Origin of the sequence: Kitasatospora setae KM-6054 (assembly GCF_000269985.1) — a bacterium.
GTDB classification, from domain to species: domain Bacteria; phylum Actinomycetota; class Actinomycetes; order Streptomycetales; family Streptomycetaceae; genus Kitasatospora; species Kitasatospora setae.
The window spans coordinates 4,624,133-4,735,375 of record NC_016109.1 but is presented as its reverse complement, the minus strand read 5'-3'; the positions used below and the strand labels follow the sequence as shown (position 1 = coordinate 4,735,375).

110 protein-coding genes and 4 tRNA genes (2 of these 114 only partly in view) are annotated in these 111,243 nt (G+C 73.6%); 43 read left to right on the top strand and 71 right to left on the bottom strand.

Annotated features, from left to right (window positions below):
- The 5 genes from KSE_RS21050 to KSE_RS21030 all read left to right on the top strand — a co-directional run.
- Positions 1-264, top strand: partial view of a carboxymuconolactone decarboxylase family protein gene (locus KSE_RS21050; protein WP_014137357.1) — the 3' portion only. It extends 210 nt beyond the left edge of the window; only the last 264 of its 474 coding nucleotides appear in the window; its start codon lies off the left edge, out of view; the stop codon is at positions 262-264.
- Between the two features lie 53 nt (positions 265-317).
- Positions 318-935 carry an SDR family oxidoreductase gene (locus KSE_RS21045; protein WP_014137356.1) on the top strand — a complete coding sequence of 206 codons (618 nt, stop codon included), beginning with the start codon at positions 318-320 and terminating at the stop codon, positions 933-935.
- A gap of 54 nt (positions 936-989) precedes the next feature.
- Positions 990-1,457: an SRPBCC family protein gene (locus tag KSE_RS21040; RefSeq protein WP_014137355.1), complete on the top strand. Its 468-nt coding sequence runs from the start codon at positions 990-992 to the stop codon at positions 1,455-1,457.
- Between the two features lie 63 nt (positions 1,458-1,520).
- Positions 1,521-2,267, top strand: a complete 747-nt coding sequence (locus KSE_RS21035; protein ID WP_014137354.1) for an HAD family hydrolase — start codon at positions 1,521-1,523, stop codon at positions 2,265-2,267.
- The gene (locus KSE_RS21030) at positions 2,264-4,666 is read left to right on the top strand and encodes a glycoside hydrolase family 65 protein (protein ID WP_014137353.1); all 2,403 of its coding nucleotides are present in this window, start codon (positions 2,264-2,266) and stop codon (positions 4,664-4,666) included. Before KSE_RS21035 ends, KSE_RS21030 begins: the two co-directional genes overlap by 4 nt.
- Before the next feature lie 67 nt (positions 4,667-4,733).
- Here the strand turns inward: KSE_RS21030 and KSE_RS42930 are convergent, their stop codons facing one another.
- Positions 4,734-5,231 carry a hypothetical protein gene (locus tag KSE_RS42930; protein ID WP_014137352.1) on the bottom strand — a complete coding sequence of 166 codons (498 nt, stop codon included), beginning with the start codon at positions 5,229-5,231 and terminating at the stop codon, positions 4,734-4,736.
- A gap of 251 nt (positions 5,232-5,482) precedes the next feature.
- On the opposite strand from KSE_RS42930, the gene KSE_RS21020 reads away from it, so the two are divergent.
- Positions 5,483-6,664 carry a S53 family peptidase gene (locus KSE_RS21020; protein WP_014137351.1) on the top strand — a complete coding sequence of 394 codons (1,182 nt, stop codon included), beginning with the start codon at positions 5,483-5,485 and terminating at the stop codon, positions 6,662-6,664.
- Between the two features lie 100 nt (positions 6,665-6,764).
- Here KSE_RS21020 and KSE_RS21015 read toward each other — a convergent pair whose 3' ends face one another.
- Both KSE_RS21015 and KSE_RS21010 read right to left on the bottom strand, forming a co-directional pair.
- Positions 6,765-7,310 carry a GNAT family N-acetyltransferase gene (locus KSE_RS21015; protein ID WP_014137350.1) on the bottom strand — a complete coding sequence of 182 codons (546 nt, stop codon included), beginning with the start codon at positions 7,308-7,310 and terminating at the stop codon, positions 6,765-6,767.
- An 80-nt stretch (positions 7,311-7,390) separates the two neighbouring features.
- The gene (locus KSE_RS21010; RefSeq protein WP_014137349.1) at positions 7,391-7,570 is read right to left on the bottom strand and encodes a hypothetical protein; all 180 of its coding nucleotides are present in this window, start codon (positions 7,568-7,570) and stop codon (positions 7,391-7,393) included.
- Between the two features lie 239 nt (positions 7,571-7,809).
- On the opposite strand from KSE_RS21010, the gene KSE_RS21005 reads away from it, so the two are divergent.
- A complete protein-coding gene (locus KSE_RS21005; protein ID WP_014137348.1) occupies positions 7,810-8,322 on the top strand; it encodes a SigE family RNA polymerase sigma factor in 513 nt (170 codons plus the stop codon).
- Positions 8,323-8,351: 29 nt separating this feature from the next.
- On the top strand, positions 8,352-9,716 hold the full coding sequence (locus tag KSE_RS38675) for an LCP family protein (RefSeq protein ID WP_014137347.1): 1,365 nt from the start codon (positions 8,352-8,354) through the stop codon (positions 9,714-9,716).
- Between the two features lie 18 nt (positions 9,717-9,734).
- Here the strand turns inward: KSE_RS38675 and KSE_RS20995 are convergent, their stop codons facing one another.
- Together KSE_RS20995 and KSE_RS20990 are read right to left on the bottom strand one after the other, a co-directional pair.
- Entirely contained in the window at positions 9,735-11,411 is a 1,677-nt protein-coding gene (locus KSE_RS20995) for a serine/threonine-protein kinase (protein WP_014137346.1), read from the bottom strand.
- Positions 11,412-11,548: 137 nt separating this feature from the next.
- Positions 11,549-12,427 (bottom strand): phosphotransferase enzyme family protein, encoded by an 879-nt coding sequence (locus KSE_RS20990; RefSeq protein WP_014137345.1) that lies wholly within the window; start codon positions 12,425-12,427, stop codon positions 11,549-11,551.
- 349 nt (positions 12,428-12,776) lie between these two features.
- Between KSE_RS20990 and KSE_RS46385 the strand changes: the two genes are divergently transcribed.
- On the top strand, positions 12,777-14,486 hold the full coding sequence (locus KSE_RS46385; protein ID WP_033258860.1) for a carbohydrate binding domain-containing protein: 1,710 nt from the start codon (positions 12,777-12,779) through the stop codon (positions 14,484-14,486).
- Positions 14,487-14,551: 65 nt separating this feature from the next.
- On the opposite strand, the gene KSE_RS20980 is transcribed toward KSE_RS46385, so the two are convergent.
- From KSE_RS20980 to KSE_RS20960, 5 genes are all read right to left on the bottom strand, one after another.
- On the bottom strand, positions 14,552-16,027 hold the full coding sequence (locus tag KSE_RS20980) for an ATP-binding protein (RefSeq protein WP_014137343.1): 1,476 nt from the start codon (positions 16,025-16,027) through the stop codon (positions 14,552-14,554).
- A gap of 119 nt (positions 16,028-16,146) precedes the next feature.
- Positions 16,147-17,490: a GH1 family beta-glucosidase gene (locus KSE_RS20975; RefSeq protein WP_014137342.1), complete on the bottom strand. Its 1,344-nt coding sequence runs from the start codon at positions 17,488-17,490 to the stop codon at positions 16,147-16,149.
- Between the two features lie 57 nt (positions 17,491-17,547).
- Complete coding sequence (locus KSE_RS20970) at positions 17,548-18,390, bottom strand: carbohydrate ABC transporter permease (RefSeq protein WP_014137341.1); 843 nt, start codon at positions 18,388-18,390, stop codon at positions 17,548-17,550.
- A complete protein-coding gene (locus KSE_RS20965) occupies positions 18,387-19,367 on the bottom strand; it encodes a carbohydrate ABC transporter permease (RefSeq protein ID WP_014137340.1) in 981 nt (326 codons plus the stop codon). The genes KSE_RS20970 and KSE_RS20965 overlap by 4 nt, the downstream gene beginning before the upstream one ends.
- Before the next feature lie 16 nt (positions 19,368-19,383).
- Positions 19,384-20,694, bottom strand: a complete 1,311-nt coding sequence (locus KSE_RS20960; protein WP_014137339.1) for an ABC transporter substrate-binding protein — start codon at positions 20,692-20,694, stop codon at positions 19,384-19,386.
- A 143-nt stretch (positions 20,695-20,837) separates the two neighbouring features.
- Between KSE_RS20960 and KSE_RS20955 the strand changes: the two genes are divergently transcribed.
- On the top strand, positions 20,838-22,070 hold the full coding sequence (locus KSE_RS20955) for an ROK family transcriptional regulator (protein ID WP_014137338.1): 1,233 nt from the start codon (positions 20,838-20,840) through the stop codon (positions 22,068-22,070).
- A 214-nt stretch (positions 22,071-22,284) separates the two neighbouring features.
- Here the strand turns inward: KSE_RS20955 and KSE_RS20950 are convergent, their stop codons facing one another.
- Positions 22,285-23,658 (bottom strand): acyltransferase family protein, encoded by a 1,374-nt coding sequence (locus tag KSE_RS20950; RefSeq protein WP_014137337.1) that lies wholly within the window; start codon positions 23,656-23,658, stop codon positions 22,285-22,287.
- A gap of 204 nt (positions 23,659-23,862) precedes the next feature.
- Here KSE_RS20950 and KSE_RS20945 point away from each other — a divergent pair, with 204 nt between their 5' ends.
- From KSE_RS20945 to KSE_RS20930, 4 genes are all read left to right on the top strand, one after another.
- Positions 23,863-24,099, top strand: a complete 237-nt coding sequence (locus KSE_RS20945) for a hypothetical protein (RefSeq protein ID WP_033258857.1) — start codon at positions 23,863-23,865, stop codon at positions 24,097-24,099.
- 165 nt (positions 24,100-24,264) lie between these two features.
- Entirely contained in the window at positions 24,265-24,489 is a 225-nt protein-coding gene (locus KSE_RS20940; protein WP_033258856.1) for a hypothetical protein, read from the top strand.
- A gap of 102 nt (positions 24,490-24,591) precedes the next feature.
- Positions 24,592-26,442 (top strand): AfsR/SARP family transcriptional regulator, encoded by a 1,851-nt coding sequence (locus tag KSE_RS20935; protein ID WP_014137334.1) that lies wholly within the window; start codon positions 24,592-24,594, stop codon positions 26,440-26,442.
- A 173-nt stretch (positions 26,443-26,615) separates the two neighbouring features.
- Positions 26,616-27,611 carry a helix-turn-helix domain-containing protein gene (locus tag KSE_RS20930; protein ID WP_014137333.1) on the top strand — a complete coding sequence of 332 codons (996 nt, stop codon included), beginning with the start codon at positions 26,616-26,618 and terminating at the stop codon, positions 27,609-27,611.
- A 25-nt stretch (positions 27,612-27,636) separates the two neighbouring features.
- Here KSE_RS20930 and KSE_RS20925 read toward each other — a convergent pair whose 3' ends face one another.
- From KSE_RS20925 to KSE_RS20810, 25 genes are all read right to left on the bottom strand, one after another.
- Positions 27,637-29,346, bottom strand: a complete 1,710-nt coding sequence (locus KSE_RS20925; protein WP_014137332.1) for a DHA2 family efflux MFS transporter permease subunit — start codon at positions 29,344-29,346, stop codon at positions 27,637-27,639.
- A gap of 52 nt (positions 29,347-29,398) precedes the next feature.
- Complete coding sequence (locus KSE_RS20920; protein ID WP_014137331.1) at positions 29,399-30,598, bottom strand: hypothetical protein; 1,200 nt, start codon at positions 30,596-30,598, stop codon at positions 29,399-29,401.
- Positions 30,595-30,744 (bottom strand): hypothetical protein, encoded by a 150-nt coding sequence (locus KSE_RS42925; RefSeq protein WP_157850066.1) that lies wholly within the window; start codon positions 30,742-30,744, stop codon positions 30,595-30,597. The genes KSE_RS20920 and KSE_RS42925 overlap by 4 nt, the downstream gene beginning before the upstream one ends.
- On the bottom strand, positions 30,741-31,970 hold the full coding sequence (locus tag KSE_RS43645; protein ID WP_193365926.1) for a 4'-phosphopantetheinyl transferase family protein: 1,230 nt from the start codon (positions 31,968-31,970) through the stop codon (positions 30,741-30,743). Before KSE_RS43645 ends, KSE_RS42925 begins: the two co-directional genes overlap by 4 nt.
- Positions 31,970-34,294, bottom strand: a complete 2,325-nt coding sequence (locus KSE_RS20910) for a beta-ketoacyl-[acyl-carrier-protein] synthase family protein (RefSeq protein ID WP_014137329.1) — start codon at positions 34,292-34,294, stop codon at positions 31,970-31,972. The genes KSE_RS43645 and KSE_RS20910 overlap by 1 nt, the downstream gene beginning before the upstream one ends.
- Positions 34,294-35,322 carry an aminomethyltransferase family protein gene (locus KSE_RS45890; RefSeq protein WP_014137328.1) on the bottom strand — a complete coding sequence of 343 codons (1,029 nt, stop codon included), beginning with the start codon at positions 35,320-35,322 and terminating at the stop codon, positions 34,294-34,296. Before KSE_RS45890 ends, KSE_RS20910 begins: the two co-directional genes overlap by 1 nt.
- A 36-nt stretch (positions 35,323-35,358) precedes the next feature.
- The gene (locus KSE_RS20900) at positions 35,359-37,377 is read right to left on the bottom strand and encodes a GNAT family N-acetyltransferase (RefSeq protein ID WP_014137327.1); all 2,019 of its coding nucleotides are present in this window, start codon (positions 37,375-37,377) and stop codon (positions 35,359-35,361) included.
- A gap of 52 nt (positions 37,378-37,429) precedes the next feature.
- Positions 37,430-37,969 (bottom strand): 3-hydroxyacyl-ACP dehydratase FabZ, encoded by a 540-nt coding sequence (fabZ, locus tag KSE_RS20895; protein WP_014137326.1) that lies wholly within the window; start codon positions 37,967-37,969, stop codon positions 37,430-37,432.
- A 2-nt stretch (positions 37,970-37,971) separates the two neighbouring features.
- Positions 37,972-38,262: an acyl carrier protein gene (locus KSE_RS20890; RefSeq protein ID WP_014137325.1), complete on the bottom strand. Its 291-nt coding sequence runs from the start codon at positions 38,260-38,262 to the stop codon at positions 37,972-37,974.
- Positions 38,263-38,314: 52 nt separating this feature from the next.
- A complete protein-coding gene (gene fabG, locus KSE_RS20885) occupies positions 38,315-39,067 on the bottom strand; it encodes a 3-oxoacyl-ACP reductase FabG (protein ID WP_014137324.1) in 753 nt (250 codons plus the stop codon).
- Positions 39,064-40,095 carry a 2,3-diaminopropionate biosynthesis protein SbnB gene (gene sbnB, locus KSE_RS20880; RefSeq protein WP_014137323.1) on the bottom strand — a complete coding sequence of 344 codons (1,032 nt, stop codon included), beginning with the start codon at positions 40,093-40,095 and terminating at the stop codon, positions 39,064-39,066. The genes fabG and sbnB overlap by 4 nt, the downstream gene beginning before the upstream one ends.
- On the bottom strand, positions 40,092-41,147 hold the full coding sequence (gene sbnA, locus KSE_RS20875; RefSeq protein ID WP_014137322.1) for a 2,3-diaminopropionate biosynthesis protein SbnA: 1,056 nt from the start codon (positions 41,145-41,147) through the stop codon (positions 40,092-40,094). Before sbnA ends, sbnB begins: the two co-directional genes overlap by 4 nt.
- Positions 41,144-43,507: a lantibiotic dehydratase gene (locus KSE_RS20870; protein ID WP_014137321.1), complete on the bottom strand. Its 2,364-nt coding sequence runs from the start codon at positions 43,505-43,507 to the stop codon at positions 41,144-41,146. The genes sbnA and KSE_RS20870 overlap by 4 nt, the downstream gene beginning before the upstream one ends.
- Complete coding sequence (locus KSE_RS20865) at positions 43,504-44,709, bottom strand: aminotransferase-like domain-containing protein (RefSeq protein ID WP_014137320.1); 1,206 nt, start codon at positions 44,707-44,709, stop codon at positions 43,504-43,506. Before KSE_RS20865 ends, KSE_RS20870 begins: the two co-directional genes overlap by 4 nt.
- A 13-nt stretch (positions 44,710-44,722) precedes the next feature.
- Positions 44,723-44,965 carry an acyl carrier protein gene (locus tag KSE_RS20860; RefSeq protein WP_014137319.1) on the bottom strand — a complete coding sequence of 81 codons (243 nt, stop codon included), beginning with the start codon at positions 44,963-44,965 and terminating at the stop codon, positions 44,723-44,725.
- Positions 44,946-46,466, bottom strand: coding sequence for a class I adenylate-forming enzyme family protein (locus KSE_RS20855; protein ID WP_014137318.1), 1,521 nt, complete (start codon positions 46,464-46,466; stop codon positions 44,946-44,948). The genes KSE_RS20860 and KSE_RS20855 overlap by 20 nt, the downstream gene beginning before the upstream one ends.
- On the bottom strand, positions 46,453-47,400 hold the full coding sequence (locus KSE_RS20850) for an ACP S-malonyltransferase (RefSeq protein ID WP_014137317.1): 948 nt from the start codon (positions 47,398-47,400) through the stop codon (positions 46,453-46,455). The genes KSE_RS20855 and KSE_RS20850 overlap by 14 nt, the downstream gene beginning before the upstream one ends.
- 125 nt (positions 47,401-47,525) lie before the next feature.
- Positions 47,526-48,320, bottom strand: a complete 795-nt coding sequence (locus KSE_RS20845; protein WP_014137316.1) for an ABC transporter permease — start codon at positions 48,318-48,320, stop codon at positions 47,526-47,528.
- The gene (locus KSE_RS20840; RefSeq protein ID WP_014137315.1) at positions 48,320-49,348 is read right to left on the bottom strand and encodes an ABC transporter ATP-binding protein; all 1,029 of its coding nucleotides are present in this window, start codon (positions 49,346-49,348) and stop codon (positions 48,320-48,322) included. Before KSE_RS20840 ends, KSE_RS20845 begins: the two co-directional genes overlap by 1 nt.
- Before the next feature lie 96 nt (positions 49,349-49,444).
- Entirely contained in the window at positions 49,445-49,708 is a 264-nt protein-coding gene (locus KSE_RS20835; RefSeq protein WP_014137314.1) for a type II toxin-antitoxin system Phd/YefM family antitoxin, read from the bottom strand.
- A gap of 63 nt (positions 49,709-49,771) precedes the next feature.
- A complete protein-coding gene (locus KSE_RS38670) occupies positions 49,772-50,725 on the bottom strand; it encodes a CU044_5270 family protein (protein WP_014137313.1) in 954 nt (317 codons plus the stop codon).
- A gap of 13 nt (positions 50,726-50,738) precedes the next feature.
- Positions 50,739-51,329: an RNA polymerase sigma factor gene (locus KSE_RS20825; RefSeq protein ID WP_014137312.1), complete on the bottom strand. Its 591-nt coding sequence runs from the start codon at positions 51,327-51,329 to the stop codon at positions 50,739-50,741.
- A 302-nt stretch (positions 51,330-51,631) separates the two neighbouring features.
- Complete coding sequence (locus tag KSE_RS20820) at positions 51,632-53,239, bottom strand: LCP family protein (RefSeq protein WP_014137311.1); 1,608 nt, start codon at positions 53,237-53,239, stop codon at positions 51,632-51,634.
- 386 nt (positions 53,240-53,625) lie between these two features.
- The gene (locus KSE_RS20815) at positions 53,626-54,864 is read right to left on the bottom strand and encodes an arginine deiminase (protein ID WP_014137310.1); all 1,239 of its coding nucleotides are present in this window, start codon (positions 54,862-54,864) and stop codon (positions 53,626-53,628) included.
- A 307-nt stretch (positions 54,865-55,171) separates the two neighbouring features.
- Entirely contained in the window at positions 55,172-56,530 is a 1,359-nt protein-coding gene (locus tag KSE_RS20810; RefSeq protein ID WP_231873395.1) for a basic amino acid/polyamine antiporter, read from the bottom strand.
- Between the two features lie 383 nt (positions 56,531-56,913).
- Here KSE_RS20810 and KSE_RS20805 point away from each other — a divergent pair, with 383 nt between their 5' ends.
- On the top strand, positions 56,914-58,092 hold the full coding sequence (locus KSE_RS20805; protein ID WP_014137308.1) for a UDP-N-acetylglucosamine--N-acetylmuramyl-(pentapeptide) pyrophosphoryl-undecaprenol N-acetylglucosamine transferase: 1,179 nt from the start codon (positions 56,914-56,916) through the stop codon (positions 58,090-58,092).
- A gap of 35 nt (positions 58,093-58,127) precedes the next feature.
- On the opposite strand, the gene KSE_RS20800 is transcribed toward KSE_RS20805, so the two are convergent.
- The 3 genes from KSE_RS20800 to KSE_RS20790 form a co-directional block, all read right to left on the bottom strand.
- The gene (locus KSE_RS20800; RefSeq protein ID WP_014137307.1) at positions 58,128-58,739 is read right to left on the bottom strand and encodes a TetR/AcrR family transcriptional regulator; all 612 of its coding nucleotides are present in this window, start codon (positions 58,737-58,739) and stop codon (positions 58,128-58,130) included.
- A 230-nt stretch (positions 58,740-58,969) separates the two neighbouring features.
- Positions 58,970-59,308, bottom strand: a complete 339-nt coding sequence (locus tag KSE_RS20795; protein WP_014137306.1) for a hypothetical protein — start codon at positions 59,306-59,308, stop codon at positions 58,970-58,972.
- Between the two features lie 20 nt (positions 59,309-59,328).
- The gene (locus KSE_RS20790; RefSeq protein WP_014137305.1) at positions 59,329-60,987 is read right to left on the bottom strand and encodes a HoxN/HupN/NixA family nickel/cobalt transporter; all 1,659 of its coding nucleotides are present in this window, start codon (positions 60,985-60,987) and stop codon (positions 59,329-59,331) included.
- 324 nt (positions 60,988-61,311) lie between these two features.
- Here KSE_RS20790 and KSE_RS20785 point away from each other — a divergent pair, with 324 nt between their 5' ends.
- Both KSE_RS20785 and KSE_RS20780 read left to right on the top strand, forming a co-directional pair.
- Positions 61,312-62,757: a DUF4331 domain-containing protein gene (locus KSE_RS20785; RefSeq protein WP_014137304.1), complete on the top strand. Its 1,446-nt coding sequence runs from the start codon at positions 61,312-61,314 to the stop codon at positions 62,755-62,757.
- 62 nt (positions 62,758-62,819) lie between these two features.
- Entirely contained in the window at positions 62,820-64,127 is a 1,308-nt protein-coding gene (locus KSE_RS20780) for a tetratricopeptide repeat protein (RefSeq protein WP_014137303.1), read from the top strand.
- A 60-nt stretch (positions 64,128-64,187) separates the two neighbouring features.
- Here the strand turns inward: KSE_RS20780 and KSE_RS20775 are convergent, their stop codons facing one another.
- From KSE_RS20775 to KSE_RS20720, 14 genes are all read right to left on the bottom strand, one after another.
- Positions 64,188-64,844 (bottom strand): fasciclin domain-containing protein, encoded by a 657-nt coding sequence (locus KSE_RS20775; protein WP_014137302.1) that lies wholly within the window; start codon positions 64,842-64,844, stop codon positions 64,188-64,190.
- A gap of 73 nt (positions 64,845-64,917) precedes the next feature.
- On the bottom strand, positions 64,918-66,513 hold the full coding sequence (locus KSE_RS20770; RefSeq protein WP_014137301.1) for a molybdopterin-dependent oxidoreductase: 1,596 nt from the start codon (positions 66,511-66,513) through the stop codon (positions 64,918-64,920).
- Entirely contained in the window at positions 66,510-66,740 is a 231-nt protein-coding gene (locus KSE_RS38665) for a hypothetical protein (protein WP_051055297.1), read from the bottom strand. Before KSE_RS38665 ends, KSE_RS20770 begins: the two co-directional genes overlap by 4 nt.
- Positions 66,737-66,877, bottom strand: coding sequence for a sigma factor (locus tag KSE_RS42920; protein WP_157850110.1), 141 nt, complete (start codon positions 66,875-66,877; stop codon positions 66,737-66,739). The genes KSE_RS38665 and KSE_RS42920 overlap by 4 nt, the downstream gene beginning before the upstream one ends.
- 327 nt (positions 66,878-67,204) lie before the next feature.
- Positions 67,205-67,690 carry a hypothetical protein gene (locus tag KSE_RS20760; RefSeq protein ID WP_014137298.1) on the bottom strand — a complete coding sequence of 162 codons (486 nt, stop codon included), beginning with the start codon at positions 67,688-67,690 and terminating at the stop codon, positions 67,205-67,207.
- Positions 67,687-68,013 carry a ribbon-helix-helix protein, CopG family gene (locus KSE_RS20755; RefSeq protein ID WP_033260310.1) on the bottom strand — a complete coding sequence of 109 codons (327 nt, stop codon included), beginning with the start codon at positions 68,011-68,013 and terminating at the stop codon, positions 67,687-67,689. The genes KSE_RS20760 and KSE_RS20755 overlap by 4 nt, the downstream gene beginning before the upstream one ends.
- 82 nt (positions 68,014-68,095) lie before the next feature.
- Entirely contained in the window at positions 68,096-69,397 is a 1,302-nt protein-coding gene (locus KSE_RS20750; RefSeq protein WP_033260311.1) for an Lsr2 family DNA-binding protein, read from the bottom strand.
- 69 nt (positions 69,398-69,466) lie between these two features.
- The gene (locus tag KSE_RS41365; protein WP_014136338.1) at positions 69,467-70,339 is read right to left on the bottom strand and encodes an IS3 family transposase; all 873 of its coding nucleotides are present in this window, start codon (positions 70,337-70,339) and stop codon (positions 69,467-69,469) included.
- A complete protein-coding gene (locus KSE_RS20740) occupies positions 70,336-70,635 on the bottom strand; it encodes an IS3 family transposase (RefSeq protein ID WP_014137296.1) in 300 nt (99 codons plus the stop codon). Before KSE_RS20740 ends, KSE_RS41365 begins: the two co-directional genes overlap by 4 nt.
- 44 nt (positions 70,636-70,679) lie before the next feature.
- Positions 70,680-71,435, bottom strand: a complete 756-nt coding sequence (locus tag KSE_RS20735; protein WP_148283134.1) for a hypothetical protein — start codon at positions 71,433-71,435, stop codon at positions 70,680-70,682.
- A gap of 389 nt (positions 71,436-71,824) precedes the next feature.
- The gene (locus KSE_RS20730; protein WP_014133607.1) at positions 71,825-73,015 is read right to left on the bottom strand and encodes an IS701 family transposase; all 1,191 of its coding nucleotides are present in this window, start codon (positions 73,013-73,015) and stop codon (positions 71,825-71,827) included.
- A 391-nt stretch (positions 73,016-73,406) separates the two neighbouring features.
- Positions 73,407-73,763 carry an integrase core domain-containing protein gene (locus KSE_RS43860; RefSeq protein ID WP_197540714.1) on the bottom strand — a complete coding sequence of 119 codons (357 nt, stop codon included), beginning with the start codon at positions 73,761-73,763 and terminating at the stop codon, positions 73,407-73,409.
- Complete coding sequence (locus KSE_RS43855; protein WP_014137294.1) at positions 73,760-74,353, bottom strand: IS3 family transposase; 594 nt, start codon at positions 74,351-74,353, stop codon at positions 73,760-73,762. The genes KSE_RS43860 and KSE_RS43855 overlap by 4 nt, the downstream gene beginning before the upstream one ends.
- Entirely contained in the window at positions 74,350-74,664 is a 315-nt protein-coding gene (locus KSE_RS20720) for a helix-turn-helix domain-containing protein (RefSeq protein WP_014137293.1), read from the bottom strand. Before KSE_RS20720 ends, KSE_RS43855 begins: the two co-directional genes overlap by 4 nt.
- A gap of 581 nt (positions 74,665-75,245) precedes the next feature.
- Between KSE_RS20720 and KSE_RS42255 the strand changes: the two genes are divergently transcribed.
- On the top strand, positions 75,246-76,316 hold the full coding sequence (locus KSE_RS42255) for a hypothetical protein (RefSeq protein ID WP_148283133.1): 1,071 nt from the start codon (positions 75,246-75,248) through the stop codon (positions 76,314-76,316).
- A gap of 103 nt (positions 76,317-76,419) precedes the next feature.
- Here KSE_RS42255 and KSE_RS20715 read toward each other — a convergent pair whose 3' ends face one another.
- Positions 76,420-76,836 (bottom strand): NUDIX hydrolase, encoded by a 417-nt coding sequence (locus KSE_RS20715; RefSeq protein WP_014137292.1) that lies wholly within the window; start codon positions 76,834-76,836, stop codon positions 76,420-76,422.
- Complete coding sequence (locus KSE_RS20710; protein WP_014137291.1) at positions 76,829-77,476, bottom strand: NUDIX hydrolase; 648 nt, start codon at positions 77,474-77,476, stop codon at positions 76,829-76,831. Before KSE_RS20710 ends, KSE_RS20715 begins: the two co-directional genes overlap by 8 nt.
- Positions 77,477-77,880: 404 nt before the next feature.
- On the opposite strand from KSE_RS20710, the gene KSE_RS20705 reads away from it, so the two are divergent.
- The 7 genes from KSE_RS20705 (at position 77,881) to KSE_RS20675 (ending at position 82,772) form a co-directional block, all read left to right on the top strand.
- Positions 77,881-78,390 carry a nucleoside-diphosphate kinase gene (locus tag KSE_RS20705; RefSeq protein ID WP_014137290.1) on the top strand — a complete coding sequence of 170 codons (510 nt, stop codon included), beginning with the start codon at positions 77,881-77,883 and terminating at the stop codon, positions 78,388-78,390.
- An 82-nt stretch (positions 78,391-78,472) separates the two neighbouring features.
- A complete protein-coding gene (locus KSE_RS20700) occupies positions 78,473-78,772 on the top strand; it encodes a hypothetical protein (RefSeq protein WP_014137289.1) in 300 nt (99 codons plus the stop codon).
- A 151-nt stretch (positions 78,773-78,923) separates the two neighbouring features.
- Positions 78,924-79,502: a hypothetical protein gene (locus KSE_RS20695; RefSeq protein ID WP_033260366.1), complete on the top strand. Its 579-nt coding sequence runs from the start codon at positions 78,924-78,926 to the stop codon at positions 79,500-79,502.
- Positions 79,503-79,543: 41 nt separating this feature from the next.
- Positions 79,544-80,305, top strand: a complete 762-nt coding sequence (locus KSE_RS20690; RefSeq protein WP_033260367.1) for a hypothetical protein — start codon at positions 79,544-79,546, stop codon at positions 80,303-80,305.
- A gap of 4 nt (positions 80,306-80,309) precedes the next feature.
- Positions 80,310-81,713, top strand: coding sequence for a hypothetical protein (locus tag KSE_RS20685; protein WP_014137286.1), 1,404 nt, complete (start codon positions 80,310-80,312; stop codon positions 81,711-81,713).
- A 43-nt stretch (positions 81,714-81,756) separates the two neighbouring features.
- Positions 81,757-82,497 (top strand): class I SAM-dependent methyltransferase, encoded by a 741-nt coding sequence (locus tag KSE_RS20680; RefSeq protein WP_014137285.1) that lies wholly within the window; start codon positions 81,757-81,759, stop codon positions 82,495-82,497.
- Positions 82,498-82,565: 68 nt separating this feature from the next.
- Positions 82,566-82,772, top strand: a complete 207-nt coding sequence (locus KSE_RS20675) for a hypothetical protein (RefSeq protein WP_014137284.1) — start codon at positions 82,566-82,568, stop codon at positions 82,770-82,772.
- A 286-nt stretch (positions 82,773-83,058) separates the two neighbouring features.
- Here KSE_RS20675 and KSE_RS42915 read toward each other — a convergent pair whose 3' ends face one another.
- The 4 genes from KSE_RS42915 to KSE_RS20655 all read right to left on the bottom strand — a co-directional run bounded on the left by KSE_RS42915 (position 83,059) and on the right by KSE_RS20655 (position 85,168).
- Positions 83,059-83,226, bottom strand: a complete 168-nt coding sequence (locus tag KSE_RS42915) for a hypothetical protein (RefSeq protein WP_157850112.1) — start codon at positions 83,224-83,226, stop codon at positions 83,059-83,061.
- 245 nt (positions 83,227-83,471) lie between these two features.
- A tRNA-Lys gene (locus KSE_RS20665) sits at positions 83,472-83,544 on the bottom strand.
- 122 nt (positions 83,545-83,666) lie between these two features.
- On the bottom strand, positions 83,667-84,350 hold the full coding sequence (locus tag KSE_RS20660) for a nucleotidyltransferase domain-containing protein (protein ID WP_014137282.1): 684 nt from the start codon (positions 84,348-84,350) through the stop codon (positions 83,667-83,669).
- A gap of 197 nt (positions 84,351-84,547) precedes the next feature.
- Complete coding sequence (locus tag KSE_RS20655; protein WP_014137281.1) at positions 84,548-85,168, bottom strand: transglutaminase-like domain-containing protein; 621 nt, start codon at positions 85,166-85,168, stop codon at positions 84,548-84,550.
- 108 nt (positions 85,169-85,276) lie between these two features.
- Here KSE_RS20655 and KSE_RS20650 point away from each other — a divergent pair, with 108 nt between their 5' ends.
- Positions 85,277-86,041, top strand: coding sequence for an SDR family oxidoreductase (locus KSE_RS20650; RefSeq protein ID WP_014137280.1), 765 nt, complete (start codon positions 85,277-85,279; stop codon positions 86,039-86,041).
- A gap of 173 nt (positions 86,042-86,214) precedes the next feature.
- The gene (locus KSE_RS20645) at positions 86,215-86,931 is read left to right on the top strand and encodes a tyrosine-protein phosphatase (RefSeq protein ID WP_033259424.1); all 717 of its coding nucleotides are present in this window, start codon (positions 86,215-86,217) and stop codon (positions 86,929-86,931) included.
- A 26-nt stretch (positions 86,932-86,957) separates the two neighbouring features.
- Here the strand turns inward: KSE_RS20645 and KSE_RS20640 are convergent, their stop codons facing one another.
- Positions 86,958-88,190 (bottom strand): low temperature requirement protein A, encoded by a 1,233-nt coding sequence (locus tag KSE_RS20640; protein WP_014137278.1) that lies wholly within the window; start codon positions 88,188-88,190, stop codon positions 86,958-86,960.
- A 136-nt stretch (positions 88,191-88,326) separates the two neighbouring features.
- Here KSE_RS20640 and KSE_RS20635 point away from each other — a divergent pair, with 136 nt between their 5' ends.
- Positions 88,327-88,626, top strand: a complete 300-nt coding sequence (locus KSE_RS20635) for a hypothetical protein (RefSeq protein ID WP_014137277.1) — start codon at positions 88,327-88,329, stop codon at positions 88,624-88,626.
- A gap of 29 nt (positions 88,627-88,655) precedes the next feature.
- Here KSE_RS20635 and KSE_RS20630 read toward each other — a convergent pair whose 3' ends face one another.
- The 5 genes from KSE_RS20630 to KSE_RS20610 all read right to left on the bottom strand — a co-directional run bounded on the left by KSE_RS20630 (position 88,656) and on the right by KSE_RS20610 (position 93,619).
- On the bottom strand, positions 88,656-89,471 hold the full coding sequence (locus KSE_RS20630; RefSeq protein WP_014137276.1) for a TIGR02452 family protein: 816 nt from the start codon (positions 89,469-89,471) through the stop codon (positions 88,656-88,658).
- 129 nt (positions 89,472-89,600) lie between these two features.
- Complete coding sequence (locus tag KSE_RS20625) at positions 89,601-91,898, bottom strand: DEAD/DEAH box helicase (protein WP_014137275.1); 2,298 nt, start codon at positions 91,896-91,898, stop codon at positions 89,601-89,603.
- A gap of 253 nt (positions 91,899-92,151) precedes the next feature.
- Positions 92,152-92,730 carry a hypothetical protein gene (locus KSE_RS20620; protein WP_148283132.1) on the bottom strand — a complete coding sequence of 193 codons (579 nt, stop codon included), beginning with the start codon at positions 92,728-92,730 and terminating at the stop codon, positions 92,152-92,154.
- Between the two features lie 92 nt (positions 92,731-92,822).
- Positions 92,823-93,182: a fluoride efflux transporter CrcB gene (gene crcB, locus KSE_RS20615; RefSeq protein WP_014137273.1), complete on the bottom strand. Its 360-nt coding sequence runs from the start codon at positions 93,180-93,182 to the stop codon at positions 92,823-92,825.
- Positions 93,179-93,619, bottom strand: a complete 441-nt coding sequence (locus tag KSE_RS20610; protein WP_081539520.1) for a fluoride efflux transporter FluC — start codon at positions 93,617-93,619, stop codon at positions 93,179-93,181. Before KSE_RS20610 ends, crcB begins: the two co-directional genes overlap by 4 nt.
- Positions 93,620-93,706: 87 nt before the next feature.
- On the opposite strand from KSE_RS20610, the gene KSE_RS20605 reads away from it, so the two are divergent.
- The 5 genes from KSE_RS20605 to KSE_RS20585 all read left to right on the top strand — a co-directional run bounded on the left by KSE_RS20605 (position 93,707) and on the right by KSE_RS20585 (position 95,148).
- Complete coding sequence (locus tag KSE_RS20605; RefSeq protein ID WP_033259421.1) at positions 93,707-94,048, top strand: metallopeptidase family protein; 342 nt, start codon at positions 93,707-93,709, stop codon at positions 94,046-94,048.
- A 145-nt stretch (positions 94,049-94,193) separates the two neighbouring features.
- Positions 94,194-94,266 (top strand) — tRNA-Glu (locus tag KSE_RS20600).
- Positions 94,267-94,308: 42 nt separating this feature from the next.
- Positions 94,309-94,382: transfer RNA gene (locus tag KSE_RS20595), tRNA-Asp, on the top strand.
- Between the two features lie 34 nt (positions 94,383-94,416).
- Positions 94,417-94,493, top strand: a tRNA-Phe gene (locus KSE_RS20590).
- A gap of 109 nt (positions 94,494-94,602) precedes the next feature.
- Positions 94,603-95,148 carry a Uma2 family endonuclease gene (locus KSE_RS20585; protein ID WP_033259395.1) on the top strand — a complete coding sequence of 182 codons (546 nt, stop codon included), beginning with the start codon at positions 94,603-94,605 and terminating at the stop codon, positions 95,146-95,148.
- A gap of 44 nt (positions 95,149-95,192) precedes the next feature.
- Here the strand turns inward: KSE_RS20585 and KSE_RS20580 are convergent, their stop codons facing one another.
- Positions 95,193-95,969 (bottom strand): TetR/AcrR family transcriptional regulator, encoded by a 777-nt coding sequence (locus tag KSE_RS20580; protein ID WP_014137269.1) that lies wholly within the window; start codon positions 95,967-95,969, stop codon positions 95,193-95,195.
- Positions 95,970-96,069: 100 nt separating this feature from the next.
- Here KSE_RS20580 and KSE_RS20575 point away from each other — a divergent pair, with 100 nt between their 5' ends.
- On the top strand, positions 96,070-96,459 hold the full coding sequence (locus KSE_RS20575) for a VOC family protein (protein WP_014137268.1): 390 nt from the start codon (positions 96,070-96,072) through the stop codon (positions 96,457-96,459).
- Between the two features lie 27 nt (positions 96,460-96,486).
- Here the strand turns inward: KSE_RS20575 and KSE_RS20570 are convergent, their stop codons facing one another.
- Positions 96,487-97,047, bottom strand: coding sequence for a TetR/AcrR family transcriptional regulator (locus KSE_RS20570; RefSeq protein WP_014137267.1), 561 nt, complete (start codon positions 97,045-97,047; stop codon positions 96,487-96,489).
- A 136-nt stretch (positions 97,048-97,183) separates the two neighbouring features.
- Between KSE_RS20570 and KSE_RS20565 the strand changes: the two genes are divergently transcribed.
- Both KSE_RS20565 and KSE_RS20560 read left to right on the top strand, forming a co-directional pair.
- On the top strand, positions 97,184-97,447 hold the full coding sequence (locus tag KSE_RS20565; protein WP_014137266.1) for a hypothetical protein: 264 nt from the start codon (positions 97,184-97,186) through the stop codon (positions 97,445-97,447).
- Positions 97,448-97,628: 181 nt separating this feature from the next.
- Positions 97,629-99,542, top strand: coding sequence for an N-acetylmuramoyl-L-alanine amidase (locus KSE_RS20560; RefSeq protein WP_148283131.1), 1,914 nt, complete (start codon positions 97,629-97,631; stop codon positions 99,540-99,542).
- Positions 99,543-99,588: 46 nt separating this feature from the next.
- Here KSE_RS20560 and KSE_RS20555 read toward each other — a convergent pair whose 3' ends face one another.
- Positions 99,589-100,620 carry a glycosyltransferase family 2 protein gene (locus KSE_RS20555; protein ID WP_014137264.1) on the bottom strand — a complete coding sequence of 344 codons (1,032 nt, stop codon included), beginning with the start codon at positions 100,618-100,620 and terminating at the stop codon, positions 99,589-99,591.
- Between the two features lie 477 nt (positions 100,621-101,097).
- Between KSE_RS20555 and KSE_RS20550 the strand changes: the two genes are divergently transcribed.
- From KSE_RS20550 to KSE_RS20535, 4 genes are all read left to right on the top strand, one after another.
- Entirely contained in the window at positions 101,098-101,535 is a 438-nt protein-coding gene (locus tag KSE_RS20550; RefSeq protein WP_063747475.1) for a helix-turn-helix domain-containing protein, read from the top strand.
- A 95-nt stretch (positions 101,536-101,630) separates the two neighbouring features.
- Positions 101,631-102,107, top strand: a complete 477-nt coding sequence (locus tag KSE_RS38655; protein WP_051738443.1) for a hypothetical protein — start codon at positions 101,631-101,633, stop codon at positions 102,105-102,107.
- Positions 102,100-103,332, top strand: coding sequence for an MAB_1171c family putative transporter (locus tag KSE_RS42250; RefSeq protein WP_014137261.1), 1,233 nt, complete (start codon positions 102,100-102,102; stop codon positions 103,330-103,332). Before KSE_RS38655 ends, KSE_RS42250 begins: the two co-directional genes overlap by 8 nt.
- Entirely contained in the window at positions 103,329-103,991 is a 663-nt protein-coding gene (locus KSE_RS20535) for a DUF2236 domain-containing protein (protein WP_014137260.1), read from the top strand. The genes KSE_RS42250 and KSE_RS20535 overlap by 4 nt, the downstream gene beginning before the upstream one ends.
- Before the next feature lie 209 nt (positions 103,992-104,200).
- Here KSE_RS20535 and KSE_RS20530 read toward each other — a convergent pair whose 3' ends face one another.
- Positions 104,201-104,638, bottom strand: a complete 438-nt coding sequence (locus KSE_RS20530) for a PGPGW domain-containing protein (protein WP_014137259.1) — start codon at positions 104,636-104,638, stop codon at positions 104,201-104,203.
- Between the two features lie 129 nt (positions 104,639-104,767).
- Here KSE_RS20530 and KSE_RS20525 point away from each other — a divergent pair, with 129 nt between their 5' ends.
- On the top strand, positions 104,768-105,409 hold the full coding sequence (locus KSE_RS20525; protein ID WP_014137258.1) for a TetR/AcrR family transcriptional regulator: 642 nt from the start codon (positions 104,768-104,770) through the stop codon (positions 105,407-105,409).
- 151 nt (positions 105,410-105,560) lie between these two features.
- Positions 105,561-106,349 carry an alpha/beta fold hydrolase gene (locus KSE_RS20520; RefSeq protein WP_014137257.1) on the top strand — a complete coding sequence of 263 codons (789 nt, stop codon included), beginning with the start codon at positions 105,561-105,563 and terminating at the stop codon, positions 106,347-106,349.
- A gap of 118 nt (positions 106,350-106,467) precedes the next feature.
- On the opposite strand, the gene KSE_RS38650 is transcribed toward KSE_RS20520, so the two are convergent.
- Both KSE_RS38650 and KSE_RS20510 read right to left on the bottom strand, forming a co-directional pair.
- A complete protein-coding gene (locus KSE_RS38650) occupies positions 106,468-107,577 on the bottom strand; it encodes an NlpC/P60 family protein (protein WP_014137256.1) in 1,110 nt (369 codons plus the stop codon).
- Positions 107,578-107,621: 44 nt separating this feature from the next.
- Positions 107,622-107,966, bottom strand: a complete 345-nt coding sequence (locus tag KSE_RS20510) for a WXG100 family type VII secretion target (protein ID WP_106437699.1) — start codon at positions 107,964-107,966, stop codon at positions 107,622-107,624.
- A gap of 270 nt (positions 107,967-108,236) precedes the next feature.
- Here KSE_RS20510 and hrpA point away from each other — a divergent pair, with 270 nt between their 5' ends.
- Positions 108,237-111,243, top strand: the 5' portion of a protein-coding gene (gene hrpA, locus KSE_RS20505) for an ATP-dependent RNA helicase HrpA (RefSeq protein WP_033259394.1). The gene runs 968 nt beyond the window's last position; only the first 3,007 of its 3,975 coding nucleotides appear in the window; it begins with the start codon at positions 108,237-108,239; its stop codon lies beyond the right edge, outside the window.

Here is a 111,243-nt window from a genome sequence, read left to right as displayed (position 1 = left end):
CACGGCGAGCGCGAGCACCGCCTGGACACCCTCGCCGCCTGGCGGGAGACCCCGTACTTCACGGCCCGCGAGCGGGCCGCGCTGGCCCTCACCGAGTCGGTCACCCTGGTCGCCGGGACCCGCGTCCCGGACGGGGTGTTCGCGGAGGCCGCGAAGCACTTCCCGGAGGCCGAACTGGCCCACCTGATCGGCCTGATCAGCATGATCAACGCGCTCAACCGGGTCGGCGTGGCCAGCCGGCTGACGCCCGCGCCGAAGGGGTAGCGGGCCGCTCCCCGGCATGCCGGGGGGCGGCGGCGCGGGTAGCGTCGCGTTCCATGGACGTGGTGATCGCAGGCGGGCACGGCAAGATCGCGTTGCGGCTCTCGAAGCTGCTCTCCGGCCGGGGCGACGGTGTCGCCGGGCTGATCCGGAACCCGGCGCAGGCGGGGGACCTGCACGCGGTGGGGGCCAGGCCGGTGGTGTGCGACCTGGAGTCGGTGTCGGTGGAGGAGCTGGCCGGGCACCTGGCGGGCGCGGACGCGGTGGTGTTCGCGGCGGGGGCCGGGCCGGACAGCGGGGCGGCCCGGAAGGAGACGGTGGACCGGGCCGGGGCGGTGCTGCTGGCGGACGCGGCCGAGCGGGCCGGGGCGCGGCGGTACCTGCTGGTCTCCTCGATGGGGCTGGACAAGATCGGCGACCCGGAGGTCACGCCGGAGTTCGACGCGTACCTGAAGGCCAAGTGGGCCGCCGAGGAGGCGCTCAAGGACCGGCCGCTGGACTGGACGATCCTGCGCCCGGCGGCGCTCACCGACGAGCCGACCGACCGGCACGCGCACCTGGCGCCGCCGCCGAACCGGTTCGGGCAGGTCTCCCGGGACGAGGTGGCGCACACCCTGGTGCGGCTGCTGGACGACGCGGCGACGATCCACCAGACGCTGGAGCTGACGACCTGACCGCGGTTGCCCGGCGGACGGCCGGGCGCGATGGTGGGGGTTGAGGTGAGTGCGATGGCCGAGATCGCCCTGCAGTTGGACGTCGCGGCGCCCCGGGAGCGCCTGCTCGCGGCGCTGGACACCCGGGAGGGCCTGGCGTCCTGGTGGACCACCGGGCTGGAACGGGACGGCGAGGACCTGCTGTTCACGGTGCCGGACGGGCCGGAGCCGCTGCGGCTGCGCCGGGAGCGCGCGGACGTCGAGCGGGTGGCCTGGCGCAGCGTCGGAGTGTTCCCGCCGGCCTGGCAGGGGACGACGGTGACCTGGGACTTCTTCGACCACCCGGACGGCGCGCGGCAGTCGCTGCTGCTGCTGCGCCACCTCGGCTGGGCGGTGGACGCGGGCCCGGCGGTGCCGGTGGCGGCGGGCCGCTGGGCGGAGCTGGTGGTCCGGTTGAAGGACTACGCGCAGAGCGGCCGGGCGCAGCCGCTGTTCGTCCCCACCGGCCACCCGCACCCCGGGGTGCACGCGCAGGAGGAGTGACGGCGCGACGCGCCGGGCGGCGATGACCGGCATGGAGCGGCGCGTACGGGTGAGACTGGCTGCATGTTGGGACTTCCGGACCGCATCGAGGCCTTCCTGTTCGACCTGGACGGCGTGCTGACCCAGACCGCGAAGGTGCACGCCGCGGCCTGGAAGGACATGTTCGACGCCTTCCTGCGCGCCGAGGCGGCGCGCACCGGCACGGAGTTCGTGCCGTTCGACCCGGGCGGCGACTACGACCGGTACGTGGACGGGCGCCCCCGGCTGGACGGCACCCGGCAGTTCCTCGCCTCGCGCGGGATCGAACTGCCCGAGGGCACCCCGGAGGACCCGCCGGGCAGCCGGACCGTGCAGGGGCTGTCGAGCGCGAAGAACGACACCGTGCTGCGGCTGATCCGCGAGCAGGGCGTGCAGCCGTACCCGGGCTCGGTGGCGTACCTGCACCGGCTGCGCGAGCTCGGGCTGCCGCGCGCGGTGGTGTCGTCCAGCGCGAACTGCCGGGACGTGCTGCGGGCCGCCGGGATCGACGACCTGTTCGAGGTGGTGGTGGACGGGCTGGCGCTGGCCCGCGACCACCTGGCGGGCAAGCCCGCGCCGGACACCTTCCTGGCGGCGGCCCGGCAGTTGGGGACGGCCCCGGAGCGGGCGGCGGTGTTCGAGGACGCGCTGGCGGGCGTCGCGGCCGGGCGGGCGGGCGGTTTCGGCGCGGTGGTCGGCGTGAACCGCACCGGGCAGGCCGGCGCGCTGCGCGAGCACGGCGCGACGATCGTGGTGGACGACCTCGCGGAGCTGCTGGAGGAGCGCGGATGAGCCCGTCGGAGGCGTTCACCGTCGACCCGTGGGGAATCACCGAGCACGGCCTCGACCTGCCCGGGCAGGCCCGCGCCGAGTCGGTGTTCGCGCTGTCCAACGGGCACATCGGGCTGCGCGGCAACCTGGACGAGGGCGAGCCGCACGGCCTGCCCGGCACCTACCTGAACGGCGTGTTCGAACTGCGGCCGCTGCCGTACGCGGAGAGCGGCTACGGCTTCCCGGAGTCCGGGCAGAGCGTCATCAACGTCACCAACGGCAAGCTGATCCGGCTGCTCGTCGACGACGAGCCGTTCGACCTGCGCTACGGCGAACTCCGCAGCCACCGGCGGATGTTGGACTTCCGGGACGGCATCCTGCGGCGGGAGGCGGAGTGGACCTCGCCGGCCGGGCGGACGGTGCGGATCACCTCGTCCCGGCTGGTCTCGCTGACCCAGCGGGCGGTCTGCGCGATCGACTACACGGTGGAGGCCGTGGACGGGCCGGTGCGGATCGTGCTGCAGTCCGAGCTGGTCGCCAACGAGCAGCTGCCGGGCGGCGCGGGCGACGGCGACCCGCGGGCGGCGGCCGTGCTGGAGGCCCCGCTGGCCGCCGAGCTGCGGCACGCCGATGGGCTGAAGGGCGTGCTGGTGCACCGGACCCGGTTCTCCGGGCTGCGGGTGGCGGCCGGCATCGACCACGTGATCGACGGGCCGGAGCGGACCGACACCGCCGCCGAGTCCTCCGACGACCAGGCCCGGATCACCGCGACCACGGTGCTGCACCCCGGGCAGAAGCTGCGGCTGGTCAAGTACCTCGCCTACGGCTGGTCGGCGACCCGCTCGCTGCCCGCCGTCCGGGACCAGGTGGAGGCCGCGCTGACCGCCGCCCGGTACACCGGCTGGGACGGGCTGGTCGCCGAGCAGAAGGAGTTCCTGGGCCGGTTCTGGGGCGACAACGACATCGAGATCGAGGGCGACGTCGAACTCCAGCAGGCCGTCCGGTTCGCGCTGTTCCACGTCCTCCAGGCGGGCGCGCGCAGCGAGGAGCGGGCCATCCCGGCGAAGGGGCTGACCGGGCCCGGCTACGACGGGCACTCGTTCTGGGACACCGAGACCTTCGTGCTGCCGGTGCTCACCTACTGCCTGCCGGACGCGGTCAAGCAGGCGCTGCGCTGGCGGCACACCACGCTGCCGATGGCCCGCGAGCGGGCGGCCCAACTCGGCCTGGCGGGCGCGGTGTTCCCGTGGCGGACGATCCGCGGCGAGGAGTGCTCCGGCTACTGGCCGGCCGGCACCGCCGCGTTCCACATCGGCGCGGACATCGCGGCCGCCGCCGTCCGCTACGTCCGGGCCACCGGGGACACCGAGTTCGAACGCACCCACGGCCTGGAACTGCTGGTCGAGACCGCCCGGATGTGGCGCTCGCTCGGCCACCACGACGCCAAGGGCAACTTCCGGATCGAGGGCGTCACCGGCCCGGACGAGTACTCGGCGGTCGCCGACAACAACGTGTTCACCAACCTGATGGCGCAGTCGAACCTGTGGAACGCGGCTGACACCGCGCTGAAGTACCAGCACGAGTCGGGACTGCTCGGGGTCGACACCGAGGAGGCCGCGGCCTGGCGCGACGCCGCCGACAAGATGTTCGTCCCGTACGACGAACAGCTCGGCGTGCACCCGCAGGCCGACGGGTTCACCGACCACCAGATGTGGGACTTCGAGGCCACCCCGCCGGAGAAGTACCCGCTGCTGCTGCACTACCCGTACTTCGACCTGTACCGGAAGCAGGTCGTCAAGCAGGCCGACCTGGTGCTCGCCATGCAGGTCCGCGGCGACGTGTTCACCGCCGAGCAGAAGGCCCGCAACTTCGCCTACTACGAGCGGCTGACCGTCCGCGACTCCTCGCTCTCCGCCTGCACCCAGGCGGTGATCGCCGCCGAGGTCGGACAGCTCGACCTCGCCTACGACTACACCGCCGAAGCCGCCCTGATGGACCTGCACGACCTCGGCGGCAACACCCGCGACGGCCTGCACATGGCCTCGCTGGCGGGCGCCTGCATCGCGCTGGTCGCCGGGTTCGGCGGACTGCGCGACCACACCGAGCAACTGTCCTTCCGGCCCCGGCTGCCCGCCGGACTGCAACGGCTCTGCTTCTCGATGAGCGTGCGCGAACACCTGCTGCGGGTCGACATCACCCACGCCACCACCACCTACACGCTGCGGCGCGGCAGCGTGCTGCCCGTCCTGCACGACGACGAACCGCTGCGGATCGAGGCCGGGAAGTCGGTCAGCCGCCCCACCGCGAAGGTCGCCGACGCCGGCGAACGGCCCACCCAGCCGCCCGGGCGGGCCCCCGCCCGGCGGCACGGCCAGGCCGGGGTCAAGATCGGGTCGGTGGACCACCTGGCCGCCGAGTAGCCGCCGCCGGCCGCCGTGGGGTTGCCCTCCGGCGGCCGGGGATGTCGGTCGTGAAGCGGCCGTGGGGTCAGTGCTTGACCGGCGGGCAGGTGCCGGTGGTCTCGCCGATCGAGTTGATCTCGGCGTTCGGACGGCTGTCACCCGCGTAGTTCACCTGGTCGGTGCACTTCACGCCGGGCTTCTTGGGGGTGCCGGCGGCGGCCGCGGGGCCGGTCTGCGGGGCCGGGCAGGTGCCGGTGGTCTCGCCGATCGAGTTGATCTCGGCGTTCGGGCGGCTGTCGCCCGCGTAGTTCACCTGGTCGGTGCACTTCACGCCGGCGGTCGCCTTCACCGTGCCCGCCGACTTCGCGGGGGTCTTGGCGGCGCTCGCCGTCGGAGCGGCGGAGGCGGTCGGGGCGGGGGCGGGGGCGGTCGGGGCGGGGGCGGAGGCGGGGGCGGCCGGGGCGCTCGCGGTGGTGGACGCGCTGCTGCCGGAGGAGGCGGAGCCGCCGCCGTCACAGGCGGTGAGCGACAGGCAGGCCGCCGCAGCGACGAGGGCGATCACCGAGAGCTTCCGAACGCGCATGGTGTTCTTCTTCCGAGTCGGGCGTCCGGCTCGCGGTGAGCGGGTCCGCCGGGGGCAAAGGCGCTGCTCCCGGGGATGAGGTTCTCTCAACTTCCGCCCGGATTCCGCCTCCAGGGCGTCCCGGTTCCGTCACAGAACCGGCCCTCCGCCGACCCGGCCGGGTGTCTTCCGAGCGGGTGACCGTGCGCATACCGATCTGACGGACAGTCAATATTCCTTTCATCCAAGCGAATACCGAACGGAGGCCACCGTTGCACCGTCCCCTCGCGCTCACCGCCGCCCTGCTCACCACCTCCGCCCTCACCACCGCGACCCTCACCAGCGCCCACCCGGCCCAGGCCGGCCCGCGCTGGGTGCACACCTGCACCGCGCCCGCCCGCGCCGACACCGCCTCCTGCGACGCGCTGCGCGTCGTCGGCGCGGCCGCCGCCGCCGACAGCGACGGCTACGGGCCCGCCGAGCTGCGCGCCGCGTACGGGCTGCCCGCCGACGGCGGGGCGGGCGCCGTCATCGCGGTCGTCGACGCGTACGACCACCCGCGCGCCGAAGCCGACCTCGACGTCTACCGCAAGCACTACGGGCTGCCCGCCTGCACCGCCGACAGCGGCTGCTTCCGCAAGACCGACCAGCGCGGCGGCACCCGGCTCCCCCGCGGCAACACCGCCTGGGCCGGGGAGATCGCCCTCGACCTCGCCATGGTCTCGGCGGTCGCGCCGCGCGCCCGGATCGTCCTGGTCGAGGCCGACAGCGCCGCCGTCGGCAACCTCGGCGCCGCCGTCAACACCGCCGTCGCGCTCGGCGCCCAGTACGTGTCGATCAGCTGGGGCACCGCCGAGAACGGCAACGCCGCGAACTACGACAGCCGCTACTTCGACCACCCCGGCACGCTGATCGCCGCCGCGTCCGGCGACGGCGGGTACGGCGTCAACTTCCCGGCCTCCTCGCCGCACGTGCTCGCCGTCGGCGGCACCACCCTGCGACCCGACGGCTCGGCCCGCGGCTGGGCCGAGACCGCCTGGGCGACCAGCCCGACCGAGGGCACCGCGAGCGGCTGCTCCGGCCAACTCCCCAAGCCCGCCTGGCAGACCGACCCCGGCTGCGACCACCGCACCGTCGCCGACGTGGCCGCCGTCGCCGACCCCGAGACCGGCGTCGCCGTCTACCAGAGCTACGGCGGCAACGGCTGGTACACCTACGGCGGCACCTCCGCGGCGGCCCCGCTGGTCGCCGCCGCGGCCGCCCTGGCCGGGCCGGTGCCGGCCGGCAGCCGGCCCGAGTCCTTCCCGTACCGGCACCCGGACGCCCTGCACGACGTCACCTCCGGCACGACCGCGACGGACTGCGCCCCCGCGTACCTGTGCGCGGCGGGGGCCGGGTACGACGGGCCGACCGGGCTGGGCAGCCCGGCCGGCGTGGCGGCGTTCCGGCCGTAGGGGCGGGGGCGGGGAAGGCCGGAGAAGGTCAGGGGCACGGGGAGGACCGCTGCGCGGGCAGCGGTCCTCCCCGCGCCCCTGAACAGCGCGGCCGGACCGGTCAGATGTCCTCCTGCCACTCGGTGGACAGGACGCCCATCTGGACCTGGTCGTGCCAGCCGCCGGCCCGGAAGACCGCCTCGCGGCGGCGGCCCTCCTCGGTGAAGCCGGCCCGGCGGTAGGCGGCGAGGGCCCGGGTGTTGTAGCCGTTGACGGTCAGTTCGATGCGGTGCAGGCCGAGCTCGGCGAAGGCGTAGCGGATGGTGGTGCGCAGCACGTCGGTGCCCAGGCCGCGGTCCTGGTGGGGCGGGCCGATGATGATCGCGAGGGTGGCGCAGCGGTCCTTGGGGGTGGCGCCGTAGAGGGTGACGTGGCCGGCCAGGTCGCCGGTGTCGAGGGTCTCGACGGAGAGGCCGAGGTCGGTGCCGGTGTTCTGGCTCCAGGCCCGGAACATGTCGGCGAGGCGGTCCTCGGGCTGGGGGTGGACCGGGCCGGTGAGCTGTTGGATGGCGAGGCCGGGTTCGCGCCACCAGCTGGTGAGTTGCGGGAGGTCGGCTTCGCGGAGCTCTCGGAGCCGGACGAGTCTGCCGCTGAGCGGGTCGGTCATGCGGGGCGGTTCCTGTTCGTGGGAGTGCGTGCGATTGGCGTGCGGTAGGCGTGCGGTAGGTAGGCGGTCGGCGTGGCCGGTCAGGCGGGTGGGGCGGCCTGCGGGCCGCCGTACGGGCCGCCGGGGCGCGGGAGTCCGGTGGGGAGGACGCCGACCGCGCCGAGGACCCGGGCGCGGTCGGGACGGGAGCGGAACGACAGCGTGCGGACGGGGTGCTCGCCGCGGTGGCGGTGGTCGGGCGATCCGTCGGGCAGGGCCATGGGATGACTCCAGTACGGGGTACGAACAGGCGGTGCCGTCCCATCCTTCCAGCGGGCGGGGGCCCGCGGACCGTCCGCAACCGGACAGTGATACTCCCCTCGCGGACGTCTCCGGCGGTCCTTCGGACCGAACCGGACGGCAATGCGGACCGGCTTGAAACATCCCGGGCTCCCGCACCGTCATAGGACGGATCAGGCGAGGGGAGAGGGACGTGGGCACTGCTCGACGGCAGGCCGCCATGGAGGAGGAGTTCGTCGCGTTCGCGACGGCCCGGTCCGGGCAGCTCTACCGCTCGGCGTACTTCCTCACCGGCGGGGACACCCACCTGTCGGAGGACCTGGTGCAGGAGACGCTGGGACAGATGTACGCGCACTGGCACCGGCTGCACCGGCCGAGCTGGGCCGGGCGGATCGACAACCCGGCCGGCTACGCGCAGACCGTGCTGGTCCGGGCCTACCTCTCGCACCAGCGGCGGCGCAGCAGCGGCGAACGGCCCAGCCAGGCCCTGCCGGAGGTCGCCGAGGACGGGCCGGACTCGGCGCTGCGGCTGGCCCTGGTCGAGGCGCTGTCCCAACTCCCGCCCCGGGACCGGGCGGTGGTGGTGCTGCGGTACTGGGAGGACCGCAGCGTGGAGGAGACCGCGGCGATCGTGAAGGACAGCTCGGCGGCCGTCCGGACCAGGTGCTCGCGGGCCCTGGCCAAGCTGCGCGGACTGCTCGGCGGGGACCTGGCGGAACTGGTGGCGCGATGAACCCGGGACGGGAAGGACGGAGTGGCGGCATGAACGGCGACGGCGGCGGGGTCGAGGTCGGCAGGGGCGACGGGGAGGAGGAGTTCGAGGTGCGGCTGGGGGCGGCCTTCGGGCTGACGGGACCGGGCCCGGGGCCGGAGGTGACGGCCCGGCTGGTCGACGGCGGGCTGGCCGCCGGACGGCGGCGCAAGCGGGCCAGGCGGCGCACCGTGCTGCTGGCGGGGGCGCTGACCGCGGTGGTCGCGGCCGGCGCCGGGCTGCTGACCGTGCCGCGCGAGCTGCCCGGGCAGCGCACCGACGTGGTGCGGGCCGCGCACGCCGGCCCGTCCGCCGACCCGGTGCCCGCGCCGCTCACCGACGGGGTGACGATCCTGCTGGTCGGCGTCGACACCGCCGCCGACCCGCAGGGGAGCCCGGCACCGGACGACCTGCTCCGCGGCGACCTGCACCTCGGCACGGACGGCCGGACGGACCTGCTGCTGGCCCGCACCGACACCATCATGCTGGTGCACGTCCCGGCGGGCGGCGGCGAGGTGCGGCAGCTCGCGGTGCCCCGGGACCTCCTCGTCCCGGACGACCGGGGCCGCGAAGTGATGATCAACCAGCTCTACGCGAACGCCGAGCAGGCCGAGGTACAGCGGCTGGGCGGCCCGGGCCTGGCCGACCCGGACGTGCGGAGGCGGGCCCAGAGCGCCGGGCGGCTGGCCCTGTTCAAGGGCGTCGAGGCGCTCACCGGCGTCCGGATCGACCACTACGCGGAGATCTCCACGCTCGGCTTCTACCGGGCCGCCCAGGCGCTCGGCGAGATCCCGGTCTGCCTGAACCGCGCCGTGTACGACACCTACAGCGGGGCCCACCTGCCCGCCGGCCGGCAGGACCTCGGCCCGGCCCAGGCGCTCGCCTTCGTCCGCCAGCGGCACGGTGTCGGCGACGGCTCCGACCTGAACCGCACCCGGCGCGCCCAGGCACTGCTGGCCGGTGTGCTGGCGAAGCTGCGCGGCGGCGGGGTGCTGGCCGACCCGACGAAGCTCACCGCGCTGTACGACGGGCTGCGCGACCAACTGGTGCTGGACGAGGGCTGGAACCCGGTCGACTTCACCCGCCAGGTCCCGGCGCTGGCCGCCGGGCAGGGCAGCTTCACCACCCTGCCGGTGTACTACTCCGGGGAGCGGCTGCGGGCGGCCGGGTCGCCGGACACCTTCCGGCGGCTGCTGGCCGGCGAGCGGGGGGCCGCCGTGCCGGCGACCGCGACGGGGGTTCCGGCGGCGGGCGCTTCGACGGCGGCGGGGGCTTCGACGACGGCGGGGCCTTCGGCGACCGGGGCGGAGCCCGCCGCGGCCTCCCCCGTGGTCATGCCGCCGCTGGAGCTGGGCGGGGTGCCCTGCGTGGACTGAGCGGCCCGGCCGCCGCCGTCACGGCGTGACCCGGTGCAGCACCACCCCGCTGCCCTCCGCACCGCCGGTCGCGCCGTAGCGCAGCGTGCCGTCCGGCTGGAGGTCGAGCTGGCGCTCGCCGGTGCCGCACTGCAGGCCGCGCGCACTGAGCAGCTCCGAGGTGAAGTTGAGCCGGGTCTCGGCGGACTTCACCAGGGTCCAGGTGGCCCGGCACTCGCCGGACTTGCTCTTCAGCCAGCCCGAGCCGCCGTCCCGCTCGCCGATCGCGCCCCGGTTCACCACCACCTCCAGCGTGGACGCCTTGTCGCTGCCCGCGCCGTCGCCGCGCCACATGCCGACGAACGCCTCGGGCACGACGTTCTCGGTGCTGGGGCCGTCGGACGGCTCCTCCGACGGGTCGTCGGACGGGTCGTCGGACGCGCTGCCGGAGGCGCTGCCGGACGGCTCGGGGGTCGACTGCTCGGGGGCGGGCCCGGGCGCGCCGGTGGCGGCGGCGCTGCCCGAGCCGCCCGAGCCGCCCGAGTTGTCGGCCAGTCGCGCCACGCCGTAGCCGCCGAGTCCGGCGAGGAGCAGCGCCGCCGCGGTGAGCAGCGCGATCCGGCGGCCCCGGCCGGGGCGCTTCGGCGGCGGGCCGAAGGCGGCGGGGTCGAAGGCGGCGGGGTCGGCCGGGCCGAAGCCGGCCTGGGTGGCCTGGGCGGCGAGCGGCTGCGCGGGCGGGAGCGGTGGCTGCACGGGCGGGTGGACCGGCGCGGACGGCGGCGCGGACGGCGCTGCGGACGGCGGGTGGCCGTCGGTCTCCAGGTCGAGCAGGCGGACGGCGGTGCGGCCCACCGCGGCGGCGAGGTCGGCGGGGAGCCAGTTGCTGCGGCCGAGCCGGCCGGCCGCGTCGTGGTCGGGGTCGAGGCGGTCGCGCAGCTGCCCGGGGGTGGGCCGGGCGGCGGGGTTCTTCGCCATGCAGGCGAGGATCACGGTGCGCAGCGGGTAGTCGAGCGCGGCCAGGTCGGGCTGCTCGTGCAGGACGCGGTAGAGCAGGACGGCGCCGCTGACGCCGTCGCCGAACGGCGGGCGGCCGGTGGCGGCCAGCGCGAGCACGGCGCCGAGCGAGAACACGTCCGAGGCCGGTCCGGCGGGCTGTCCCTGGGCCTGCTCGGGCGACATGTAGCCGGGCGAGCCGACCACGTGCCCGGTCTGGGTCAGGCCGGAACTCTCGTCCAGCGCGCGGGCGATGCCGAAGTCGATCAGCCGCGGCCCGTCCAGGGTCAGCAGCACGTTGGACGGTTTGACGTCCCGGTGCACCAGGCCGAGGCCGTGGACGTGGGCGAGCGCCTCGGCGAGGCCGACGCCGAGCAGCCGGACGGTCGGCTCGGGCAGCGGGCCGTGCTCGCGGACGGCGTCGGTGAGCGACGGGCCGGCCACGAACCCGGTCGCCACCCAGGGGAGTTCGCCCTCGGTGTCGGCGTCCAGCACCGGCGCCGTCCAGGAGCCGCCGACCCGGCGGGCGGCCGCGACCTCCTGCCGGAACCGCTCGCGGAACTGCGCGTCCCGGGCCAGCGCGGGCTGGACCGCCTTGACCGCGACGGTGCGCCCGCCCGGGGTGCGGCCGAGGTAGACCGCGCCCATGCCGCCCGCGCCGAGCCGGCCGAGCAGCCGGTAGTCCCCGAGCTGGCGCGGGTCGCCGGGCTCCAGCGGCTGCATGTTCTCCCCCTCGGTCGGTCGCGGCGCCGGTGGCGCGCGCGGCTCTCGGGACCGAAGGTATCGGCTGGGCCGGGACCCCGTGCGGAACTCCCGATCACGGTTCGGACATGCCGCCGGCCGTCGGTCCGACGGCCGGGTCAGCCCAGCGGCGCCCAGCCCCAGGGCCGGGGGCCGTGCGCGCCGAACAGGCAGGCCAGCCGGTGCCGGGCCTGGGCGCGGTGGCGCGGGTCGGCACCGGCCTGCTGCCAGGCGTAGCAGGTGAGCCGCAGTTCGCGGATGTCGCGGAGCACCGGGTAGCCGGGCCACTCGGTGACGTCGGCGCCGTAGGCCGCGCAGAACGCGGCGTACGTCTCGGGCGGGACGGCGCCGAAGGTGTGGCGGCCGACGGCGGTGGTGGTGAGGTCCCACTCGACCGGGCCGAGTGCGGTGCGCTCGAAGTCCAGCAGGTGGGCGGCGGTGGCGGTGACGGCGAGGTTGCCGCTCCAGGCGTCGCCGTGCACGACGGTGGACTGCCGGGCGGGGAGCGCGAGTTCGTGCCAGGCGGTGCGCAGGTCGGCGAGCCGGGCGTGCAGCCGGCGGCGGTCCGGGGCGTCCAGCGGGGCGGCGTCGATCCGCTCGGGGAGCCGGACGAACGGGTCGAGCGGCCCCAACCCGCCCTCCGGCGGCGGGAGTCGGTGCAGGCGGCGCAGCGCGGTGGCCAACTCGACGGCGGTGCCCGGGCGGTGCGGCGGCAGCTCGTGCCAGAAGGTGACCGGGCGGCCGCGGACGGCGTGCGGCGCGGGCTGGCCGGCGAGCGGCCGGACGGCCGGCACCCGGTGCCCGCGCAGCCAGTGGGCTATCGCCAACTCCTTCGCGGCGGTGGCGAGTTGTCCGGGTCGGCCGATCCGGGCGACCACGCCGCCGGGCAGCCGCCACAGGGTGTTCTCGCCGGCCCGGATCAGCTGCGCGCCCGCGCTGGGGCGGCCGGCGGCGGCGCAGGCTTCGGCGAGCAGGGCGGCGGGGGTGAGGCAGTCCACGTCTCGGCCCGTTCCGTTCGGCGTCCGGGAGGTCGCCGGGGGGCGCCCGGCGTTCCCGGCCATTGTGCGCCGCCGCCGCGGCGGGCACGGAGGGCGTACGGGGGCACGGGAGCGGGCGGGGGCGGGCGGAAGGGGTCTGACGTGCGGGCGGGCGGCCGGGCGACCCTTCCCGCCAGTGCCGCCGACCCTCGTTATTGGTCCAGACCTATTGACGCCCCATCCACCCGCCCCTACGATCCGGCTGGGCACAACCCCCCACATGTCCCCACCTCACCCACAGCCGGGCATCGCGCCCCCACAGCGTTGGTCATGCCCATGGCCAGGTGTTCGGCGGGAAAGGGATCACGAGATGTTCCGTCGAAGGACGTACACGCCCGTGGAGCGCGCCGCGCAGGCGCGCCGGGTCAGCCACGCCGCCGCCTCCGGCCCGAGCGCCGCCAAGCGCACCCTCGCGGGTGTCAGCGCCGCGGCCGTGATCGGTGCCGGCCTCGCGGTGGCCGGCTCGGTCACCGCCTCGGCCGACGTCGCCAACCTGATCGCCAACGCCGGCTTCGAGAGCGGCCTCTCCAACTGGACCTGCACCAGCGGCTCCGGCGCGGCGGTCGTCAGCAGCCCGGTGCACGGCGGCACCGCCGCGCTCAAGGCCACCCCCAGCGGCCAGGACAGCGCGCAGTGCTCGCAGACCGTCAGCGTGCAGCCGAACTCGCAGTACACCCTGAGCGGCTTCGTCCAGGGCAGCTACGTCTACCTCGGCGCCACCGGCACCGGCGTGAACGCCTCCACCTGGGCCCCGGGCAACGCCTCGTACGGCCAGCTCAGCACCACCTTCTCCACCGGCGCGTCCACCACCTCGGTGACCGTCTTCGTGCACGGCTGGTACGGCCAGCCCGCGTTCTACGCGGACGACCTGGTGCTCAGCGGCCCCGGCGGCAGCAGCCCGTCGCCGTCCACCAGCGCGCCGACCTCGCAGCCGCCCACCTCGCAGCCCCCGACGTCGCAGCCGCCCACCTCGCAGCCGCCGACCTCCCAGCCCCCCACCTCGCAGCCGCCCACGTCGCAGCCGCCCACGTCGCAGCCGCCGACCAGCAACCCGCCCGGTGACGCCACCTGCGCGACCAAGCCCCGGCCGACCGGCAAGGTCCTGCAGGGCTACTGGGAGAACTGGGACGGCGCCTCCAACGGCGTGCACCCGGGCCTCGGCTGGACCCCGATCACCGACAGCCGGATCGGCCAGCACGGCTACAACGTGGTCACCACCGCCTTCCCGGTGATCCTCTCCGACGGCACCGCGCTCTGGCAGGACGGCATGGACACCGGCGTCAAGGTGCCCACCCCCGCCGAGATGTGCCAGGCCAAGGCCAACGGCGCGACCATCCTGATGTCGATCGGCGGCGCCGCCGCGGGCATCGACCTCAGCTCCAGCGCGGTCGCCGACAAGTTCGTCGCGACCCTGGTGCCGATCCTGAAGAAGTACAACTACGACGGCATCGACATCGACATCGAGACCGGCCTGTCCGGCAGCGGCAGCATCGGCACGCTGTCCGCCTCGCAGTCCAACCTGATCCGGATCATCGACGGCGTCCTCGCCCAGATGCCGGCCGGCTTCGGCCTCACCATGGCCCCCGAGACCGCGTACGTCACCGGCGGCAGCGTCACCTACGGCTCCATCTGGGGCTCGTACCTGCCGATCATCAAGAAGTACGTGGACAACGGCCAGCTCTGGTGGCTGAACATGCAGTACTACAACGGCTCGATGTACGGCTGCTCCGGCGACTCCTACTCGGCCGGCACCGTCCAGGGCTTCACCGCCCAGACCACCTGCCTCAACAACGGCCTGACCATCCAGGGCACCACCATCAAGGTCCCCTACGACAAGCAGGTCCCCGGCCTCCCGGCCCAGCCCGGCGCCGGCGGCGGCTACATGGCCCCCAGCCTGGTCTCCCAGGCCTACGGCTCCTTCAACGGCCAGCTCAAGGGCCTGATGACCTGGTCGCTGAACTGGGACGGCTCGAAGGGCTGGACCTTCGGCGACAACGTCAAGGCCCTCCAGGGCCGCTGACCCCGCGCTGAACACCACGGCAGGGCCCCGGGAGCATCCCATGCTCCCGGGGCCCTGCCCCGTTCTCACCGCCAGGCGTCGACCAGCCGGTCCGGCCCCCACACCAGGTCGACCTCCCCCGCGCCGACGTCCGGGGCGGCCCCGGACAGCGAGGCCGCCACCAGACCGGTGCGGTCCGGGTCGAAGCCCGGGACCTGGGGAGCGGCCCGGACGAGGGCCGCCAGGTCGTGGCGGTCGAAGGGGGACAGCAACCACTTGGTGGAGCCCACGAAGTGGACCCGCCGGGCGACCGGGGCACGGTCGGCACCGACCAGGTCGAGCTCCGGGTCGAACTGCCGGTTCCACCAGCCGCCGACCGCCTCGACCCCTTCCCAGGGCAGGGCGCCGTCCGCGGCGGCCAGTTCGAGGGACTGCCGGACCAGCGGCTCGACGGCCCGGCCCCGCCAGGCCGTCCACCGGCGCTCCACCACCCGGAAGGCCGCCTCCGGCCGGCCTCGTCGGACCTGCTCCTGCGCGCTGCGCAGGACCGCCAGGTAGCAGCGGAGGTTGCTGTCCGCGACGCGGTACAGGACCGGCTTCCCCGGACGGGTGGAGACCGGCTCGTCCACGGCCAGGACGTGTTTCTCCTCGACCAGCCGCCGGAGCAGGGGCGACAGCGAGCCCGAGGCCAGCGCGCCCTCGCGACCGCCCGCCGTCCCGGCGATGTTGGCGTGCGTCCGGTCCCCGCCCCCGACCGCCTCCAGCACGCGGCGGGCCTGGTCCGGTGCCGGGAACTCGGCCAGCAGGGAGGACTCGGGCACGGAGAAGAGCGGGGAGGCCGGGTCCGCGCACTCCTGCCGAAGGAAGGACAGCGCGGGCGTGGCGTGCGGCCAGGCCCGCAGGACGCCCGGCAGCCCGCCCGAGAGCAGGTGCGCGTCGACCGCGTCGGCAGCGGCCAAGCCGAGGGCGTCGCCGGTCTCGGCGGGATTCAGCGGACCCAGGACCAGGTTGTCGGCGCGGCCGTAGAAGGGGCGGTCGTAGGCGGTGAGGCGCTCCATCATGTGCAGGTCGCTGCCGAGCAGGAGCAGCAGGACCGGCCGTTTCGCCAGCAGCCGGTCCCACGCCGTCTGCAGGGCCCCGTCGAAGAGGCCGTCCTGCTCGGCGAGCCAGGGCAGTTCGTCGATCACGACGACCGACGGCCGGTCGGGCAGGGCGGCCGCCAGCACCCGGAACGCGTCCGGCCAGCTTCCGGGGCGCACGGCGGACACCAGGTCCGGGTCCCGTGGGAGCGCGGAGTCCCGCAGGTCGGACAGGAACTCGGCCACGGCCTCCACCGGCGAGGCTCCCTTGGTGGCGGTGAAGAACAGGTAGGGGACCGCCGCCCGGTCGCAGAACTCCTGGACCAGACGCGACTTGCCGACCTGGCGGCGGCCCCGGATCGCCAGCGCCGTGCCGCTCCCCGAACCGGTCACCCGCTCCAGGCGCTTGTGCAGGAGGGCGAGCTCCGTCCCGCGTCCCACGAATGAGGAGACCACGCCGACCCCGTTCCAGGTAGATTCCATCTACGTAGATTCAATCTACCCGCCTCCGCCCCGGGCGGCCCGCTTCCGCGCCGGAACGGCGCGGACCCCGGGAGCGCGGGTGCTTCCGGGGCCCTGCGGTGGTGCGGCGCGGTGCGGGGTCAGGCGCGGGCGCGGTGGGCGGCGATGAGCTGGGCGTAGCGTTCGCCGCTGGACTTGAGGGTGCGGACCTGGGTGTCGTAGTCGACGTGGATCAGGCCGAAGCGCTTGTCGTAGCCGTAGGCCCACTCGAAGTTGTCGAGCAGGGACCAGGCGAAGTAGCCGGCCAGCGGGGCGCCCTTGGCGACGGCGCGGGCGCAGGCGGCGAGGTGGGATTCGAGGTAGGCGGTGCGTTCGGGGTCGTCGACGCGGCCGTCGGCGGTGACGGTGTCCCGGTAGGCGGAGCCGTTCTCGGTGACGTAGATCTCGCGGACGCCGTACTCCTCGGTGAGGCGGAGCAGCAGTTCCTCGATGCCGGGGGCGTGCACCTCCCAGTCCATGGCGGTGCGCTCGGGGTTGGGGCCGGGGACCTGGCGGAAGTGCGGGGCCGGGCCGGTGGGGTCGTCGGCGACGATCTGGCGGAAGTAGTAGTTGAGGCCGATCCAGTCGAGCGGGGCCGAGATGAGTTCCAGGTCGCCGTCGCGGACCGGGAGTTCGACGCCGTACAGGTCGAGCATGTCCTGCGGGTAGCCGCGGCCGAGGACCGGGTCGAGCCACCAGCGGTTGATGTGGCCGTCGGCGCGCAGGGCGGCGGCGAGGTCGGCGTCGGAGCGCGAGGCGGGCTCGATGGTGGAGAGGTTGTTGACGATGCCGATCCGGGCGCCGGGGACGGCGGCGCGCAGGGCCTGGACGGCGAGGCCGTGGCCGAGGTGCAGGTGGTAGGAGGTGCGGACGGCGGCGGTCAGGTCGGTGACGCCGGGGGCCATGGTGCCCTCCAGGTGGCCGATCCAGGAGGAGCAGAGCGGCTCGTTGAGGGTGCACCAGTCGCGGACCCGGTCGCCGAGGCGCTCGGCGACCACGGCCGCGTACTCGGCGAAGCGCTCGGCGGTGGCGCGCTCGGGCCAGCCGCCGCGGTCCTGCTGGGCCTGCGGGAGGTCCCAGTGGTAGAGGGTGGGGAAGGGGGTGAGGCCGCGCTCCAGCATGCCGTCGACCAGCCGGTCGTAGAAGTCGAGGCCGGCCGCGTTGACCTTGCCGTCGGCGAGCGGGACGACCCGGGGCCAGGCGATCGAGAAGCGGTAGGCGTCGAGGCCGAGCGAGGCGGCCAGGTCGAGGTCCTGCGGCCAGCGGTGGTAGTGGTCGCAGGCCACGTCGCCGGTGTCGCCGCCCGCGACCTTGCCGGGGGTGTGCGAGAAGGTGTCCCAGATCGACGGCGCGCGGCCGTCGGTGCTCGCGGCGCCCTCGATCTGGTAGGCGGCGGTGGCGGCGCCCCAGCGGAAGTTGGCCGGCAGCGCGTCGAGGTGGTTCACGGGGTGGTCCTTTCGAGGGTGAGGGGGCGGGCGGCCTGACGGCTCGTCAGCGGTGCGTCACTTGACGGCACCGGCGGTCAGGCCGGCCACCAGGTAGCGCTGCAGCAGCAGGAATCCGGCGACCACGGGGAGGCTGACGACCAGCGAGGCGGCCATCACCTGGTTCCAGTAGACGTCGGTCTGCGTGGCGTACCCCTGGAGCCCGACGGCCAGCGTGCGGGTCTGGTCGTTGGTCATGACGGAGGCGAACAGCACCTCGCCCCAGGCGGTCATGAAGGCGTACACGGCGACCGCGATGATGCCGGGCAGGGCGGCCGGGACGATGATCTGCACCAGGGTGCGGATCGGCCCGCAGCCGTCGACGGCGGCGGCCTCGTCGAGGTCGCGCGGGATGGAGTCGAGGTACCCGGCCAGCATCCAGATCGAGAACGGCAGCGAGAAGGTCAGGTAGGTCAGGATCAGGCCGCTGCGGCTGCCGTAGAGGGCGATGCCGGTGGAGTTGCCGATGTTGACGAAGATCAGGAACAGCGGCAGCAGGAACAGGATGCCGGGGAACATCTGGGTGGACAGCACCGTGATGGTGAAGACCTTCTTGCCGCGGAACCGGTAGCGGCTCACCGCGTAGCCGGCCAGCAGCGCGATCAGCACCGACAGCGCGGTGGCCGAGCCGGCCACGATCAGCGAGTTGGTGAAGTACTTCGCCAGCGGGACGGTCTTCCAGATGTCGACGTACGGCCGGAAGGTCAGCTCGCTGGGGATCCAGCGCCACGGGCCCTGGACGTCGCGCAGCGGCTTGAGCGAGGAGCTGAGCATCACGGCGACCGGGGTCAGCGTGAAGACGGCCAGCACCAGCAGCACGACGCGGCGCAGCCAGCGGAAGGAGGCGGGCGGGTTGATCATTCTGCTTCCCCCCGGCGGCGGTTGGTGGCGAACAGGTAGACCGCGGTCACCAGCAGCAGGAACAGCAGCAGCAGGACGGACATCGCCGAGCCCTGGCCGAAGTTCCAGGTGATGAAGGAGGACTGGTAGATGTGGATCGAGATCAGGTCGGCGGCCTGCGGGGCGGACTTGCCGAACAGCACGAACGGCGTGTTGAAGTCGTTGAAGGTCCACAGGAAGAGGACCAGCACCAGCACCAGGTTGACCGGGCGCAGCGACGGCAGGGTGATCCGGCGGATCTGCTGCCAGACGCCGGCGCCGTCCAGCGCGGCGGCCTCGTAGAGCTCGCGCGGGATGTTCTGCAGGCCCGCGGTGAGGGTCAGGAAGGCGAACGGCCAGGACTTCCAGACCGAGACGGTCAGCAGCGCCCAGAAGCTGTTGTCGCCGATCAGCCAGAACGGCTTGTCGCTGGTCAGGTGCAGCTGGTCGTGCAGCACGTGGTTGATCAGGCCGGTGTCCCGCTGGAACATGAACGACCAGGTGATCACGGCCGCGAACACCGGCAGCGCGTACGGCAGCATGAACGCCGCCCGCAGCAGCCCGCGGCCGCGGAACGCGTCCTGGGTGAAGATCGAGGCGGTGACGCCGATCAGCCAGGACAGGCCCACCGAGAGCACGGTGAACGCGCAGGTCACCCAGAACGAGTGCAGCAGCGCCTTGCCGACGGGGGCGTTGAACTCCAGCGCCACCTCGAAGTTGTCGAAGCCGGACCACGGGGCGGCGGACCAGTCGCGGATGAAGAACTGGGTGAGCTGCTTGAACGCCATCACGATGCCGGTGACCATCGGCACCAGGTGGATCAGCAGTTCGGCCAGCAGGGCCGGGAGCAGCAGCAGGTAGGGCAGCGCGCCGCGCCCGAACTTCTCGCGGAGGCGCCGGCGGGCGGGGGCCGCCCCCTGCGGGGCGGCCTCCTGACCGGCGGTCGGTCGGTCGATCACTTTCTCGGGCACGTCGTCAGCTCGCGGGCATCTGCTGCTGGGCCTTGGACAGTTCGTCCTTGACCGTGGCCTCGGTGACCGGCTTGCCGGCGGCGGCGGACGCCAGCAGGTTCTTCACGGCGGTGCCGATCAGCGTCTCGAACTGGCTCTCCGAGGCGACCTGCGGGAGCGGCGCGGCGCTCTTGGCCAGGACGCCGGCCAGGGTCTGCAGCTCGGGGGTGGAGAACGCGGCGTCGGACTGCGCGGCCTTCACCGGCGGGAGCGAGCCGTAGGTGCCGTTGAGGGTCTTCTGCTCCTCGTCGCTGGTCATGAACTTCACGAAGTTCAGCGCGCCGTCGAGGTTCTTGGTGTTCTTGAAGACCGCCATGTTGATGCCCGCGACCATCGAGGTGGTGGCCTTGGCGCCGGTGGCGCCGGCCGGGGCCGGGACCGGGACGACGGCGTAGTCGTCCGGGTTCATGCCGTGCGACTTGAGGTTGGCGCCGGCCGACTGCCACATCAGCATCGCGGCCTTGCCGGTGGCGAAGTCGGTCACCGACTGGTTGGCGGCGTACTCGGCGTTGCCCGGGGCGGCGATCTTGTCGTTGGCGAGGAAGTCGACGTACTGCTTGACCGCGGCGACCGCCTCCGGGCTGTCGAAGGCCGGCTTGCCCGAGGCGTCGTAGAAGCCGGTGCCGTGCTGCATGCCGAGCGCGAAGACGTTGTGGACGTTCTCCGAGACGTTGCCGCCCTCGATCGCCAGGCCGTACTTGTCGCCCGAGGTGAGCTTCTTGCCGTCGGCGACCAGCTCCTCCCAGGTGGCCGGCGGGTTGGCGATGCCGGCCTGCTGGAACAGCTTCTTGTTGTAGTAGAGGCCGTACGCCATCGAGTACAGCGGGACGGCCGCCGGGTCCTTGCCCTTGGCGCCGGCCGAGGCGATGGTCGACTCCAGGAAGCGGTCCTTGCCGCCGATCTTGTCGAAGGCGGCCTGGTCGAACGGGAGCAGCGCGCCGGTGGCCTGGAGGGAGGCGGACCAGGTGTTGCCGATGTTCAGCACGTCCGGGCCCTGGCCGGACGCGGTGGCGGCGAGGATTCTGTTCAGCAGGTCGCTCCAGGGGATGACCTCGAGCTTGACCTTGATGCCGGTCTGCGCCTCGAACTTCTTCAGCTCGGGCTCCAGCACCTGCTTGTCGTTCTCCAGGCTGCTGCCCTGGTTGGAGGCCCAGTACGTGAGGGTCTTCGGGCTGGAGTTGCCGCCACCGCCGCTGTCGCCGCCGCCGCAGGCGGAGGCGGTCAGGACGATGGCGGCGGTCAGGGCGAGGGCGGCGGAGATCCGGTGGGTGCGCATGGGAGGAGCCCCTCTCGGGCTGTCGTCTCGTGGGGGTGAAGAAGCAGGCACGGCCGCTTACTTCACGCCGAGATTTAACGTCTGAGAAAAGTAGACGTCAAGAGGCGCGACGGCGTAGATTCTGCAACGAAGAAGGGAAACCGATGACACCCCGAGGCAAGCAGACCGTCCGTGACCTGCGGCGGAGCAGCAGATCGACGCTGCTGCGACACCTGTACTTCCACGGTCCGCTGAGCCGCCAGGAACTGGGCACCGCGACCGGGCTGAGCGCCGGGTCGGTCAGCAATGTGACGGGCGAGTTGCTCACCGACGGCCTGATCGAGGAGTGCGGGTCGGTCGACTCGGACGGCGGCCGCCCGCGCATCCTGCTCCGGGTCGCGCCCGGCCAGGCCCACCTGGTCGGCGTCGACATCGGCGAGACCCAGGTCCGGGTCACCCTGTTCGACCTCGCGCTCACCGAACTCGCCTCGGCCGACCAGCCGCTGCTCGCCGCGCACGACCCCGAGCGGGTGGTCCGGATGATCGCCGGCGGCCTCGACCAGGTGCTCGCCACGGCCGGCGTGCCCGCCGAGAGCGTGCTCGGCATCGGGATAGGAGTCCCCGGCATCGTCGAGCAGGGCACCGGCCCCGACGCCGGCGCCGGCACCGTCGTGCACGGCCAGACCTTCGGCTGGGACGCCGTCCCGTTCGGCCGGATGCTCCGCGCGCACACCCCGCTGCCGCTGCACGTCGACAACGGCGCCAAGACCCTCGGCCAGGCCGAGATGTGGTTCGGCGCCGGACGCGGCAGCCGGCACGCCGTGGTCGCCCTGTTCGGCTCCGGCGTCGGCGCCTGCGTGATCGCCGACGGCACCCGCTTCCGCGGCGCGACCAGCTCGGCCGGCGAGTGGGGCCACACCAAGGTGCACGTCGGCGGCCGCCCCTGCCGGTGCGGCTCGCGCGGCTGCCTGGAGGCCTACGTCGGCGCCGAGGCACTGGTCGAGCGCTGGGACGGCACCGTGGCCGGCACCAGCGAGAAGGCCGGCCTGGCGGCACTGCTGCGGGCCGCCGAGGAGGGGCGGCCCAGCGCCGTCGCCCTGCTCGACGAGGCCGCCGAACTGCTCGGCGCGTCCATCGCCGACCTGGTCAACCTGTTCAACCCCGAACGGATCGTCATCGGCGGCTGGGCCGGCCTGCTGCTCGGCCCCCGGCTGCTGCCCGCGATCGACGAGGCCGCGACCCGCTACGCGCTCTCCTACCCGCGCTCGCGCACCACCATCACGCTCTCCGACCTCGGCCCCGACGCGGTCACCCTGGGCGCCGCGACCCTGCCGCTGACGCACTTCCTGGACAGCGGCGGCGAGGTCCCCGACCACCTGGCGGCCGCCGCCGTCTGACCCGCCGCCACCGGGCCCCCGGCCCGCCCCGACCCCGTCCCGCCCGCGCCCCGTCCCGCTCAAGACCGGTGCGGGCGGGACGGTCCGCTCTCCGGCCCGGCTCTCCGGCCCGGCTTCGCGCCCCGGCTTTCCGCCCGACGAGCAGCAGTGCCCGGCCGCACGGAACCCGGCCGGGCACTGCTGTTCGTCGTTCGGGGCCCGTACGGCCCGGCGGTCAGCCCGCGGGCACCCCGGCCGGCACCGGCTCGGCACCGGGCGCCACCGGCTCGCGCGCGGGCGGCACAGCGGTCTCCCGCGGCCCGTCGCTGGGCGGGAAGCGCCGGTTCAGCGCGTCGGAGAGCCGGCGGCCCAGGCGCTGGAAGGGCATCTCGATCAGGTGGTACGCCAGGAACGAGAGCAGCAGCAGCGTGCCGAAGAAGGCCGCGGTCAGCAGGCCCCGGTCGGTCCAGGAGGTGAACGGCTTGCGGCCCTCCAGGGCCCACTCCATCACCCGGACCAGCGGGACGTGCAGCAGGTACACCGAGTAGCTGACGGTGCCCAGCCAGGTCAGCGCCCTGGGGAAGCGCCGGTGGCGCAGCGCCATGCCCGCCAGGAACAGCAGCCAGGCCGCCAGGTAGGCGAAGGAGAACGACTTCCAGGTCATCGTCCAGCTGCGCCACAGCGCCTCACCGCGGTCGTGCTCGTACCCGGCGAGCACGCCGGCCGCGATCACGAACCCGCAGCAGATCGCCGTCTTCAGGCCGTCCAGCTGGCCGTGCTCCCAGCGGTAGAGCACCGTGCCGGCGAACATCGTGCCGAAGATGATCAGCGTCTCGAAGCCTGCGGACCGGCTGTTGAGCAGCACCAGCACCAGCCCGAGCGAGCCGAGCAGCACGCCGCCCCAGCGGGCCAGGTCGGCCCGGCCGCTGAAGATGGCGACGAAGGCCGCGCCCAGCACGACCAGGCCGGCCAGGGTCACGTTGCGGGCCCCGACGTGGGTGCCGTGGGAGAGCGCGCCCAGCGGCAGCCAGGAGCCGAGCAGCATGGCCGCGCCGGAGAAGCCCATCGCGATCGGCGCGCTGCGGCGGTGCTTGTTCAGGACGAACAGCGCGGTCGCGAAGTAGTAGAAGACCATCTCGTAGCCGAGGGTCCACATCACGCCGATCACACCGGGCACGCCGGACAGCTCGTGCAGCATGGTGCCGTTGCCCGCGAGCATCAGCAGCGGGTGCTCGTACGTCCAGGCCGCCACGACGCCGTGGCGGCGCGGCAGCACCACCATGCTGAGCACCACGACGGCGATGACCACCGGGTAGATCCGGAAGAACCGGCCGATCCAGAACGACCGCACGTCGCCGCGCCGCTCCAGCGAGGCCGGGATGATGTAGCCGCTGACCAGGAAGAACAGCATCACGCCGAAGATGCCCGGGTCGATGTAGTTCGGCAGCTTGGTGGCGTGGAACCAGTAGAACGGCAGCCCGAAGTGGTACACCGCGACGGACAGCGCGGCTATGCCGCGCAGCACGTCGAGCCATCCCAGGCGGGGCGCCGCAGCCTTGGCAGCGGGCTTGCGGGGGCGCGGCCCGGAGGGGCCTCTGAGGAGTCTCACATGCGGGAGGGTAATCGAACGCGCGTCGGTCGGCGGCGGTCGGGGGGCGGACCCCGGATGAGGACGGTTTGTGCCACGGCATAAAACGACCACGCCGAATTCGTTCGGGCACCTAGTGGAGAGGCCCACTATGGAACCATGTACCTGGTTCATGCGCGCATTCGGATACCGGTCGGCGGCGGGGTTCCTCCGGGCTTCGCGGAAATGGTCCGCTCCCATGCCCGGGAGACGGACGCGCTGGAGCACGTGAGCGTCCACCCGGAGATTCCCGGCGAGGTCACCGTGGGCGTGTTCAGCCTGGCGCCCGACCTGGCCGGGGCCGAGTCGCGGTCCGCCGCACTACTGGGGCGGGTGGTGGCGGCGGAGCCGGAACTGGCCGGCTTCACCGTGCTGTCGGTGGGCGTGGCACCGGTCCCCGGGCCCTGGTGGGGCTTCGAGTGAGGTCGGCGTGGACGGCTTAGGTCAGTGCATGTTCCGTCCAGCCGTCGGCTGTTCCCTCCGGGGCGCGGAGGGCGCACAGTAGAGGAGTCGGCGGGGGCGAGCGGCCCGGCCGGGAGAAACCGGAGAATACTCCGGGAACAGCCCACTACTTTCGAGGAGAATTCCGTGCTGGTCACCCGCGTCTCCAAGTTCGCGATTTCCCTGGTGATTGCCGCAGCCGCACTGACCGTTTCCGCGGGCGCCGTGGAATTCTCCGGAAATCTCGCGGACGGCGCCGGGAGCGTGCAGATCGACACCGTTCCGACCCCGACCCCGACCCCGGCCCCGACCGCCACCGCCACCCCGCACCCGGGCGTCTCCCCGCAGGGCGACGTCACCTGGGGCGGCTGAACCGCACGGGGCGCAGCAGTCGCACGACCGGCACGAGACGCACGAGACGCACGAAGAGCACGGAACCTAAGGACCTGATCGCGTTCACGGGGGTGAAGGACGATGGAATTCCTGGTACTGGGCGCCCTGGAGGCCCGCCAGAGCGGTGTCCCCGTGGACGTCCGGGGCATGCGGCAGCAGCGGCTGCTGGCACTGCTGCTGCTGAACGTCGGCCGGGTGGTGTCGATGGACTTCCTGGTGGACGAGCTGTGGGAGGACCCGCCCTCCTCGGCCCGGCCCCAGGTGCACAACGCGATCCGGGACCTGAGACGGGTGCTGGCCGCCGGCGAGCACCGGCTGGTCACGGCGGACGTCGGCTACCGGCTGGCCGCCCCGGAGGACGCGGTGGACGCCAACCGGTTCGCCCGGAAGGTCCGGGAGGCCCGGGCCGCGGAGCGGGACGGGCGGACGGCGGAGGCGATCCGGCTGCTGCAGTCGGCGGTCGACCTGTGGCGCGGCGAGGCGTTCGCGGGCATCCACTGCCCGGCGGTGACCAGTGCCGCCGTGAAGCTGAACGAGCAGCGGCTGACCGCCGTCGAGGACCTGATGGCGCTGCGCCTGAAGGTCGGCGAAACCTCCTCGCTGGTCGGCGAGTTGACCGCGCTGCTGGCCGAGTACCCGCTGCGCGACTCGCTGCGGCGGAGCCTGATGACGGCGCTGTGCCGCGGCGGCCGGCAGGCCGACGCGCTGGCGGTGTACGACGAGGGGCGGCGCTTCCTGGCCGCCGAGCTGGGCCTGGAGCCGAGCCCCGGCCTGCGCGCCCTGCAGGCGGAGATCCTGGCGGACGGCCCCGGCGTGCACGGCCCCGAGCCGGTCGCCGCCGCCCCCGAACTCCCGTACCAGGCAAGGGAGTCGGCCGGACGGCCGAACTGCCTGCCGCACGACCTGGCGGACTTCACCGGCCGGGGCGCCGAGTGCGCGCTGCTGCTGGAGGCGGTCGAGCACCGGGCGCCGGGCGCGCCGCTGATGCTGGCGGTCGACGGCATGGGCGGCGTCGGCAAGACCACCCTGGCGGTGCGGATCGCGCACGAGCTGACCGACCGGTTCCCGGACGGGCAGTTCTTCGTCGGACTGGACGGCTTCGACGAGTCCCGGCCGCCGGTGCCGCCGCTCCGGGCGCTGGCCGCGCTGCTGCGCGCGGACGGGCTCCGGCCGGAGGAGGTCCCGGCCACCCTGGAGGAGCGCAGCGCGCTGTGGCGCTCCCGGCTGGCCGGGCGGCGCTGCCTGCTGGTGCTGGACGACGCGGCGGACAGCGCGCAGGTCCGTCCGCTGCTGCCGGGCGCCGGGGAGACCCTGGTGCTGGTCACCAGCCGCCGCAAACTGGGCGCCCTGGACGGCTCGGTGGCCCTCCCGCTGGACGTGCTGCCGCCGGCCGACGCGGTGGAGCTGCTGGCCCGGGTGGCCGGCCGGGCCCGGGTGGCCCGGGAGCCGGGCGCGGCCGCCGAGGCCGCCGCGCTCTGCGGCCACCTGCCGCTGGCGGTGCGGATCGCCGCGACCAAGCTGCGCGACCGCCCGGCCTGGACGGTCGCCGAACTGGCCGCCCGGCTGGCCGACCCGGTCCGGCGGGCGCACTGCCTGCGCACCCCCGACCGGGACCTGATGGCGCTGCTGCGCGCCTCCTACCAGTACCTGGACCGCTCGCAGCGGAGCTTCTCCCGGCTGATGAGCCGCCAGGGGGAGGAAAGTTTCGACGCCCAGCGGGCCGCCGCGGTGACCGGCCTGAGCCCGGACGAGGCCGAAGGGCTGCTGGACGTGCTGTTCGAGCACAACCTGGTCCGGCAGGAGGCGTCGGCGCTGTTCTCCTTCCACTGCCTGCTCCGTGACTGCGCGTCAGCCCTGGCGGAACCCCCGCCGGTGGTCTTCCCCGAGGCGGTCGAGCTGGTCGGCCGGCTGCTGGTGCCCGCCGCCGTGTGAACCCCCGTCCGCCCGCCGCCCGGGTGCCGCCCGTCCGCCGTCCGTCCGCCGCCCGCCTGTCCGTTGTCCGGTCATCTTTCCGGAAGGTGACGGTAGGTACACGGTTGCCCTGGATCAGTAAGCTCTGACTCCGAGCAAACGTTACTGGCGCTGATCGAAACGGGGATCGATTCATGCTGGACGCACTGGGACTCGACACCGAGGCCGAATCCATCTACCGGCGGATGCTGGCCGAACCGCAGTCCGGGGTCCTCGCCCTGGCCCTCGGCCTGGGCATCAGCGAGGAGCGGGTACGCCGCGGCCTCGACCGGCTGAGCGAACTGGCGCTGGTCCAACCGTCCGCCCGGGAGGGCATAGGGTTCCGGGCGGTCGGCCCGGAGACCGCGATGGAGGTGCTGCTGGCCCGGCAGCAGGCCGAACTCGCCGCCCAGCAGCTGCGGGTGGAGGCGTCCCGGGCCGCGGCCGCCCAACTCATCGCGGAGTGCTCGGCGTTCCGGCCGACCGCGACCGACGCGTCCTCCGAGCAGCTGAGCGGGCCGGAGTCGATCCGCGAGCGGCTGGCCGAACTGGCCGGCTCGGTGCGGCAGGAGGTGGCGACCTTCGCCCCCGGCGGCGCGCACTCCGAGGAGGACCTGCGGGCCAGCCGGACGCCGAACGCCGCCCTGCTGGAACGCGGGGTGCAGATGCGCACCGTCTACCTGGACAGCGTCCGCAACCACCGGCCCACCCTGGACCACGTGACCTGGCTGAACCAGCAGGGCGGCCAGGTCCGGACGGTGCCGGAACTCCCCATCCGCATGATCATCTTCGACCGGCAGCAGGCCGTCCTCCCGATCGACACCGAGGACGCCCGGGCCGGCGCCGTGGTGCTGCGCGGCGCCGGCACCGTCGCCGCGCTGTGCGCCCTGTTCGAGAGCGTCTGGGACAACGCGATCCCGGTCGGCGACGTCCCCAAGTGCGAGGCCGACGGGATGCCCCCGCAGGAGCTCGCCGTCCTGAAGATGCTCTCCCAGGGCTACACCGACGAGGCCATCGCCAAGCGGATGGGCGTCTCCCCGCGCACCGCCCGCCGGTTCGCCGCCAACCTGATGGAACGCCTGGACGCCCGCAGCCGCTTCGAGGCCGGGGTGCACGCCGTCCAGGACGGCTGGCTCCCCGCCACGCGCTGACCGCGGGCGCCGCTGCGGCGGCCCGTCAGACCGCCGGCGCCGGCTGCCCGGCCCCCGCCGGCCGGGCCGCCCGGCGCTTCTCCCGGAGATCCGCCAGGAGCAGCGCCAGCGCGGGCAGCAGTGTCACCCCGTACACCCCCAGCAGCCAGCCGAAGGAGTGCGCGAACGCCGCCGGCACCATGCCGTGGTGCGCCTTCGCCGAGTCGGTCAGCACCACCGTGACCACCGCGATGGCCAGCGCGCCGCCGATCCGCTGGGTCAGGTTGAGCTGCGAGGAGGCGTCCGGGATGGACTGCTGCCGGATCGACTGGAACGCCCGGGTCATCGTCGGCACGATGGTCAGGCCGGTGCCCAGGCCGCGCACCACCAGGCTCCCGCAGATCAGCGGGTACGGGGTGGTGCCGGTCAGGCCGGTCATCGGGAGGGTCGCCAGCATCGTCAGGCCGATGCCGATCAGCACCGTCGCCCCGCCGCCGATCCGCCGCAGCAGCACCCGGGACAGCCAGGCCGCCGTCACCACGCCCAGGCCGCCGGTCGACATCAGCAGGCCGGTGGCCACCGCCGACTCGCCGCGGGCGTCCTCGAAGTACAGCGGGATCAGCATCATCGGCGAGTACAGCACGAAGCCCAGGCAGAAGATGTTCACCACCGCGGCCGCGTACACCGGGATCCGGAACAGCCGCAGGTCCAGCAGCGGCGCCTTCGCCCGCAGCTCGCGCAGCACGAACACCACCGCGCCCAGCACCGCCAGGCCCACCGGCACCAGCAGCGCCGCCCCGGCCCGCGCCCCGTGCTCCGCGTACTCGTGGATCGCCAGCACCGTCGAGACCGTCGCCGTCGCCGAGGACACCAGGCCCAGCACGTCCAGCGGCCGGGCCCCGCCCTCCGCCGGGGCGTCCTTGCGGACCCAGCGCAGCGCCGCCGCCAGCAGCACCGCGCAGAACGGCACGTTCACCACGTACACCGCCGACCAGCCGCCCCAGCCCACCAGCAGACCGCCGATGGTCGGGCCCAGCAGCGGACCGATCAGCATCACCGAACCGTTCAGCGCCTGCACCCGGCCCAGGTGCTCACGCGGCACCCCCCGGGTCAGCAGGATCGTCGACACCGGCGTCAACACGCCCGCCGCCGCCCCCGACAGGCCGCGCGCCGCGACCAGCTGGTCCAGCGACTGCGCGGCCGCACAGCCCACCGACCCCAGCGCGAACAGCGCCACCGCCGCGACGAACACCCGCTTCGTCCCGAACCGGGTCGCCAGCCAGCCGGTCGCCGGCATCACCGCCGCCAACGCCAGCAGGTACGCCGTCACCACCCACTGCACCTGGTTGATGCCGCCGAACCGGGCGGTGGTCTCCTGCATCGAGACGTTCACGATCGTGGTGTCCAGCAGCGCGATGAAGCCGCCGGCCATCGCGATCACCATCGTCAGCAGCGCGGCCTTCGACGGCGCCTCGCCGGGCGGGCCGGCGGGCGAGCCGGCGGGCGGGCCGGCCTGCGGCTGTGCGGGCTGCTGCGGCGCGGTCGCGGACGCCTCGGCGGCGGGCTTCCCGGCCTGCGGCTTGTTCGGCTGCGGCTTGTCAGGCTGGGGCTTGTTGGCCTGCGGCTTGTTGGCCTGCGGCTTGGACTTGGTCGCGGTGGCGGTGGGCTTCGGGGCGGGCTTGCGGGCCGGGCCCGGCTTGCGGCGGGCCTTGCCCTTGGCCGCGTTCACCGTGGTGCGGGCGGGTGTGGTGGGCATCTTCGCGGGTCCTTCATCAGCGGGGAGAGGAGGTTGGGGGCCCGGGCCGGGGTCAGTCGGCCGCGAGCAGGGCGCGCTCGACCTCGTCCAGCACGGCCTCGGCGGCCGGGCGGGCGTCGGGGCGGTTGCGGCAGGACAGGGTGAGCTCGGTGCGGTCGTCGATCTGACAGGTGCTCAGGAACATCTCGGCGTACGGGACGAGCATCGGCAGCGTGTGGTAGCCGGTCGGGCGGAAGTCCGCGGTGCGGTACAGCCCGGTGTCGATCCGGCCGTGGTCGGTGAGGATCGCGGTGCACGGGAAGCGGCTGCCGTCCAGCTCCTGGGCTTCGCGCAGCGAGTTCGCGAACGGGTTGTCGCGCAGGAAGTCCCTTGCCAGCGCCGCGACTTCGCGCTTGCGGAGCATCGCGGCCAGCAGTTGGCTGTGCAGTCGGTTCCAGCGGTCCTCGCGATGCAGGTCGAGCACCAGCTGGGAGGTCAGGTTGGCGGTGGAGCGCACCTCGCGGTCGTGCCGGCGCAGGTCCACCGGGATGATCAGCCGCCCGCTGTCGGTCGCCAGCCGCCGGGAGACCGCGGCGCCCACCCGGGCGGTCACCGCGGACGGCGTCGCCGCGACCGAGCGGCGCAGCCACAGCGCGCCGCCGTCCGCCGGGCCCTGCCCGAGGATCGCCGGGAACCCGGGCACCCGGGCCGGTACGGGCGCCGCCGGGACGGGGGCGGCGGCGGCCCGGAAGTGCGTGTCGTCGACGGTGGAGTCGGCGCCGAGCAGCGGCTCGCCGCGCAGCGCGCGGAACAGGTCCTCGATCCAGTACCGCAGCCCGCGGCCGTCCGTGACGATGTGGCTGGCCCGCACCACCAACCGGGTCACCGGCCCGTTCGCCAGGCCGAGTTCGCAGACCGGGCCGGTCACCACGTCCAGGTCGCGGTGGAAGAACGGATGCGCGTACCCGGCCTCGGCCGGCAGCTCGGTGATCGGCGGCGGGGTGTCCCCGGCCCGCCAGTTCGGGCCCTTGCGGCGGACCGCGAGGCCCGGGTTGACGGCGGTCGACCGCCGTACGGCGTCGGCGAGTTCGGCCGGGTCGATCCGGCCGGCGCCCTCGATCACCATCTGGATCAGCTGCGGGGTGCCGGTGGCGTTCGCGTTCAGGTAGCCGCGCTCGATCTGCGAGATCCGCCGGGTGTAGGCCCTGGCGGCGGGCGCGGTGGCGGGAGCGGGAGCGGTGGCAGGAGCGGTGGCGGTGGCGGTCGCGGTCATGCGGCGGACTCCAGGGACGGGGCGGCGGCGAACGACCGCTGCGCGCAGCCGGGTCGACGGCCGGAGCGGGCGCCCGCGGCAGCCGGGCGGGTACGGGTGGCGGCCGGGCGGGTACGGGTGGCGGGCAGGGCGCCGGCGGCGTTCACGCGGCGGACTCCAGGCTCGGGGCGGGCAGCGGGACGGCCGGGGCGGCCGGGTCCGACTGCCACCACCAGCGGACGTGGGCGGGGGCGTCGGTGGCCAGGGCCAGTTGGAGGCCGTCGCCGAGGTCGGCGGAGCGGACCAGGTAGCCGACGTTGGTGGGCCGCCAGCCCGGCCGCCAGTCCGGGAGGCGGACGCCGGCGAAGGTCTCCTTGCGGAGGTGCGAAGCCTTGATCAGCGCCTCGCACTCGGCGAAGTCCCGCATGGTGGCGGGCTCGCCGTCCGGGCGGCCGAGCAGCGCGCCCAGCCACTGCATCGCGAACGGCCGGTCCCGGTGGTCCTGCAGGTCCACCCCGACGGTCTGCCCGGCCACCAGTGCCACCGTCGAGTACCCGGCGCAGTGCGCGACCGAGGCGGTCAGGCCCGCCTCCGGCACGCTCCAGCGCCGGTGCTCGTCCCGAACCAGTGCGCGGGGCGGGACCCGCACCCCGTGCAGGGTGGCCACCGCCTCGGCGATCAGCCACCGCCCGGCGTCGTTCAGCCGGTTGCCCATCCGGTCCCGGGGCAGGTTCGGGTGCCGGGTGACCAGGCAGTCCACGACCGCCTGCGGCTCCGCCCCGGCCCCGGCCGCCGCCGGAGCAACCGCGGTACGGACCCCGGACCGGTCGGCCCCGCCGCCCACCAGCCGGACGGTCAGCCGGCGCGCCGCGAGGCACGCCGCGACCAGCCGGCCTGCGGACCCGCCGGCACCGGGCAACCGCGGCTCGGCGAAGCGGTGTTCGACCACCGGAGCGGCACCTGTCGCCAACGACCGCTCGAAAGACGCGAGTTGGCTTGTCAGGTGTCCGCCGTCGGCCGCAGCCTCCGGTCGACCGGAACCCGCCGTCGCGACGCTGTTCGCCAACGCCCCGTCGGCAACGGCGAGTCGACCCGCACCCGCCGTCGCGCCGGAGGCGTCGATGCCCGCCAACGACCCACTCAGCGCGGCCGGTTGGCCCGCCGGGCGCCCACCGTCGACCGCAGCCTCCGGCCGGCCGGAGCCCGCCGTCGCGGAACTGTCCGCCGTCGCTGCGGAGGCGTCGCCGCCCCCGGTCAACGACTCGCCCAGCGCGGCGAGTTGGCCCTCCGGTCGCCCGGCCCGGCCCGCCGCGTGCTGGAGCGGGCCGAGGCGGAGGGACCAGCCGGCGGCGAGGGCGCCGGGGTCGGGGGTGGTGCGCCGGGTGGTGTCCATCAGGCCCTCGCGTCGAACACCGCGGCGGCGTAGGAGCCGCCGTAGGCGAAGCTGGAGAGCAGCAGCCGGCCGGCCGGGGCGTCGCCGGCCAGGGCGGCGACCAGGCCGAGGGCGCCGGCCGAGCCGTAGGTCTCGCCGAGTTGGGCCTTGGGGGTGCGGGTGGGGCGTTCGGCGAGGCCGGCCAGCGCGAGGGCGCGGCGCTGGGCGTGGTCGACGAGGCGGTAGCCGGAGGCGGCGGAGACCACGGTGTCGATCTGCTCGGGGGTGGAGCCGGCTTCGGCGAGGGCGGCGCGCAGGGCGCGGGCCCAGGCTTCGCCGTCGCGGCCGATCCGGCCGATGCCGACGGACTCGCCGGAGGCCCCGAAGCCGCGGACGTCCGCCAGGACGTGCGCGCCGCGGGCGGCGGCGGACGCCTCGGATTCGAGCAGGATCGCGGCGGCGCCCTCGGCGAGGACGGTGCCGGTGCCGCCGTCGGGGACGATCCGGGCGGTCTTCGCGTACCCGGGCAGCCGGGCCTGGGTGGCGAGGGCCTGCTCGGGGAACTCGTCGGCGACCACGACCATGATGCGGTCGGCCATGCCGCGGGCGATGACCCGGGCGGCGAGTTGCAGGGCGAGGACGGAGGAGGTGCCGCCGTTGGCGATGGTCGCGGTGTAGCCGCGGTAGCGGTGCAGCATCGCGACGTGTCCGGCGGCGGCGTTGACGACGGTGTTGGCGAACATCGCCGGGTTGGCGCCGGTGATGCCCTGTTCCAGCACGCCCTGGTGGAAGTTGAGCACCGAGGTGACCGGGCCGTAGCCGGTGGCGAAGACGATGCCGGTGCCCTCGGCCTCGGCCCGGGAGGGCTTGCCGTGCCGGTCGTACAGGTCGCCGACGGCGCCGGCGGCGAGCACGCCGAGCGGGTCCATCCGGCGGGCCTTGCTGGGGTTGAGGCGCTTGGTGACGGCCTTGACGTCGATCCGGCCGATCGGGCGGTCGCCGATGCCGGTGACGTGCTCCAGGGTGTCGTAGCCGATCCGGCCCTCGGCGAGCGCGGCGGTGAGTTCGGCGGTGGAGCCGGCCGAGCCGGCCAGGCCGGCCACGCCGGTGACCACGACGTGCTGGACGGGCTGGGTGTGCCGGGCCGAACGGGCGGGCCGTCCGGGCTTGTTGAGGACGACGGTGGCGTTGTTGCCGCCGAACGCGAAGGAGTTGGAGGCGACCACCTCCAGCGGCGCGGGCCGCCCGTCGTCGGGGACGATGTCCAGGCCGAACGGGGAGGCGGTGCCCCGGGTGTTGACGGTCGGCGGGATGACGCCCCGGTCGATGGCGAGGGTGGAGACGATCGCCTCGACCGCGCCGGCCGCGCCCAGGGTGTGGCCGAGCATCGACTTGGTGGAGCTGGCGGGCGGCAGGTCGGTGCCGAACAGCAGCTTGACGGCCTTGGGTTCGGACACGTCGTTGGCGGGGGTGCCGGTGCCGTGCAGGTTGACGTAGTCGACGTCCTCGGGGGCCAGGCCGGCGGTCTTCAGGGCCTGGGCCATCGCGGCGGCGGCGCCCTTGCCGCTGGGGTCGGGCGCGGTCTGGTGGTAGCCGTCGCAGGAGAGGCCGTAGCCGCCGAGTTCGGCGAGCGCGGCGGCGCCGCGGGCGGCGGCCCGTTCGACGGACTCCAGGACCATGAAGCCCGCGCCCTCGCCGAGGGTCAGCCCGGTGGAGGCGGACATCGGCGCGCACGGCTCGGGGTCGAGCGCGCCGAGGGCGGAGAAGCCGTACGCGGAGAGTTCGGCCAGCGGGTCGACGCCGCCGCAGATGACGTGGTCGACCTCGCCCTTCCAGAGCAGTTCGGCCGCGTAGCCGAGGGCTACGGCGCTGGCCGCGCAGGCGTTGGAGAGCACGATCCGCGGGCCGCGCAGGTCGAACTCGGCGGCGATGTAGTCGCCGACGCAGGGGAGTTGGGAGGCGGCGGCGGCCGGGGCGTCCAGTTCGCCGTCCTTGACCAGGCCGCGGTGGACGTTCTCCAGGGTCGGCATCGCGCCGAGGCTGGAGCCGACCACCACGGCGACCCGGTCGCGGTCCACGGTGTCCAGGTCGAGGCCGGAGCTGCGCAGGGCCTCGCGGATCGCGGTGGCGGCCAGCGCGTAGCAGCGGTCCAGGTCGGCGGGCTGCTCGGCGGTGACCATGCCGGCCCAGTCGGTGAGCAGCTCGGTGGTGTCGAAGAGGGTGTTGGTCTTGATCCCGGAGATGCCCTGGGAGATCGCGGTCCAGCTCTTCTCGGCGTCGTCGCCGGCGCCGGTGATCAGGCCGATCCCGGTGAGGGCGATGCGCTCGGTCGTGGTGTCGGTCATCAGTGGATCCGGGTGGTGAGGGAGCGGGCGATGACGCGGGGCTGGGTGACGGTGCGCAGCGGGGTCTGGGCGGCGTCGCCGGCGGCGAGCTCCAGGCCGGGGACCCAGAACGGGGCGTCCAGCAGGGCGACGACGAGTTCCTCGTCGGCGTTGGCGGACGGGGCCTGCCAGACGACGGTGCCGACCCGCTGCCCGCCGGCGGTGACGGCGGTGCCGGGGGCGAGCTCGGCGCCGGCCGGGGCGGCCAGGGCGGTGGTCTTGGCGGTCTCGGCGGTGGGCTTGACCAGCTCGTCGGAGCCCTGGAACTCGCCGATCCGGTTCCAGTCGACCATCCAGGCGAGGTCGGCCTCGTGCACCGGCAGCCCGGTGAAGCCGGCCGCGTAGACGGCCATCCCGGCCTCGGCCTGGACCCGGGCCAGGCCCTGCGGGCCGACCTCGGCGCCGTCCTCGGCGGCGACCGCCTCGACGACCGCGGCGTGCGCGGCCTCGGGGGCGTTGGAGAGCAGCAGGTAGCCGTACTCGCCGGTGGTGCCGACCCGGGCGAGGTGGGCGAGCGCGGCCGGCTCGCCGGGGACGGCGGACTCGGTGACGCCGTGCAGGGTCAGGCCGGAGATGTCGAACTCGACGAACTTCGCCGCGGCGGACCACGCCTGCGGGCCCTCGAAGGCGCTGGCGCCCCAGCCCTCCGGCGCGACCTCGACGGTGGCGTCGGCCGGGGCGTCGACGGCGGCCAGGTAGGCGGTCAGCTCCTCGGCGGTGACCGGGGTGCGGGGCAGCAGCCAGGAGTCGTCGCCGATCTCGAAGTGCAGCAGGATCGCGAACGGGGTGCCGTCGGCGTTCAGCGCCAGGGCCTCGCGGACGCTGTCCGGCTCGACGTACTCGCTGGACTTGGCCAGGAACAGGTCGAGGAACTCGTAGCGGTCGCCGCCGGAGATCCGGACCAGCGGGGCGGTGATCCGGTAGGCGCCGATGGCGGTGCGGACGGTGGTGTAGTCGTCCTGGGCGGTGCGGGCGGGGGCGGTGGTCATGGTGGTCTCGGTGTCCTTTCGAGGAGTGGCGCGGGGTCAGATCGCGGGTGCGGGGTGGACGGACAGCTGCCAGGCGGCGTCGGCTCCGGCCGAGGCGCAGCCGATCAGCAGTCCGGAGGAGGTGGTGCGCAGGACGATCTCCTGGGTGCCGGCCGGGCCGGCGGGGGTGAGGTGCAGCCAGTGGCCGCCGGTCAGCCGGACCGCGGCGGCGGCGGCCCAGACCTGCCGGAAGGCGCCGCTGTCCAGGGCGTGCCGGGTGCCGGCCGAGTCGATCACCACGGCGGTGTCGGCCGGGGTGTCGGGGGTGAGCCAGAGGACGGTCTCCTCGTCCGCGCCGGGGGCGTGGACGTCGAGCCGGACCGGTTCGGCGGTCCGTTCGGGGGCGGTGACCTCCCAGCTGACGCCCTCCTGCGGGGCGGCCAGGCCGAGCGGGTGCTTCTGCTCCCACTCCGGGGTGGCGACGCCCCAGCCGAGGCCGGTGGCGAGGCTGTGCCGGTGGTGTTCGCGGGTGACCCAGGCCCCGGCCCGCCAGCGCGGGTTGCAGCCGAAGGCGCGGGTGCGGGGGGCGGGGCTGCGGAGCACCTTGGTGCCGTCCTCGGTCCAGCCGGTGATTCCGCCGGCCGCCGCCTTGACGGTCAACTTCCGTTGTCCGTCGAGCGGTTGTCCGACCGAGGCGGTGCGGGTGGCGGCCCGGTCCGGGCCGGTGGCGAACTCGGTGCGCAGCCGGGCGGTGCCGTCGGCGTCGGGGACGAGGTGCCGTTCGACCAGGGTGGCGGTGATCAGCCGGACCGGGTGGCCGGCCGGGAGCGCGACCCGGGTGGTGCCGTCGGTCCAGGCGAGCGCGCTGCCCGCCGGGGCGGTCCGGGCGGCGGCGACCACCTCGGAGGTGTCGCGGACGCCGATGCCGGTGCCGATCGGGTGCCGTTCGGCGCCGTCGGGGCCGGTCAGGGCGAACTCGCCCTGGCGCAGTCCGACGGTCTGGAAGATCCGGCCGGGCCGGGTGGTGTAGCTGAACTGCTGTTCCAGCACGCCCCGGTGGAGCGTGAGGGTGCCGGTGACCAGGTTGCCGCCGGTGCGCTCGGAGACCTCGACGCCGTGCTCGACGGCCCGGACCTCCAGCGTCCGGGCCTGGCCCTCGCGCCAGCCGGCCGAGCGGTCGGCCTCGGCGCTGGGCCAGGTGGAGACGAACACCGGCCCGTGGTGGCCCTCGGCGTGCACGGTGAGGGTGCCCTCGGCGGGGTCGAGTTCGGCGGTGAGGCCGTCGCCGCCGAAGCGGTGTGGCTGCCCGCCCGTCGACTCCTTGACCTCGTAGGGGGCTTCGGCGATCCGCAGCTGCCGGGTGGCGCCGTCCGGGTCGGTGAGCCGGGCGTCGAGCAGCAGGCCGCGGTCGACGTCGATGCCGGCGGTGAGCTTGAAGCCGCCGAGCGCGAGAGCGTAGCCGACCGTCCGGACGCCGTCCACCAGCCGTACGTCGGAGCGGAGTTCGCCGTCCCGGCCGTCGGTGACGCTGCCGAAGCTGCTGAGCTTGCCGAGTTCCGCCACGGCCTCGGGGCCGAGGTCGTGGAAGACGCCGCGCAGGATCAGCGGGATGTAGTTGTGCAGTTCGACGTTGCCGTCCTCGCCGGGGACGGTCTCGCCGACCGAGACGCAGCCGACCCGCCGGTAGAGCTTGAAGGCGACGGTGTTGGCCGGGTTGACGGTCAGCCGCAGGACGAGGCAGCCGCAGCGCATCATCCACTCGACGGCCTCGGTGAACAGCCGGCCGGTGATGACGCCGTTGCGGTAGGCCGGGGCGACGAAGAACATGTCGGCGATCAGCTCGCCGGCCCGGGCGGAGCGCCGTCCGGTGCTGTGGAACAGCCCGAACGTGCCCACCACCCGGCCGTCCTCGACGGCGACCAGGAACGTCGCGGTGTCGCGCTCGGCGAGTTCGCGTTCCAGTTCGGCGCCGGTGATCCCGCCCGCCACCGGGTTGGGGTTGTCGCGGTGCCGGTTGTAGAGCTCGGCGATGTCGTGCGCGTCGCCCTCCTGGTAGGGGCGGATCGTGATGGACATGGCACACCTCCTTGTCTGTGCTGGGGCGGGGCCTGCGGGGAGCGGGGCGGGGTCAGCCCTTGCGCTCGGTGGTGACGATCAGCGAGCCGGCGGCGGCGAGTTCGGTGCCGACCGAGGCCCGGACCGAGACCGAGCGCAGGCCGCCGAGCTTCTGGCCGAGCTTGGCCTCCAGGGTGAGCTGGTCGCCGGGGACGACCAGCCGGGAGAACTTCATCGAGCTGATCGAGCCGAGGTAGCCGACGCTGGCCGAGGGGTCGGCGGGCTCGCTTCCGGCGGCCGGGGCCGGGGCCTCCAGCAGCTCGGCGACGTAGACCACGGCGACCAGCTGGGCCATCGCCTCGACGATCATCACGCCGGGCATGATCGAGTGGTCGGGGTAGTGGCCGGCGAAGAACGGCTCGTTCACCGAGACGCTCTTGACGCCGCGTCCGGAGACGCCGGGGACCACGTCGTAGGCGCGGTCGATCATCAGCATCGGCCAGCGGTGCGGCAGCATCCGCTTGATGTCGTCGGAGGAGTAGGCGAAGGTCTTCGGCTTCTCCCGGCCCGGCGCGGCGGCCTTGGCGGGCGCGAGGGCGGTGGCGGGGGTCACGGTCAGACCTCGCGGGCTTCGATGAAGTCGACCAGGGCGTTGATGGAGCCGAACGCCTCGAAGTCGTCGTCGCTGATCAGCACGTCGTACTCGTTGTTGATCATGACAACGATCTCCAGGGTGTCCAGCGAGTCCATCTCCAGGCCGCGGCCGAACAGCGGCTGGTTGTCGGAGACGACCTCGGCCTCGGCGTCCAGGCCCAGGCGGTCGATGATCATCGACTTGATCCTCAGGTTCCGCTCCAGGCGCTGCTCGGCCTGGGCGCGGACGTCCTCGAAGGTGGCGGTGGACATGGCGGTTTCCTCTCGTCGGTGATGTGATGGAGCGTCAGTTCGGTGACGGGGGTCAGCTGTAGAGCATTCCGCCGTCGACGGTGAGCACCTTGGCGGTGATGTACGAGGCCGCCGGGCTGGCCAGGAAGACCGCCGCCTGGGCGACCTCCTCCGGGGTGCCCATCCGGCCCAGCGGGATCGCCGCCGCGGCCTCCTTGAGCTGGGCGCGCGGCACCTTCTTCACCATGTCGGTGTCGATGAAGCCGGGCGCGACCACGTTGACCCGGATGCCCTTCGGCGCGCCCTCGTAGGCGAGGGTCTTGGCCATCGCGATCACCCCGCCCTTGGAGGCGGCGTAGTTGGCCTGGCCGACCCGGCCGGCGATCCCGGAGGTGGAGGCGATGAAGACGATCGAGCCGCCGGAGGCGTACATCTGCTTGGTCGCCTCGCGGGCCGTCAGGAACGCGCCGGTCAGGTTGGTGGAGATCACCTCCTGCCACTTGGCGGCGCTCATCGCCGCGAAGTGCCCGTCGGCGGTGATCCCCGAGTTGAGGACCGCGACGTCGACCCCGCCCCAGGCGGTGCGGATCTCCTTGTACATCGCGGTGACCTGCGCCTCGTCCGAGACGTCGGCCTTCACCAGCAGGGCGCGCCGGCCCAGGCCCTCGATCTTCTCCGCCAGCTGCTCGGCCTTCCCGGCGCTGGAACGGTAGTTGAGCGCGACGTCGCAGCCGTGCTCGGCGAGCTGGAGGGCGATCGCGGCGCCGATGCCGCGCGAGGCGCCGGTGACGACGGCCCGGGTGCCCTCCTGGAACAGTCCGGTCATGCGGGGCTCCCGGTGAAGTGCGAGGTGACCTTGTGGGTGCCGGGGTCGAAGCCGTCGACCTCGGTGCCGAGCCCGGCCTTCTCGGCGACGTTCAGCACCGCCTCGGCGACGGCCAGGTCGAGCACCCCGAGGCCGAACGGGGAGAACACCACGGTGCGGGCGCCGTCCGGCAGTTCGGCGGTGCCGTCGAGCAGCGCGCCGATCTCGGCGGTGACGAAGCGGCGGTGGCCGGAGCGCAGTTCGGCCTTGTGCAGCGAGGTCTGCTCGCGGATCGCGTGGTCGGCGTCGTCGACCACGTTGACCGCGTCGAGCACCGACCCGACCGACAGGTCGCGCAGCGACAGGTGCAGCACGACCTGGCCGTGCGGGCGCTGCGGGTGGGCGGCGAGGTCGAGCCAGTACGTGGAGTCGGTGGTGGCGATCGAGACCGTGTCGGCGGTCAGCACCTGGCTCAGCGGGGCGGCCCGGAAGGCGATGTCCGGGTACTCGGCGGCGAGTTCGGCGGCGAACACCTCGGCCCGCTCCGGGTAGGCGTCCTGCAGCAGGACGGTCTCCAGCTCGCCGTGCACCTGGGTGAGGAAGTGCGTCACCCGGTGGTTGATGGTGCCGCAGCCGACCAGGCCGGCGGTGCGGACCTCGCGGCCGGTGTTCAGCAGGCCGGAGGCGAGCGCCGCGCCGGCCGCGGTGCGGACCGCGGAGATCTGGCTGCCCTCCATCAGGGCCAGCGGGTAGCCGGACTCCAGGTCGTTCAGGATGCACAGCGAACTGGCGCGCTGCATCCCGCGCTTGACGTTCTCCGGGAAGGACGAGATCCACTTCAGGCCCATCACCGGGGCCGGTCCGCCGAGGTAGGCGGGCAGCGCGATGATCCGCGAGTCGGAGCGGTGCAGCGGGCGCAGGAAGGTCGAGAAGGGGAGGTCGGACTTGCCCTGGCCGTGCAGCACGTAGGCGTCGCGGACCAGGCCGATGACGGCGGAGTCGAGGTCGGCCAGGGCGACCCTGACGTCCTCCCGCCCGAGGATCCTCATGGCGTGTCTCTCTCTTGCTCGGTGGGCGGCAGGTACTGCCGGAGGTAGGACTCGACCCACTGGTCGTCGTAGATGGTGTCGAGGTAGCGGTCGCCGCCGTCCGGGAGCACCGCGACGCAGACGGCGCCGGGCTCGATCCAGTCGGCGGACTGCCGGAGCGCGGCGATCACCGCGCCGGAGGAGCCGCCGGCCAGGATCGACTCCTCGGCCAGCAGGCTGCGGCAGCCCCGGATGCACTCGGAGTCGGTCACCTTGACCACCCGGTCGGCCAGTCCGGGCCGCAGCAGCGCGGGGACGACGGCGGCGCCGTGGCCGGGGATGGTGCGCTTGTGGGCGGCCTCCCAGGGCTCCGGCGGGCCGAAGATCACGCTGCCGACGGCGTCCACCGCGACCACCCGGGTGGACAGCCCCTGGGCCTGGACGTACTCGGCGCAGCCGCGCAGGGTGCCGGTGGTGCCGGCCGCCAGGAACAGGTAGTCGGGGGCGGCGGGCAGCGCCTCGACGATCTCCCGCATGGTGCCGTGGTGGGCGCGGGCGTTGTCCTCGTTGGCGTACTGGTTGGGCCACCAGGCGTCGGGGACGGTCTCCAGCAGGTGCCGGACCCGGGCGATCCGGGCCGGCAGGTACTCGCCGGTGGCCGGGTCGCGGTGCTCGACCACCTCCACCCTGGCGCCGTAGGCCCGCATGATGGCGAGGTTCTGCGGGGTGGTGCGCGGGTCGACCACGATGACCAGGCCGAGCCGGTGGAAGTTGCACAGCTGGGCGAGCGCGATGCCCAGGTTCCCGGAGGAGGACTCCACCACGGTGGAGACGCCGGGGACGATCCGGCCGCTGGCGATGGCCTGCTCGACCATCGACTTGGCGGCCCGGTCCTTGATGGAGCCGCCGGGGTTGAACCGCTCGCACTTGGCGTACACCTGGAAGCGGGCGGGCGGGAACAGGCGGTCGAGCGCGACCAGCGGGGTTCCGCCGATCGTGGCGACGATGTCGGGGTCCGACGGCCGGTGCGGGCGTACCCGTACCGCGGCGCCGTCGGGGACGAGCACGGTCATTGCGGCACCTCTCGGCTGATCTGGAGCCGAAGCTCGCTGACGTAGCGCTCGCCGTCGGCGTCGGGCAGCCAGGACTCCTCGGGGGCCGGCAGCGGTTCGCTGACGGTCACCACGGCGTCCGGGTCGGACTGCACCGCGCGGCGGACGAGGTTGGCGAAGGACAGCACCAGCACCGGGCTGGTGAAGTCGACCAGGGAGGGTTTGGTCTCCTCGGGGAACTTGACGAACGCCCGGTCCGGCAGGCCGTTGGCGTCCACCCAGCGGCGCACCGCCAGGTAGTCGCGGTGCCGGTCGGCCTTGGCGGGGAGCTCGACGCCGGTCGGCGGCAGCCGCCAGGTCTCCCGGAACAGCACCAGGCCGTCCAGGGTGACCCGGGGGGCGTGCGGCCGGTCCAGGCCGATCTTGAAGGCGTCGCAGGCGATGATCGAGATCAGCACCGCGAGCAGTTCGGAGAGCGAGCGGGCACGGCCGTCGGCGGTGGTCGCGGTGACCCGCCCGTCCTGTTCGGCGAGCGTGATGGAGACGGCGGGCTCGATCCGGTCGCGCTGGTCGAACGGGGCGCGGGTGAAGCCGATCAGCCGGTCGCCGGCGCCGATCGGGGCGGGCACCATCCGGCCGCTGTTGCGCTTCCAGCCGACCGGGAGCAGCGGCACCAGGCGTTCGGCGCCGATCACCCGGTTGACCCGGTCGCGGACGGTGCCGCCGGGGCCGGCCGTCCAGTCCAGGAACGGCAGGTCGAGGGTGGCCAGGCAGGCGTGCATCTCGCCGAGCACCACCGTGTAGTCGCCCGCGTTGACCGCCGCCGCGGAGCGGGCCACCACCTGGAGGTCGGGGCTGTGCACGGCGAGGTGCGGGGAGCGCACCTCGCCGGTGGCGAAGACCTCCCGGACCCGGGCGGCGATCCGGTCGGCGGGCAGCTCGACCCGGGTGGCGCCGTCGGGCAGCTCGCCGATCACCTCGCGCCACTTCAGGGCGAGTTCGCCGACCGCGCGCCGCACCGGGTGGTCGTGCTCGCCCCAGAACAGCGCCAGGGTCTGCGGCCAGACGTCGGCGAGGGTGACGGGCGTGCCGGCCGGCAGCTTGGCGGCGGCGGCCCGGACGAATCCGGCGACCTCGGCCTCGACGAGTTCGGCCAGCCGGTTGCCGAACCAGTCGGCGGCGTCGGCGACCAGGGCGAGCGGGCGGGCCAGCGCGTCCAGGAAGTCCCGGCCGAGCTCCATCCGGCAGTCCCGCAGCGCGTCCTGGTAGCTCAGGGTGCGCCCGGCGTACGCCTTGCCCTCCTCGCGGGAGGCGGCCTCGCCGGTGGTCTCGACGAAGTACGCGTCCAGCGCGTCCAGTGCCTCGACCAGCTGCTCGGCGGTCCCGGCCCGCTCGATCTCCCGCTTGTGGCGGGCGAGTTCGGTCAGCACCGCGTCGTAGCGGACGAACAGCGCGGGGTCGCCGATGGCGTCGACCCGGCGGCGCAGCACCCGCTCGGCGCGGACGTCGACCGGGATGTTGGCGTCCCAGCCGAGGACGCGCTGGCGCAGCAGCCGGCCGAGGGCCTTCTCCACCCTGTCGCGGGCGGTGGCGGCGTCCCAGCCGTGCTCGGCGATCAGCAGGTCGGTGATCCGCTCGGCGTGGCGGTCGCCGTCGGCGAGCCGCAGCAGCTGGGCCTCCTCGGGGCGCAGCCGGAGCACCTTGCGGGTGGGCAGCACCAGCCGGTCGCCGTCCAGCTGGACGTCGGGGCGCAGCACCGGCGGGAACCACCAGCGGGCGCCGGGCTGTTCGGCCATCCAGTCGGCGACGGCGGCGACCGTCCAGCGCTCCAGGGCGGTGTGGGTGGCGGCGACCAGGCCGGGGCCTGGCTCGACGTCGACGGCGCGGTCGGTGCGGCCGACGCCGATCCAGGCGGCGGGGCCGAAGAAGCCGATGGTGTCGGCCTTGGCGCAGTAGCGCAGCCAGTACATGGCGAGGGTGCGTTCGCGCTGGCGGCGCTTGGTCTCCTTGCCGCCGGGGGCGGCCAGCGAGTCGAGGATCCGGTAGACGGTGCGGTTCTGCCAGGCGATGGCGAGGCGGAGCCTGGGGTCGGTGGCGAGGCGGGCGAGGGCGGTGCCCTCGGCGTCGGCGTCGGCGGCGTAGGCGGCGTGGAACGCGTCGGCGGTGCCGTGGCCGGCGGTGAGCGCGGCGGCGGCGGCCGGGGCGCGGGTGCCGCCGACCAGGTCGAGGCCGGAGACCGGGAACCCGGCGTTGCGGAGCAGTCCGACGCCCCAGACCCGCCAGTCGGTGCCGGCCAGCCGGTGGCGCGGGCCGAGGTCGGCCCAGTCGACGGCGGCGGGCCCGGTGTCTTCCGCGAGGGTCTCGACGGCGGGCGCGGTCATCCCGCCACCTCCGCGAACTCGCGCTGCTCGGAAGGGGTTTCGGTGAGCGCGGCGGAGAGCCGGCCGACCGCCTCGGCGATCTTCCTGCGGGGCACGTTGCTGAAGCACAGCCGCAGGCCGTCGGCGTGCTCGCCGTCGATCGAGAAGTGCCCGCCGGGGACGACCGAGACGCCGCGGTCGGCGGCGGCCCGCGCGTACGGTCCGGCGTCGGCCCGGTCGCGGTGGCGCAGCCAGAGGTAGAAGCCGCCGCCGGGGCGCTGCCAGTGCCAGGGGGTGCCGGTGCCGAGTTCGGCGTCCAGCGCGTCGGCCATCAGGGCGCAGCGCTCGCGGTAGCTGTCCCGGTAGCGGTCGATCAGGGTGTCCCAGCCGGAGCGGGAGTGGTAGGCGGCCAGCGCGCCCTGGGCGAGCGCGGAGGGCGACAGCGAGATGATCTCGGCGACCCGGGCCAGGTCGTGCCGCAGGTGGGCGGGGGCGGCGATCCAGCCGGAGCGCAGGCCGGGCGCGAAGATCTTGGAGAACGTCCCGAGGTAGACCACCCGCTCCGGGTCGAGGGCCTGGAACAGCGTGGTGGTGGTGCCGTCGAAGCCGAGCAGGCCGTACGGGTTGTCCTCGACCAGCAGCAGGTCGAGCTCGCGGCAGGCGGCGAGGATCGCGGCGCGGCGCGGGACGGCGAGGGTGGCGCCGGTCGGGTTCTGGAAGGTCGGGTTGGTGTAGAGCAGCCGGACGGTGTGCCCGGCGGAGCGCAACTCCTGGACGGTTCTTCTGAGTTCGACCGGGTCGAGGCCCTCGGCGTCCTCCGCGGCGGCGTACGGCAGCAGGCCGGCGGTGCGGAAGGCGGCGGTGGCGCCGGGGTAGGCGGGGGTCTGGGTGAGGATGGTGTCGCCGGGGCTGCCGAGGGCGAGGGCGACGGCGGTCAGGCCCATCTGCGAGCCGCTGGTCGGGATCAGGTTGTCGGCGTCGGCCAGGCCGCCCTCGCGGGCCATCAGGTCGGCGACGGCGGGGACGAGGGCCTTGGCGACGTGCGGGGTGGTGTACTGCAGGGCGAGCCTGCCGCCGAGCCGCACGAGCCGGCCGAGCTGGGCGGATATCTCGTCCAGCGGGAGGACGTCCAGGTCGGGCAGGCCGCCGGCCAGCGAGATCACGTCCGCGCCGCGTTCGAACAGCTTCGGCATCTCGGCCGGGGGTCTGGTGTCGGTCCACATGGCTGCCGGCTCCTCAGATCCCGGCCGGGGCGGCGGTGCTGGCGCGCACGTAGCGCAGCAGGCCGGCCGGGGAGGCGAGCGCCGGGTCGGCGAGGGCGTCGGGGTCGACCTCGAAGCCGAACTCCTCCTCGATCGCCATCAGCAGGGCGATGGTGTGCAGGGAGTCGACGCCCAGGTCCACCAGCGGGGTCTCGGAGTCGGTGACCCGCACGGAGCAGGTCCGCTCGACGAGCTGGTCAAACTGCGACTGGTTCATGGCTGCTCCTCGGGGTGGTGGCGGTTTCGGGGGCCTCGGCGGCTTCGGCGGCCTCGACCAGGCGGCGGGCGGCGGCGCGGTCGGGCTTGCCGTTGGCGGTGAGCGGCACGGCGGCGATCGGGACGACCCGGTCGGGCATCCGGCTGTGGTCGAGTTCGGCGGCCAGCAGGGCGCGCACCCGGTCGGCCGGGACGCTGCCGTGCACGGCCAGCAGCAGCGGGGCGCCCTCGGGTTCGGGGCGGAGCGCGACGGCGGCGCTGACGCCGGGGATCCGCTCGGCGGCGTCCTCGACCTCGGTGAGGGCGATCCGGACGCCGCGGCGCTTGACCACGTCGTCGTCGCGGCCGACGAAGTGGAGCCGGCCCTCCTCGTCCAGCCAGCCGTTGTCGCCGGTGCGCAGTTCCAGGCCGCCGTCGGGGTGCGGGACGAACCGGTTCTGCTCGGCCATCGGGACGTTCCAGTAGCCGGCCATCACGGTGGCGCCGCGGACGGCGATCTCGCCGGTGAGCCGGGGGCCGAGCTCGGTGCCGTCGGGGGCCAGGATCCGGATCCGGTCGCCGGGGATCGGCGGGCCGACCGAGTCGGGGTGGGCCGCGTACTCGGCGGGGTCGAGGATGGAGATCCGCTTGCACTCGGTCATGCCGTACATCGAGGCGAACTCGGAGCCGGGGAACAGCTCCAGCAGCTCGGCGGTGACGGCCCGGCCGGGGCGGGCGCCGGTGTTGGTGAACAGCCGGACCTTCGTCGGCCGGTGCGCCTTGCCCTGCAGCAGGGTGAGGATCTGCGCCAGCGAGGGCACCAGCGGGACGACGGTGACGCCGGTCCGCTCGACCAGCTTCAGCAGTCCCATGTCGTCGCTGCGCCGGGCCAGCACCAGGGTGCCGCCGACCAGCGCGGTCATCAGGGCCTGGTAGAGGCCGTAGTCGAAGGAGAGCGGCAGCCGGCACAGCACCACGTCGTCGGCCCGGTAGCCGAGGCAGGCGTGCACCGCGTCGACGGCGGCGAGCATCTGCCGGTGCGGGCAGACCACGCCCTTGGGGCGGCCGGTGGTGCCGGAGGTGTAGATCAGCATCGCCACCGCGTCCTCGTCGGCCTCGGCCCGGTACGGGTCCTCGGCACTGGCGAGGACCTGCTCCCAGGCCCGCTCGACGTCCGTGCTGCGGGCGGCCCGGCGGCCGGCCGACGGGCGGCAGACGGCGAGCGCGGCGCCGCTGTCGGCGACGATGTGGTCGATCTGGTGGTCGGTCAGCTCGGGGTGGACCGGGACGAAGACGGCGCCGGCCCGCAGGGTGGCCCAGAACAGGGCGAGGAAGGCCCGGTCGTTGCCGCCGGCGTACACCACCCGGTCGCCGGGGGCGATGCCCTGGCCGCGCAGCCAGCCGACGGCGCGGTCCACGGCGGTGCCCAACTGGCGGTAGGTCAGGGCTCCTTGGGCGTCGATCAGGGCGGTGTGGGCGGCCCGCTCGGCGCGCGGGTACTCCAGCAGGTCAGACACCGGCATGGACGGACGCTCCTCGGCCGGCGGGGGCGGCCAGCCGCTCCCGGACCCGGGCGACGTCCCGGGCGGTGGTGACGGACAGCACGTCCAGCTCGGGGTGCTGGCGCTTGAGGATGCCCGCGAGGGTCTTGGCGGGCGGCAGCGAGACGGTCAGCTCCGGTGCCAGCGAGGCGAGTTGGGTCAGGCAGTGGTCCCAGCGGACCGGCCCGACCAGCTGCCCGACCAGCCGCCGGCGGATCTCCGCCGGGTCGGTGACGGACGCGCCGTCGGCGTTGGAGAGCAGCGGCAGCTCCGGCGCGGCGAACGGCACCAGGGCGGCGGCCTCCTCGAAGGTCTGCCGGGCCGACTCCATGTACGGGGTGTGGAAGGCGCCGGCGACGGCGAGCCGCTTGACGGTGGCGCCGGCCGGCGGGGCGGCCGCGAGCTGGTCGAGGGCGTCGGCCAGGCCGGCCGCGACGATCTGGCCGGGGCCGTTGAAGGTCGCCGGGAAGAGCCCCAACTCGCCTATTCGGTCCAGGACTTCACTCTTCTCGCCGCCGACCACGGCGGCCATCGAGGTGGGCGCCTCGGTGCAGGCCACCGCCATCGCCCGGCCGCGGACGGCGGCGAGGCGGACGGCGTCGGCGGGGCTCAGCACCCCGGCGTACGCGGCGGCGGTCAGCTCGCCGACCGAGTGGCCGGCGACGACCGCGCCGCCGGCCGGGACGGCGTCCTGCAGGGCGTGGTGGGCGAGCAGTCCGGCGGCCACCAGCAGCGGCTGGGTGTGCTCGGTGCGGGCGATCTCGGCGGCCGGGGCCCTGGTGCCGAGGTGGACCAGGTCGGTGTCGGCGGCCTCGGACCAGGCCTGCACCCGCTCGGCGGTGGCCGGGTCGCGCAGCCAGGCGGCCAGCAGGCCCGGGGTCTGGGACCCCTGCCCCGGCGCGATGAATGCGAACATGTGTTCTAACCCCCTTTCGGGTGGGGCCCGCGCCCGAGGAGGCGGGCGCCGGACGTCGGTGTGCTCTGCGGAGTGGTGCGCCGGCTACGGGCGGCCGGTGGACTTTCCGAGGTGTCGTGCGCCGGCTACGGGCGGCCGGTGGACTTGCGGAAGCGGCGGACCGCCAGGAACGAGAAGCCGGCGAACCAGGCCAGCAGGTTGAACACCGCGCCGGCCACGGCGGAGTGCTCCCCGTGGAAGGAGAAACCGTCGTTCAGCGGGTACCGGGCCAGCGTCGCCACCCCGTACATCGGGGTGTAGCGGGAGACCTCCAGCATCGTCCCGGTCAGCGGGATGAACAGGTTGCCCAGGAAGGCCAGCGCGGTCATCACCAGGCCGGGCATGTGCATCACCACGTCGGGCTTCATCGCCAGGCCCATCCCGATGCCGAGCGCGGCGAACACCGCCGAACCGACCCAGGCCACCAGCAGCGACACCAGCCAGACGTCCGCGTCGGCCTGCGCGCCGGTCAGCGCGCCCAGCCCGCCGACGATCAGCACCGGCACGCCCGCCATCAGCACCGAGCACAGCACCTTGACCAGCAGGTAGCCGGGCGGGGTGAGCGGACTCATCGCGATGGTCCGCATCCAGCCGACCGACTTCTCCACCGAGATGGTGGCGGCCGAACTGACCGCGGCGGTGGCCGCGCCGTACACGGCCTGGCCGATCATCATCCAGGCCGCGAAGTTGCCGTGCGGCAGGCTCGCCCCGCCGGACGGGGCGGTGCGGAACAGCGCCAGGTACAGCACCGCGGGCAGCAGCACCGTGAAGATCGTGGTCTGGCGGTTGAAGCGCCGGCGCAGCTCGTACCGGACGAAGGCCGGGTTCACCCCGTTGAAGACCGAGGTGCGGGCGGCGGCGGGCGCCGAGACGGCGGCCATCAGGCGTTCTCCTTCACGGGGGCGGGCGTCGCGGGGCGGGCCTCACGGACGGCGCGGGCCTCGCGGTCGGCGCGGGCCTCGCGGTCGGCGCGGGCGTTCTCGGTGATGGCCAGGAAGGCCTCCTCCAGGCTGCGCGGCGCGACCTCGACCTCGCGGGCCCGGGTCTCGCCGACCAGCACCCGCAGCAGCGCGTCCGAGTCGGCGCAGCTGAAGTAGGTGCGCTCGCCGCGCACCGAGGTGGCGCGCACCCCGGGCGTCCGGGCGGCCAGTTCGGCCTCGTACGGGCTGATCAGCGCCGAGACGGTCCGGCCGCTGATCGCCGCGCGGATCGAGGAGGCCGAACCGTCGGCCACCACGGCGCCCTTGTCGACCATCACCACCCGGTCGGCGAACTGGTCCGCCTCCTCCATGTAGTGGGTGGCGAACATGACGGTCGTGCCGCGCGCCGCGTCCTCCCGGACGGCCGCCCAGAAGTCCCGCCGCGCCACCACGTCCATGCCGGCCGTCGGCTCGTCCAGCACCAGGAAGTCCGGCTTCGGGAGCAGCGCCAGCGCGAACCGCAGCCGCTGCTGCTCACCGCCCGAGCAGGCCGCCACCCGGCGGTCGCGCAGCTCGGTCACCCCGGCCCGGTGCATGCAGCGCTCCGGGTCGGCGCCCGGGTGCAGCGAGGCCAGCATCCGCACCGTCGCCTCGACCGTGAGGTCCGGCAGCAGCCCGCCGGACTGCAGCACCGCCGCCACCCGGCCGGCCCGCACGGCCCGCTCCGGGTCCGTGCCGAACAGCCGCACCTCGCCCTCGTCCGGGCGGGTCAGCCCGAGCAGGATGTCGATCGAGGTGGTCTTGCCCGCGCCGTTCGGCCCGAGGAACGCCACCACCTCGCCCCGCCGGATCCGCAGATCCAGCCCGTCCACCGCGGTGAACACCTCGCCCTTGGCGTTCTCGAACCGCTTGACCACACCGGTCAGTTCGGCCGCCAGGGGTTCGGACGCCGTCCCCCTCGACGCCGTTCGGTCCTGATAATCCGTCATCTTCCGAGTCCTCACGCTCCGGCGGGGTCCCGCCTGCTGTGAGCACCACTCTCCCGACCGCCCCTATCCCGCCGAACCGCCCCGCCTATCCGCCCCCTATCCCCGATCGCCGCCGTCCCGCTCCCCGCCGCCGAAGAACCCGTCCGCCTCCGCGCGCCTCCGCGCCGCGTCGACCGCCGGAGCGGCCCGCCACTTGCGCCACAACTCGTCGACCGGCACGAACCGGCGGCGCGTTCCCAGCGGCCGCAGCTCGGCGATCTCGGTGCCGTTCCGGGTGACGTGGTAGGTCTCCCCCGCTTCGACGTCGTCCAGCACCGCCGTGGACCGGGCGGCGAGCTCCCGCTGCGTGATGGTCTTCATTCCTCCAACGCAATACGGCGTATCGCACTGCGCCCCGCCCCTGCACCCCTGCGCCCCGCGCGGTCAGGACGGCAGCCGGCCGGGGCCGTCGACGAAGGCGACGGTGCGGACCGCGCTGTTGAGCGCGACGATCGGCTTGCCGTCCGGGCCGTCGCCGAGGACGCGTTCGCCGAGGAAGGCGTGGGTCTTCCGGTCGAGGACGAGTTCGCTGCGGCCCACCCGGGGGTTGAACAGGGCGACCGCCTCGCCGGGGCGGCCGAGGGCGTCAGTGGCCTCCTCGACGTAGCCGATGCCCGGCAGCCGGGCCGCCGCCCGGAACAGCGCGGCCTGCTGGGCCGGCGGGCAGGGGCCCGTCAGCAGGGAGCGGATCAGGTCCCAGACGCCGACGTCGCGGGTCATCCCGGGGTAGCCGAGGTCGGCGTCGACGAACGGGTCCGCGCGCAGGATCTTCAGCAACTCCTCCGGATCGGTGGGCAGTTCGGCCATCCTGAGGTAGGAGGCGTTGAGCAGGCTCCCCGCGATGCCGTAGGGGTCGAGGGGGCCGCTCCGGTTCACGTACGCGCCGGACAGGCGGTAGGTGTTCGGCCGGGAGCCGTCGACGGAGATCCACCGCTCGCTGACCGTGGGGTCGTCCGGGAGGCTGGTGACGTCCAGGACGTCGATGTAGACGTACTGGTCCGGGCGCGGCATCGGCCCGTTCACCACCGCGTCGGCGGCGAGGTTCAGCACCGAGACCGCCTGCGCGCTGGACTCGCCCGCGCCCGGCCCCGCGAGCTGGCTCCCCGCCACCCCGGCGGTGAGCGCCAGCGTCATCGCCACCGCGACCAGCAGCCGTCGGCGCCCGCCCGGCAGCCCGCGGCGGGTGAGCGGGCGTCCCCGGGCCGGACGCCACCAGGACGGCCGGCGGGCGGCCGCGGCGGCGGCGACGGCCAGTTGCCGTCGGCCGCGGGAGCGTGCCGGGGCGGACAGCGGTGCGGTGTCGGCTCGGAACTCGGCGAGCCGGGCGATCTCGTCCATGGCGGGTCCTCCATCAGTGCGTCGGGTGGTCGAGCGCGGCGTGCAGCCGCCGGCGGGCCCGGTTGAGCCGGGAGCGGACGGTGCCGAGCGGGATCGCCAGCGCCTCGGCGATCTCCTGGTACGTCAGCTCGGCCCAGGCGAACAGCAGCAGGACGTCCCGCTCCTTCGCGGTCAGCCCGGCCAGCACCGCGGCGATCTCCTGCGCCCGGGCGCCGGCGCTCACCCGGGCGGCCACCGAGTCGGCGTGGTCCCCGGCGTCCAGCGGGTCGACGCCGCTGCGGGCCAGCGCCCGGTAGCCGGCCCGTTCGGTGCGCTGGTGGCGGTGCAGCAGGTTGGTCGCGATCCCGTACAGCCAGGGCCGGGCGTCGGACCGCTCCCGGTCGTAGCGGCCGCGGTGGCGGAACGCGGCCAGGAAGGTCTCCGAGGTGAGGTCGTCGGCGACCGCCGCCCCGACCCGGCGGGCCAGGTAGCGGTGCACCGCGTCGGCGTGCCGGTCGTACACCTCGCCGAACCGGTCCGGCGCGGCCAGCGACGCCCCGATCACCGCCGCGTCGTCCGCCCCGGGCTCCCCCGCCGTCGGCGCCACCGCCGCCCCCGGCGTCACCGCCGCCCCCGGCGCCACCGCCGCCACCGCCGCCCCCGGCGCCACCGCCGTTCCGGCCCTCACCGCCGCCACCGGTGGGCCCGGCGGGCCGTCGGCGGCACCTGGTCGGTCGTCCACATCGCGTCTCCTTCACGGCGGCCGGTTCACTGCTTCCACCCGCTATTGCCACCCCGACCGCCCCGGGTTCGGCGGATCCGGCCGGAAACTTCCTTTCTCCGCGCGGGAGTTCCGCCGTTCCGGGCCCGGAACGCACGGAGCCGCCCCGGCCGGGCGGCCGGGGCGGCTGTCCTGCGGGGGCGATGTCAGGGCGCCGAGACCGGGACGTCCTTGCTGCGGTCGAAGGCCTGGACCGGCGTCATCGAGCCCCGGTAGCCGGGGAGTTCGACGGTCTTGAAGTCGCCGACCTTCGTGCAGCCGCTGCTGTCGTCGGCGGTGAGCGCGTCGGCGCCCTTGAGCGCGGCCGACGGGTCGGCGGCGGGCTTCGCCGGCGCGCTCCCACCGCTGCTCGCGCCGCCGCCGCCCGTACCGGCCCCGGCTGCGGCGGCCGGGTAGGCGGTTCCGGACGGCCAGTCGGTGCCGATCAGCAGCTCGACCGAGGCGCCCTGGCCGGCCCGGACGGCGTCCGCGGGCAGGCCCAGCGCGTCGGCGACCTGGCGGGCGGCGGCCTCCTTGCCCGCCGGGTAGGTGACCGCGCTGCGGGCGGCGGTGACGGCCGGCCCGGCGGCGGTGCCCTTGCCGAAGCCCGCCTGCCGCAGCGCGTCGGCGACCGCCCCGGCCCGGCCGGTGACGCCGGTGCCGTTGCGCACCACGACGGTGACGCTGCCCCGGGCCGGGCCGGCCGCGGGCGGGGTGCTCGACGCGGTGGCGGGCGCGGTAGCGGCGGTGGCGGTGGCGGTGGCGGTGGCGGACGGGCCGGGCGCGGCGGCCGGGGCCTGCGGGTCGCCGGTGAGCGGGCGGTCGTCCCGGATCATCCGGAACAGCTGCGTCGCGTTCGGGCCGATCACCCGCCGGTCGGTGTCGGCCGGGTCCTCCACGACCTGCATGGTGGTGAAGGTGATCCGCTCGGACGGCACCTTCTGGACGTCCTCGCCGAGGCCGATCAGCTTGGTGACCCCGGCCAGCCCCGGGTCGACGGTGAGCGCCTTGGTCGCGGCGTCGGCGAGCGAGAGCAGCCTGCCCGGGTCGGTGAGCGTCCCGGCGCTCTTCAGCTGGCGGACCATCGAGGCGAGGAAGTCGTGCTGCGCCGAGGCGCGGCGGATGTCGCTGCCGTCGCCGAAGCCGTGCCTGGTCCGGACGAACTGCAGCGCCGCCATGCCCTGCAGGGTGTGCGTGCCCTTCGCCAGCTTGAGGTGCGAGTACGGGTCGTAGACGTTCTCGGTGACGCACACCGGGACGCCGCCCACCGCGTCCGACATCTTGATCACGCCGCTGAAGTCGACCTGCACGAAGTGGTCGATCGGCAGGTCGGTGAGCTTGCGGACGGCCGCCACGGTGCAGCCGGGGCCGCCCTGCAGAGTCGAGTTGATCATGTCGCGGCGGGCCTTGAACACGGACTTGCCCGCCTCGTTCCTGCAGCCCGGCAGGTCGGTCACCAGGTCGCGCGGGATGCTCATCACCGTCGCGTTGCTGCGGTCCGCGGCGACGTGCAGCAGCAGGTTGACGTCGGCGTTGGCGCCCTCCCCGCAGGCGCCGCCGATGGTGCAGTCCTCCGGGTTCGCGCGCGAGTCGGAGCCGATCACCAGCACGTTGATCGGCGTCCGGCCGAACGCGTCCGGCACCTCGTGGCCCGCGTCGCCCTCCTCGCCCGCGAACAGCGGCGCGTGCTGGATGTTGGCGTTCAGCCGGAAGTACAGGTACCCGCCCGCCCCGACGGTCAGCACCACCACCCCGACCACCCCGAACACCAGCACCCGCCGCCACCCCCGCAGCCACCGCCGGCCCCGGCCCCGCTGCCCCCGGCCGCGGCTCCGGCCCTGCTGCTCCCGCCGCCGGGCCGCCCGCCCACCGGGGCCCGTGCCAGCGCCGCCCGCGCCATCCGTGCCCGCGCCGCCCGAACGCTGCCTGGGCACCGCGCTCCCGGACCCGTCCTCCGCCACCCGGGCGGTACCGGCCTGTCCGCGTATCACATCGCACCCCCGTGGCCCGGCCGTTCCGGGCTGTCCACCCCTATAGACGCGCCTCCGTCCCCGGGTGTTTCACCGCCCGTCCGCACACACGTCCGCCCCCGGCCGGTACGCGGACGGTACGCGGACGGGGGCGGCGCGCCCGGGGACGGGCCTGCCGTGCGGACCGGGCGTCAGTAGTCCACCGGCTCACGGATCAGCGGACAGGTCATGCAGTGCCCGCCGCCCCGCCCCCGGCCGAGCTCCGCGCCGACGATGGTGACCACCTCGACGCCGGCCTTCCGCAGCAGCGCGTTGGTGGTGGTGTTGCGGTCGTACGTGATCACCACGCCGGGTTCGATCGCCACCGCGTTGTTGCCGCTGTCCCACTGCTGGCGCTCGGAGGCGTACACGTCGCCGCCGGTGCCGATCACCCGCAGCCCGGACAGCCCGAGCGCCTCGGCGACCACCTCGGTGAACGGCCGGGAGCCCTCGTCCACCACCTCCACGCCGGGGGCCCGGTCGGAGGGGTGGAGGGTGAAGGCGTGCACCCGGTCGACGATCGCCGGGTAGAGGGTGACCGTCTCGCGGTCGGCGAAGGTGAAGACGGTGTCCAGGTGCATCGCGGAACGCAGCTTCGGCATCCCGGCGACCACCACCCGTCGGGCCGCGCCCCGCTCGAACAGCGCGGCGGCGACCTGGGTGATGGCCTGCCGCGAGGTCCGCTCGCTCATGCCCATCAGCACCACGCCGTTGCCGACCGGCATGATGTCGCCGCCCTCGAAGGTGGACTGCCCCCAGTCCCGCTCGGGGTCGCCCCACCAGACGGTGGCGCCGGTGAAGTCCGGGTGGAAGGAGTAGACCGCCTTCATCAGCAGCGTCTCGTCGTGCCGGGCGGGCCAGTACAGCGGGTTGAGCGTCACCCCGCCGTACAGCCAGCAGGTGGTGTCCCGGGTGTAGAGGGTGTTGGGCAGCGGCGGCATCAGGTACTCGCGCACCCCGGTCGCCTCCCGCGCCAACGCCAGGTACCCGGACCGGAACTCCTCCGGCAGGTCACCGGTGGCCAGCCCGCCGATCAGCAGCTCCGCCAGCTCGGCCGGCACCAGCCCCTCCAGGTAGCCGCGGGTCCCGTCCACCAGCCCGAGCCCGACCTGGTCCGGAACGATCTTGCGGTCCAGCAGCCAGTCCCGGGCCCCCGGCACCGCCATCGTCTCCGCCAGCAGATCGTGCAGCTCGACCACCTCGACCCCGCGCCCGGTCAGCTTCGCCACGAAGTCGGCGTGGTCGCGCTGGGCGTTCTCCACCCACATCACGTCGTCGAACAGCAGGTCGTCGGCGTTGCCCGGGGTGAGCCGCCGGTGCGCGAGCCCCGGCCGGCAGACCAGCACCTTGCGCAGCCGGCCGACCTCGGAGTGGACGCCCAGAGCAGTCATCGAAACGGTCCCTTCGCAGCGGGGGTGTGAATGGGTGTCACGTCATAGGTGTCGCGTCATGGATGTCGCGGCACGTGTGTCCCGGCATGGATGTCACGACATCGATGACGTGGCACTTGGTGTCACGACACCGATGTCGCAACACGCGTGACGCGACACGGATGTCACGGCACACATGTCGCGACACACGTGACGCGTCATGGATGTCACGGCACGCATGACGCCACACCGATGCCGTGCCACCAGTTGTGACGACACCAACTGCCGCGTCACCGATGCCACGTCACCGATGTCGCGTCACGGAACCTCACGGGCTGATCCACCCCGCCGCCAGCGCCACCACGCCCAGCACCGCCCCGGCCACCGACACCGCCAGCACCACCGCCTCGCGCGGCGAGAACAGCCGGCGGCCCTGCTCCCGGCGGGCCATCACGAACAGCACCGTCGCGGGCGCGTAGATGATGAACGACACCAGCAGGTACGCCCAGCCCGCCGCGTACACCAGGAAGGCGGTGTACGCGGTGGCCAGCCCGGCCACCGCCAGCGCGGCCGGGCCCGCGCGGTCCTGGCGGGCCACCATGACCGCGTAGCCGGCCGCCAGCAGGTACGGGATCAGGCTGAGCGTGCTGGTCAGGTCGAGCGCGAGGTCGAAGGCGTCGTCCGAGAACGCCGTCACCACCAGCATCAGCTGCGAGAGCGCGGTGGTCAGCAGCAGGGCGGGGACGGGCACGTCCTGGTCGGTGGCGCGGGCCAGGAAGCGCGGCATGTCCTCGTCCTTGGCGGCGACGAACAGCACCTCGGCGGCCATCAGCGTCCAGGCCAGGTACGCGCCGAGCACCGAGACGACGAGGCCGACGCTGACCAGTACCGACCCCCAGGTGCCGACCGCCGCCTCCAGGACGCCCGCCATCGAGGGCTGTCGCAGTTCGGCGATCTCGCCCATCGGCAACAGGCCGTAGGACACGATCGTCACCGAGGCGAACACCGCGAAGACGCTCAGGAAGCCGAGCACGGTGGCCCGGCCGACGTCCGAACGCCGTTTCGCGTGCCGGGAGTAGACGCTCGCGCCCTCCACGCCGAGAAAGACGAAGACGGTGGCCAGCATCGTCCCGTGCACCTGGTCGTAGAGCGAGCCGGCGTAGGACGCGCCCTGGAAGTTGTCGGCGAACACGTCCGCGTCGAAGCAGAACAGCGCCAGCAGCACGAACACCAGGATCGGCACCAGCTTGGCGACCGTGACGACCCGGTTGATCATCGCGGCCTCCTTGACGCCGCGCCGCACCAGCAGGAAGAAGCCCCACAGCCCGACCGAGGAGAGCGCCACCGCGAGGGCCGTGTCCCCGTCCCCGAGCGCCGGGACGAGCGCCCCGACCGTCGACATGATCAGCACCCAGTACGTCACGTTGCCGACGCAGGCGCTCGCCCAGTAGCCGAACGCCGAGAAGAAGCCCAGGTACTCGCCGAACCCGGCCTTGGCGTACGCGTACACGCCCGCGTCCAGTCCGGGCCGGCGGACCGCCAGCGACTGGAAGACCAGGGCCAGCGTCAGCATGCCGGTGCCCGCGATCAGCCAGGCGACCAGCGCGCCCAGCACCCCGGTCTCCTGGGCGAACCGCCCCGGCAGCGAGAACACGCCCGCGCCGACCATCGAGCCGACCACCAGCATGGTCAGCGTCGGCAGCGCCAGCTTCGCCGCCCCGGCCTCCGCCTCGCGGACCGCCGCCCCCGCCGCCCCCGCCGCACCGGTCTCCCCGGTCTCCTCCGTCGCCACCCGCGCCGCTCCCTCTCGCCCGCGGACCCGACCGCCCGGCCGTCCCGCGCGCCGCCGCCGCGGGCGGAACGCTACCAACCGGGCGCACCTTTTCACCCGATACGCCCCGTTTCCGCGCGCCGCACCACCCGCACCCCCCCCCCCCCCCCCCCCCCAGGCCACCCCAGGCCGCCCCCGCACCGGCGCCCGCAGCACCGCCGCACCGCCGCCCGGAACCGCCGTAGGCTGACGACTCGTCAACCGGGTCGGACGGACCCGACGGCGGACAGGAGACGGGCATGGCGCGGACGAACCGGGGCGACGGACCACTGCGGCTGGTGGTCACCGGCGGCGGCACCGGCGGGCACACCTACCCGGCGCTGACCGCGGTGCGGGCGCTGCAGGAGCGGTTGGCCGCCGAGCGGCGGACGGTGGAGGTGCTGTGGGTGGGCACCGCGGCGGGCCTGGAGGCCCGGGTCGCGCCCGCCGAGGGGATCCGGTTCGAGCCGGTCGCCACCGGGAAGGTCCGGCGCTCCTCGAACCCGCTGAAGCTGCTCTCCCCGGCGAACGTCCGGGACATGTGCCGCGTCCCGCTGGGCGCCTGGCAGGCCCGCGCGCTGATCAGGCGCTTCGCGCCGGACGCGGTGCTGGCCACCGGCGGGTACGTGGCGGTGCCGGTCGGGCTGGCGGCGCGCTCCTGCGGGGTGCCGCTGGTGGTGCACGAGCAGACGGTGCGCCTCGGCCTGGCGAACCGGGTGCTGGCCCGGGCGGCGACCCGGGTCGCGGTCTCCTCGGAGTCGACCCTGCCGCTGCTGCCCGCCGCGGCCCGGCGCACCGCCGCGGTGACCGGCAACCCGGTCCGCCCGGCGGTGCTCACCGGACGGGCCGACAAGGCCGTCACCGCGCTCGGCCTGGACGGGTTCGACCGCGCGCTGCCGACCGTGTACGTCACGGGCGGGGCGCAGGGCTCGGCGCAGATCAACGGCCTGGTGTCGGCCGTCCTGCCGTGGCTGCTGGAGCACGCCAACGTGATCCACCAGTGCGGCCCGGCCAACGAGGCGGCGCTGCGCGGACCGGCCGCGGCGCTGCCGCCGCACCTGGCCGGGCGCTACCTGCTGACCGGCTACACCGGCGCCGAACTGCCGGACGTCCTGGCGCTGGCCGACGTCGTGGTCAGCCGCAGCGGCGCGGGCACCCTCGCCGAGCTGACCGCGCTCGGCAAGGCCGCCGTGTTCGTCCCGCTCGCCTCCGCCGCCGGCAACGAGCAGGCCCACAACGCCGCCCACCTGGAGAGCGCCGGCGCGGCCGTCGCCCTGCTCGGCACCGTCACCCCCGACCACCTGCGCACCGCGCTGGCCCCGCTGCTCGCCGACCCCGACCGGCGCGCCGCGATGGCCGACCGCGCCCGGGAGCGCGGCCGGCCGGACGCGGCCCAGCGCCTGGTCGACGTCCTGCTCGCGGCGATCGCCGCCCGCTGACCGCCGCTGACCGCCGCACCCCCGCACTGCCCCGCTCACCCGGTGGGCAGCTCGCAGCCGAGCTGCCCACTCGCGGTCTCGACCAGCAGCCGGACGGCGTCCCCGACCGCCATCGACGAGTTCCCGCTGACGATGTGCAGGCCCAGGCCGTCCTCCATCGCCAGCAGCGAGGCCGCGATGTCGTGCGGGTCCCGCTCGGTGCGGAACGCGCCGCCGGCCACCCCCGCCTGCACGATGCTCTCGTACAGCATCAGTTCGCGGTCCCACAGCGAGGCCATCAGCGCCGCGTGCGAGCGGCTGCGACCGGCCAGCGCGTGCAGCTCGTACAGCAGCCGACAGGTCGGGTCGCCCGGCCCGGCCGGCAGGCCCGACTCGAACGCCCGCACCAGCCGCCGGGCCGGGTCCGCCAGCTTCGCCACCGCCCGCATCCGGGCGGCCACGTAGCGGTCGACCAGTGTCCGGTGCAGCTCGTACACCAGGTCGTCGGCCTTCGCGTAGTGGTACAGCACCGCCCCCGGCGACACCCCCGCCTCGCTCGCCACCGCCCGCACCGTCAACGCGGACAGCCCGCTGCGCAGCAGCGCGCGCTCGGCCGCCTCGACGAGTTCTTCACGACGCTTCGCCGAGTGGCGACGGGGGGTGGTCACCCCGCCATCATCGCCCACCGCCGCTCGACAGCCGTCGGGCCCTGAACGGTCGGGGACGGTCGGGGACGGGACCCGTGGTGCCAGCCGGTGGGTCCCGTCCCCGCGTGTGCGCGTGACGGCCGACCCTGGCTGCGCGCACACCCTCCGTTCGCCGCGGCGGGGGCGCGGGCTTGGTGCGGACCCCGGGCATTCACCCGATCGGCGCAACGCGGGGTGCCGGCCGCCCCGGATCAGGGCTGGGCGAGATGGGTCGGGTCTCCGCCGAGGCGGGTGTAGAGCTGCTGCCAGGCCCGGTCGGCGGTGGTGGGCTGCTTCCCGTCGCAGTACGGGGTGCGGCCGTTGGCGGTGTAGTAGCGCAGCATCTCCAGCACCGCGCCGGTGTCGGCCTCCCGACCGGCGGTGTAGCGCTCGGCGGGCTCGCGGACCTGGTGGGCGCGGCAGGTGGGCGACGGGGTGGCGGGCTGGGTGTCGAGGCTGCCCCGTTCCGGGCCGCCGCAGCCGGCCAGCAGCAGGACGGGCAGGACGCCGGCGACGAAGCCGCGCAGGAGCGTGGTGGGGCGGGCGGACACGTGGTTCTCCTGAGGTGGCGTCAGACGGCGGAGGGCAGGCTGCGCAGCACCATGCCCGCGCCGACGGCGAGAACGAGCAGCGCGGTCAGCAGGGCGCTGTACGGAGCGAGGCCGCGCAGGCGGGCGAGGGCCGGATGGGCGGTGAGCCGCTCCGTGCGGCGGCCGAGGCCGACCAGGAGCAGGCCCGCGCCGGTCAGGGTGGCGGCCATGCCCAGCCCGTAGGCGAGCACCAGGGCGGTGCCGAACAGGGTGCGTCCGAGGGCGACGGCACCGAGCAGCACGACCAGCGCGGAGGGGCTCGGCACCAGGCCGCCGGCGATCCCCAGACCGATCAGCCGGCGCCGTTCGGCCCCCCGGTTCGGGGCGTGGGCGTGGTCGTGGTCGTGGGCGTGATGGTGGTGGTGACGGCCGAACAGGCCGTGCCGGTGGCCGTGATGGTCGTGGTGCTCGTGCCCGTGGCCATGCCCGTGCTCGTGGTGCTCGTGCCCGTGGTGCCCGTGCCCGTGCTGCTCGTCCCCGCCGCCGGAGTGCGCCGCGGCCCCGGCCGCCACGCCCGCCAGGACCGGGTGCGGTTCGTGCACGTGCCGGTCGGCGTTCTCGGCCGCCGGTGCCCGGTGGGCGCGGCGGGAGCGCAGGGCGTCCCGGAGCAGCAGCGCGCCGACGAGCAGGACGAGGGCGCCGCTGACGATGCCGAGTCGGGCGAGCAGGCGGTCTCCGGCGAGGGTGGAGACCGTGGTCAGCAGCAGGCCGGTGGCCAGGACGCCGGCGGTGTGGGTGAGGGTGACGGTGGCGCCGACGGTGAGCGCGTCGCGGGGGCGGCCGCGTCGCCCGGCGAGGTAGGCGGCCATGACGGTCTTGCCGTGGCCGGGCAGCAGGGCGTGGCCGGCGCCGAGGACGAGCGAGAGCAGGACGGCGAGCAGGCCCAGCGGCAGGGTGAGGTGCCGGGCGGTGCCGAGCGCGGCGAGGCGGGCGTCGAGGGAGGCCAGCCAGCTGCCCGTGGAACCGGTGGTCGGTGCGTCCGCGAGCGGGGCGGTGCCGGGGCCGGAGCCGGGGCGGGCGCGGAAGGCGGCGGCGGTGACGCCTTCCGGCCGGTCGAGCAAGTCCCTGGGGTAGTCGCGTAGTTCGCGGCTCACCGAGTCGGCCGGGACGTCGCAGGGGCCGAGCGCGGTGCCGTCGCCGCGGGCGGTGATCTCGTTCCAGCCGACCCGGGTGGGGTCGGTGCCGGTCTCGACGCGGAAGTCCGCGCCGTCCGCCGGGAGTCGGTGGTCGGCGTGCAGGCGGCATTCGAGGCGGCTGGTGGGCAGGCCGGCCGCGCCGTCCTGGTGGGTGGACGAGGACGAGGCGACCGTCCAGGCGAGGGCGGTGCCGTCGGCGGTGAGCCGGATCCGGCGGGCGGTGTCGTCGCACTGGCGGGCGGCGTGGGCGGCGCTCTCGGCGGCGTCGACGGTGCCGTCGTGGTCGGTGTCGGCGGCGGGCTGTTCCTGGAGGGTGGGGATCTCGGCGAGGTCGGTGACGGCGAGGGCGTCGACGCCGTCGGCCTCGACGGTGAGTCCGAGGTAGTGGTTGACCGAGAAGTTGCCGAGCGGGTGGGCCCGGGCGGACGGTGCGGCCAGCGCGGTCAGGGCGAGGGCCGCGGCGAGGGCGCCCCCGGTACGGGTCAGGGTGCGGTGGACTGCCACGCGGTGCCTCCGGGGAGCGGAACGGCGGTGGGCGCGGGCGCCCCGTGCGGGCTGGCGGCGCGGCAGGGTTTCGGCGCTGGGCCCGCACACTGTCGCGTCCGCCCGTTCGCCGTGTCCACCGGCACGGCCGGGCCGCACGGCCGGACGGGTGACCGCGCTGGGCCGCCCGGGTGACCGGGGCACGCCGGGGGGCTGTTCGCGGCGAACCGCACGTGACGGCGGAGGAGAGTACGTGTCGGCCGACCCGCCGCACGACATCCGCACGTTCCGCATCTCGCACGAATGCGAACGACCGTTCCTGACAAGGAAATCGGAGACTCCTTGATGAGCCTTCTTCGTCGATCCACGGGTCGCCGTTCCGCCGCCCGCGGGGCCGCCGTCCTCACCGCCCTCGCCCTCGGCATGGCCGGCACCGCCCTGCTCGGCACCGGCGCCGGCACCTCCGCGGCGTCCAGCCACCGCGAGGCCCCGCTGATCGCCGCCGACCCGCAGGTCGACAACACCGACCTGTACGCCTTCACCAGCCCCGACAACCCGGACACGGTCACGCTGATCGCCAACTGGCTGCCGTTCCAGGAGCCCAACGGCGGCCCGAACTTCTACCCGTGGGCGGACGGCGCGCACTACGACATCAACATCGACTCGCAGGGCACCGGCCACCCGGACGTGACCTACCGCTGGACCTTCCACACCGAGGACCTGCGCGGCACCGACACCTTCCTCTACGACAAGGGCCCGGTGAACAACCTCACCGACGACACCCTGCGCTTCCGCCAGTACTACACGCTCCAGGAGCTCCACCCGAACTGCGACCCGGTGACCCTGGTCGCGCACGGCCAGGTCGCCCCGTCCGACACCGGCCGGGCCTCGATCCCGGACTACGGGCGGCTGCGGCAGCAGGCCACCGTCCAACTCCCGGGCGGCGGGCAGACGGTGGCCACCCAGGCGGCCGACCCGTTCTTCCTCGACCTGCGGGTCTTCGACCTGCTGTACGGCGGCAACCTCTCCGAGGTCGGCCAGAACACCCTGGCCGGGTACAACGTCAACTCCGTCGCGCTGCAGATCCCGAAGAGCCACCTCGCGTACAAGGGCGACCCGACCCGCAACCCCGTCATCGGCGTCTGGTCGAGCACCGAGAAGCGGAGCCTGAAGCTCAGCCCGGGCAAGGCCGACCCGGTCGGCGACTACGTGCAGGTCTCGCGGCTGGGCAACCCGCTGGTCAACGAGGTCGTGGTGCCGGCCGGGCTGAAGGACGCGTTCAACGCGCTGCCGCCGTCCGAGGACCACAACCAGCCCGCCGTGGTCGCCAAGGTCCTCGACCCGGAGGTGCCCAAGCTCGTCCAGGCGATCTACGGCCTGCCCGCGCCCGCCGCGCCGCGCACCGACCTCCAGGAGATCTTCCTCACCGGCATCGCCAAGGCCGCGAACGGCCCGCTCGCCGTCGACCTCAACTCCCAGCTGATGAACCAGGACATCGACCCGAACCGGTTCGTCCCCGCCGAGGAACTGCGGCTGAACCTGTCCACCCCGGTGACGCCGAAGCCGGACCGCCTCGGCGTCCTCAACGGCGACTTCCAGGGCTTCCCCAACGGCCGCCGCCTCGGCGACGACGTCGTCGACATCGCCCTCCAGGTCGTCGAGGGCGCCACCCCCGGGAAGTTCGTCCAGGCCCTCGCCGCCGGCGACAAGGTCAACGGGCCCGACCGGCCGTTCGCCGCGACGTTCCCCTACCTCGCCCTGCCCTACGACAAGGCCGTCAACCAGAAGTGACCCCCGCGCGGCGGCCCCGGCGACCGGGGCCGCCGCCCGCTCCTCGTCGAGGGAACCCTGCCGTGCGCCGCCTGCCCCTGCTGCTCACCGCCGCCGCGCTGTGCGCCGGCCTCGCCTACACCGGCGGCCTCACCGACCACCCGGCCGCTCCCGCTCCCGCTCCCCCGCCCGCCACGACCCGCGCCGCGCCACCCGCCGGATCCGCCCTCGCCGCCGCGATCGCCGCCGACCAGCGGCACCTGCGCGCCCGCCCCGAGGACGCCGCGGCCTGGGCCCGGCTCGGCGGCGAGTACGTCGAACAGGCCCGGCTGACCGCCGACGCCTCGTACTACCCGAAGGCCGACGAGGCCCTCCACCGCTCGCTCGCCCTCGCCCCGGACGGCAACACCGACGCCCTCACCGGGCTCGGCGCCCTCGCCAACGCCCGCCACCTGTTCGCCGAGGCCGCCGAGCACGCCCGGCGGGCCCTCGACGCGGCGCCGCTGCACTGGCAGGCGTGGGCCGTCCTCACCGACGCCCGCACCCAGCTCGGCGACGACCCGGGCGCCACCGACGCCGCCCAGCACCTGCTCGACCTGCACCCGGGCACCGCGTCCTTCACCCGGGCCGCCTACGACCTCGAACAGCACGGCCGCCCGGACGACGCCCGCACGGCCCTGCGACGCGCCCTCGCCGACGCCTACGACCCCGCCGACCAGGCGTTCTGCCGCTACCAGCTGGCCGAGCTCGACCGGAACGCCGGCCGCGCCGAAGCCGCCCTCGACGGCTACCGGAGCGCCCTGGCCACCGACCCCGCGCACACCGCCGCCCTCGCCGGACAGGCCCGCGCCGAGGCCGCCCTCGGCCGCACCGACGACGCCCTCGCCCACTACGCGCAGGCCGCCGCGAAGGTGCCGCTGCCCCAGTACCTCCTCGAACTCGGCGAACTCCACGAATCCCTCGGCCACACCGCCCAGGCCGCCGAGCAGTACCGGCTGCTGCGCGCCGAAGCCGACCTGGCCGCCGCGAACGGCGTCGTCGACGACCTGGCGCTCGGCCAGTTCGAGGCCGACCACGGCGACCCCGGCACGGCCGTCCGACTGCTGCGGGCCGAGTGGGACCGCCGCCACAACGTCCTGGTCGCCGACGCCCTCGCCTGGGCGCTGCACCGCACCGGCGCCGACCGCGAAGCGCTCGACCTCGCCGACCTCGCCCTCGCCCACGGCTGGCGCAACGCCCTGTTCCACTACCACCGCGGCGAGATCGAGCGCGCCCTCGGCCGCACCGGCGACGCCCGCACCGACCTGGAGCGGGCCCTCGCCACCGACCCGGAGTTCAACCCCCTCCAGGCCCCGCGGGCCCGCTCCGCGCTGGCCGCGCTCAGCCGTTGACCCGCCGTCATGCCGAGGGCCCCGACCGGTTCCGGTCGGGGCCCTCGGTGCGGGGGCGGGTCAGGAGGTCGGCATCAGCACGGTGTCGACGATGTAGACGGTGGCGTTGGCGGTCTGCACGTTGCCGCACAGCACCTTCGAGTTGCCGTTGACGGTGAAGTCCGGCGTGGAGCCGGCGACGGTGAGGTTGCCGCCCTCCAGGGTCTTGTGCGTGCCGGCCAGCGCGTTCGGGGACAGCCGGTCGGGGGTGACGTGGTAGGTGAGCACCTTGGTGAGCTTGGCCTTGTCGGCCAGCAGCGCGTCCAGGTCGGCCTTCGGGACCTTGGCGAACGCGTCGTTGGTGGGCGCGAAGACCGTGATGTTCTGCGCCGAGTTGAGGGTGTCGACCAGCCCGGCCTGCTTGACGGCGGTCACCAGGGTGGACAGCAGCGGGTTGTTGGAGGCGGCGGTGGCGACCGGGTCCTTGGCCATGCCGCTGAACGACCCGGCGCCGTCCTTCGGCACGGCGGCACAGGCGCTGCCGAACGGCTGGTCGGCGGCCGTCGCGGCGGAGGCGGTGGCGGTGGCGCCGGACATCGCCGCCGACGAGGAGTCCGCGGCGGAGGCGGACGAGGAGCTGGAACCACCGCTGCTGCTGCACGCGCCCAGGGTCAGGGCCAGCGCGCCGGCGGCGAGCAGGGCGGTGAAGGTGCGGCGGTTGCGGACGGAAGCGGACATGGCGGATCTCTCCTCGGTGCTCGGATGAAGTGACGAAGTGACGAAGTGACGTGAAAGAAAGATTGACGGTCGGTCAGGTGACGATGACGACGGTGCTGTGCCAGCCCGTCGCCCCGGCGGGGAAGGGCGCGGCGCGGCTCTCGGGCTGCACGGCGCCGGTGGCGTCGGTGGCGCGCACCTCGATCCGGTGCGTGCCGGGGGCGGCCCCGCGCCAGTGGTAGGACCACTGGCGCCACAGGTCGGGCCCGGCGTCGGCGGCGAGCCCGGCCGGCTGCCAGGCCCCGCCGTCGATCCGGACCTCGACGGCGGCGACACCCCGGTGGGTGGCCCAGGCCGTCCCGGCGACGTCGACGTCCCCCGCCGGGACCTTGGCGAACGGGGCCGGGACCTCGATCCGGGAGGCGGTGCGGACGGCGCCGGTGCGGTCCCAGCCGCGCCGCACCCAGTACGGGTCGAAAGCGGCGAAGGTGGTGACCTCCAGGTCGACCAGCCACTTGGTGGCGGAGGTGTAGCCGTAGAAGCCGGGCACCACGCTGCGGCACGGGAAGCCGTGCGCGAGCGGCAGCGCCTCGCCGTTCATCGCCACCGCGAGCAGCGCCCGGCGACCGTCCAGCACGGACTCCAGCGGGGTGCCGATGGTCATGCCGTCCTCGGAACGCCCCACCAACTGGTCGGCCCCGGCCCGGACCCCGGCCCGGCGCAGCAGCGCGGGCAGCGCGGCGCCGAGCCAGCGGGTGGTGCCGACGTAGGGGCCGCCGACCTCGTTGGAGACGCAGGACAGCGTGTGGTCGAGCTCCTCCAGGGGTTCGCGCAGCAGGTCGTCGAAGCTGAGGAGTTGCGGCCGGTCGACCAGGCCGTGGATCCGCAGCGTCCAGTCCCGGGGGTCGATCCGGGGGATCGTCAGGGCGGTGTCGACCCGGTAGAAGTCCGCGTTCGGCGTGCCGAACGGGGACAGGCCCGGGACGTTCGGGTGGACGGCGGCGGGCAGCGGCGGCAGCGGGACGGCCGGCGCGGGCAGGCGGACGGCGTCCCGCGCGGCGGTGACGTCGTACCGGCGGTCGGTCAGCACCCGCCCGCCCACCCCGGCCAGGGCGCCCGCCGCGAGCGTCCCGGCGGTGGCGGCCAGCACCGTACGACGGCTCGCCGCCCCGCTGCCGTCCGGTTCCGCCCCCGCCGTCGCCCCCGCCCCCGTACGGCGCCACAGCCGGGCCAGCACCAGCACCGCGACCGCGCCGACCAACCCGGCGACCAGCGACGGGACGCAGTCCGCGGCCGACCCGCCGGGACGGGACAGCGCCGCCCAGGCCCCGAGACCGCCGAACACCCCGAACACCGCGGCCCCGGCGAACGGACGGCGCACCGCCAACAGGCCGGCCAGCGCGGCGAACAGGGCCATCGTCAGGTAGATCCCGCCCAGCAGCACCGGCTTGTCGTGGGTGCCGAAGGTGCGGACCGCGTACTCCTTCAACGGCGTCGGCGTCAGGTCGATCGCCGCCGCCCCCACCGCGATCACCGGCGCGCTACCGGCCCCGGTGGCGGACGCCGCCAACTCCCCCGCCCCGAGCGCCGCCACCGCCGCCGCCAGCCCGACCACGGCCGCGCCGGCCGCGCCGGCCGCCCGCGACAGGCTGCTGGCCCGTGCGGTGGAAGGAGTCGGTCGGTTGCTCACATCCCCGGTTCGAGCCCGCTCCGCCCCCGGATTGGTCGGACTTTCGCGGCCTTCGCCGCGGCGATCTGCCCGGCGGCGGCCATCCGGCCGACCAGCTCGACGGCGATGCCGGGAACGGCTTCGCGCGGGGAAAGCGCGGCCAGCGCCCTCTGGTGGCAGCGGGCGGCCCGGCGGGTGTCGCGGATGACGTTGGTGGCGACGCCCGACAGCCACGGCAGCAGGCTCACCTCCCCCCCGGTTCGACCCTGGCGCACAGCCGCCACGCCTCCAGGAAGGTCAGCGAGACCACCTCCTCGGCGACGTCCCCCTCCCCCGCCATCCGCACGGCGTGCCGGTACACCGCGCGGGCATGGTCCTCGAACACCTCCCCGAACGCCCCCGCGTCCCCGGCCCGTCTCCGAGCGCGCGTCGTTCTCCTCACACCCGTACCTGTCCGGCCACGTCCGGCCGTTGCCGCGACCTGCGCCACAGACGCACCCCGCCCCCCGAACTCCCGGACCGGTGCACCGCCGACGGGCCCCGACCACCCTGGCCGCCCGAACCGGGCCAGGCCGGGCCCGGCCGTCAGAAGACCGGCGACCGACGTCCGCTCACACATCGGCAAGCGCGCGCAGGCTCCTGGGGCCACCGGTGACGCGGCCAGGCGAAGGGCCCGCCGCGTTTCCCTCCGCCCTTCTGGTCCGAACTCGGATCAGATCTGGACCACATGGACGTCCTGGGCGTCCAACGCCTTCAGGTAAGCCGTGAGGTCATCCGGGTCACTGGTGAAAACAACGGCGCTGCCGTGTCGGGCCGCAGTCAGCGCGACCAAGGCATCCACGGCGTCCGGGCGCTTCTTCGGAGGCAACTCGGCCACGGCGAGCGCGCTACCGATGCGCTGCCACTCCGCCAGATCCGGCCCGGTCGCACACATGATGCATACCGTCTGGCCGGCAGTAGTGGGGCGCATCGCCAGGGCCGAGCTGCGCGCCTGGGGCACCGTGCAGTCCTTGAGGACCGCGGCCATGGCGTGCACAGTGGCGGGACTGGGTCGCCACACCTGGGCCAGCACCGGGCCGAGCACGACCGCGCGATGCGGTGTGTCCTTGAGGCCGGCGTGCAGCCGTACAGCCTTGGGCTTTCGGTCGGCGAGCGCGATCAGCATGCCGGTGTCGTAGACCGGCACCCGCGTGGTCACGCGGCGTTGCCCGGCCGGGCCGCAGGAGCGTCCGCACCATAGATGAGCTCCATGGCCTCCGCGACCTCCCGGCGCTCATCCTCCGTCAGGTCCTCATCGGCGACATCAGGCAGCGGAGGCAGTTCGGCGGCCTCCGCCTCCGCCGCGGCGATCACCGCGTCGATCCGCGCGAACTGCGCCTCAGCGGCTTCCGCCTCGGCCATCTGCCGGGTAGCGGCGTTGACGAGATAAGCCGAAACATCCAGACCCGCGCGCTCGGCATGCTCCCGAATGCGCTCGGCGTGATCGCTGTCGAGACTGATGCTGATCCTGGTCTTGGCCATGCCCTCACCATATTACGCGTATTACGTCACGCCAAGCGCTTTCCGCTCGACGATCGCCACCGGACCGCCCACCCCGGCGGCGTCAGTCGCCCGTCAGACCGTGGGCTCGCTGGTACTCCTTGATCAACCCGCTGGACAGCCGCCCGCGCTCGCTGATCACCCGCCCCTGGCTCTTGGCCCACTTCCGGACCAGCCTCGAATCCACACCCTCGGCCACCGTTACGGCCACGGTCCCGCCTGCCGCCTCCCGCTCCTGTGGCTCTGACACGGGGACGGACTGCGGGGACGGCCGGGGCGGGTCCGTGATAGCCCCTCCCGCAGTGGTACCCGCACCACCAGCGGCGTCGATCACTGCGGCCAGCGCCCGCAGCCGAGCGGCGACCAGGGCCGGCGGCACCGTGACGACGTGATCGCCGTGGTTCTGCGCGACCGCGGCCACGAACGGCGACGCCATGAACTCCAGAGCTTCCTCGATCTCCTGCCGCTCCAGCGGCGTCTCCAAGGCCCCCTTGGTCTCCCGCCAGATGTCGCGCACCCCGAGCGCACCGGCATTGTGCTCGATGTCGGCAGGATCGTTCCCGCTCCGCCACAAGGCGAGCAACACCTGACTCAGCGCGTCCTGTCGCCGTTCCGCCGCCTGCCAGACCGGTTCGAACCCGCTCGCGTCCGTCACGGTCACCAGTCCGGAGATCTCGTGCGGTGCCAACGGGGTGCGGCCGTGACGCAGCACGGCGTCCGCGAGCTGCTCCGCAGTGAGCAGAGCGACTCCGTCCTGGGCCGCTTCTCGCTGCACCCGGGTGTCGAAGCGGGGCCCGACCAACAGGGTGTGCTGCGCTCCGTGGCGGGCCCGGTGCTCACCCAGCCGCAGGAACTTGACGTCCTGGTCTGTGACCAGCCCCGCTCCGTCCGTCTTGACCTCAACCGCAACCCGCAGCCGGTCGGTCGGCGACCGCCACAAATCGATGACCACATCGGTCTTCTTCGGCCCGCCATGAGCCTCGACCTCCAACCCGAGCGTGCGGAAGGCCCTGGCAACCGCCCGCTCGAACCGCTGGTGGTCCGTACTGTCCGTGGCCGCCCGGACGATCTCGGCGGCCAGCAGCTCACGCCAGTTCGGGACGTCGACGACGCTCTCCGTCGTCCGCGGCGGCCCGGGGTGCTCCCCGGCCGCTCCGCCCGCCGGATCGGTGCCGTCCGACGGATCAAGCAGCGGGAGCGTCCGGACCAGCGCGGTCCCCAACTCGGTCCTCCGGATGACCAGTCCGATCCGCTCCGCCAACCCGGTCTCCAGCAACAGTGCGATGCGACGCGTCGTCTCCTCCCGGGTGAGATGCACACCGGGGTAGCGGCGAGCCAACAGGTCCACAAGCTCAGCGGCCTTCACCTCGCCAGTGATCGCATCCAGGGTCTCCCTGAGCTTGCTCCGCTTTGACGGACACCCGCGGTGTGGTGATCAGGCCGCGAGGACGGTCTCGTACTCGGCGGGACTGCGGTAGCCGAGGCTGCTGTGCAGCCTGCGAATGTTGTACCAGGCTTCGATCCACTCGAAGATCGCGCTGTGGGCAGCGGATCGGCTGGGCCAGGGCCGGTCGCCGATCAGCTCCCGTTTGATGGTGGCGAAGAAGGACTCGGCGAGTGCGTTGTCCCAGCACTGGCCGGTCCGGCCGACTGACAGCTGAATGTTGAACTTGCCTGCCAGATCGGCGAATTCACGACCGGTGTATTGGCAGCCGCGATCCGAGTGGAAGACCACCGGCCCGTTCGGGTGCCGCTGGTGGCAGGCGGCTCGCAGGGCGTCGGCGACGAGTTCGGTCCGCAGATGGTCGGCTGTGGCCCAGCCGACCACGCGGCGGGAGGCGATGTCGATGACGGTGGCGAGGTAGAGCCAGCCCTCGTCGGTCGGGATGTAGGTGATGTCGCCGCACCACCGTGCATCGAGGGCGGTCGGGTCGGGTTGGAAGTCCCGCAGGACCAGGTCCGGCCGCAGGGCAGCACGCGGATCGGGGATGGTGGTGCGTTGCTGCCGTCGGCGGTGCCGGCCCTGCAGTCCGGCCTGCCGCATTAGCCGGGCGACCCTTCGGCGGCCGCACCGCTCGCCGCCGCGTTGGAGTGCGGCATGTATCCGAGGGGCACCGTAGCTGCCGCGCGAGGTCGCGTGGACCTCCGTGATCCTCTCGGTCAGCTCGACGTCCCGGACCGCGCGCGGGCCGGGGGTGACGGTGCGGCGGGCGTAGAAGGCGGCACGGGAGACCTTGAGCAGCTCGCACGCCCGTTTGACGTTGTGACCTGCCTGCTTCTCCGCCTCGATGAACGGGTGCACCGTCACCGGGTCTCCTTCGCGAAGAAAGCCGTGGCGCGCTTGAGGATGTCGACGTCCTCCCGCAGACGGCGGTTCTCCCGCCGCAGCCTCGCCAGTTCCTCGCGCTCGTCGCTGGTCAGGCCATCGCGCTGGCCAGCGTCGACCTCCGCCTGCTTGATCCAGTCACGCACCGCGGTCTCGGTCAGATCGAAGTCCTTGGCGACCTGGCCGACCGAACGGTCGCCGCGTCGGCACAGCTCGACGATCTCGGCCTTGAACTCCGGCGTGAACGAGCGGCGAGGGCGCGGCTTCTTCTTCCCCATGCTCTCCATGATGGACATCATCCTTCCGGGGCCGAAGCCCCTGATCAGGAGTGTCCGTCAAAGCGGATCAAGCCCACCCCCACCAACGCGACCTTCATGTGCAGCAACCGGATGAGGTCCAGCGCTTCGCCCGAAGCCAGACAACTCGCACCGAGGTCACTCGCGGCGAACGCGTCAGCCCCCACCTGAGTCAGAAATCCCAATGCCCGCAGGGTCTGCAGGGTCTGCTCCGCAGACGACTCCGAAACACCGAACTCCTCAACGCAGAAGGCCGTGAAACCGTCCCGGTCGATCTCGGGAACGGCCGCGTTCACCAGGCGGCTGATCCCCTCCACTCGCCACCCACCCGCGACGTACCCCGTGGGAATTTTCCGCTCCCGCAGCGCCACCTGGTCGAGACCCTCCAGACCGACCGCCAACAAGGCAGTTGGCGCTGGGAGTTCGAGATCCGTCGCCGAGCCCTTGCGACGGTGCGGCAGATCCTCCGGCTTCGCCGACTCCAGGAACGGCAGGAACTGCCGGCCCCGTTCGGTCAGAACGATCCTGCCGTTGCTCCAGAACTCGACCAGCCCGGCCGCCCGGAGCCAGTACACACGTCGGCGCACCTGATCGAGCGATTCCCAGCCGAGGCCGTACTGCTCGACCGCCACCTTGTTCAACTCGACGTGGGTCTTGCCTTCTCCGACACCGGCGAGCGCCTCCCCGATGAACCTCACGTTCGCGTGGAGCACCCCGATCAGGTAGAGCTCGTCACCGGTGGCAAGGAAGTGACGGGCTGCCTCCGTGAGTCCCAGCCGCATCGGACGCCCCTCGCGGACCACGAGCCCACAGGTACCCATGAGGTGCATCACCTTGCGTAGTTGGGTCGGAGTGTCCGCCCCCGGCCAGGTGAAGGACCGGTCGTAGCCGGAGTCCCTCGCAATGTCCTCCAAGAGCGCCCTGAGATTCCTGATGATCTCCGTCGGGCCGCCCGGCACATGCGGTGCGCCTCCGGCGCGAGCCGGCCACGGAAGGACCTTCGGAAACTAGTACTGCAACAGTGCTTACCCTGACGAGGCTTCAGCTCTTGGGCTGTGGCCTCGTCTCTTGTAATGGCTGGTCCGGGCCTGTTGTTGGCGTCTGCGGCGCCATCGGGACCAGTGCAGGACGTGGCCTATGCTGCGGCGGACAGGCCGGGTGAGCTGCGTGATCAGCCGGCGGATCTCGGGGAGGGTGAGGGGTACCAGGTCTGGCGTTCGAGCGGGTCCGGCCCCTTTTCGAGCTGCTGGGCCCGCACGACGGTGAGGTAGGCGTGGGCGGCCATGGCCAGGGTGATGTGCCGGTACCAGCCCGGGTGGCGGCGGACCTGGTAGTCGTCGAGGCCGCACTGGCCTTTCGCGGTCTGGAAGCACTCCTCGATCGCCCAACGGGCGCCCGCGACGGCGATCAACTCGTTGAGTGTGGCCTCGGCCGGCGCGTAGGCGATGTAGTAGGCGACCTTCGTGGGATCGCTGATGCTGCGGCGGGCCAGGACCCAGTGCCTGCGGTCAGGACGGTGCCAGGGGCGGACCTCCACGCGAGCCCAGTCGTAGATCCGCAGGCCGTGGGCGCCCTCGCCGCAGGAGCGGCGCTTCCACCTCTGCCGGGGCAGGTCGGCGACCAGGTCGTGCAGCCGATGGTCCATGGCCTGCCAGGTGACGACGGTGTCGTGGCTGGTGGTGGCCATGACGTGGAAGACGTCGGCCTGCTCGAGTTCGTAGCGCCAGCCCTTGCTGTAGCCGTAGCCGGCATCCGCGGTCACCCAGCGGAACGGGATCTTGTCGTCGATCGCGCGGCGGACCATCGCCCGTGCGAGCTGGACCTTGGTGGCGAACTCGACCTCGTCGCCGATCCCGGCCGTTCGGCAGCGCACGCGGTCGTCGGTCCAGGACTTCGGCAGGTAGAGCGCCCGGTCGATCAACGTCCGGCCCAGCTCGCTGGAGTAGGCGAGGAAGACTCCGACCTGGCAGTTCTCGGTCCGCCCCGCGGTGCCGGAGTACTGCCGCTGGACGCCGGCTGACCGCACGCCCTTCTTCAGGAAGCCGGTGTCGTCCACGATCAGCACGCCGCAGGGATCCGCCAGGTGCTCGACGACGTACTCGCGCACGTCGTCGAGCACCCCGTCCGCGTCCCAGTCGATGCGGTTCAGCAGCCTCTGGATCCGGTCCGGCCCGCCATGGCCGGCCTCCTCCGCCACCGTCCAGCCGTTCTTGCGCTCCAACGGCGCCAGCAGGCCCCGCATGTAGGCCAGTGCCGACTCGCGCGACTCGCTCCGCGCGAACCGGTGAGCAAACCGCTCGTGCAGGTCGGCCAGCCCGTCCGACCAGCGACGAGCATCGACCTCGGATATGTCTCCACCCATGAACCGCCCAACGAGCGAACCCAACAACCGTCACGGTAAGCACCGTTGCAGTACTAGCCCGGAGTCATTTGCTGCCCTGAATTCACTGGCTGTCCTCATGATTCACACGATCACCAGCACCATCGGAGGTGCTTTCACTGGCACAGGATGCGCGATGGACAGCATCAATCAGCCTAGAAGTCCGAGATTCAATGAACCATGAAAGAAAGTGATCACGGAAGAACGGATCCGGCTCCTCCCCGCAAGCCACGGCCGGCCCGAAACCACAGCGGCACCCCGACGCTTCGGCCAGCCGGGGTGCCGCACTACGGACGGGGGCCGAGCCCCTTCGTCGCAGGTGGGCCGCCAGGGGTTCGAACCCTGAACCTACGGATTAAAAGTCTGTCCCGCGTCAAGCAGTTGGCAGGTTTTCGGGTTCGGGAAAATTGGGGACGAGCGGGTCCGCGGCGCCGGTGTGGACGTCGTGGGGCCGGTTCCAGGCCAGGGCCTCGTGCGGTCGGACGGTGTTGTAGTCGCGCCGGTAGTCCTCGGCGTGCCGGACCAGATCGAGGGCGTCGGGGATCTCCTCGAGGAACAGCTTCTCGTACTTGAGCGAGCCGAAGCCGCGCTCACGTGAGCCGTTCTGCCCGGGCGTACGGACCCGGGTGCGGACGTGCCGCAACTCCGGTCGGGTGGCGATGAACGCCTCGATGCGGAAGGAGCGGAACGGTCCGCCGTTGTCGGTCACGATGGTGACCAGCGGCTTCACGGTCCCGCCCGCGTCGCGCGGGGCGAACTCGGCCAGTGGCTTCCCGGCCAGCAACTCCGTTCCCTCAAGACGAGTTCAATCGCAGCGACGGCGTCGTGCTGGTTCGCGGTGGGCGACACGTGCCGGCCGAGCTCGTACTTCGACCAGTAGTCCCGGCAGCCCGCGAGCCGCCAGGTCCCGCCCGAGGCGGTCTCGAACGCGGAGAAGTCCAGCTGCCAGACCTGGTTCGGGCCGGTCGGCTCGGTCGCGAAGGCGGCCTTGCGGCGGGCGGCGAGCTGGCGCCGTTCGCGCTGGTAGTTCGCCTCCAGCAGCAGGCCCTCGTCCCGCAGCAGTCGCAACACGGTCGCCTGGGAGACGCAGTGGCCGTCCCAGCGGCACATCGCCCACACCTTGCGGTGGCCCCAGGCCGGATGCGCGAGCGCGTGCCGGCGGGCGGTCTCCCGGACGCCCTCGCGGGCCGGACGCGGCCACGACCCTCTGGTAGGCGCGCCCTGGCGGGCACGGGCCTGGTGACGGCGCCAGGCCCGCTCGGGCACGCCGATCAGCCGACAGAACCTCGCGGTCGGCATGCCCGCCTCGGCGCGGATCACCTCGAGGTCCTCGAAAGGCCCAACCGGCCCTCCGCGGACTTCTTCCACACCCGCAGCTCGACTGCCGCCTCACCCAGCGCCTGGGTCAAGTCGGCGACCTGGGATTCGAGTTGCCGTTCCCGGGTGCCGGGGCCGGACTTGCCCGCGAGGCCGGCCCGGCCGGACTCCAGGAACCGGCGCTTCCACGTCCCGATCGACTGCCCCGACACCTTCGCCCGCCGCGCGGCCTCGGCGACGGTCATCTCACCGGCCAGGATCGACAGCACGATCCGGACCTTCTCCTCCGGCGGCAGTGCCGGTGGCCTCACCATGATCGATCAGACTCCTTCACGCAGCAGGACCCGCAACAAACGAGCCCTGCCACAAAGTCTGACGCGCGACACTCCCACCCAATCTCCGTGCTGCACTCGCCTGTTATAGGCCGTTCAGCTCCGAATGGCTGTGATCAAGGCAGCCACGGCCGCGATCAGACCAGCGCAGGAGGTCATCAGCATGACCAGGCGACTGAAGCCCGAGGGAGTGTTGCCACTCGGCTCCTGGCCGGACTCCGGGCCGGATGAACTTTCAAGATCCATATGAGCCTCTCCAATGAAACGCCGCAGGTCTGCCTGTAAGCCCTCTTCCGAGGCGTCCCAGCCCGACCAGCTGCCTACTTTGCACGGTCTGTCTCTGCCTTTCCATAGGAACCCGTCCGGCTCAGCAAAGGCGACCAGCACGGTAAGATCCGGCAGCATCCGGACAGGGGGACACCACTCCTACCAGGAGCCAGGCATCTGCTCCGGACGATGCCGGACATTCACAGACAGCACTGGACAGTCCAGCGCAGGAGGGGTGATCTATGGATCTGGCTGCCGAACTTCGTCAACTACGAACACATGCTGGATCGCCGTCAGTGCGTGAGATCGAGCGCCTGATCGCTCGCCAAGGACGCAATCGACCGATGGCTCGTTCAACCATCCAGGAGAAGTTCTCAGGCAGAAGCCCGGCAAATTTTACTCAAGTTCTCTCTATCGTTGAGGCCCTGGGGGAGTACGGACGCCTTAACAACTCCCCGCTCCCGCCTGAGGAGATTGATCAGTCTGTATGGCGAGACAGAGTTGTCAGATCGCCATCCCAAGCGGACAAGAAAGAGAATGCAGCCGCAGATCAAACGCCCCAAGAAGGAAGCCGTCTAGAATTCGACTGGGAGCCGCTGCGGCAAGCAGAAATGTTCGATGTTCTGTCGGATCTCGAAGCCTCACGCAGTAACCATCTGGCCGCCTGGCTTCCCGGAGTTCTACGCGAAATGATGAACGCCGGGATGAAAATTTCCAGCTACATTGAGGTTGCATCCCAGGATGAGCCCAGGGGGATAGTTTCGCTAGCAGCCGCCCTGGAAAAGGAATTCCCCCCGGGGCAGCCCTCAGCTTGGGGCGACGACCCGTGGGGCCCTCCCGAGGAGAATGACCTCACCGCACTAGAACTGCTAAGGCTCACCGCCCGTAGGCACGGATCCGGCTCGTCACCTGCGATCGTGGCAGGCATGCGGCGGGCAGGAATTGGTCAATATGTGGACTACTATCTCAATTGCATTGGAGCTTGGCATCTAGCGGGCAATATCGAGAAGGCAGTCGACCACCTGAGGCAGGCCGCACTGCCATCTGACGCAAAAAAGCTCCTTGGCCTAGTCGGGAGCGGAAGACAATTCGACCGCCTCAGCGGAGTAGTGAATCACTTTCAACTAAAAGCAAGGATCGACGACAGGAATCTCATCCTCCGTGGCATCGCCAGCAAGGGTGATAAATATCGCCTGCGTGCGACAGTTGCAGATTTCAAAAAGAAGTCAATGCCCACCGATGCATTGATCGAGGTGATGCGCGGAATCCCATATGGGCGCCATTCTGATTTCGAACAACATCTCCGAGAGGCTGGCCTTGAGGAAATGGCAGCCCTGGTGTCGAAAGCTACAGATCCTCCTTTCTGACGAGGCTAAAATAATCATTCGACTGCATTATTGGAATGCGTGCGAGGGGTACGCTCCGACCGGAGGGATGCGGGTCGTGCACCGAGTTGGACAGCAACCTGGTTCAAAAGGATGCTGACTGCATCTCGGCGTCGAGGTATGCCTGCACCGGCCCGAACAGGCCGTACGGCACAAAATCGACGATCTGGTCGTAAATAATCCATGCCAGCTCGGCCAGCTCCTCGGTGTCGACCACAGTGGCGGTTCCGCTCACCACCTCGCAGGCGGTGTACGACATCTGCCGCCCGGTCTTCGGGTGCACGCGCTCGCCGAGCAGCCGGGTGGCCTTCACGGTCAGGCCGACTTCTTCTGCGGTCTCACGGACGGCCGCCGCCTCCGGCGTTTCGCCGGCCTCGACCTCACCGGCCGGGAACTGCCACGACAGCTCGCCCTCCTTCACCCGGCGCTGGACCATCAGGACGCGGCCGTCCTGCACGATGATGGCGGCGGCGATGCCCGGCTTGTCGGTCTGCTCAGTCATGCTGCGGCTCCTCCAAGGCGGCCAGGATGGGCTGGAAGATCGTATCGGTGGGGATGAAGCGGGTCACCGTGTTTCGCGGAACCCACATCACGTCGGCGTTCTCGGCCGTGTCCTGGTTCTGGGCGACGCCCGCCAGGTACTCGGCGAGGAAGTACTGGCACCACACCCCGGTGGCGGGGTGAAGCCGCCCGCCGAGGTCCTCACCCACCAGGCAGTGGACACCCGTCTCGGCCAGCGTCTCGCGGACGGCCGTCGACGCCGGACTCCTGCCCGGCTTGATGACGCCCGCCGGGAACTGCCAGCGGATGCCGGCGGATTCGTCGTCATGGCGGCAGACGAGCAGCACCTCGGCGCCGCGGACCACCACCGCAACAGCAACTCGCAAGGACTGGGCGGCCTGGGCGCCGGGCTCCGCGATCAGGAGCGCGAATCGCTTCTGCGCGGTGGGCGGAGCGGTCTCCAGTGCCTGGTCGAGTAACTGGTGCATCTCGGTGCGCGGAACCAGCTCGGGGCTCTTGTGCCAGCTGGCCACCGTTCGCAGTCCGATGCCCAGCCGGGCGGCGAACGCTTCGTTGGTATCGCGCAGTGCCTCCTGGAGCTGACAGGCGGACTTGCCCGTCCAGCTCACGACGACGTCCATCTGCTGCCCTCCCGGAAAGCGATACCTGGCCGCACCTCGCGTCTTCGCTTCGGGCGCGGCGGAGTGCTTCGGTCGCGCTGGTCGTGGTGCGGCTGGTCTGCTCGGCTGCTGCACCGCGGATGCACTGCGGCCGCACTGCGACGGCATGGCTCCGGGCCGGCGGCAGCTTCAGACTGGGGTTCGCGACCAAGACCCGCTTCTGCACAGACAGTTGCGGGTTCGGTACTGACTGATTCTAGGCCAGGGCCGATCACCGCATCGAGCGATCGGAAGGACAGGCTGTCCGACCTCTCGGCGGGCCGACCCGACTAATCGAAAACCGCTTCACCGGCGCGGGTAACCTCAGTGCCAGATACATCCGACACATCGTCAAATCACCACTCTGGCAAGGGGAAAGGGAACAAATGACCGAGGAGACCCAGGGGCAGGTCGAGCGCACGCTCGTGCTTCTCAAGCCCGACGCGGTGGCCCGTGGTCTGTCCGGCCGGGTTCTGCAGCGGTTCGAGGACGCCGCACTCAAGATCGTCGGCACGAAGATGAAGTGGATGGACGCCGAGTTCACCCGCAGGCACTACGCGGACCTGGAGGAGCGCCTCGGTTCCGAGGTCTACAACCTGACCGCCACCTTCATGCAGCAGGGCCCGGTCATCGCCTTGGTGCTGGAGGGCTATGACGCGATCGCAACGGTCCGCAAGATCGTGGGCAGCACCTACCCGGACCAGGCTCCGGCCGGCACCATCCGCGGCGACTTCTCCCACATGAGCCGGGGCGCCAGCGTGACCGTCGGCAAGGCGGTCGCCAACCTGATCCACGCCTCCGGCAACCGCGAGGAAGCCGCGCAGGAAGTCGAGCTGTGGTTCGCCAAGGACGAGCTGTTCGACTACAAGACGCTGGCCGAGTCGTACATCTACTGACCCGAAGGCCGTCCGGGCGTCACTCCGAGGACGCCGGCCAAGTTCACCACCACGGAACGACTGGCACGACGAGAGGGCAACGATGACGAGCACGATCCGCCTGGCCTCCCCGGCCGAGCTGGAGGCCGCCTTCCAGCAGGAGCTGGCGACCGACCGCTGGGCCGCGGCCGAGACGGCGTACGCCCTGGCGCTGCGGCTGCGCGACGCCGGCGAGTGGGACACCTCGCGGGAGTGGGTCAAGCAGTGCCTCCAGCTGCTGGACGGCTTCCCGTCCGACACCGAGGAGCAGGTGGCGACCCGGCGCACCGCCGTCGGTGGCGTGCCGCTGCCGAACTACCTGCACCCGGGCGTGGTCCGCGAGCGGTTCGGCGAGCTGGCCTGACGTAGCGGACGGCCGGTGGTGCGGCCGGGAGAGCAGTGACCGGCCGCACCACCGGCGACCAACTGAACACGTGCCCATCCGGGTCGGCCAGGGGGTACCTGATGCCGGCTCGGCCCCATCAGCCATGCCCGAAACAGGGAGGACGACCGCGATGGCCGTCGAGATCGAGATGCGCGCCCGGTTCGACAAGGACACCCACGAGTCGCTGGTGGAGCGGCTGCTCCGCGACGGTGAGGACTTGGGCGAGGACAACAAGAGCATCCACTTCTTCGTGCTGCCGGACCAGCTGCTGAAGGTCACCGACAACCAGTCCGCCGACACCGCCAAGATCACGCTCAAGGACGGCAGGATCGGCCGGGGCACGGCGTTCGGCGAGACCGAGTTCCCGATCGCGCGGGCGGACGTGGCCAAGGCCGTTCAGCTCTTCGCGGCCCTGGGCTTCGAGGACACCCGGCACGAGGCGTTCAACTTCCGCCGCAACTTCCGCTTCGGCGGCGTCGAGATCGCGGTCAAGTGGAGCGAGGCGTGGGGCCACCACGCCGAGTTCGAGGTGCTGCTGCCCGACGGCGCCTCCGACGCCGCCAAGGACGAGGCCGCCGCCCGAATCATCGACACGGCCGCCGAGCTGGGCGTCGCCCTGATGAGCGAGGAGGAGCTGGCCGCCTTCACCGCCGCCTTCGAGGCCGCGGAAGCCGCCCGCAAGGCCGCGCGGTCCGCCGAGATCAGGTAGCGCTCCCAGCCGTCCCGACCACCGAGGGGGTGGGCCGCACCATGAGCACGACCCGCACAGGCAGCCTGGTCGCCCTGGCTGCCCGCAAGGAACTGCCGCTCCACCAGTTCACCGACACCGCCACCGTCGAGTGGATCAAGGCCAACCGGCCGGACTTCCCGTCGGCCTGGCCGCCGCCGCTGCGCACCGGCACCAAGACCCTGGTCGAGTCGGCCGCCGTCCCCGTCCAGTGGCTGGCCGAACCCCGGCTCGCCGACTCGCTCCACGGGCACCGGCACGGCCTGCGGACGGCGGTACTCGCCGCGCTGCTGGCCGACCGGCACGACCTGGACGAGTCCGACACCGCCGCCGCGGTCATCGCGGCAGCCGTGCACGACTGCCAGCGCCACCACGACAAGGACGACCCGGGGCACGGTGGCCGGGCCGCGATCTGGCTGGCCGCCAACGCCGACCTGGTCTGGACGCACTTCGGCCGGACGCCCAACCCCGGCGAGGTCGTCAAGGCCGCCACCGCAACCCGGCTGCACGAGGTGCCGTACGAGGCGTTCAGCGCCGACGACCGCGCCGACCACGCCCGGTTCGCCCGCGTCTGCGACCTGGTGAAGGCCGCGGACGCCCTCGACCGCTACCGGCTGCCGAAGCTCTCCTGGTGGCCGGACGCCCGCCGCGTCCGCGAACCGGCCTTCGAGCAGTTGAAGCCGCTGGCCTTCGACCTCGTCGTCACCTCGGAGGCCGCTTTCCTGGCCGGTGCGTCCAGCATCGAGGCGGTCCGGTTCGCGGTGGCCGAGAAGGGGCTGGTGTAGGGCCGTGGACTTCACGGACTCGTACGAGAGCTGGGCGGACGCGCACACGTTCTTCGGTACCAGCCTCGTCCCGGCGCTGCCCGACCCGGACGACCCGCTCGGCGCCCAGAAGGCCGCCTGGACCGACCGGCTCGCCCTCGGCACCCCCAACGGCCACTTGCTGCGCCACAACGCCCTCTTCGACTCCCTCGCCGCGGGCGGCAAGCTCCACCTGCTGCACGTCACCCACGCCCTGGAGAAGATCAGCCGGGACGGCGTGCTCTACCCGTCAGGGGGCTGCCTGGTCGGCAGCATCTACTGCGCGCCGCTCACCGCGACGGGCAGCGGCTTCCGTCCGCACAACCTCGGCTCCTACGTGCTCACCCGCGAAGCGCCGGCCTTCCTCGCGAAGATCGGGCGGGCGGACCACCGACCCACCCCGCTGGTCTTCGAGTTGGACCTGCCGCCGCAGGCGTACCAAGGGCTCGCCGGGGTGGACTACCTGCGGCTCGGCTCGATCCACCTGGCCATCTACACCCACCTCGAATACCTGCTGTCCAAGAGCGAGCGGCACCAGCTGCGCGAGACGGTGGTGAGCCGGGTGAAGAACTCCACCGCCTTCCTGGCGCTGGCCGCCGCCGTCGCCTACCGGGGCGCGGTCGTCGAACCCGCGGACTTCCTGCGGCAGCTCGACGCGACGATCCCCCGCCTGCCGATCCTCGGCTACCTGTTCTTCGAGGCCCTGTCCGAGTACGTGATGCTGCACTCGACCAGCCCGCGCACGCGGCGGCTGGCCGAACTGGGCGAGTTCAACAACTGGCTCTACAAGGAACTGCTGTTCGCCGTCCCCGGCATGATCGGCCGGTTCGACCTCGCCAAGTTCCACGTGCCCGACCTGGCCGTCACCCTGGCGAAGGTCGACCGCACCCTCGACCCCGCCTCGGCCGCGGCCTACCTCACCGACCGCATCAGCCACCTGGTGGCCGCCCGCCTCTTCACCCCCGGGCAGACCCCGGACCGCTGGCGCCACACCAAGTGGGAGTTCGACGGCCTCGCCGCCCAACTCGGCCCCCTGCTCGGCCACCTGATCCACCGCGAACTGCGCACCTTCGGCCGCTCGCCGGACTTCTACTTCTACTTCGACCAGGTCAAGGCCCTCCAAGCCTGGAACTACTGGAACCACCTCGACATCCCCGCGCCCTTCAACGGCACCATCCCCAAGGGCGAGATCGGCATCAACCCGGCCTACCCGGACCTCCGGTACCGCGTCTGGCGCGCCGAAGCCGACGAGGTCGGCAACCTCCACCCGACCGAGCAGCTCGACCTGACGGTCACCCCGCGCCTGGTGGACCTCCGCTCCACCCTGATGCGCAACAACCAGTGGGCCGCGTCGCCCGCGCTCGCCCGAACCCACCGTCGCACCGGGTGACCTGCCCCGGTCCCACCCCACCCCTGACGAGGAGACGTCTGCCATGTCACCGGACATTCCCGGCATACCGTCCATCGACCTGCTCGGAGAGCAGATCGCGCGAGTGCTCGCCGAGCCGACCACCGGCCACGGCCTGGCCCGCGCGCTGCGTGCCGCGTCCAAGGAAGTCGAGCTGAGCCGCTATCACCGGGCCACCCGGCGCGCCTTTCCCGACGGCCCGGAGGAACGACCGGCCAAGGTCCAGATCGGCGGCGGCAGCCACCAGCTGGACGGCTTCTTCAACATCGACCTGGTACCGCCGGCCGACTTCCTCTGGGACGTGCGCGAGGGCGTCCCGCTGCCGGACGGCACCGTCGAGTTGCTGTTCAACGAGCACTTCCTGGAGCACATCGACTACCCGCGCTCCGCCAAGGGCTTCGCCGCCGAGAGCTTCCGGGTTCTCACCCCGGGCGGCCAGGTCATCACCGGAGTGCCGGACGCCGCACACATGCTCAACCGCTACCCGGCCGCATCGGCCGAGGCCGACGAGACGATCCGGCGCTGGTACTCCAAGCGCAGCTGCCGCGACGACATCAACACCTACCTCGACCTGGTCAACTACGTCTTCCGCGACCAGGACGACGACCCGCACTACACCCCGCACCTGTGGGCCTACGACTTCGAGAAGCTCGCCCAGCTGTTCACCGAGGCCGGCTTCAGCACCGTGAAGCCCTGGACCTTCGACGCCACCCTGGCCAACCCGAAGCGCGAGTGGGCCAGCGTCTACGTCATCGCCACCAAGTAGGCACTCGGCCCCAACCAGCGCGGTGACCCGGTCGCCCCGGGCCACCGCCCCGCCGGGAGGCGTCCGCAATGTCGCAAGTCCCCACCACGCACCACGACCACCTGCTGCTGGCCGACACCCCCAACGCGGCCAGCTGGGCCAGGCGCCACACCCGCGACGTGCTGGAGCGCTGGCAGACACCCTCCGGGCTGATCGACACCGTGCTGCTGGTGGTGTCGGAACTCATCGGCAACGCCGTCCGCACCCGACCGGCACGAAGCAGCCCGAACGGCTGACCTCCAGCCAACTGGCCGAGGTGCAGTTGATCGGCCTGGACCTCCAACTGCGTGGCCGAGCAGTGCTGGTGCAGGTGATGGGGATGCCGCGGGCGTCGAGTTCCCCCTGGGGGACGGCTCGGGCGACGGGGCGGTGGTCGGGACTGGGGTCGGTTAAGTGGTGCCCTTCGACCGGCAACGGGTTCAGCGACACCACAAAACGTACGGCGGCCGGTGGTGTTCCCGGCCGCCGCAGACGACATCAAACCGACATCACAGCAGATGAGTTGGGTAGGCTCCAGGTGGTTCAGGCGGCCTGCTCCCCTGCGCAGAGCTCGGCTTCGCCGACGATGAGGGGGCTGAGCAGCTCGCGGTGGTCGGTGGTGAGGCCGTCGAGGACTTGGAGGGTGTGGAGGCTGTCGGGCTCGCGTGCGAGTTCCCGGAGGACATCCCACCGTTCGACAATGGCGGTCAAGCGCTCCGGGTCGCGCTGGATGGCTGCCTGCCGCTGGCCGAGTTCGCGAGTGGCGGCGTCGAGGACCAGGGCACCCTGGTCCCCCGGGCAAGGTCCCCAAAGGACGCCCCGTCCACCTCCGTGCTCGGCCCTGTCTAGCAGTCCGCTCACGCAGATGCCCCGAGAACACAGCAGCACCCCGACTACTCGAACTAGTCGGGGTGCTGCGCTGCAGGTCAGAGGCGGTATGACCGCCACGTTCCGAGTGGGCCGCCAGGGGTTCGAACCCTGAACCTACGGATTAAAAGTCCGCAGCTCTGCCAATTGAGCTAGCGGCCCGCGGCAGGCGTGGAACCGGGTGGGACAGCGCCTGCCGGGGTGATCCTACCTGGTGCCCCGGCGGTGGTGGCCAGTGGATTACCGGGCGGGTCGCCCGGGTGGGGGTGGGGGCGGGGCGGGGGTCAGGCCGGGGTGCGGGTCGGGGGGAGGTGGGCGGTTCGGACGCGTTGCAGCCAGCTCTCGGCGGGGCGTTCGTCGGGGGTGGTGGGCAGGACGCCGGGGCGGTCGAAGCGGGTCGCGGCGTCGGCGAGCAGGGCTTGGGCGTCCTGGGGGTGGTCGGCGTAGCGCTCGCCGAGGGCGCGGACCCGTTCGGGGTCGGGCAGCCGGGTCTCCAGTCGGCCGGTCTCGTGCAGGGTGACGCCCTGCCGGACCAGCCGGACCAGGTGCCGGGCGTGCTTGGCGGCCTTGGCCCGGCCGGCCGGGTCGGTGCGGTCGCGGGCGGTGAGTTTGCGGAACTGCTGGTCGGCGTAGCCGAGGTAGGCGCGGCGGACCGCCGGGCCGCTCAGGAAGGACTCCCGCAGGCCGATCAGCTCCTCGCCGAGCGGTGTCCGCACCTCGTACAACTCCTCGGGCAGCCAGACCAGTTCGCTGGCCGTCGGGTTGCCGGAGAGGGCGAGCCGGCACCATTTGGCGGCCTCGTGCAGGGTGCGGTCGGGCCCGGTGGTGACGTGCGACTCCGGGGGGCGGTGCAGGCCGTGGAAGGCGGTGGTGGGCGCGGCGAACAGGCCGAGCCGGTCGAGGTCGGAGCCGGCGTGCGCCAGGCCGTACGCGGTGGAGCCGACGATGCCGGAGAGCAGGACGTGCACGGGCGGTCGCCTCCTCGGGCGGGCGCGGTCGCGGACGGGCGCGGTCGCGGACGGAGCGAAACGGAGCGGGACGGAGCACGGGACGGGGACGGGACCGAACGGGTGTGCAGTGTCGCCCGCGCCACCCCGCCCGCGCCAGCGGTTTCCCGGGCGCGGGAGACAGAACCCGGCGTACCGGCCGCCTCCCGGCCCGCCGGCTACCGCACCGGGTCGGGCAGTTCGAGCGGCAGGTAGCCGTAGCCGGTGCTGTTCGGGACGGCCGTGCGCAGGCGTTGCAGCAGTGGTTCCGGTGTGGTCGCGTACACGGTGGCGTAGTGGTGCTCGCCGCGCGCCGGGTCGTTGGCCCAGGCGGGCCGTTCCTCGGCGGGGGTGGTGGCGAAGTGCCCGTCGGCGCCGTTGCGGTTGCCCCGGCCGTCCAGCCGGACCCACCAGCGGCTGCCGGGCAGCAGGAAGCCGTTGAGCCCGTGCAGGACCTCCAGCTTCTGGTAGCAGAGGCCGGCCGGGATGCCGTTGGCGCGCAGCAGCGCGGCCAGCAGGTGCGACTTGCCGTGGCAGATCGCGTTGCCGGCCGCGAGCACGTCGGAGGCCCGGTAGGCGGCCGACCAGCGGCCGACGTCCGCCGAGTGGTCGATCCGGTCCCGGACGTACCCGAAGGCGGCCTCGGCCGTCCGCACCGGGTCCGGGCGGCGCAGTTCGGCGGCGAGCGCGGTGACCGCCGGGTGGTCGTGGTCGATGACCGCGTCGGCGGCGAGGTACGCGGCCGGGTCGTCCGGCCGGTCGGCCCGCAGCGGGCCGTGGGGGGAGGCGGAGAGATCCATCCGCCGATGCTCGGGCCCCGACCGCACGCCCCGCAAAGGGGTTTCGCCCACCGGACCGCGGACCGGCTACGGTCGGGTCCGAACCCCCTCGTGGACGGAGCGAACCCCATGGCACAGGACGACGTACTGGACGACGTACTGGTGGTCACCGGCGGCGGGCGCGGCATCGGCGCGGCCACCGCGCTGCTCGCCGCCGGGCGCGGCTACCGGGTGGCCGTGAACTACCGCAGCGACCGGACCTCGGCCGAGGCCGTGGTGGACCGGATCCGGGCCGCCGGCGGCACCGCGCTGGCCGTCCGCGCGGACGTGTCGCACACCGCCGGGGTGGCCGAGCTGTTCGACACCGTCGACCGCGAACTCGGCGTCCTGACCGCGCTGGTGAACAACGCGGGCACGCTGGAGAAGCAGTGCCGCCTCGACGAGCTCGACGAGGACCGGCTGAACCGGATCTGGGCCGCCAACATCACCGGCCCGTTCCTGTGCGCGGCCGCGGCGGTCCGCCGGATGTCGACCCGGTACGGCGGGCGCGGCGGGGCGATCGTCAACGTCGGCTCGGCGGCGTCCCGGCTCGGCTCGCCGAACGAGTACGTCGACTACGCGGCGTCCAAGGGCGCGCTCGACTCGATGACCACCGGCCTGTCGCTGGAGGTCGCCGCCGAGGGGATCCGGGTCAACGCCGTCCGCCCGGGCCTGATCCACACCGGCATCCACGCGCTCGGCGGCGAGCCCGGCCGGGTCGACCGGGTCGGCCCGAACCTGCCGATGGGACGCGGCGGGCAGCCGGAGGAGATCGCCGAGGCGATCCTGTACCTGCTCTCCCCCGCCGCCTCGTACATCACCGGCGCCTTCCTGGACGCCGCCGGCGGCCGCTGAGGCCCGGCCCCGTAGGGACCGCCGGACGCCCGGCCGCGGAAGGCCCCCTGGACGCCCGGACGCCCGGCCCCGGAAGGACCACCGGACGCCCGGCCGAACAACCGTCCCCCGGCGGATACCGGTTCGGTGAACGCACCGGCCCGGTGTCCACCCCGGCGCCTACCGTGGTCGGCATGACCGAGACCGAGATCGAGACCGAAACCGAGACCGCGTCCAGCCCGTTCCTCGCCGTCCCCGACGTCCCCAACCTCCGCGACGCCGGGGCCGGCGTCTACCGCCCCGGGCTGCTCTACCGCTCGGCCGGCCTGCACCTGCTCACCGACGAGGGCCTGCCGCGCCTCGCCGAGCTCGGCATCCGCACCGTCCTGGACCTGCGCAGCACCCCGGAGGTCGACCGGGCGCCGGACCGGCTGCCGGACGGCGTCGCGTACCTGCACCTGCCGATGCTGCCCGACCCGGCCACCGTCCGGCTGCCCTGGCCCGAGGACCAGGCCGCGCTCTACCCGTTCATGGCCGAGACCGGCGGCGCCGCCCTGGCCGGCGCCGTCCGCGCCCTCGCCACCGGCGCCCCGCTGCTGGTGCACTGCGCCGTCGGCAAGGACCGCACCGGCCTGACCATCGCGGTGCTGCAGACGCTGGCGGGCCTCCCGCTGGAAGCCGTCACCGCCGACTTCCTGCTCTCCAACACCGGCCTCGGCCTCGACCGCGGGCCGGTCCCGTACTACGACCTGGCCGGTGTCGAACGGCTCTCCCGCCCGGTCGAGGCCGCGCACCTGCACTCCGCCCTCGACCGCGCCCGCGCCCTGCACGGCACCCTCGACGCCTACCTCCGCCACCACGGCGCGACCGACGCCGACCTGGCCGCGCTCCGCACCCTGGGACCGGCGTGACGGCCCGTCCGAACGGTCCGGTGCCGTCAGCCCGGTTCCCCCGCCTCGACCACCCCGGCCACCTCACCCACCCCGGCCACGGCGGCCACGGCGCCCGGCAGGCCGCGCACGTCCTCCCGGGCTGACGCACCGGCCGCCGCCGCACCCGTCGCGCGGCGGTGCTCGGCCCGGAAGGCGAGGGCCAGCACGGCGGCGGTGGCGGCGAGTTGGGCGAGCGGGCTGAAGGCGGTGCCGAGCGGGGCGGCGGCCAGGACCAGGGCGGCCGCCAGCAGTCGCAGGCGGCCGGGGCCGAGGTCGAGGGTGCGGCGGACGGCGCTGTTGGCGCACAGGAAGAGCGCGGTGCCGCCGGCCAGGGCGAGCGCCTCGGGGAGGTGGATCGGCGAGGTCGGGTGGGCGGTGGCGGTCTTGGCGCCGGTCGCGAACAGGATCACGCCGAGCAGCAGCGCGTAGTGGCCCAGGTTGTAGACCTTGATCGCGGCCAGGTTGCGCCGGGCGTCGTCCAGCCGGGCCATCGCGTGGACGGCCCGCTCCTCGTCGTCCGAGCCGAAGTACGCCCACCACAGGCCGACGCAGACCGCCAGCGCGAGCATCGCGGCGGCGATCAGCGCCCCGGTGAGCTCGGCGTCGCCGATGCCGACGCCGATCGCGATCACCGACTCGCCGAACGCGACGATCACCACCAGGCCGTGCCGCTCGACGAAGTGGTCGGCGCGCAGTTGGAAGCGCGGCAGGTCGACCAGGTACGGGATGGCCAGCTGGAGTCCGAACGCGGCCGTCCAGAGCAGCAGTTCGGGCCCGCCGCGCAGGTAGCCGCCGGCGATCACCAGGCCGGCCCCGAACAGGTTGAGCGCGCCCATCCGGGCCACCGCCTCCGGCCGCACCCCGGCGGTGGCGAACATCCCGGTGTGCACGGCGATCACCAGCAGGTACGCCCAGCCGAAGGTCTCGCCGCCGCCCTCGAAGGCGCGCGGCACGCTCAGCGCGATCACCAGGAAGCAGCCCATGCCGAGCAGCATCAGCCCCCGCCGCCCGTGGGTGCGCGGCGGCAGCGCGTTGGCCACCCAGATGTAGGCGTCGTACATCCACCAGATCACCGCCAGCATCACCAGGACCCGGGCCAGTCCGCCCGGGGTCAGGTGGTGGGCCAGGCTCGCGGTGAGCTGGGTGACGACGAAGACGAAGACCAGGTCGAAGAAGAGCTCCAGCGGACTTGCCCGCAGCTCCCCGTCCCCCGGCGGTTCAAGCTCTCGATCGGTCATCGCACGAGTATCCCAACCCCCGTTCCCCGCACGGCGGGCGGCTCGTTAGGAGCGTTACGGTGGAGGGGGCGGGAGCGCCCGACCCAGCCCGCCCGTGAACCCCGCCCGTGAACCCCGTCGTGAAGGAGTACGTCCCATGGCCCGCTTCCCCGCCACCGCCGCCGTCGCCGCCACCGGACTGATCGGCGGGTACGCGACCGCGCGGTTCAGCGGACGGCGCGAGCTGGGCGGTGCCGTGCTGGCGGCCGCCGGCGCGACGGCCGCGGTGCGCTGGGGCCGGCGCTCGGGGGTGCCGGCCGCGGCCGGGCTGACCGCGCTGTACCTCGCCGCGTTCGGCGGCTCGCATCCGCTGGCCAAGAAGATCGGCGCCTGGCCGGCCGTGCTGAGCGTGACGGGCGTGGTGGCCGCCGCCTCGGCCCTGGCCACCGGCGACTGACCGCACCCCCGGCCCCGCCGCCCCGCCGCTCAGGCGGCGAACCGCGCCGCGAACGCGGTCCGGTTCGCGGAGGGCTCGCTGCGGTCCCAGACCGCGAACACCACCCGGTCGAAGGCCGCGCCCCACTCGTCCAGGGCCTGCCCGAACGCGTCCGCGACCTCGGCCGGGTCGTTGCGGAACACGCCGCAGCCCCAGGCGCCGAGCACCAGTTCGCGCGCGCCGTGCCGGGCGGCGGCGGCCAGCACCCGGCCGGCCCGTTCGGCGAGCACCGGGCCGAGGTCGAGCGGGCGGCCGGGCGCGCGGAGGGCGAGCTGGCCGGCGTTGGGGGCGGGCGAGGTCAGGAAGCCGACCCGGTGGGTGCGTTCGAGCAGGTCGCCGTCGTCGTCCCGGATCACCGGCACGCCGGGCGACCAGATCACCCGGTGGCTGTAGCGCAGGTCGGTGGAGGCCCGGTGCGCCTCGTAGTAGTCGGGCGCCTCCAGCAGGCAGCGGTAGAGCAGCGCGGAGCGGCAGACGTCCTCCTCCTGGGCCTTGGCGCCGCGCAGGTAGCCGCCGCCGGGGTTGCGCGCGGACGCGAAGTTGAGCACCGCGACGCCCCGCCCGCCCTCCGCGAGCAGCCGCCGGGCCGCCTGCATGCTGCCCTCGCCGGTGACCTCGGCCGCCCCGGCGGCCAACGGGCCCGGCCCGGTGCCGAATTCGGCGTCCGGCGGGTAGGAGACCGTCCCGGCCCTGGCCTCGGCCAGTTCCTCGGCGATCCGGACCACCGCCCCGGCCGGGCTCCGGTACTCGCCCCGGTCGGCGATCTCCTCGTTCTGCGTGGCCAGGGCCCGCTGCCTGCTGCTCATGCCTCGGACGCTAGCCGCCGATTCCCGTCCCCACCAACGATTTTCACCATCCGCCGGGCCCGGGAACGCGGACGGGCCCGCCCCACCGAAGTGGAGCGGGCCCGTCGCCTGCCTGCTGTGCGCGGGGCGTCAGTTCTTCCAGCGCGGCTTGCGGTCGCCGCCACCGTTGAAGCCGCCGCGGTCGTCGCGGTTGAAGCCACCGCGCTCACGGTCGCCACCGAACGAGCGGCCGCCGCGGTCGTCGCGGTTGAAGCCGCCGCCCTGCGGGCGCCCGCCGCCGGAGCGGTGGTCGTCGCGGCGGACGAACGGACGGCTGCCGCCACCGGCCTGGCCGCGGTCGCGGTCACGGTCGCCGAAGGAGCGGGCCGGACGGTCGCCGCCGAAGGAGCGGCCGCCACGGTCGTCACGGTTGAAACCACCGCGCTCACGGTCACCGAACGAACGGCCCCCGCGCTCCTCACGGTTGAAACCGCCACGCTCACGGTCACCGAACGAACGGCCCCCGCGCTCCTCACGGTTGAAACCGCCACGCTCACGGTCGCCACCGAACGAGCGGCCGCCACGGTCGTCACGGTTGAAACCACCGCGCTCACGGTCACCGAACGAACGGCCCCCGCGCTCCTCACGGTTGAAACCGCCACGCTCACGGTCACCACCGAACGAACGACCACCACGGTCGTCACGGTTGAAACCACCGCGCTCACGGTCACCGAACGAACGGCCCCCGCGCTCCTCACGGTTGAAGCCACCGCGCTCACGGTCACCGCGGTCCCGGTTGTTGTACGCCGGGCGCTCGCTGCGGGCCTCGCGGTAGGACGGGGCGCGGTCCTCGGCGACCGGCTCGGCCTCGGCGGCGGCGACCGCCGCGACGGGGGCCTCGGTGTCGGCCTCGGCGGCCGGCTCCTCGTCCTCGATGCCCAGCTCGGCGCGCTCGCGGGCGGCGCGGGCGGCCAGGCGGTCGGCCTCCTCGCGCAGCTCGTTGGCGCGGCGCTGGGCGCGCTCCAGCTCGCGGATGAGCTCGGCGACCTCGCGCTCGGCGGCGCCGGCGATGCCGGACGCGCTCTCGGCCTGCACCTCGACGAGCGAGCGGGCACCGGTGATCCGGGCCACCTCGGCGTCGAAGGCGTGGTCGAGGATGTGGCGCGAGGCGTCCACGCCCGCGTCCTCCATCAGGCGGAACACGCCGCGGCGCTGGTGCGGCAGCACCAGGGTGACGACGGTGCCGGAGCGGCCGGCCCGGGCGGTGCGGCCGGAGCGGTGCAGGTAGTCCTTGTGGTCGCCGGCCGGGTCGACGTTCAGCACCAGGTCGATGCCGTCGACGTGGATGCCGCGGGCGGCGACGTCGGTGGCGACGACCACGTTCAGGTAGCCGTCCTTGAAGTCGCCGAGGACGCGGGTCCGGGCGCCCTGGGTCATGCCGCCGTGCAGCGCGTCGGCCTTCACCCCGGACTCGACCAGCTGCTGGGCGACCCGGTCCGCGCCCATCTGGGTGCGGACGAAGATGATGGTGCGGCCCTTGCGGGCGGCGATCGCGCTGGTGATCGGCGCCTTGTCCTTGGGCTTCACGACCAGGATGTGGTGGGTCATGGTGGTGACCGCGCCGGCCGACGGGTCGACCTCGTGGGTGACCGGGTTCTTCAGGTAGCGCTTGACCAGGGTGTCGATCTCGTTCTCCAGGGTGGCGGAGAACAGCAGGCGCTGGCCGCCGGCCGGCACCAGGTCGAGGATCTCGGTGACCTCGGGCAGGAAGCCCATGTCGGCCATCTGGTCGGCCTCGTCGAGGACGGCGATCTCGACCTCGTCCATCTTGGCGGAGCCGCGGTTGATCAGGTCGCGCAGACGGCCGGGGGTGGCCACCAGGACGTCGACGCCGCGCTCCAGCGCGTAGATCTGGTTCGACATCGAGGTGCCGCCGCAGACCACCTTCAGGCGCAGGCCGAGCACCGAGCCGAACGGCTCCAGCGCGTCGGCGACCTGCATGGCCAGCTCGCGGGTCGGGACGAGGATCAGGCCGCGCGGGTGCTTCGCCTTGGTGCGCTCGCCGTCGGCGAGGCGGGTCAGCAGCGGGAGGCCGAAGCTCAGGGTCTTGCCGGAGCCGGTGCGGCCGCGGCCCAGCACGTCCTTGCCGGCCAGCGCGTCCGGGATGGTCGCGGCCTGGATCGGGAACGGGGTGGTGACGCCGCGCTTGGCGAGCGCCCGGACCACGTCGTCGTGCAGGCCCAGGTCACCGAAGGTGATGGTGGGCTCGGCGTCGGCGTCGTCGGCGCTGTCGTCAGCGTCGGTGTCGGTGTCGTACTCGGCACCCGCGTCGGCGTCGGTGAGCTCGGCGAGCTCCGCGTCCAGCGCGTCGGTGTCGAGGGAGTCGGTGTCGGCGGCGTCGGACCCGTTCGCGGGCATGGCGAAGCGGGCGTCGTCAACGAGAGACATGCAAAACCTTCCGGAAGTGGCACGCGCCAAAGTCCGGTGGGTCTGTTGAAAAACCGCCTCTATGCGGTCAGCCACGGATCGCCGGAACGCGCCAAGGGCGCTCAAAGGTGTATGAGGAGCGCCAGCCAAATAGGATCAAACGAACGATCTACCACCATAGGGGAGCCTGGGGATCAGAGGCAAATCCCCTGGTCAGCACCTTCGAACGAAGGTCCTCCGGTCCAGACTCCCCGGCTCCCCCATTGTGCCTGGTTCAGTGCCCGGACGGCGACTCGCTCGGCCCCGCCGAACCCGGCCCGCTGGGCGTCGCGGACGGCGCCGACGAGTGCGCGGGCGCCGACGGGCTGCCCTGCGGGGTCGGCGAGGCGGCCGTCCCGCCGCCGCCCCCGCCGCCCCCACCGCTCCCGCTGCCGCTGCCGCCCGCGGGCTGGCTGGGCGGCGCCGAGGCCGGCTCGCTGGCCGCCCCGGACGGGGCCGGGCCGCTCGCCGAGGGGGCCGGCACCTGCACCGGCGCGCCCGGCACGCCGCCGGTCGCGGGCGGCGGCGTGGCCCCCGGCGCGGGGGCGCCGGCCGACGGCGCGGGGCCGGGTGACGCGCCGTCAAGGCTGAGCGTCCCGCCGCGCTCCCCGTGCGGGGCGCCCTGCCGGGCCCCCTGCCCGCCGCCGGGCTTGGCGCTCGCGCTGGCGCCCGTCCCGGACGGCTTCACCTCCACCGGCTTGCGGGGGGCGTCCGCGCCCACCGACATGCAGCCGCCCAACCCGAGGACGGCCAGCGCCGCCACCACCGAACCCGCCGCCGTCCGCCGACCTCGCGCCGACCAACCCGCCACCATCGAGCCACCTCCCGCACGACCCGCCCGGGGCCGCAAACGTTCTCGGTGCCCAACGCGCGGCCGGCCGCCGGGGACACGGGTGGCGGCCCCGGTCACCCCCAGATCGCGTGTCCGATGCCCGCCCCCGCGTACACCGCCGCCAGCCCGGCCCCCAGCGACAGCGCGACGTTCCCCAGCGCGGCGCCGCGAGCGCCGTTCTCGGCCAGCTTCAGCGTCTCGAACGAGAACGTCGAGTACGTGGTGAGCGCCCCGCACAGGCCGGTGCCGAGCAGCAGCCGGACGTCCGGCGGGGCGACGGCGGTCAGCAGGCCGAGCAGCGCGCAGCCGCCCGCGTTGACGGTCAGCGTGCCCCACGGGAAGGCGAAGCCGGTCCGGTACTGCACCGCCCGGTCCGTCAGGTACCGCAGCGGGGCGCCGACCGCCGCCCCCACCGCCACCAGCAGCCAGTTCACGCCCCGGCCCCCCGTCCGGCCCGCGCCGACAGCACCGCCCGGGTCGCGCCCGACGCCGCCCACACCGCGCCCAGCGCGGCCAGCAGCGTCCCGCCCAGGTAGAGCACCGCCCGGCCGGGCAGCCCGTGGTCGAACAGCTGCTGGGCGTCCACGGCGTACGTCGAGAAGGTGGTGAACCCGCCCAGCACCCCGGTCGCCAGGAACGGCCGCAGCAGCGGATGCGGCACCCGCGGCCCCTCCGTCAGCACCACCAGCACCACCCCGATCGCCGCGCACCCCACCGCGTTCACCAGCAGCGTCGTCCACGGGAACCCGTCCCGCGCGGTCGGCCACCACAGCCCCAGCCCGTACCGCGCGCACGCCCCGAACACCCCGCCCGCGGCCACCGCCGCCACCACCCGGCCCTGCCCGCGCAGCACCGGCTCCCTCGTCCTCATGCCGCCCAGTCAAGCACCGGCCCCCGCCCCGCCGTCCCGGCGACCTGGCGTCCCGTCAGCGGACCTCCGACAATGGGACGCGTGGAGATGACCCGGGACGAGTTCGAGGCACTGGTGTCCGACGCACTGGACCAGATTCCCCCCAGACTGGCCGCGATGATGGACAACGTCGCGGTCTTCGTCGAGGACGAACCCGACCCCGCCACCCCCGACCTGCTCGGCCTCTACGAGGGCATCCCGCTCACCGAGCGCGGCGAGTGGTACGCCGGTGTCCTCCCTGACCGGATCATGGTCTACATGGGCCCCACCCTCCGCCACTGCGCGACCCGCGCCGAGGCCGTCGACGAGGTCCGCACCACCGTCATCCACGAGGTCGCCCACCACTTCGGCTTCGACGACGACGAACTCCACGAACTCGGCTGGTCCTGACCTGCCCCACCCACCCCCTCCCCCGCACCCCGCCCACGCCCACCGCCGCGCCGACCTCCGGAAACCGTTTTGGCGTTCCCGCCCGGCATCCCATATGCTTCGGGACGTCCCCGAACGCCGGATCATCCGGCCGGAAGGGCCGCAAGCCCTCATCGTCTAGTGGCCCAGGACGCCGCCCTTTCAAGGCGGTAGCACGGGTTCGAATCCCGTTGGGGGTACGCAGTACCGTAGTAAGGTCCTGTGCGGAGCGATCCGCATGAGGTCCCGTGGAGCAGTTGGTTAGCTCGCCACCCTGTCAAGGTGGAGGTCGCGGGTTCAAGTCCCGTCGGGATCGCTCGTCTCGCAAGAGGCGGTGCAGTACGCAGTACGGCCAGGTAGCTCAGTTGGTACGAGCGTCCGCCTGAAAAGCGGAAGGTCGCCGGTTCGACCCCGGCCCTGGCCACCAGACAGTCGAAGGCCCCGGAGTTCACGCTCCGGGGCCTTCGGCGTTCTCCGGCCTCCTCGGCCGGACTACTCTGAGGGTGTTGTCCGGCGCACTCCAGGAGACAGCCCCCATGAACCCGGAGCACTTCGCACTCCTCGATGAAGCCCGACGGAGCCTGCCCGACGGGTTCAAGGTGGAGATCTCGGGCGACACCATCGTCATGATGGTCAGCCCCTCGGGCATCCACCAGCGGAACCTGCTGCTGGTCCGCCGCCAGTTCGACCGGTACGCCCCGGCCGATCTGCTGCCGAGCGAGAACACCGACCTGGTGTCGCCCAACGTCGGCAAGAGCCGCAACCCGGACCTGACGTACCTGCCGAGCGAGGCACTGGAAACGTCCGCCAACCAGGTCCCGTCCGAGCTCGCCGCCGTCGCCGTCGAACTCGTCTCCCCCTCGAACCCGGAGAACGACTGGGTGGGGAAGGTCCGCGACTACCCGCTGATGGGCATCCCGCTGTACCTGCTGGTCGACGCCAGGCAGAAGACCGTCACCCTGTTCAGTCGGCCCGACGGTACGAGGTACCACCGCCGTGAGGACGTCGAGTTCGGCGAGACGCTGCGCGTCCCCGAGCCGTTCGACTTCGACCTGGTCACGAGCGACCTGCTGCCGTACTGACCGAGGCCGCGAGCTCCGCCGTCCGCATCGGCCCGGCCCGGGGCCTAGCGGGCCGGGGGCTGGTCGATCAGGGCGGCGAGGCCGTCGAGGATGCGGGGGAGGCCGAACTCGTAGGCGTGGGCGGCGTTGTAGGCGCCGCCCTGGGACTGGCCGGCGGCGGTGCCGACGCGGGTGGCGACGGGGTAGCGGGCGGGGTCGAGGACGCGGGCGAGGAGGTCGGCGTTGGCTTCCCACCACTGGGTGTCGCTCATGGCGCTGTCCTGTTGGGCGGCGCGTTCGTCGGCGGCCATCCGGGCGCAGGTGTGGACGAAGCCGAGCAGGTGGGTGAGGGCGGCGTCGAGGCGGACGTCGTCGAGGCCGGTGCCTTCGAGGGCGCGCAGCTCGTACTCGTACTTGGCCATCAGGCCGGGGCCGAGCGGGGGGCGGGTGGTGGGGACGGTGGCGGTCCAGGGGTGGGCGGCGTGCAGGGCGCGGTTGTCGTCGGCGACGGCGGTGGCGCGGGCGCGCCAGCCCTGGTCGGCGGGGGTGCTGCGGGGCATCGCGGCGTAGAGGGTGTCGAGCATCAGGTCGAGGAGTTCGGCCTTGCCCGGGACGTAGGTGTAGAGCGCCATCGCGGAGAGGCCGAGTTCTTGGGCGACCCGGCGCATGGTGACGGCGTCGAGTCCTTCGGCGTCGGCGATCCGGGTCGCGGTGGCGGCGATCTCGGCGGGTGAGTGGGCTTGGCGCGGTCCGCGGCGGCCGCGGGGCGCGGCGGTGGGGACGCCCCAGAGCAGGGCGAGGGTCTGCGCGGGGTCTCCGGCGCTGCTCCGGTTGCTGGCCATGCGGGGGATTCTTCCACGCGCCAATCTCCGTACTATGTATACTGTACGGCGTACGGAGATTCTGGCGCGACCCGACCCACCGATCCGGGAGGACCACCCCTTGAAGATCAACCGCTCCGCCGTGTCCCTGAACGTCGAGGACGTCGCGGCCTCCGCCGCGTTCCTCTCCGAGCACCTCGGCTTCCGCGAGGAGATGTCCGCCGACGGCTTCGTCTCGCTCGGCCACCCGGACGCCGGGATGAACGTGGTGCTGCTGCGCCGGGGCCTGGAGGCGCTGCCGGCGGGCTTCCGCGACCAGGTCGCCGCCGGGCTGATCCTGGCCTTCACCGTGGACGACGCGGCCGGCACCGAGGCCCGGCTCAAGGAGGCCGGCGTGGAGATCACCATGCCGCTGCTCGACGAGCCGTGGGGCGAGCGCCTGTTCCAGGTCACCGACCCGAACGGCGTGATCGTGCAGTTCGTCGAGTGGCGGACCCCGGCCGAGGCGTGACGGGACGCGCGTGCGGGGCCGGACGGGTCAGCCGACCGCCCGGCGGGCGAACTCCACCACCTGGGCGCGCAGGTCGGTCCCGTGGTCGGGGCCGAGCATCATCCGGGTCATCTGCGGCACCGCGTGCGGCCAGGCGGCCAGCGCGGTCAGGCTCAGCAGGCAGGCGGCGATCCGCGGCGAGACCTCGGCGCCGAAGGTCTCGGCGAGCGCGGCGACCTTCCGCTCGTAGTGGGTGGCCCGGTGTGCCTCGTTGGGCAGGGCGTCGTCCCGGTAGTGCAGGGCCTCCCAGAGCGAGAGGCGGAGCAGGACGGGGTTGGCCCGGTGGAAGTCGTAGACCCGGCCGACGTAGTCGCCGGGGTCGTCGCCGGGGCGCAGCGGGACGGCTTCGGCGAGTTCGTCCAGGGCCGCGGCGACGACCTGGTCGAAGAGCTTCTGCTTGCTGCCGAAGTAGCCGTAGATGCGCTCCTTGTTCACGCCGGCCAGCTCGGCGATCCGGTCCACCCGGGCGCCCGCGATGCCGTGGGCGGCGAACTCCTCCCGGGCGGCGGAGAGGAGCCGTTGCTTGGTGGAGCCCTGGTCCTGGGTCATGCGGTCAGCGTAGGGGCGGGCTCCCCGATCTGCCAACCAACTGGATAGTTGACTTCCAACCAGTTGGTTGGCTACGTTCGCGTTGCCACCGCGGGAAGCGGGCCGGCACACCACCGACCGGACAGGAAGTGCCGCCATGTCGACCACCACCGCAGCCCCCGTCTCAACCACCACCACCGCCGCAGCGGCCCCCTCGGTGCACGTCCGCGCCCTGGTCACCTGGCTGGCCGTCTATCCGGCGATCACGCTCGCCCAACTGCTGCTCGGCCCCTCGCTGGCGGGCCTGTCGGTGCCGCTGCGCGTGCTGGTCATCACCGCCGTGGTCGTCCCGACCGTGGTCTACCTGCTGGTGCCGGGGCTGCTGAAGGCCCGGGCCGCCCTGCTGCGGCAACGGCGCTGAAGCGGGGGACGGCGGCGCGAGCGGACGGACGGACGGACGCGGGCGCGGGGCCGGAGGGCCACCCTTCCGGGGGCGGGTCGCAGCGCCGCCCGGCCCGGCCCGGCCAGTAACGTCGCCACCGCCCGGCGCCGCCGTCCCGGGCGTCACCCGTGCCGTGAACTGGGAGGTCCCGGTGTTCCGGATGTCCAGGGCCGGTGCCGCGGCCGCCGCGACCGCCCTCACCACCGCCGTCCTCGGCGCCGCACCGGCCGCACCAGCCGCACCGGCCACACCGGCCGCACCCCCCGCCCCGGCCACCGCGAGCGCCCCCGGGGACGAGTCGCTGCAGCGCGCGTTCGCCTCGGCCGCGGCCGAGTTCGGCGTCCCGGAGCGGCTGCTGCTGGCGCTGGCGTACCAGCAGAGCCGCTGGGAGTCGCACGGCGGCGCGCCCAGCACCACCGGCAACCACGGGGTGGCGGGCCTGACCCGGGTCGATCCGGCCGCCGTCCCGGCGGGGGCGGACGGCCCCCGGCTGCACACCCTGGACGCCGCCGCCGCGCTGCTCGGCCGCCCGGCCGACGAGTTGGCCGTCGACCAGGCGCAGAACCTCCGGGGCGCGGCCGCGCTGCTGGCCCGCTACCACCGGGAGGCGGCCGGCGATCCGGCGGACTGGCGCCCGGCGGTGGCCCGGTTCGGCGGGGACGGCCGGGGGCCGTTCGCGGAGCGGGTGTGGACGACCCTGCGCACCGGCGCCGAGCGGACCACCGCCGACGGCCAGCACGTCCGCCTGCCCGCCGACCCCGCCCGACCCGTACCCGCGCCCGAGCCCGTACCCGAGCCCGCCGAAAGCCCCGGGCCCCAGCCCCGGCCCCAGCCCGCCGGCGCCCGGAACGCCGCCGCCGTCGACTGCCCGGCCGAGCTGGACTGCGAACCGCGCCCCGCCGCGTACGCGCTGACCGACCCCGGCGACCCGACCTCGTACGGGAACTACACCCGGGCGAACCGCCCGGACGACGGCCAGCAGATCCGGTACGTCGTGCTGCACGACACCGAGGGCGGCTACGACGGCTCGCTCGCGTTCTTCCGCGACCCGCGCAGCCAGGCCAGCGCGCACTACCTGGTGCGCTCCTCGGACGGGCACGTCGCGCAGCTGGTCGACAACCGGGACGTCGCCTGGCACGCCGGGAACAAGACCTTCAACATGCACGGCATCGGCATCGAGCACGAGGGCTACGCCTTCCCCAAGGACCGGCCCACCTGGTACTCGGAGCAGCTGTACCGGTCCTCGGCCGCGCTGGTCCGCCACCTGGCCGCCCGCTACGGGTTCCCGCTCGACCGGGAGCACGTGCTCGGCCACGACGACGTGCCGGGGCCGCTGCAGGCCGGGGTCGCGGGGATGCACTGGGACCCGGGCACCTTCTGGGACTGGGCGCACTACCTCGACCTGCTGGGCGCCCCGCTGCCCGGCCGGGCGGGGGTGCCGAAGGTCGGCGACCCGATCGTCGTCGCCCCGGCGTTCGACACCAACCGCCCGGCGGTGAACGGCACTTCGGACCGTCCGGAGAACTTCGTCTACCTGCGCACCGGGCCGTCCGCGGACGCCCCGCTGCTGAACGGCGGCACCCGCGACGCCGCCGACTGGCGGGACAAGGCCGTCACCGGCGCGCACTACGTGGTGGCGGACGTCTCGGGCGACTGGACGGCGATCTGGTACGACGGGCGGAAGGGCTGGTTCGCCAACCCGGGCGGGTCCGCGACCGCGCCCGACACCCGGCCGGGGCGCACCGTCCTCACCCCGCGCCCGGGCCCGGCCTCGATCCCGGTCTACGGCCGCGCCTACCCGGAGGCCGCCGCCTACCGGGCGCACCCGGCGATCCCGGTGCAGCAGGTCGTCCCGCTGGACGCCACCGTCCCGGCCGGCCAGTCCTACGTCGCGGCCGAACCGGAGCCGGTCCGCGGCGACTTCTACTACGCCCGGAACATCGACGGCGACACCCCGGACGACCGGACCCTGGTGGTCGGCTGCGACAGCTACTACCCGATCCGCTACAACCACCGGCTGGCCTACCTCAGGTCGACCGACGTGCGGGGCGGTCCGGCCGCGCCGGGCTGCTGAGCCCGGGGCCCCGGCCCCGGCCACGGCCCCGGCCCCCGGCCCCCGGTCAGCCCCGGCGCAGCGCCTTGCGGGTGTTGCGCACCCGCCGGTGCACCCGCTGGACGTTGGCCAGGGTGTGCACCCGGCCGGCCACCGTCAGGCGGTACTTGAGGCGCAGGAAGGCGGGCAGCGCGGCGATCCGGTCGGCGCCGATCGCGCCGACCAGCCGGGTGACGTGCCGGTGGTAGGCGTAGCGGTAGTCGCGGTCGCCGTCGGGGACGGTCCAGAAGAACATCGGGATCTCCTCGACCAGCGTGTTGTGGTCGTAGGCCCGCAGGTGCTCGCGGAAGACGGGTTCGGGCCGGTCGAGCAGCCAGCCGCGGACCAGCTCGATGGAGCGGACCCGGTCGGCCAGGCCGCGCGGGTCGGTGCGGCGCTGGGTGATCGAGGTGTCGCCGTCCTCGCGGATCCGCCAGTGGTAGATCGGCTCGGACAGCACGTCGACGCTCTTCGCCAGGAAGTGGTGCGGGACGCTGACCGGGGCGTCCTCGTAGAGCATGCCCTCGGGGTACTCCAGGCCGGCCGCGTCGTAGAAGGAGCGCCGGTAGACCTTGTTCCAGGCGGTGCGGTCGGTGACCAGCGGGGGGTGCTCGCTGATGTGGGTGCGCAGCCGGGTCTCGGCGAACGGGCGGACGTGCACGTGCGAGGGCTCCAGCCCGGCGGTGCGCAGCCGCAGCACGTTGCCGGCCGCGAAGTCGGAGCCGGTGCCGTCCAGGGTGTCGACCATCAGCCGGTAGGCGCCGGGCGGGACCACGTCGTCGCTGTCGACGAAGGCCAGGTACTCGGTGCCGGGGGCGAGGTGGCGCACGCCGGTGTTGCGGGCCGCGCCGAGGCCCTGGTTCTCCTGCCGGACCAGCCGGAACCGCGGGTCGCGCGCGGCGTACCGCTCGGCGATGGCGGCGCTGGCGTCGGTGGACCCGTCGTCGACCATCACGCACTCGAGGTCGGCGAAGGACTGGTCGGCGATCGAGTCCAGGCAGGCGGCGAGGTAGCGCTCGACGTTGTAGACCGGGACGACGACGGAGAGTCGGGGAGCCATCGGCTGCGCGGGCCTTTCGGGCGGGGAGCCCGGATGGGCCGGCACCTCATGCCGCCGGGCGGGCACGCGGGAAGCGTATCCGAAGCCAACAGCCAATCAGGAAACGGAAGATGACGCCCAGGTAGCGGAACCAGCGGCTCCAATAGGACGGTAGGACCGGCGGACCGGGCGCCCGCGGCCGGGCGAACGACCCGACGAACGACCCGACGAACGGCCCGCCCCGGGACCGCCCCGGGCCGGGGAGGGAACAGCCGAGCGCCGCTGCCCACCCCCGTGGGGCAACGGCGCCCGAGTATCCGAGTGCCGATCCTGCCGACCGGGTCCACACTGTGTCAACTATCGTGGATCCGCCGGAGCCGGTCCAGACCACTCACCCCGGGCCGTCACCACCGTTTCGGCACGAATTCATCAACGATCGTGCAGAGAAGGACGATCGGGGGATACGCCCGGGGGTACGGAGCCTCTATGATCCGGCACATGCCCCAGGAAACCCCCCGCGCCGAAGCCCCGGACTTCGCCAGCCGCTTCCGGCGCCTGATAGCGGTGATCTACCCCAAGGACCTCGGCCGCCCCTGGCGGGACTCCGAGATCGCCGAAGGCACCGGGCTGAGCGGCACGTACATCGGCAACCTGCGCAAGGGCACCCAGAAACCGAGCCTGGAGAACGCCGTCCGGATCGCGAAGTTCTTCGGCGTCCCGCTCGACTACTTCTCCGACTCGGAGACCGCCCGCGCGGTCGAGCAGGACCTGCGCACGATCGAGGCGCTGCGGGACGCCCGGGTCGAGCGGATCGCGATGCGGGCCGCCGGGCTGCCGCCGGAGATGCAGGACGCCGCACTCACTATTGTGGAGCAGCTGCGCCGGGCCGTGGGCCTGGGCGACGGGCAGCCGGACGAGGCCGGCCCGGTGACGTGACGGAACGCCAGCAGGTGCCGCTGGGACACTGGCGGCTTCCGGAGGGGGTCGACGTGCGGGGTGTGGGGAGCGGACTGGGCCGGACCCGCCGCCGGATGCGGACGGTCGCGCGCGGGCTGCGCCTGCCGCCGCTGAGCACCGTCGAGGAGCTGTGCGACGCGGTCTCCGCGCACCTGGACCGGCCGATCCGGATCGCGCCGCGCCGGATGCGGGTCGGCGAGCCCTCCGGCTCCGTCGAACGGCTCCCCGCCGAGGACGTCGTCCACGTCGAGCAGGAGACCTCCGGGCTGCACCGGGCGCACATCGTCTGCCACGAGCTGGCCCACCTGCTGTGCGGGCACCTGCCGGTGCCCGCCGGGCCCGAACGGGACCCCGGACGGGTCGAACTGCCCACCCTGGACCCGGAGATGGTCCGGCTGGTGCTCGGCCGCTCGCACTACGACGACGCCGCCGAGGAGGAGGCCGAGGTGCTCGGCGCCGAACTGATGCGGATCCTGGTGCTCGCCCCCGGCGCCGGCACCACCTCGCAGCTCGCCCCCGCGCTGGAGCACCGCAAGGGACAGCATGTCTGAACTGCCCTACGACCTGGTCTACCTGGGCATCGGCTCGGCCGCCTGGCTGGTCGCCGCGCTGAAGTTCCGGGCCTGGCGGCGCGACCCGTCCTTCGGCCTGCTGGTCGTCGCCCTCGCGATCGCCTCTCCGTCCACCGCCTTCCTGCTGGCCTCCCCGCTGCTGTACCGGGCGGTCGGGCACCTCACCGGCGTCGGCAACCTCGCCACCCTCCTCGTCTACCTCGGCATCGTCGGCTTCTCGGCCGCCGCCGTCGTCCTCGCCCTGCTCTGGGCCCCGCCCGACGAGCGCGCCGACACCCGGATGTGGGCCCCGCTGGACGGCCGGCTCCGGCAGCGGGTGCGCCGCCGCGCGGCCGGCTTCGCCGCGCTGGTGCCCGTCCTCGCCGCGCTCTTCCTGGCCGGCGGCCCGTACCGGCCGGAGACCCCGCTCACCTTCGACACCACCTTCGCCCCGCGCGCCGCCACCGCCCTGTTCCTCGTCCTCTACCAGGGCGTGTTCGCCTACGCGCTGGTCGACATCGGACGGGTCTGCCTCGGCCACGCCGCCCGCCTCCCGGACGGCTGGCTGCGCCGCGGCATCCGGCTGATCGCCCTCGGCGCGCTCACCGCCTGCGGCTACGTGCTGTGCAAGATCGCCGCGATCGGCCTCGCGTACGCGGGCGCCGCCGGCACCGAGTGGCTCAGCACCGCGCTCGGCCCGGCCTTCGCCGCGCTCGGCGCGATCGGCATCACCTGCGGCTTCGCCGGGCCGGCCGGCGCCGCCTGGGCCGTCCGCCGCCGCGACTTCCGCGCGCTGCGCCCGCTCTGGGACCTCGTCTACCGGGCCGACCGCCGGCTCGCCCTGGAGGGCCCGCCCTCCCCCGCCTGGCGCGAACGCCTCGCCGTGCGCGACCTGGAGTGGCGCACCACCCGGCGCGGCCTGGAGATCCGCGACGGCCAGCTGACCCTCCGCCCGTTCGTCGACCCGGCCGCCGTGCACGCCGCCGACCGGCTGGCCGGCCGCGCCGCGCTCGCCCCCGGCCACCGCGACGCCCTGGTGGTCGCCGCCGCGCTGCGCTCCGCCGTCACCGCCCTCGGCGCCGGCGCCGTGCCCCGCCCCCGCGAGGAGCAGCCCGCCCTGCCCGGACTGGACACCGCCCCGGACGAGGAGCGCGCCCACCTCGTCCTGGTCGCCGCCTACCTGCGCTCCCCGCTGCTGGACCGCGCCCTGGAACCCCGCGGGTGACCCCGCCGGCCCGGGACGCCTTCGCCGCCCTCGTCCTGCACCGCCGCCCGCAGCGCGCCCGGGTCGGCCTCACGCTCGGCTTCGTCCGCACCTTCGCCGTCCCCGGGATCGCCGAAGTCCTGGCCGGTACGGGCCGGTTGGCCGAAGCGCCGAAGGCCCGGGCGAAGGCCACCGGCGCCATGATGTTCGCCCTGATCGGCCACGGCGTGGACAGCCCGGCCGGGCGCGGCATCGTCGCCGAACTCGCCGCGATGCACCGGCTGCCCGGCGTGGACGACGAACTGATGCGCTACGTGCTGGCCTGCTTCACCGTCTGCCCGGTCGACTTCGCCGGCGGCACCCGCGCCGAACGCGACGCCGCCACCGCGTTCGCCGCCGACCTCGCCGCCGCCCTCCGGATCCCCCCGCTCCCCGACGACGCCCGCGGCTGGATGCGCGGGTTCGAGACCGCCGGGTTCGCCCCCAGCGACGCCGGCCGCGCGCTCTGGCGGGCCGTCGCCCCGCTGTTCGCCGCCCGGCTCCCCGGCCCGCTCGCCCGGCACGCCCCCGCCTTCGGCGCCGCCCTCCTCGACGCCCCCCTCCGCGCGGCCTTCGCCCTGCCCCGCCCGCCCCTCCCGCTCCGCGCGGCGGCGGGCCTGGCCTTCCGGCTGATGCGCTAGCGCCGCGTCAGGCAGCCTTCGCCGCCAAGGAGCAGCTCTCCCAGCCCCAGAGGGGGCTGGGAGGTGCCCCCTTGGTGCCGTGCTCTCGGCCGGTGCGGCGAGCGGGCGCTCCTGCCCGGTGGCGGGCAAGGAGGGCGCGTGCCGGGCGTCGCGACGGGCGAAGGCCGCCTGACGCGGCACCAGGGGCAGTACGGGCGGGGGCCGGGGCCTCAGCGCCGTCCGTGCACCCGGCGGTGGCTCCAGGCCAGCAGGCCGAGCAGGATCAGCCCGGAGAGGACCAGGCTCGCGCCGGTCGCCCAGCCGGCCAGCGGCAGGGTGGGGACGGCAACGGCGACGACGCCCGCCGCGACCAGGCCGAGTCCGGCGAGGACCGAGCCGGCGATCCGCCAGCCCGAGGCGACGCTCGCCTCGACGCCCTGCATGGCCTTGGCCCGGACGGGTTCGACGTACCGGGCGAAGGCCGGGACCGCGCGGGCGACCAGCACCATGCCGGCCAGCAGGAGCAGCATGCCGGGGCCGGGCAGCACCAGCAGCACCACGCCCACCACGATCAACGCCGCGCCCGCCACCCCGAAGGCCACCCGGGCCACCGGGTGGACCGCCGTCGGGTCCGCCTCGAATCCCGCCCGCCGCCGCTGCTCGCTCATCAGCCCACCCTAACCGGACGGCCCGGAAACCCGGCGGCCCGCCGAGCCGAGTAAACTACACGATGTAGTGCAATCTCCCGCCCGACCGCCCGACCGCCCGACCGCTTGCCCACCCACCCGGAGCCGACCGTGACCCAGCCCGCCCCCACCCGCCGCGGCATGCCCGAGAAGCGCGCCGCCATCGTCCGCGCCGCCCGCACGGTCTTCGGCCGCGAGGGCTTCACCCGGTGCAGCGTGGACGCCATCGCCGCCGAGGCCGGGGTCTCCAAGCGCACCGTCTACAACCACTTCACGGACAAGGAGCAGCTGTTCCAGACCGTGATCCTGGAGGGCGCCACCGAGGTCGCCGAGGACCACGCGCGGATCGCCGACCGGCACTTCCGCAAGGTGGTCGACCTGCGCGCGGACCTGGTGGACTTCGCGATGGACCGGGTGGCCGGCCTGTCCTCGTTCGCCGAGCACTGGGCGCTGGTGCGCACCATCGAGTCCGAGGCCACCCACATCAACCCGGCCGTCCTGGAGGCGTGGCAGGAGGCCGGGCCGCGCGAGTCGCACCGCGAGCTGACCCGCCGGATCGGCGAGCTGGCCGAGCGGGGACTGCTCGACGTCGAGGACGCGGGCCGGGCGGCCGGCCACTTCAACCAGCTGGCGTTCATGGCGGTCGCCCAGCTCACCTTCTACGGCGCGCTGCCGGTGCCCGGGGCGGAGGCCGCCGAGATCGTCAGCTCCGGCGTGGACGCGTTCCTGAAGATCTACCGCCCCGCCGCCTGACCGCCCCGCCCCCGCCTCCGGGGGTTCGGCGGGCCACCGAAGTACACTGCACGGTGCAGTAGACCAATTGCACTACCCGGTGTAGTGTTCTGCTCGTAGCAGGGCCGAGACCGAGGGCCCGACCAGCCGCCACCCTCGCCGAGGAGCACCCGTGACCAGCACCGCCACCACCACCACCGCCACCGTGGCGTACCGCACCGCCGGCCCGGCCGACAGTGCGGCGCCGGCCCTGGTGCTGGTGCACGGCACCGGCTTCGGCGCCGACGGCACCTTCGGCCACCTCGTCCGGCACTTCGACGCCGACCGCCGGGTGGTGCTGCCGGACTTCGCGGGGTGCGGCGAGACCGTCGACGACGGCGGGGAGCTGACGGCGGAGCTGCTGGCGGGCCAGATCATCGCGGTGATCGAGGCCGAGGGCGGCGCGCCGGTCGACCTGGTGGGGTTCTCGCTGGGCGCGGTGGTCTCCGCGACGGTGGCGGCGCTCCGCCCGGACCTGGTGCGCCGGCTGGTCCTGACCGCCGGCTGGGCCCGCCCGGACCACCTCTACCTGCACACCCACATGACCACCTGGGCCGGCCTGAAGGACGACCCGACCGCGTTCGGCCGGTTCGGCACCCTGACGGCGTTCAGCCCCGAGTTCATGACCGTGCTGGGCCCGGACGCGCTGGCCGGCATCATCGCGGGCAACCGGCCGTCCGAGGGCGCGCTGCGCCACATCGACCTGAACCTGCGCGCCGACCTGCGCCCGCTGCTGCCCCGGATCACCGCCGAGACCCTGGTGATCGGCTGCACCAAGGACGGCACCGTCCCCTTCGCGCTGACCCGCGAGCTCGCCGACGCCCTGCCCGCCGCCCGCTTCGAGGCGCTGGAGAGCGGCCACGTGGTGGTGTACGAGCAGCCCGACGCCTTCGTCGGCCTGGTCCGCGCGTTCACCGCCTGAACCGCCCGAACGGCCCGAACCGCGCGCGGCACCCGCCCGAAAGCGTCAGGACGGAAAGCGTCAGGGCGCCCTCCCGGCCGGACCGGGAGGGCGCCCTGACGCCGTGTCGGCTACCGGCTCACTCGACGCCGTTGCGCCGGTACGGCTGGTAGGCGTTGCCGCCGTGGAAGTACGGGTAGGGGATCTTCCGGGAGACCATGCCCGCGTCGCCGCTGTCCTCGATGCCGATGTAGCTGGTGTGCGAGGAGTCCGTCCAGCCGCCGAACAGGACGGTGTGGTCGCCGGCGATCATCGCGTCGCCCGGCTTGAGGTCGTCCTTGCCGATGTGGTGCGAGACGCTGCTCCTCATCAGGCCGTGGGTGTCGAGGCCGGGGCCCGGCAGGCCCCAGGCGCAGGAGACCAGGCCCGAGCAGTCCACCCGGTAGCCGTTGGTGACGGCGCCCTGGCTGTAGCCGAGCTTGTGCTCGGCGCGCTCCAGCGCGCGTCCGACGATGGCCTGGCGCTCGGCCGAGACGCCGGCCAGGTTGGGCTTGGCGAGGACGCCCTTGCCCTGGCCGTTCTTCAGGTGGACCTTGCTGATCCGGCCGTTCCTGTCCCGGCTCCAGTCGTCCCAGCCCTTGCCGTTGATCATGTGGGTCTGCCAGTCGCCGGTCGACCGGTCCTTGATGCTCGGGCCGTCGTGCTTGCCGCCCGGGCCTCCGGTGACCGTGCCGGTGCCGCCGTCGCCTCCGCCGTCGATGCCGGTGGAGGGGGACGGCGGCTGCGGCTGCGGCTGCGGCTTGTGGGTGCCACCGCCGTTGCCGGTCCCGTCGATCCCGGTGCTGGGCGAGGGCTTCTTCGGCGCCGGCGGCTTGGCCTGTTCCTGGTGCTTGCGCTTGAGGTCCTCGGCGATCTTCCGCTCGACCTCCTCGTACGCGGCGATCATCTTCCTGATCTTCGCGACGTCCTCGCCGAGCTCCTTGGTGAGCTTCTCCTTGCTCTTGGCCAGGGCCTCGGCGCGGGAGTGGATGTCGTGCACGTCCTTGGTGACCTCGGCCAGGATCTTCCCCGCGCCGAGGACCCCCATGATCCAGCCGGAGAGGACGTCGGTGGCCGCCGCCTTCGCGATGGTCGCCTTGATGTGGCCGATCTTCCCGGTCATCTCCTCCATGCGCTGGTTGACCTGCTCGAAGTCGCGCTGGATCTTCTGCAGTTCACCGGCCTGGAAGCCGAACTGGTTCCCCGTCATCACCTGTCTCCTCGTACTCGCCTCGTCACGGATGCGGGACGTGGTTACAGGACGTTGGCGAGCTGCTTGACCGAGCCGCTGAGCTGGCCCAGCTCGTCCGCGACGGTGTTCAGCTCGCGGACCCGGCCCTGGGCGTGCGCGGTGAAGGCGTCGGCGGCGCGGCCGTGCCAGTGCAGGCTGCCGAGGACCGAGCTGACGTCGCGGCCGAGGGCGTCGACCTGCTTGCCCAGTTCGGCCAGCTCCTGGGCGATCTTGTTCAGTTCGGCGTCGGCGTCGCCGAACATCTTGCTGAGCGCCCAGTGCGCGATCTCGGCGGGCGCCATCACGACGTCCTCGACGACCTTGACCGCGTCACCGGCGAGGTGCTTGATGTCTCCGATCAGATCCATGATCCGTCCCCCTGTTTCCCCGTGGCGTTTCCCCGAAAGTCCGTTCCCCACAGGCTAGTCAGTACGCTCCCGGCGCGATACGGGTGGGTGCCCCGCGGTTACCGGACGGCGCCCCGCCGGTTCCGGCCCGGTGCCGGCCCGGTGCCGCTCCGGTCGGGCCGGCCCGGCCGCGGCCCGGCCGCTGTTCGCGATCCGCCCGCCCCGCCTGTGACACTGGACGTGCTCGAAAACCGAGGTGCGCCCCGGACCGGAATTTTGCAACCTAGAGGGATGCCCGCAGTGAGTTCTCCCGTAGCCCCGCAGCCCGCCCCCACGTTCGCGGAGCTGGCCGCCCGGCTGCCCGGCGTGATGCTGCGCGACGCGCAGCGCCTCGGCCGCCGCCTGGAGGGCACCCGCAAGGTCAGGTCGGCCGAGGGCCGGCAGCAGGCGCTGACCGGGCTGGCCGCCGACTTCGACCGCTCCGAGGCCCGGGTGGCGTCCCGCCGGGCCGCGGTGCCGGTGATCAGGTACCCGCAGGAGCTGCCGGTCGCGCAGAAGAAGGACGAGATCCTGGCCGCCGTCCGCGACCACCAGGTGGTGATCGTGGCGGGCGAGACCGGCTCCGGCAAGACCACCCAGATCCCGAAGATCTGCCTGGAGCTGGGCCGCGGCGTGCAGGGCCTGATCGGCCACACCCAGCCGCGCCGGATCGCCGCCCGCACGGTCGCCGAGCGGGTCGCCGAGGAGCTGGACACCCCGCTGGGCGAGGCGGTCGGCTGGAAGGTCAGGTTCACCGACCAGGCCGGCCAGGACACCCTGGTGAAGCTGATGACGGACGGCATCCTGCTGGCCGAGATCCAGACCGACCGGGACCTGCGCCAGTACGACACCCTGATCATCGACGAGGCGCACGAGCGCAGCCTGAACATCGACTTCCTGCTCGGCTACCTCAAGCAGCTGCTGCCCCGCCGCCCCGACCTCAAGGTCGTCATCACCTCGGCGACCATCGACCCGGAGCGGTTCGCCGCGCACTTCGGCGACGCCCCGATCATCGAGGTCTCCGGCCGCACCTACCCGGTGGAGGTCCGCTACCGGCCGCTGGTCGACGACGAGGACCCCGAGGACGAGGACGGCGGCGACCGGGACCGCGACCGGGACCAGATCCAGGGCATCTGCGACGCCGTCGAGGAGCTCCAGGCCGAGGGCCCGGGCGACATCCTGGTGTTCCTCTCCGGCGAGCGCGAGATCCGCGACACCGCGGACGCGCTGACCAAGCTGAAGCTGCGGTCCACCGAGGTCCTCCCGCTCTACGCCCGGCTCTCCTCGGCCGAGCAGCACCGGGTCTTCCAGCGCTCCTCGCAGCGCCGGGTCGTGCTGGCCACCAACGTCGCCGAGACCTCGCTGACCGTCCCCGGCATCAAGTACGTGATCGACCCGGGCACCGCCCGGATCTCCCGCTACAGCCACCGCACCAAGGTCCAGCGGCTGCCGATCGAGGCGGTCAGCCAGGCCAGCGCCAACCAGCGCAAGGGCCGCTGCGGCCGCACCTCGGACGGCATCTGCGTCCGGCTGTACTCGGAGGAGGACTTCCTCTCCCGTCCCGAGTTCACCGACCCCGAGATCCTGCGCACCAACCTGGCCTCGGTGATCCTGCAGATGACGGCGGCGGGCCTGGGCGACATCGCCGCCTTCCCGTTCCTCGACCCGCCGGACTCCCGGAACATCAAGGACGGCGTCAACCTGCTGCACGAGCTGGGCGCCCTCGACCCGGACGAGAAGGACCACCGCAAGCGGCTGACCGGGCTGGGCCGCAAGCTCGCCCAACTGCCGGTCGACCCGCGGATGGCCCGGATGGTGCTGGAGGCCGACCGCCTCGGCTGCGTCCGGGACGTGATGGTGATCGCCGCCGCGCTCTCCATCCAGGACCCGCGCGAGCGCCCGGCCGAGAAGCGGCAGGCCGCCGACGACCGGCACCGCCGCTTCCAGTCGGAGACCTCCGACTTCCTGTCCTACCTGTCGATCTGGCGCTACGTGCGGGAGCAGCAGAAGGAGCTGTCCTCCTCGGCGTTCCGCCGGATGTGCAAGTCCGAGTTCCTGAACTACCTGCGGATACGGGAGTGGCAGGACGTCTACGTCCAGCTGCGCACCATCGCCAAGCAGCTCGGCGTGACGATCGACGAGCCCTTGGACGACGCCGAGCCGGACGCCGACCGGATCCACCAGGCGCTGCTCTCCGGCCTGCTCTCCCACCTCGGCCTGTTCGACGTGGAGAAGCGCGAGTACGCGGGCGCCCGCGGCGCCCGGTTCGCGGTGTTCCCGGGTTCGGGGCTGTTCAAGAAGCCGCCGCGCTGGGTGATGTCGGCCGAGCTGGTGGAGACCTCCCGGCTGTGGGCGCGGATCAACGCGAAGATCGAGCCGGAGTGGGTGGAGCCGCTGGCGGCGCACCTGATCAAGCGCACGTACAGCGAGCCGCACTGGGAGAAGAAGGCCGGCGCGGTGCTGGCGTACGAGCGGGTGACCCTGTACGGGCTGCCGGTCGTCGCCCAGCGGAAGGTCAACTACGGCCGGATCGACCCGGAGCTGTGCCGGGAGCTGTTCATCCGGACCGCGCTGGTGGAGGGCGACTGGGAGACCCACCACAGGTTCTTCGCCGAGAACCGCAAGCTGCTCGACGAGGTCGAGGAGCTGGAGAACCGGGCCCGCCGCCGGGACATCCTGGTCGACGACCAGACCCTGTTCGACTTCTACGACGCCCGGCTGCCCGCGGACGTCGTCTCCGGGCGGCACTTCGACTCCTGGTGGAAGAAGGCCCGGCACGACCGGCCCGACCTGCTGAACTTCGAGAAGTCGATGCTGATCAACGACTCGGCGGACGGGATCGCCGAGGACGACTACCCGGACTTCTGGCAGCAGGGCAAGCTGCGCTTCCCGCTGACGTACCAGTTCGAGCCGGGCAGCGACGCGGACGGCGTGACGGTGCACATCCCGCTGGCGGTGCTGAACCAGGTGGTGTCGGAGGGCTTCGACTGGCAGATCCCGGGCCTGCGCGCCGAGCTGGTGACGGCCTGGATCCGCTCGCTGCCGAAGGCGGTGCGCCGCAACTTCGTCCCCGCCCCGGACTACGCCCGGGCGGCGATGCGCGAGCTGACCGACCGGCAGGAGCCCCTGCTGCCGACGCTGGAGCGGGTGCTGCACCGGATGTCGGGCCTGCCGATCCCGCCGGAGGCGTGGGACGAGGAGCGGATCCCGGACCACCTGAAGGTGACCTTCCGGGTGGTGGACGGCAAGCGGAAGCTCG

Coding starts and splice junctions, on each gene's coding strand:
- KSE_RS21045 (WP_014137356.1), top strand. CDS start 318: ATGGACGTGGTGATCGCAGGCGGGCACGGCAAGATCGCGTTGCGGCTC.
- KSE_RS21040 (WP_014137355.1), top strand. CDS start 990: ATGGCCGAGATCGCCCTGCAGTTGGACGTCGCGGCGCCCCGGGAGCGC.
- KSE_RS21035 (WP_014137354.1), top strand. CDS start 1,521: ATGTTGGGACTTCCGGACCGCATCGAGGCCTTCCTGTTCGACCTGGAC.
- KSE_RS21030 (WP_014137353.1), top strand. CDS start 2,264: ATGAGCCCGTCGGAGGCGTTCACCGTCGACCCGTGGGGAATCACCGAG.
- KSE_RS42930 (WP_014137352.1), bottom strand. CDS start 5,231: ATGCGCGTTCGGAAGCTCTCGGTGATCGCCCTCGTCGCTGCGGCGGCC.
- KSE_RS21015 (WP_014137350.1), bottom strand. CDS start 7,310: ATGACCGACCCGCTCAGCGGCAGACTCGTCCGGCTCCGAGAGCTCCGC.
- KSE_RS21010 (WP_014137349.1), bottom strand. CDS start 7,570: ATGGCCCTGCCCGACGGATCGCCCGACCACCGCCACCGCGGCGAGCAC.
- KSE_RS21005 (WP_014137348.1), top strand. CDS start 7,810: ATGGAGGAGGAGTTCGTCGCGTTCGCGACGGCCCGGTCCGGGCAGCTC.
- KSE_RS38675 (WP_014137347.1), top strand. CDS start 8,352: ATGAACGGCGACGGCGGCGGGGTCGAGGTCGGCAGGGGCGACGGGGAG.
- KSE_RS20995 (WP_014137346.1), bottom strand. CDS start 11,411: ATGCAGCCGCTGGAGCCCGGCGACCCGCGCCAGCTCGGGGACTACCGG.
- KSE_RS46385 (WP_033258860.1), top strand. CDS start 12,777: ATGTTCCGTCGAAGGACGTACACGCCCGTGGAGCGCGCCGCGCAGGCG.
- KSE_RS20980 (WP_014137343.1), bottom strand. CDS start 16,027: ATGGAATCTACCTGGAACGGGGTCGGCGTGGTCTCCTCATTCGTGGGA.
- KSE_RS20970 (WP_014137341.1), bottom strand. CDS start 18,390: ATGATCAACCCGCCCGCCTCCTTCCGCTGGCTGCGCCGCGTCGTGCTG.
- KSE_RS20960 (WP_014137339.1), bottom strand. CDS start 20,694: ATGCGCACCCACCGGATCTCCGCCGCCCTCGCCCTGACCGCCGCCATC.
- KSE_RS20955 (WP_014137338.1), top strand. CDS start 20,838: ATGACACCCCGAGGCAAGCAGACCGTCCGTGACCTGCGGCGGAGCAGC.
- KSE_RS20945 (WP_033258857.1), top strand. CDS start 23,863: ATGGTCCGCTCCCATGCCCGGGAGACGGACGCGCTGGAGCACGTGAGC.
- KSE_RS20935 (WP_014137334.1), top strand. CDS start 24,592: ATGGAATTCCTGGTACTGGGCGCCCTGGAGGCCCGCCAGAGCGGTGTC.
- KSE_RS20930 (WP_014137333.1), top strand. CDS start 26,616: ATGCTGGACGCACTGGGACTCGACACCGAGGCCGAATCCATCTACCGG.
- KSE_RS20925 (WP_014137332.1), bottom strand. CDS start 29,346: ATGCCCACCACACCCGCCCGCACCACGGTGAACGCGGCCAAGGGCAAG.
- KSE_RS20920 (WP_014137331.1), bottom strand. CDS start 30,598: ATGACCGCGACCGCCACCGCCACCGCTCCTGCCACCGCTCCCGCTCCC.
- KSE_RS43645 (WP_193365926.1), bottom strand. CDS start 31,970: ATGGACACCACCCGGCGCACCACCCCCGACCCCGGCGCCCTCGCCGCC.
- KSE_RS20910 (WP_014137329.1), bottom strand. CDS start 34,294: ATGACCGACACCACGACCGAGCGCATCGCCCTCACCGGGATCGGCCTG.
- KSE_RS45890 (WP_014137328.1), bottom strand. CDS start 35,322: ATGACCACCGCCCCCGCCCGCACCGCCCAGGACGACTACACCACCGTC.
- KSE_RS20900 (WP_014137327.1), bottom strand. CDS start 37,377: ATGTCCATCACGATCCGCCCCTACCAGGAGGGCGACGCGCACGACATC.
- KSE_RS20890 (WP_014137325.1), bottom strand. CDS start 38,262: ATGTCCACCGCCACCTTCGAGGACGTCCGCGCCCAGGCCGAGCAGCGC.
- fabG (WP_014137324.1), bottom strand. CDS start 39,067: ATGACCGGACTGTTCCAGGAGGGCACCCGGGCCGTCGTCACCGGCGCC.
- sbnB (WP_014137323.1), bottom strand. CDS start 40,095: ATGAGGATCCTCGGGCGGGAGGACGTCAGGGTCGCCCTGGCCGACCTC.
- sbnA (WP_014137322.1), bottom strand. CDS start 41,147: ATGACCGTGCTCGTCCCCGACGGCGCCGCGGTACGGGTACGCCCGCAC.
- KSE_RS20870 (WP_014137321.1), bottom strand. CDS start 43,507: ATGACCGCGCCCGCCGTCGAGACCCTCGCGGAAGACACCGGGCCCGCC.
- KSE_RS20865 (WP_014137320.1), bottom strand. CDS start 44,709: ATGTGGACCGACACCAGACCCCCGGCCGAGATGCCGAAGCTGTTCGAA.
- KSE_RS20860 (WP_014137319.1), bottom strand. CDS start 44,965: ATGAACCAGTCGCAGTTTGACCAGCTCGTCGAGCGGACCTGCTCCGTG.
- KSE_RS20855 (WP_014137318.1), bottom strand. CDS start 46,466: ATGCCGGTGTCTGACCTGCTGGAGTACCCGCGCGCCGAGCGGGCCGCC.
- KSE_RS20850 (WP_014137317.1), bottom strand. CDS start 47,400: ATGTTCGCATTCATCGCGCCGGGGCAGGGGTCCCAGACCCCGGGCCTG.
- KSE_RS20845 (WP_014137316.1), bottom strand. CDS start 48,320: ATGGCCGCCGTCTCGGCGCCCGCCGCCGCCCGCACCTCGGTCTTCAAC.
- KSE_RS20840 (WP_014137315.1), bottom strand. CDS start 49,348: ATGACGGATTATCAGGACCGAACGGCGTCGAGGGGGACGGCGTCCGAA.
- KSE_RS20835 (WP_014137314.1), bottom strand. CDS start 49,708: ATGAAGACCATCACGCAGCGGGAGCTCGCCGCCCGGTCCACGGCGGTG.
- KSE_RS38670 (WP_014137313.1), bottom strand. CDS start 50,725: ATGGACGAGATCGCCCGGCTCGCCGAGTTCCGAGCCGACACCGCACCG.
- KSE_RS20815 (WP_014137310.1), bottom strand. CDS start 54,864: ATGACTGCTCTGGGCGTCCACTCCGAGGTCGGCCGGCTGCGCAAGGTG.
- KSE_RS20810 (WP_231873395.1), bottom strand. CDS start 56,530: ATGCTGGTGGTCGGCTCGATGGTCGGCGCGGGCGTGTTCTCGCTGCCG.
- KSE_RS20805 (WP_014137308.1), top strand. CDS start 56,914: ATGGCGCGGACGAACCGGGGCGACGGACCACTGCGGCTGGTGGTCACC.
- KSE_RS20785 (WP_014137304.1), top strand. CDS start 61,312: ATGAGCCTTCTTCGTCGATCCACGGGTCGCCGTTCCGCCGCCCGCGGG.
- KSE_RS20775 (WP_014137302.1), bottom strand. CDS start 64,844: ATGTCCGCTTCCGTCCGCAACCGCCGCACCTTCACCGCCCTGCTCGCC.
- KSE_RS20755 (WP_033260310.1), bottom strand. CDS start 68,013: ATGGCCAAGACCAGGATCAGCATCAGTCTCGACAGCGATCACGCCGAG.
- KSE_RS20740 (WP_014137296.1), bottom strand. CDS start 70,635: ATGGGGAAGAAGAAGCCGCGCCCTCGCCGCTCGTTCACGCCGGAGTTC.
- KSE_RS20735 (WP_148283134.1), bottom strand. CDS start 71,435: ATGCGGCTGGGACTCACGGAGGCAGCCCGTCACTTCCTTGCCACCGGT.
- KSE_RS20730 (WP_014133607.1), bottom strand. CDS start 73,015: ATGGGTGGAGACATATCCGAGGTCGATGCTCGTCGCTGGTCGGACGGG.
- KSE_RS20720 (WP_014137293.1), bottom strand. CDS start 74,664: ATGGTGAGGCCACCGGCACTGCCGCCGGAGGAGAAGGTCCGGATCGTG.
- KSE_RS20715 (WP_014137292.1), bottom strand. CDS start 76,836: ATGACTGAGCAGACCGACAAGCCGGGCATCGCCGCCGCCATCATCGTG.
- KSE_RS20710 (WP_014137291.1), bottom strand. CDS start 77,476: ATGGACGTCGTCGTGAGCTGGACGGGCAAGTCCGCCTGTCAGCTCCAG.
- KSE_RS20705 (WP_014137290.1), top strand. CDS start 77,881: ATGACCGAGGAGACCCAGGGGCAGGTCGAGCGCACGCTCGTGCTTCTC.
- KSE_RS20700 (WP_014137289.1), top strand. CDS start 78,473: ATGACGAGCACGATCCGCCTGGCCTCCCCGGCCGAGCTGGAGGCCGCC.
- KSE_RS20695 (WP_033260366.1), top strand. CDS start 78,924: ATGGCCGTCGAGATCGAGATGCGCGCCCGGTTCGACAAGGACACCCAC.
- KSE_RS20690 (WP_033260367.1), top strand. CDS start 79,544: ATGAGCACGACCCGCACAGGCAGCCTGGTCGCCCTGGCTGCCCGCAAG.
- KSE_RS20680 (WP_014137285.1), top strand. CDS start 81,757: ATGTCACCGGACATTCCCGGCATACCGTCCATCGACCTGCTCGGAGAG.
- KSE_RS20675 (WP_014137284.1), top strand. CDS start 82,566: ATGTCGCAAGTCCCCACCACGCACCACGACCACCTGCTGCTGGCCGAC.
- KSE_RS20655 (WP_014137281.1), bottom strand. CDS start 85,168: ATGGATCTCTCCGCCTCCCCCCACGGCCCGCTGCGGGCCGACCGGCCG.
- KSE_RS20650 (WP_014137280.1), top strand. CDS start 85,277: ATGGCACAGGACGACGTACTGGACGACGTACTGGTGGTCACCGGCGGC.
- KSE_RS20645 (WP_033259424.1), top strand. CDS start 86,215: ATGACCGAGACCGAGATCGAGACCGAAACCGAGACCGCGTCCAGCCCG.
- KSE_RS20640 (WP_014137278.1), bottom strand. CDS start 88,190: ATGACCGATCGAGAGCTTGAACCGCCGGGGGACGGGGAGCTGCGGGCA.
- KSE_RS20635 (WP_014137277.1), top strand. CDS start 88,327: ATGGCCCGCTTCCCCGCCACCGCCGCCGTCGCCGCCACCGGACTGATC.
- KSE_RS20630 (WP_014137276.1), bottom strand. CDS start 89,471: ATGAGCAGCAGGCAGCGGGCCCTGGCCACGCAGAACGAGGAGATCGCC.
- KSE_RS20625 (WP_014137275.1), bottom strand. CDS start 91,898: ATGTCTCTCGTTGACGACGCCCGCTTCGCCATGCCCGCGAACGGGTCC.
- KSE_RS20620 (WP_148283132.1), bottom strand. CDS start 92,730: ATGGTGGCGGGTTGGTCGGCGCGAGGTCGGCGGACGGCGGCGGGTTCG.
- KSE_RS20610 (WP_081539520.1), bottom strand. CDS start 93,619: ATGAGGACGAGGGAGCCGGTGCTGCGCGGGCAGGGCCGGGTGGTGGCG.
- KSE_RS20605 (WP_033259421.1), top strand. CDS start 93,707: ATGACCCGGGACGAGTTCGAGGCACTGGTGTCCGACGCACTGGACCAG.
- KSE_RS20585 (WP_033259395.1), top strand. CDS start 94,603: ATGAACCCGGAGCACTTCGCACTCCTCGATGAAGCCCGACGGAGCCTG.
- KSE_RS20580 (WP_014137269.1), bottom strand. CDS start 95,969: ATGGCCAGCAACCGGAGCAGCGCCGGAGACCCCGCGCAGACCCTCGCC.
- KSE_RS20570 (WP_014137267.1), bottom strand. CDS start 97,047: ATGACCCAGGACCAGGGCTCCACCAAGCAACGGCTCCTCTCCGCCGCC.
- KSE_RS20565 (WP_014137266.1), top strand. CDS start 97,184: ATGTCGACCACCACCGCAGCCCCCGTCTCAACCACCACCACCGCCGCA.
- KSE_RS20560 (WP_148283131.1), top strand. CDS start 97,629: ATGTCCAGGGCCGGTGCCGCGGCCGCCGCGACCGCCCTCACCACCGCC.
- KSE_RS20555 (WP_014137264.1), bottom strand. CDS start 100,620: ATGGCTCCCCGACTCTCCGTCGTCGTCCCGGTCTACAACGTCGAGCGC.
- KSE_RS20550 (WP_063747475.1), top strand. CDS start 101,098: ATGCCCCAGGAAACCCCCCGCGCCGAAGCCCCGGACTTCGCCAGCCGC.
- KSE_RS38655 (WP_051738443.1), top strand. CDS start 101,631: ATGCGGACGGTCGCGCGCGGGCTGCGCCTGCCGCCGCTGAGCACCGTC.
- KSE_RS42250 (WP_014137261.1), top strand. CDS start 102,100: ATGTCTGAACTGCCCTACGACCTGGTCTACCTGGGCATCGGCTCGGCC.
- KSE_RS20530 (WP_014137259.1), bottom strand. CDS start 104,638: ATGAGCGAGCAGCGGCGGCGGGCGGGATTCGAGGCGGACCCGACGGCG.
- KSE_RS38650 (WP_014137256.1), bottom strand. CDS start 107,577: ATGACGGGGAACCAGTTCGGCTTCCAGGCCGGTGAACTGCAGAAGATC.
- KSE_RS20510 (WP_106437699.1), bottom strand. CDS start 107,966: ATGGATCTGATCGGAGACATCAAGCACCTCGCCGGTGACGCGGTCAAG.